Origin of the sequence: Nocardia sp. NPDC049737 (assembly GCF_040674755.1) — a bacterium.
Taxonomy (GTDB): domain Bacteria; phylum Actinomycetota; class Actinomycetes; order Mycobacteriales; family Mycobacteriaceae; genus Nocardia.
Map to the genome: position 1 here is coordinate 1 of NZ_JBFANH010000016.1, position 111,830 is coordinate 111,830.

Below are 111,830 nucleotides of genomic sequence, written 5' to 3' on the forward strand. Positions count from 1 at the left end.
GGCATGGGCACTTCGACGACCCGGCTGTGTTCAATGGCCGCACCTGCGACTCGGACGCAAGACGGGCCGCGAACGGTCGCTCGTAAGACTCGCTCCGTCGTGGTCACGTCAGCCACGGAAACCCCACCACTACGGCATGGGCACTTCGACGACCCGGCTGTGTTCAATGGCCGCACCTGCGACTCGGACGCAAGACGGGCCGCGAACGGTCGCTCGTAAGACTCGCTCGGTGGTGGTCACAGATGTACAGACGGTTCAGCTCCGACGAGACTGGTGGGCTACGGGGCCCGGACGTGACCAGCCGGTGTCGCGTCGCAGCGTCTGACAAGCGCACTACTACGCTGGCCCGCGTGAGAAAATTGGTGCCGTTGGTGGTGGACGCGCTGCTGGTGATCTTGTTTTGCGCGATCGGGCGGCGCAGCCATGAGGAGGCGGTACTCGCCGGACTGCTGAAGACGGTGTGGCCGTTCGCTATCGGGCTCGCGATCGGGTGGGTTGCCGCGGTCGCCGTGGCCGGCCGGGTGCTCGGTGAAAAGGAGCGCTTCGACGGAACCACCCCGTGGCCCACCGGAGTTCTGGTCTGGCTCGGCACACTCTGCGGCGGCATGCTGCTGCGCGTGATCAGCGGTCAGGGCACGGCATTCAGTTTCATCATCGTCGCGGCGTGTGTGCTCGCACTGTTCCTGCTCGGCTGGCGCGCGGCCTTCCGAGCCATCGACTGATCAGGGTTCTGGGGTGGCCAGCGATTGGAACAACCGGGCCGCCATCCGCGCGGTCGCATCCCCGCTGTCGGCGTCGTTGATGTGGATCGCCAGCGCCAGATCCCCCGCATTCGCGATGAGCCATGCGTCATGGCCCGTGCTGGCCATGAATCCGATGACATCGCGGTAGGGCCGCAGCGGCGCGAATTCCGGTCGTCCCGCGCCGTCGCGCAACATCGCGCGCAACCGCTCGGTGAGTTCCGGTGACATCTCCGGGACCTGCGCGTCCGTGGCGCTGGGGTGTCCGGCCTCGATCATCGGCGGCGGTACCTGCCCGCGCGCGATGGCGGCCGCTGCGATCGCCATGCCGAATGGGCTGGCCAGCACCGCGTCCGTGCCACCGCCCTGGCGCACCTGCTCGGCACTGCGCCCCGCCACCGCGACCCGGCCGGTCACTTCGTCCAATCCCGGCACCTTGTAATCGACGCCGACTCCGAGATTGGGCGCGGATTCGGCCGCATCCTGCACCGATACGTCCTGCGGTGCCTTGTTCTTCAATACCGCGGCGACATTGCGGAACAGATCGATGTTGGTGCCGACCGGATAGAGCCCGGTGAACGCGACCGAACCGTGCTCACTGGCCTGCGTATTCTGTGCGACCGCCACGACCGAACCGCTGGACGGCTGGATCGCCACGATCGAGGCGGGCGTCCCGACGCTGACCACCGCATCCTCGGCGGCGCGCTGCAGGCGCTGATCCATGGTGGCCGCGATATCCGGGCCGGGCGGGCCCTGGTAGCCGGCGATCTGGCCGACGAAACGTCCGTCCTGTTCGAAAATCTGCACACCCCAACCGGAGTGCTGATCCTGGCTGTCCTGCCACACTTTGCGCAACGCGTCCAGCATCGGCGACCAGGTCCGGCGGTCGGCGGAGATCAGCCGCGGCTGTTTCTCCATGACCACGCCGGGCACACGAGCCAACGCGGATTCCAGGATCGCGAAATCGGGTTCGCGCAGATTCACCGCGATGATCGGCTTGCCCTGCGAGGTCGACAACTGCTGCATGAGCGACGGTCCGGTGATCAGCGGCGCGACCGGTGCGATGGCCTTGGCCAGCGCGTCGGTCGAGGCCACCGGGTCGGTCGTCTTGGCGGGATCGAGTTTGACCACGTTGATGATCTGCTCGGTCATCAACGCGTCGCCGACGATGTCCTTGACCCGCGGCGGTGGGGTCGGCGTGGTGCGCACGAGCCGGACCGTGCGGTTGTGGTCCAGTTGCGGCATGACGACGGCGGGATCCCAGGAGATGCGCCAGCCGATCGCCAACTTCCGCACATTGCCCTGCAGGCTGTATTTCCAGGTCTTGTTCTCGCCGAAGTTCCAGGCGACATCCATGCTGAACAGGCCCGCCTCGCGGTCCAGGTCGATGAACTGGGTTTTTTGGTAGTCGACCTTGCCCGGCTGCAATCCGGCGAACATTTGTTTCAGCGTTGCGGATGCGGCCGTGGGATAAGAGGTGAGCTCCGCGGCCTTGGCGAAGTTCTGCTCGTCGAGCAGTTGGGTGAAGCGATCGACGACGTACTCGGCTTCACTGCGCTTCACATCCGAACCACACGCCCCAATTGCGATAGCCAGCGCCACCACCCCCGAGAGTGCGATTGCGCCCCGGACGCGATAGCGGCGGGATCCCCACACATCCATGTCGCCCACTCTTTACTCTTGTCACTCCAGTAACAAGACCACCGTACCTGAAATTAGCTGCCCGCCGTGCCACGCCAGCCGGACGTTACCCATGCTCAGCATCTCCAATTGTGCCCGAAGCCCGTGCTTCGGTTGGTCGATCATGGACGTTCTCCGGTCCCGTCGCGACACCCGGCGCCGCAACCGTACCGGCCGGAACACGAACTTGTCAGAAAACGGCCCACGTCGGCGTTTCGGCGGCCCGCGTCCGCGTTTGGATCGCGCAGGGCCTCGTTGACCAGCACACACCTTTATCTGGCGTACCCGCACGGCGCGTGACCGAAACCGTTCGCACAGAGCGGAACCACGCGGGCGCTTTGCGACGTAATCTTGTAATCAATGAAATATAGGCACCACAGTAAGTAGGTGAATCCCAATGAGGCATGAGCATCGGGGACGGGGCTTCGGACGACCGGGCGGCTGGCAGCAGGCCGATCTCCCGGATCCCGCGGACGCCCCGGACTGGTTCGCTGGACGGTTGCCGAGCGACTGGTTCGCCGGGCCGCCCGTCATCGAAATCGACCGGGACGAGATCGTGGTTATCGGTGAGCTCCCGGCACCGGTATCGGAAAAGGAAGACGCTCCCGCCGAGGAGGTCCCCGCCGCGACGAAGGAGGGCGCCGTCGCCCGCTTCCGCGAGACCACCCGACCGGCCCGCATGCAGATCGCGAACGAGGCCCAGCGCCGCTACGGACGCAGCGTCGCCTGGGGTGTTTCGGTAGACGGCGAACGAATCATGTTCACGCACTTGGCGGTCCCGGTGATGACGCGGCTGCGGCAGCCGGAGCGCAAGGTGCTCGATACGCTCGTCGATTCCGGGGTGGCGCGCTCACGCGCGGATGCGCTGGCGTGGACGGTCAAGTTGGCGGGCAAGCATGCGGAGGCCTGGCTCGAGGAGTTGCGCACTGCCATGCGGAAGGTGGACGACCTGCGTTCGGAAGGTCCGCAGGGTCTGTGAACACGGCGGGCTAGGGTCTTAGCCATGTCGACACCTGGCCCGATTCTGGTTCTCAATGGCCCGAACCTCAATATGCTCGGCACCCGCCAGCCGGAGATCTACGGGTCGGCCACACTCGACGATGTCGTCGCATTGTGCCGACAGACCGCCGCCCGGTACGGCCGCGAGATCGATGCGTTCCAATCGAATTCCGAAGGAGCGCTGATCGATCGGATCCACCGGGCGCGCGGCGTCGAATCAGGCATAGTCATCAATCCCGGCGGGCTCACGCACACTTCGGTCGCGCTGCGTGATGCGCTGGTGATTCCGGAACTCCCGATCGTCGAGGTGCACATCAGCAATGTGCATGCGCGCGAGGAGTTCCGGCATCACTCCTATATCTCCCCCATCGCCACCGCGGTAGTGGCCGGGATGGGGATTCAGGGTTATGCCGCAGCCATCGAATTCCTGATCCATCGCTAGCGACTGCTTGCAGGTCGCTCGAAAGGGTCGGCTGACCGGATCGGCTTGTCACACTAGGCGAGTCGGAAGACCGGGAAACCCGGGGCAATCTGGGCCAGCTCCGCATCCGTGGAATTCTTGGTGACACCCTCGAAGAATTTGCCGACTTCCCAGCCCCACTTCTGCAGGTAGAGGCGCAGCAGCGGCACCTTGTCCGCATCGGCTACTTCGATCGCCGTGAACGCCTCGACCTTACGCCCCAGCCGCAGTTCACCATTGCCCGCGACGCGCAGGTTCCGCACCCACTGCGTGTGGCCGCGCGGCGCAACCAGGTAGCGCGTGCCATCGGAATCGGTCATCAAATTGACCATGGTGGTGCGCCATTCGCCACTCTTACGACCGCGCACCGCCAACAGCCGCGACCCCATAACGCTGATGCCGAGGCGAGGCAGCCAGTTGGCAATCTTGTTCACGATCGGGTCCATGCCGGTCGGGCCGAGGTAGCGGGTGCTGGCGTTCATTTCCTACTCCTTTGTGAGCACTGCTCTCTGTTGAGATCAGTGTTCCACACCGCTTCCCGGCAAGTCAAGAGCACTGCTCTCATTTCTGTTGTCTCGACGAAGTTGTCGATGCCCTGACGGCAGCTTTCGCGGTGGTCTGCCAGGAAGGTCAACGGCAGCAGTTGGGGTCCAGGACCAGGCATAGCGCTGCGAGGGCGTCGCGTAGGGCGCGGTGGTAGGTGTTCATGCCGCGGCGTTCGGTCTCGACCAGACCCGCTTTTCTCAGCTGGCCGAGGTGGTGGCTGGTGGTGGATTCGGCCAGTCCGATCGCCCGGGCGAGTTCGCCGGTGTTCTCCGCACCAGCCGGGCTGGTGAGCAGCAGGGACAGCAGTTTGACGCGGACAGGTTCGGCGATGGCCTTGAGCCGCAATGCGATTTCCAGCGCGGCGGCGTCATCGATCGGTGCGGCCGCGACAGGGGCGCAGCAAACAGGGGCGGACATGTCGATCACGGGCAGCGCCTTGGGCATGTAATCAACTCTAGCCACCTTGTTGACATATGTCGAAGAGGTGGTGCAGACTCGACCGTGTCAGCTTTTCGACATATGTCTCACAAGTGGAGGTAGATTCTCATGTCCCGCATCCAGCTCGCCCTCAATGTCGACGACCTCGATCAGGCGGTGCGGTTTTACTCGACCCTGTTCAATGCCGAACCCGCCAAGCGCAAGCCGGGTTACGCCAACTTCGCCATCGCCGAGCCACCGATCAAGCTCGTATTGATCGAGAATCCCGGCCAGGGCGGCAGTCTCAATCATCTCGGTGTCGAGGTGCAATCCAGCGATGAGGTGCATGCCGAGATAGCGCGCCTGTCGACCGCGGGGCTGTTCACCGAGGAGCAGATCGCGACCACGTGTTGCTTCGCCACCCAGGACAAGGTGTGGGTCACCGCCCCGGATGCCGAACGCTGGGAGGTCTACACCGTGCTCGCCGACAGCGAAACCTTCGGCACCACACCGCATCTCGCCACCGATGAGACGGTCGATGACGCGCAGGCGGTGTCAGTATGCTGCGGCACTGCCGAGGATGCTGCCGCTGAGGGAGCGTGCTGCGCAAGCGACGCCAAGAAGGACGCCGTCACCTCCGGCGCGTCCTGCTGCAACTAACCGTTTCATGGGTTCGTTCATCCGTTGTTCATTTGCCCTCGGATTCGATAACCATCAATATCGATGCGTGTCGAATCGAGCGCTCCCGCTGACCGACGTGACCTCACCCGCGTGTGAGGTCACGCCCCTGGCTCGGCAACCCTTGACCACGCAGGCCGCCGGCGATCTGGCGGCGGTGTTCAAGGCATTGTCGGACCCGGTCCGGCTGCGCCTGCTGTCGGTGGTGGCCAGCCACACCGGCCAGGAAGCCTGCGTATGCGATGTCTCCGCGGGATTCGACGTCTCCCAGCCCACCATCTCCCACCACCTCAAGGTGCTGCGGGAAGCGGGGCTGCTGTCGAGCGAACGGCGCGGGTCGTGGGTGTACTACCGCGTCGAACCCGCCGCCCTGCACCAACTTTCACAGTTTCTGGACATCACGCTGCCCGAGGCGCTCGCTCGATGAGTGCGCTATCGCGGCGGCTGCTGGCCGAGCTCATGGGGACCGCGCTGCTGGTGTGCGCGGTCGTCGGCTCAGGTATCGCCGCCCAACAGCTCTCGCCGCACGATCACGGCGTGCAGTTGCTGGAGAACTCGACCGCAACCGTTTTCGGGCTCGGTGTTTTGATCCTGATGCTCGGTCCGGTCTCCGGCGCGCACTTCAATCCCGTTGTCTCGGTCGCGGATTGGTGGGCCGGACGCCGCCGTGGTACCGGACTCCCCGCTACCGACCTCGCCGCCTACATCGGCGCGCAGGTCCTCGGCGCGGCGCTCGGGGCAGTACTGGCCAACATCATGTTCGACCAACGTGCCGTCCAGATCTCCACCCACCACCGCGTCACCACCGGGCACCTGGTCGGGGAGGTGGTGGCCACGGCCGGGCTGATCGCGGTCATCTTCGCCCTCGCCCGCACCGGCCGCGCCGCGATGTCGGCTGCGGCGGTGGCCGCCTACATCGGTGCGGCCTACTGGTTCACCAGCTCCACATCCTTCGCCAACCCCGCCGTCACGATCGGCCGGATCTTCTCCGACACCTTCGCCGGTATCGCCCCCGCCTCGGTGCCCGCGTTCATAGCTGCCCAAATCCTCGGCGCCGGTATCGGATTCGCCCTGATCGGACTGCTCTATCCCGATCCGGCCCCGGCCGAAAACATCGTCGCCCCGCACTCCGTCACGGATCCCGCATGAAAGAACGCACTCCGGCAATGACCTCCAAACCCAGCGTGCTGTTCGTCTGCGTGCACAACGCCGGACGCTCGCAGATGGCCGCGGCATTCCTCACCCACCTCGCCGGCGACTCGGTCGAAGTCCGCTCCGCCGGATCCGCGCCCGCCGACCAGGTCAACCCTGCCGCCGTCGCCGCCATGCGCGAGATCGGGATCGATATCTGCGCCGAGATCCCCAGGATCCTCACCGGCGACGCCGTGCAAAGATCCGACGTCGTCATAACCATGGGCTGCGGCGACGCCTGCCCCTACTTCCCCGGCAAGCAGTACCTGGACTGGAAACTCAACGACCCCGCTGGCCGAGGCATCGACGCCGTCCGCCCCATCCGCGACGACATCGAAAAACGCGTCCGCGGCCTGCTCGACGAACTAGGCATCCCGGCACGGTCATAAACACCGCGCATGAGTTCAATCCTGCCCGAGGGCGCGCGAATGGGGCCTCCCAGAGCGCCGCCGGACCTGATCTACGAGGAAATCACGCGCACGCCCGGCGTGCGCCGTTCGGAACCACCACCGAGAATGTGGAGATGACATCCGCGCCCCGGGTGGTGCTCGCCCCGGACAAATTCAAGGGCTCGCTGACCGCTGCCGAGGTGGCGGCCGCCTTGGCCACGGGCATCAGGCGCGCCCGTCCGGATGCCGAGATCCGGCAGGTGCCGGTCGCGGATGGCGGTGACGGAACCGTCGACGCATTCGTGGCCGCGGGCTGGGAGCGGATCGAGGTCGATGCGCCCGGACCAACCGGCGCACCCGACACCGCCGCCTATGCGGTGCACGAAACCACGGCTGTGATCGAATTGGCAGCGGCAGTCGGGCTGACCAAACTGCCAGGGAGACAACCCGATCCGCTCGGAGCGCACACCTATGGGCTGGGTGTCGTCATCGCACACGCCCTGGATCGAGGGGTAACCGATATCGTCCTCGGCTTGGGCGGCAGCGCCTCGACCGACGGTGGGGCAGGCATGCTGCAGGCCCTCGGTGCGCGAATCCTCGATGCCGGTGGCGCTGAATTATCCACAGGCGGAGCGACTTTGGCGCGTGCCGCGCGATTGGATCGCACCGGATTGCATCCGCGGATCGCGGCGACGACCTTCACCCTGGCCTGCGATGTCGACAACCCGCTACTCGGCCCAACCGGGGCAGTCGCGGTATATGCGCCACAGAAGGGTGCGACACCGCCGGATCTGTCCATTCTCGAAGCGGCACTGACGAATTGGGCGGCCACTGTCGCACCGGAATTCGCGGATGTCCCCGGCGCGGGTGCGGCAGGCGGCACCGGATTCGGCGCACTCGCGGTGCTCGGCGCGCAGGTCCGCAGCGGCATCGAGGTCGTACTCGAACTCCTCGATTTCCCAACACTTCTCGACCGAGCCACCCTGGTCGTCACCGGTGAGGGTGCCCTCGATACCCAGAGCCTGCACGGCAAGGCCCCGATCGGTGTGTGCGAGGTCGCGCGCAAGGCGGGCGTCCCGGTGGTGGCCGCCGTCGGTCGAACGCAATTGACGCCCAACGAGATCCGAGCGGCAGGCTTCTCTGCCTGCTACGCCCTTGCCGATCTGGAACCGGACCCTGCCCGCTCCATCGCCGATGCGGCACAGCTACTCACTCGCGTCGGCGAACAAATAGGTGTCGACAACCCATGAAAATGGATCAGGGTCGAACCGTGATCCCGGTGAGCGCGGCGGCCACCAGGAAACCGAGCCCGCCGACGATGACATCGGCGTGCAGTCCGGCCACGAGTCCACTACCCCTGGACTGGGATGACACGTCCGGTGCGGCGAACCACCGGGGCCGGCTGGAGCACTAGCCTGCCGCGGCGAGCAGATTGCCGAGGAGTTCGTCGCGGTGCTTGTCGCCCCAGGCTTCGAGCGGGCGCAGCGCAATTTCGAGCTCTTCGCCGAGCGGAGTGAGCGAGTATTCGACGCGCGGCGGGACTTCGGGGAAGACCTCACGGTGCACCACACCGCTGGCCTCCAGATGACGCAGATTCTCCGCGAGCACCTTTTCGCTGACCCCGGTGAGCAGCTTGCGTATCCGGCCGAACCGCTGCGGGCCCGCGGCGAGCACCCACATCAGGTGCAGCTTCCATTTGCCGCCGACGACGTCGATCGCCACCGACATGCCACACACATCGTGATCTCCGTCACTACTCATGCCCACCGCACTCCTTCTGACCTGAATTCGAACCTCGAGGTAAGCAACCACACCTGAACGTGCGGTCTTCCCGACGCTACCTGCGACAACGACCATGGATCTCGGCCGTAGCGACTGCTTGCAGGTCGCTCGAAAGGGTCAGTCGACCACCAATCGCAATGAGAACCGAAGGGACACAACATGTCCGAGCAGACCACCGCTGGCTCCGTTTCCGTCGTCGGCCTGGGTCCGATGGGCCAGGCCATGGTCCGGGCCTTCCTGGATGCCGGTATCGAGGTGACGGTCTGGAATCGCAGCACCGAAAAGGTCGACGCGATGGTCGAACTCGGCGCGAAGCGGGCCGCCACGGTCGCCGAGGCGCTGGAGGCCAATGCGGTGACCGTGCTGAGCCTTACCCACTACGCCGCCATGTACGAAGTATTGGGACAGGCCACCGACCATTTGCCGGGCAAGGTGATCGCCAACCTGTCCTCGGATTCACCGGAAAAAGCGCGCAAGGGTGCCGAGTGGGTGCGCTCGCACGGCGCGGAATTCTTTTCCGGCGGCGTCATGTCGGCGGGCGACAATATCGCCCATCCTGCGTCGTTCATCTTCTACAGCGGTCCGAAAGAGGTTTTCGACGCGCACGCCGAATTGCTGCGTCCGCTGAGCCCGCAGGAATACCTCGGTGCGGATGACGGTCTCGCGCAGGTCTTCTACCAGGCCGGTTTGATCATTTTCCATCCCTGGATGCTCGCCTTCGATCAGGCGCTCGCGGTGATCGAGAAGTCCGGTCACAGCATCGACCAGTTCCTGCCCTTCGCACTGCGCGCGACCGGCGCGTACCCGTATTTCATCGAGGATTTCGCGGCCGCGGCGAAGGTGGGCGGCTGGGGGACACTGGCGAGTCTGAAGATGATGGATGCCGGGGCACAGCACATCATCGATGCCAGCGAGGAGGTCGGCGTCGATGCGTCCCTGTCGCACGCGGTGCAGGGCCTTTGGCGGCGTGCGATCGCGGCAAGCGAGGAGGCGGGGCAGCCGGTTCCGGTGTACCAGTTGTTCACTGGGCCGCGGTAAATCTCAGTCCCCCGCGGCACGCGCCGAATCGACGGAGCCGAGGCGCGGGAATGGGGTGGTCGAGAAGATCACCTCCACCGCGACCTCGAAATACGCCGCGATCCGCAACGCCAGATGCAGGCTCGGGCTATATTCGCCGCGTTCGAGGTAACCGATCGTCTGATAGTGCACACCGAGCGCTTCGGCAAGCTCCCGCCGGGAGATGCCGCGCTCGGCCCGCAACATGGCGATGCGGTTGTAGATGACCTCAGTAGGCACGCTGAATCGCCTTCTCGCGCCGCGCCGCCACGTTCGACCCGGACTCGCGACGCGCCATCCTACGCAGCACGATCGGCGCGAGCAGTAGCCCGACCACCGCCCAGACAATCAGCACGGCAATGGTTTCCAGATGCCGCCAGGAATGTCCTAGTTCGATGGCGACCGCATCGCCGGGCAGCATCGCCGAACGCATGCCGAGCCCGACCCAGTAGACCGGAAATACCTGCGCGACACCCTGCAGCCAGCCCGGCATCGAGGTGATCGGGTAGAAGACGCCCGAGATCGCGACGATGCCCATGATCGGCAGCGAGACGAAGCCGATATTGCGCGGGTTGCTGAACAGCGATCCGAGCACCGCACCGGCCGGCATGGTCGCGAGCATGCCGAGCGCGACGACGCCGATCAGGCCCAGCCAGGAACCGACGCTGCCCATCGCCGTGCCGTCGACCAGGAACAGCCCCGGAATCAGCACGATAACGAAGGGGATGACCACCCAGCCCGCGGTCGTGACGATTTTGCCGATCAGATAGCCGACCATGCCGTTCGGAGTCGCCTTGGCGCGCAACAGGGTTCCGTCTTCGCGTTCCAAGGTCAGCATCTGGGCGATGCCGAACATGCCGTTGAAGGCGACGAGCAAGCCGAGGATGCTCGGCAGGGCCAGCGAACCGAGTGCGAAGCCGCTCGCCTCGAAGGTCGCGTCGCGCATGAAGAACAGCACGACGACCATGACGACCGGCCAGAAGAGCATCCCCCAGAGATCCTGCACATTGGTGAGCGATTGCCGTATTTCGATCAGTCCGCGCCGAGTTCCCGCCCGCACGGCGGCATCGATCGGATTCATCGCGCAACCTCCTGCAGCGAATGGACTTCGGTTTCGAGCCGACCGGACTCGTATTGCCGCACCAGTGCCATATATGTTTCCTCCAGCGAGGCACGGCGCACCTCGAGCTCGCCGATCTCGTCGCCGTGCTGCTTGAACAGCTCGTAGACGAACTTGGTCGACTCGGCGGTGGTGTGCACGAACCGTTGTCCATCGTGGGTCCAACGGATTTCGGCCTCACCCGCGATGCGGCGCGACAGTTCGTCGGCCGAGCCGTCGGCGATGATCCGGCCACCGGCCAGGATCATGATGCGGTCGGCGAGCTTCTCGGCCTCGTCGAGATCATGGGTGGTGAGCAAGATGGTGGTCCGGTCGTCGGCGAGATGATGGACCAGGTCATGGAATTCGCGACGGGCCTGTGGATCGAAGCCCGCGGTCGGTTCGTCCAGGAACAGCAGTTCGGGGCGGCCGACGATGCCGATCGCGACGTCCATGCGACGGCGCTGCCCGCCGGACAGCGCTCCGATCTTACTGTTGGCCTGCTCGGTAAGGCCGACGGCGGCAATGAGTTCGTCTGTGTCCCAAGGCCTGTGGATCCGATCCGTGCGGTACGGCGCGTAATAGGAGCCAAGGTGGGAAAGTAGTTCGCGTACACGCCATTTGGCGTGGTCGCGCCACGATTGCAGGACGACGCCCAGTCGCGCCCGCCAGGCTTCGTTGCCGTGCGCCGGATCCATGCCGAGTACCTCGACGCGGCCCGCGGAGCGCATGCGGAAGCCCTCCAGAATTTCGATGGTTGTGGTTTTGCCCGCGCCGTTCGGGCCGAGGAGCACCAGCACCTCGCCCGGCCGGGCTTGGAAAGTCACGTCATGCAGGACGTCGGTCGTGCCGTACCGCATCCGCAATTTCTCGACGTCGAGCGCGACGCCGTCACCCAGGATCATCTCATCCTCCCCATTGTGAGATCGGGATGTTTCGTAGCATACCTACTACATTGCGCGGCGACAATGCTGCCTCTTGCCTACATTTCGATTGACAGGCAGCTAAATGGCTGCCTATTGTGAGAATGTGCAGCCAAACGGCTGCGCATCTCGAAGAAGGTGGCATGGACGAGGTATTCCGAGCGCTGGCCGATCCGAGCCGCAGAAGGCTGCTCGACAGCCTCAACGCGCGCAACGGCCAGACTCTGCGCGAACTGTGCGCCGAACTGGATATGGCCCGCCAATCGGTGAGCAAACATCTCGCGGTCCTGGAGTCCGCCAATTTGATCACCACTCGCCGCAGCGGTCGCGAAAAACTGCACTACCTCAATGCCGAACCCATCAACGCCATCGCCGACCGCTGGATCACCCGCTACCACCGCGCCCGCGTCCACGCGCTGGCCGACCTCAAACAAGCATTGGAGGCAAACCCCATGAGTGAGCGAAGCGAACAAAAAATCGACACCGCCGGCAACGCATTCGTCTACACCACCTACATCAAGACGACGCCGCAGCGGCTCTGGCAGGCCCTGACCGACCCCGCTTTCACCAACCGCTACTGGGGTGCCAGCTTCGATACCGATTGGCAGCCCGGCTCGGAAATGGTGTGGCACCAACGCGATTGGACCAGCAAGGATCCGGAACAGATTGTCCTGGAGTCAGATCCGTACACCAAGCTCTCCTACACGTGGCACACCTTCGACCCCACCTTCGCCACCACCTTCGATATGGACCCCGAAGACGTGGCAGTCTGGGCCCGCGAGCCCCGCTCGAAGGTGACCTTCGAACTCGAGCCCCACGGCGAAACCGTGAAACTGACTGTCATCCATGACGGTTTCGAACCCGGCAGCGCCGTCCTGGCCGGAATCAGCGGCGGTTGGCCGAGCATCTTGTCGAGCCTCAAGAGCTTGCTGGAGACGGGCGAGTCCCTGCCGGAACCGGTGGCGTAGTTGCAGCCGGATCGCTGACCGTGCTGCTCCTCCGCCAGCACGGCGGCGCCGGGATGGTTGCCCCCCTGGCCGGTAACTGCTGCTCACAGCAAGGCGATCAGCGTGGATCAGAAACCCAGTGAGCTGCGGGCGGCGGAGTTCCTGCCGCGCCTACATGAGGGACTCGCGGCGACTCCCTACTGGTAGCGCAGGCCTGCGATCAGGAGTTCGACCATGCGGCGGGCATCGTAGCGGGGGGTGTTGCCTGCGCCGATGCACAGGTTGCCGACGCCGCGTAGGAGTTCGTAGGGCTCCATGTCGGGGCGGATTTCGCCTGCTGTTGCAGCGGCTTCGAGGAGTTGGGCGCATACCGGAACCAGGCGCTCGAGAAAGTAGGCGTGCAAGGTCTCGAAGGTGGGGTCGTCGGACTGTAGCGCCTCGGCGAGGCCGTGTTTGGTGACCAAAAAGTCGACGAAGAGGTTGATCCACTGCCCCAGAGCGGCATGTGGTGTGTCGCTGTCCGTCAGCAGTGTCGGACCGGCCTCGGCGCAGGCCTCGACCTGGTGGCGGTACACGGCGAGGATGAGGTCGGCCCGCGTCGGGAAGTGGCGGTAGATCGTGCCGATGCCGACGCCCGCCTTGGCGGCGATATCGCGCACGGGCACATCGACGCCGGACTCGACGAAAGCCGCACCGGCCGCGTCCAGCAGCGTCTTCTTGTTACGCAGGGCATCCGCCCGTTTTCGCGGGGCCGATGACCCCGATCCGCTGTCGATAGCGACCACCTCCGATACAACGCTTGTCAAACGGAACAATGTTCCGTATGTTGGTTTCGGAACACGGTTCCGCTTATTCAGGATGGCAGAACAGCCGAGCCGAAACCAATTCACCCCTCTCATGGAGGAGCATTCATGCAGTACCGCACTTTGGGCCGCACCGGTGTGCAGGTCAGCACCCTCGCGCTCGGCGCGATGAACTTCGGCCGGATCGGGCGCACCACCCAGGACGAGGCCACGGCTATGGTCGACGTCGCCCTGGAAGCCGGGATCAACCTCATCGACACCGCCGACATGTACAGCGACGGCGAGTCGGAGCAGATGGTCGGCAAGGCCATTGCGAATCGCCGCGACGACATCGTGCTGGCCACGAAGGCGAGCATGCCGATGGGGCCGGAGCGCAATCATCAGGGTGGTTCGCGCCGCTGGTTGGTCACCGAGTTGGATAACAGCCTGCGTCGGCTGGGGGTCGACCACGTCGATCTCTATCAGATCCACCGGTGGGATCCGAATACCAGCGACGAGGAGACACTTTCGGCCCTGACCGACCTGCAGCGGGCCGGAAAGATTCGCTATTCCGGTTCGTCGACATTTCCCGCGTACCGCATCGTGCAAGCACAGTGGGCAGCTCGCGATAACCACCTGCGCCCTTACGTCACCGAACAGCCCGGCTACTCGATCCTGCAGCGCGGCATCGAATCCCACGTGCTGCCGGTGACCGAGCATTACGGACTCGGCGTACTGGTGTGGAGCCCGCTGGCCTCGGGCTGGCTCTCGGGCGCGATCCGCGCGGATCGAGAGATCACCACCAGCCGATCGACGTTCATGCCCCAACGCTTCGACACCACCATCCCGGTCAACCGGGCAAAAATGGACGCGGTCGAGCAGCTGGCCAAGATCGCCGACCAGGCCGGATTGACGATGATCCAGCTCGCCCTCGGTTTCGTGACCGCACACCGCGGTGTCACCAGCGCCATCATCGGGCCCCGTACGACGGATCACTTGCATTCGCAACTCGCCGCCGCGGACACCGTGCTCTCCGCCGACGTGCTCGATGCGATCGATGCGATCGTGGCGCCCGGCGTCGACCTCGCCCCGGACGAGAAGCACGACACGCCACCCGCCCTGCTCCACGCGGCACTACGACGTCGTCCATCGCCGGTAAGCCGGTAATCACGCCCCACTCATCCTGGCCCAGGAATCATGACCGACCGATGCAGGTCGACTACCACGGACTGTCCCGCGCCATATACGCGGCGGATATCGCACCACCGCTGGGTGGTCGCCGGAGCGCGGTGGTCGCCGATGACCCAGCGGCCTGGTACGGATTGGCCTGAGCGCCGATACCGCCTACTGCAACGGCGCCTGGTCGGCGTGGTCGATGGTGACCAGACCGGTGCGCAGATACGTCATCACAGCATCGTCGACGACAGTGTTGCCGCGACCGAATGCGCCGTGGTCGCCGCCCTCGACCGTGATCAGTGATCCGCCGAGCGCCGACGCCATGGCCGGTCCGCCCGCGTAGGCGGTCAGCGCATCCCAGCGGCTCTGCAGCAGTAGCGGGCGGGTGTGCAGATCCTTTCCGGTGATCGGGACCGGCTTGGTCACCGGTTTCCAACTGCCGCAGGCGGTTCCGGAGCGGACCAGATCGGCGCGGGCGTCCATGGCATTGCCGCCGGTCGCGATGGTGGCGATGGCCGAGCCGATCAGCTCGTAGCGGCCGGGCACATTGTTCTCGTTGCAGGTGATAGCCGAGAAGACGAAGCGGCCGGTGGGATCGGTGCTGGTCGCGCCCTCGATGGCAAGCAGCTGGCGGACATTCTTCGGATCGATATTGGCCTCGGCCATCGCCCTGGCGAAGGTCGGCCAGAAGGTGCGGGTGTAAGTGGCGACCGCGGTCGCACCGACCAGCGGCACCTGTGCGGACCCGCCGCCGGTGACCAGCAGGCGCACCAGATTCTGCACCTTGCCCGCCTGTTCCACACTGTCGTTGAAACCGTCGCGGGCGATTTCGGCGAGCGGTTCGGGCAGCGCGCCGGGCAGATCGGTGACGCTCGCGGGTGGTGGGGTCAGGTTGGCGTACCAGCCGCCGCCCTGGTCGGCGACCAGCCGCACCCAGTTCTGGTAGACCTGCAGCGCGGTTTCACCGAGCCCGTAGTCGCCACTGTGTTCGGCGATCCAGGCGAACAGATCGTCGAGCCGCTGTTTGCCCGCGACCTGCTGTTGCGCGAATTCCTCGGTCCACACCCAATCGGGATTGACATTGGAGTCCAACACCATTCGATCTACCCGGCTCGGGAACAACGACGCGTACACCGCGCCGAGGTAGGTGCCGTAGGAGGTCCCGAGGTAACTGATCCGATCCACACCGAGTGCGGCGCGCACCTCGTCCAGATCGCGCGCGGTGCTCTCGGTGGTGATGGTGTCGAGGTAACCGGGCAGCGCCGCGTCGCATGCTTTCTTGATATCGTCGCGATTACCGCCGCCCAGCGAAACTTGGTCGCCCTCAGCCGATTTCGACGCCGAGCTCGTCGTTTGGGAATCGCAACGCAGCGGCGTGGCCCAGCGCAGTCCGCGCGGCTGCACCGCGACCCGGTCGTAGTGCTCGTTGAGTTCGGCGGGCATCGATTCGATCCGACGGGCCCAGTAGTCGAGGGCATCCGCGCCGGGTCCGCCCGGATTCGCGACGATGACGCCGCGACGATCCCCCGTCGCGGCAATCCGGCTGACGGTGAGTTCGATGCGCGCACCTTTGGGCTCGGCGTAATTCATCGGGACGGATATCACCGCGCACTGCACATCGCGTCCCTCGGTCACCGACGAATCCGGGCAGGCGCCGAAGGATGCCGCGGGTGCGGCCTCGGCCCAACCCGTCACGATCGATCCGCTGATCAGGCTCGCGGCCGCGACAGTGACCAGCGCTCGCGGAAAACCTGGCGTCCTCATCATGTTTCGTACCTCCGCCGGGCCCATCGCGGTATTCGACGCGACCATGTGCATTCTGGTCAGCCTGGGACGCGCAGACAAGTCGAGCCGCGATTGGCATTGCGGTGCACAACCATCCGCGCCCACCGGAGTAACGTCGAGCCATGTCGACTGAGGTCCGCAACAACTTCGCGCTGGAACGTTTCGAGATCTACGTCGACGGTGCCATCGCTGGCTACGCCGAATATCAGGACACGGGCGCCGAACGCGCCTTCATCCATGCCGAGATCGACCCGAAGCACGAAGGCCGGGGATGCGGCCGGGTTCTCGTGCAGGCGGCATTGAACGACTCGCGTCAGGAGGGTTTCGGCATTCTGCCGATGTGCCCGATGGTGCGTCATGTCGTCGAGTCGCGACCGGAGTACATAGCGATGGTTCCGCAGTGGGCGCGCCAGAAACTCGGCCTGCCGCTGTAGGTCAGTACGCGGCGACGGCTCCGTCGAGCGCCTGCTGTAGGTCGGTGCGCACCAGTCGGGCGATCTCCGAGGGTTTGGTCGGCAGCTCGGTGATCGGCACCCCGAAATAGAAGCTGGCCGACTTGGCCTCCTCCTTGGTGACCGGCTCGCTCGGATCGGCTCGCGGCCCGTAGCTCAAACCCAGGCTGACCAGCACCGGCTTCGCACCCAGCTTCATCGCACGGAATGCGATATGTCCGATCCCGCTCCCCACCGGCTGCACCTCGGTGTGGTCGACATCGTTGCAGGTGCCCTCCGGGAAGACCGCGATGCCGTCACCGTCGGCCAGCCGCTGCGCGCAGATGTCCATCATCCGCTGCCCGGCCGCATTCACCGCCCGCAGGCCGTGGTCTTTACCGCGGAATACCGGGATGCCGCCCATCATGTCGATCTTGCGGCGCTGGTCGGGATCGAGGAACAGTTCGTCCTTGGCCAGCACCCGAACTCGCCCGATCACCGAACGCAATTCGCTGCGCCAGGCCGCGGCGGCGACGGTGTACGGGTCGGATTCGGAGAGGTGGTTGAGCGCGACGAGCAATGGGCTGCCCTGGCGTATCACCTGGTGCAGCACCTTTTGCGCACCCTCGGCATAGGTGACGCGCGGATGGTATCGACGCCCGAGAATGGCGTAGGCGCCCCAAGCCTTGAGGCGGTTCTGCCGGTGGCTGCGATAGAAGTCGTACACAGTGTCAGCGTTGTCGAGGAGGACCTCGGGCCGTTCCATGGCCACACCCTAACCGGTCTGTTTTCGGGGTGATCGAGATCCCGGCCGCCCTCGACCCGGGAAACCGCCACGCCGCTTGACCGACGAACCGCCCGCGCCAGTGCGATGATGTCGGTGTGGCACGCGCAGATGACCCGGACGATCGGAAAACTCGCGGCGGACGCGGTGACCGCAGGCGACGCGAGTTCCGGCAGGGCGAGCAGGTGGTTCGCGCAGGCACCCTGTTGGTGTCGGCGACCGAACTGGTCGAGCCGACCTTCCGGCGCACCGTCGTGTACATCATCGAACACAACGAGGCGGGCAGCCTCGGTGTCGTGCTCAACCGTCCGAGCGATACCGCGGTGCACGACGTGCTTCCGCACTGGTCCGAGGCGGCCGCCGCGCCGCGCACGCTCTTCATCGGCGGACCGGTCAAGCGGGACGCGGCGCTGTGTCTGGGCACCATCCGGGTCGGCGCGTCGATCACGGGCGTGCGTGGACTGCGTCGCATCGATGGCCGCGTGGTGCTCGTCGATCTCGACGCGGACCCGGATCAGATCGCCCCGCTGATCGAGGGCCTGCGGATCTTCGCGGGCTATGCGGGCTGGACCTTCGGCCAACTCGAGGGCGAACTGCAGAACAACGACTGGATCGTCCTATCCGCGTTGCCCTCGGATCCGATCAGCACCGGCCGCCCCGACCTGTGGGCCCACGTGCTACGCCGCCAGCCACTGCCCCTATCCTTGCTCGCCACGCATCCGATTGAACTAGAACGCAACTAGGGACGTGGTTTGCATGAAGGAGGAAATAACGACATGCAACGAGACAACTGATCTGGCGAGAACATGGGTAACTCAGCGGGTGCGCAAAGAAGCTGATCACCCCAATCACCGCCGGCCCGCGAGGAATCCGAGGGAAAGGCGGGGAAGCAGGTGACTAATGCCCGACGAACAAGACGAGCTCATGCGGGTTCTGTATCAGGAACATGCTTCGGTGCTGTGGCGGTACACGCTCGGTTTGGTCCGCGATCCAGGTCGGGCCGAGGACATCGTGCAAGAGACGTTGTTGCGGGCGTGGCAGCGCCCGCACGTGCTCGATCAATCGACGACATCGGCACGGGCGTGGCTGTTCACGGTCGCGCGCAATCTCGCCGTGGATGAGCACCGCAGTGCCCGCAATCGGCGCGAATTCCGCACCGATAATCCGCCGGAACAGGCCACACCGGATCAGGCCGATCGGGCCCTGGACGGCTGGCTGGTCGCGGACGCATTGAGCAGACTCAGCGGCGATCATCGCGAGGTGATCGTGCGGGCCTACTATCGAGGCCTTTCTACCCACCAGATCGCCGAGGAACTCGGTATCCCGGCGGGCACGGTGAAATCTCGCATGCACTACGGCATGCGGGCTCTACGGCTGGCATTACAGGAGATGGGGGTGACGAATCAATGACGGACATCGCCGACGACTATTCGACGTGGGACGCACCGTACATTCTCGGCTCCCTGTCCCGCACCGAACGACGGGAGTATGAAGAGCATCTGGCTGGCTGCCCGGTTTGCCAAGCGGCGGTAGCCGATCTCGCCGGACTCCCGGGTCTGCTCTCCATGGTCGATCCCGACACCGCGTTCGCCATGATCGAGCCGCCGGAAAAGACTGCGGGCGAGGCGAATCCCCCCGCTCAGCTGCTGCCCCGGCTCGCCGATGCCGCCGAGAAGCGCAGGCGCCGCAGCCGATGGGCGGCCGTAGGTGCCGCGATTGCGGCGGCTGCCGCGGCGGTGGCCATCGCGGTTCCGGTGGTCACCGCGGTCACCGCGGTGGATAGGCCGAGCCCCGAACAGGTTGTGGCCGAACGCAGTATGGAACCGATCACACCGAATCCGGTGACGGCCAGCTTCAAGGTCCTACAGGCCGATGGCAAGACCCGGATAGTGATGACCTGCAGCTATGGACCGAGCGACCAGAGGTACGACTGGGATCTGGACCTGTACGTCATCGGCACCGACGGCAGCCAGGCCAAACTCGACCGGTGGCCCGCCGGCCCCGGCACCGAGCTGACGATCGACCGGACCATCGCCAAAACGCCGGATCAGATCCAGGCGGTGCAGATCCGCAAGGCGTCGACGGGCGAGACGCTGCTGTCCGGCACGGTCTGACACGCTTCGATCCCCCCGCCGAATTCGGCGGGGGGATCGCTTTCGGTGGTTCAGCGCTGGCCCTGCTTGCGGAAGACCGAGGTCGACCAGAAGTATCCGACCAGACCGAGACCGACGCACCAGGCGACGGAGATGATGCCGTTATTGCCGATCTCGGTGCCCATGAGCAGTCCGCGGATGGTTTCGGTGAGCGGGGTGAACGGCTGGTACTCGGCGAACTGACGCATGCCGACCGGCATGGTGTCGGTGCCGACCAGGCCGCTACCGAGGAACGGCAGCATGATCAGCGGGAAGGGCATATTGCTCGCGCTCTCCGGACTCGACGCGACCAGCCCCATACCGACCGCGAGCCAGGTGAGTGCGAAGACGAGCATGGCGAGCAGTCCGAATGCGGCGATCCACTCGACGACATTCGCCGACGGCCGGAAACCGACGAGCACCGCGACACCGACCATGGCGGCGATGCCGAGCAGGGCCTGGATCAATGCGCCGACCACATGTCCGGCGAGTATCGAGGACTGCGAAATCGCCATGGTGCGGAAGCGATTCACAATGCCCTTGGTGGTGTCGGTGCAGACCGAGACCGCCACCCCCGCGGTCATATAGGCCGGGATCATCAACAGCATGCCCGGGGTCAGGTAGTCGATATAGTTGCCGCCGGACGACTTCTCCAGTGCGCCACCGAAAACGAAGTCGAAGGTGAGCAGCAGGATGATCGGCATCAGGATGATGCTGAAGGTCATGCTGGGGTACCGCTTCGCATGAAGCAGGCTGCGCCGCAACATCGTTTTCGAGTCGGCGAGCGCGTAGGTCATGCTCATCGCACGGTCTCCTTTTCGGCGGTGGGATGTCCGGTGAGGGTGAGGAATACGTCGTCGAGAGTGGGCGTGTGCACCGAAAGTCCGGCGACCTCGATCTGCTCGTAGTCGAGCCGGTCGAGCACCGCGCGCAGCGATTTGACGCCGCCGTCGCTGGGGACCGCGAGGGTGAATTCCTCCTCGGCCGTGTCATCGACGACGCGCGCGTCCGGCCCCAATGCCGTTGCCGCGGCGGCCAGTCCGAGCTGATCGGCGAATTCCAGTCGGATATGTCCGCCGGGTACCCGCCGCTTCAATTCGGCGGCCGTGCCCTCGGCGACGATCCGGCCGTGATCGAGTACCGCGATCCGGTCGGCCAGTTGATCGGCCTCCTCGAGGTACTGGGTGGTGAGGAAGACGGTCACGCTGTAGTCGTCGACCAGCGTGCGGATCATTTCCCAGATTACCCGCCTACTGCGCGGATCCAGGCCGGTGGTCGGCTCGTCCAGGAAGATAATGCGCGGATCGCCGACCAGCGTCATGGCCAGATCCAGCCGCCGCACCATGCCGCCGGAGTAGGTGGCCGCGGTCTTGTCACCGGCCTCGACGAGGTCGAAGCGCTCCAGTAGTTCCGCGGCCAGGCGCTTGCTCTCGCGACGTGGCAGATGATGCAGATCGCCCATCAGGGCCAGGTTTTCGCGGCCGGTCAGCAATTCGTCGACCGCGGAGAACTGGCCGGTGACACCGATCGCGGTTCGCACGGCATCGGGTTCGGTGATCAGATCATGGCCGTCGACACGCACCTCACCCGCATCGGGACGCAGCAGCGTGGTGAGGATCTGCACGGTGGTGGTCTTGCCAGCACCGTTCGGGCCGAGCAGGGAGTAGATCGTGCCCTCCTGGACCGTGATGTCGATGCCGTCGAGCACCACGTGCTCACCGAACGATTTACGCAGGCCCTGCGCCGAAATGGCGGGGGCGCGATGACCGTTGGTCATGGTCTTCCTTTCGAGAATTTTGATAAAAGAATGCGAATGACAGCATGGGTTGCCCGCACCGCGCCCGAAGTCCGGTGCGGCGTTGTCCGAGGTGGTGTTCGGTTGGTATCGAGTTCGACTAGATGTCGAGCTCCTCGACGGGCGGACGGTCGGCGATCTGAGCCACCCGCTCGTAGAGCTTGTCCGGAATCTTTCCCTTCAATTCGCCGAGCGAATCGACGATCTCGAAAATGAAGTCGCCCCAGTCCTGGTCACCGACGCCGAGCATGCGCCGCCAGTTCGTCAGATCCTTGACCCAATTGGTGCTCTGCGGGTATTCGTCCCAGTTCGAATACTGGGCGTGCATGACGAACTTGCCCTTCCGACTGCGATACACCCGTACGTGCTCCATGCGCTCTTCATTCACGTCGCGGTGCTCGCCGAGCAGGGCGCCGGAGAAGCGAACTTGGCGCACGCCGTTGTGACCGACCCGCAGCACAACCTCGTCGTAGCCCTCCAGCCTGCCCTCTTCCAGCTCGATGAACCGCCGCAGTGCGGTGGTCACCGCCCCCGAGAGGTTGCCGCCGACCAACTCCTGCGCACGCTGGAACAGGGGCAGATCGTCATCGGCAACGTAGATCGTCTTGTTGGGCATGGACTCACTATACGTAGATGTATACGTACACACAAGCCGTGGCGGCTCACAAGAATCTGCCGAGCGCGTTGTGCGGGGAGTACATCGTGCGCGAGGTATTGAACCGCTGAGCAGTCCAACTCGTAGTTCACGTGTACGCGATGTGTGACCGAGCCCGTGCTCGGCCTCAGGCACACAGCCGGTCACTGCGAGAGGAGAACCGATGCCGAGCAGGGTCGTAGATTATCTGGTTCGAGCGGTTTCCACCCTTGGGGTGCGGCACATCTTCGGTGTCGACGGCGCGAATATCGAGGATCTATACGACGCGCTCTTCGATGCGCCATACGACGTCGCGGGAATCGTTGCCAAGCACGAGTTTTCGGCCGCCACCATGGCCGACGGCTATGCCCGCTCGACCGGCGGACTCGGCGTCGTCGCCGCCACCTCCGGCGGTGGCGCGATGAATCTCGTTGCCGGACTTGCCGAATCGTTCGCCTCCCGGGTGCCGGTGTTGGCGCTGGTCGGGCAGCCGCCGACCGCACTGGAGGGCAACGGCGCATTCCAGGACTCCAGTGGACTCGCGGGCACCATCGATGCGGCACGGATGTTCGGCGCGATCACCCAGTACTGCGCACGAGTGGACAGCGCCGCCGATCTACCCGACAAGTTGTCCAGGGCGGTCGAGGCCGCCCGGCGCGGCGGACCCGCAGTCCTGCTGCTGCCAAAGGACGTGCAGCAGAGCGATATCGGTGATGTCCCACCATTCCGATCGGCACCACAGACGCATCGACGCGATGAAAGCGGCCTGGCCCGGCTACGCGCGGCGCTGACCGCGGCGCGCACGGTCGGCAAGATCGTGATCATCGCGGGCGACCAGGTCGCGCGTGACGATGCCCGTGCCGAACTCGCTCGGCTGGCACGCACATTGGATGCGTCGGTGGGTGTCGCCCCGGATGCGAAGGACACCTACGACAATGCCGACCCGGCGTTCCGCGGTGTCGCCGGGAGTATGGGGCATCCGGAGCTGTCGGCGGCACTGCGCTCGGCGACCCTGTGCCTGATCGTCGGCACACCGATGCCGATCACCGCGCGCACCGGGTTGGACGAGCTGTTGGCCGACCGCACCGTCGCGCATATCGGTGTCGCCGCGCCGTACCTGTCCGCGATGCACGCCACGAGTACGGATCTAGCGCGGGATCTGGCCGAACTCGCGAATGAACTCACCAACGGTGTCGAAGACTCGAGTCATCCGTATCCTCCGCACGAACTGACTCCTTTGCGGGTACCCGAGTCCACCGGTCCCGGTCTGCGCTATCGCGAACTGGTTGCGACGATCGAGGCGTTATTGCCCGAGGGCACGGATGTTTTCGCCGATGCGGGCAATACCGGGGCCGCGGTGGTGCACCATTTGAGAGTGCCGCGCGGCGGCCGATTCGTGGTCGCGCTCGGCATGGGCGGGATGGGCTATGCGTTCGGCGCCGCAATAGGTTCGGCATTCGCACGGCGTCGCGGACCGTCCGGAATCAGACGCACCATTGTCGTCGCAGGTGACGGCGCATTTTACATGCACGGCATGGAATTGCACACCGCGATCGAACATCAGCTGCCGGTCATCTTCATCGTGCTCAACAACAACGCACACGCCATGTGCGTCACTCGCGAACAGCTCTATTACCAAGATCGCTACAGCTTCAACCGATTTCGGCCCACCAACCTGGGCGCGGGCATCGATGCCATGTTCCCTGAACTGTCCGCGTACTCCGTCCGTACTACCGCAGAGCTGGCCATCGCACTGGGGCGATGCGTCGAATCCGAAGGGCCGGCGTTCATCTCGGTCGACGTCGACCCCGACGAAGTCCCACCCTTCATCCCGTTTCTCGCGACATTGGAGAAGAAGCCGTGACAACAAGCGCCCTCCCCGCCCTCAGCGATATTCCGGAAGACGTAGTCCCCGGTGTGCTGCGGATCGAGAACTCCGATAAGGACGCAACCACGCCGATCATCATGGACATGCTGCGATCGGTGTATCCGCACGACCAAATCTTCGGCGAGTACTGTCCGGTACAGGCGTATATCGCCGCGCCGCCGGATGAGGTGTGGGAATACTTGGCCGATACCCGCAGCCTGGAGGAGTGGACTTATAGTCTGCGCGGCTTCGTCGAGACCGAGGAGCCGGGTCTGTGGCTGGCCTGGGACCGGCTCGGCCCGGGGACCAAGATCTTCACCCGCACCGTCGCGCACCGCGAGGGCATGACCGTCGATTACCACTGTGCCTGGGATCAGGGACAGCACCTGTGGATGATCTACCTGCTGCGGGTGATCGATGCCCAGTTGGTGTTCAACAAGCCGGGTTCGGTGGTGCTGTGGGTCAACTGCCATCACCCGTTCTACGACGAAAATCCCTATCCGGAAACGGCTCCCGATAAGCGCCCGGTGTGGGTGGGCGACTTCTGGGAGATGTTCTCCGCCGGGCACCAGCTCGAAATGGACAACCTCAAGGCGATCTGCGAATACCGTGCGGCAAACGGTCTTCCGATCAAGCCCGACTGGATGAAGTGAGGCCGCACCATGAACTTCTCCAATCCGAACACCGCTGGACTGCCGACGGTCAGCCTCGTCGATGTGGCGAGCTATCTGCCGGGTGAGCCGGTCGGCACCGAATACTTCACCCAGTACAGCCGATCCGATCGGATGGCCAAGAACGTCATGTTCCGCTCGCCCAAGGCGCGCCACCATGTGGCCAGGGACGAGACCGCTGTGGATATGGTCGAGCGCGCCGTCGCGCCGCTGATCGAACGCCATGGCGCACAGGCGATTACGGATATCGATGTACTGATCACACACACCCAGCTGCCGGACAATCCGGTGATGGGTTGCGGACCCGAGGTGGCCCGTCGCCTCGGGATGAAACCCGGTTTCGTCTACGACGTGCACAATGGCGGCTGTGCGGCCTTCGTGCACATGATGGCCATGGCCAGGATGATCCTGCAGACCACCGACGCCCGCACCGCGCTCATCGCGGCCACCCAGAACTGCGCGGGCCCGGTGTTCACCCAGACCGAAATCCGCAAGCTCGCCCAGGCCCCGGTGCCCGGTGACGCCTGCGGTGTCGGACTGCTCGTCAAGGATGATTCCGCGCCGATCCTGGACATCGAATGCCGCACCTATCCCGAATTCGCCGGGGATATGGAGTTCTCGACCAATGGCGAGCGCAAGTATTGGGAGCCGGGCGAGGGCGAGGGCTGCGTCAGCTTCACCGAATCGAAGATCACCAAGGTGTTCGCACGCGGCAATCGGCTGGTGCCGGAGGTGGCATTGACGGTGTGCGATCGGATCGGGGTGAAGGGCCGCGATATCGACACCTTCGTCACCAATCAGCCGAACCGGCTGTTCCTGCGCAACTGGCACGATGCGCTGGAACTGCCGCCGGAGCGGCACCCGGACACCTTCGATCAGTGCGGAAATCTGTTCGCCGCGGGTATCCCGGTCACGCTCGATACCGAGAATCGGGCGGGTCGGCTGCGCAACGGCTCGGTGGTGCTGCTATCGGCATTCGCGCACGCCGGTGATTTCGCCGGGGCCGCGGCCGTGCGCTGGGGTGCGGCGAGATGAGAGTGCGGGTGGCCGACGAATCTCGGCCCTCGCAACAGCATCGAAGTCAGCGGACGCAGGCGCGGTTCGATCTCAGCCTGAGCGAAAATCCGTTTCCGCCATTGCCTTCGGTACTCGTCGCCGTGAACAGCGTACTGGCGCAGGCCAATCGCTATCCGGAATTCCTGCCGCGTCGGCTGCCGAGGTTGATCGCGGGACACGTCGGGGTGCATTCGGATCAGGTGGTCGTCGGTTCCGGCGCGACCGGGGTGGTCATGCAGATCATCCAGGCATTGACCAAACCCGGTGACGGAATCGTCTACGGGGCACCGACTTTCGACGGCTATCCGATCATGGCCGAGATGGCCGATCTCGAGGTTGTTCCGGTGCCCCTGGATGCCGCGGGCAATCAGGATCTCTGGGCGATGACGAAGGCCATCGACAGGCGGACCGGTTTGGTGGTGGTCTGCCGTCCGCACAATCCGACCGGCACCGCGATCCCGGCCAGTGCGCTGGAGTCCTTCCTGTGCTCGGTACCGCGGCGGGTACCGGTCATCCTGGACGAGGCCTATGCCGAATTCCTCGGCCCCGCCGATCAGGTCGACACACTGGCGCTGCTGAATAGACATCCGAATCTGCTGGTCCTGCGCACCTTTTCGAAGGCATACGGACTGGCCGGGCTGCGCATCGGCTACACCTTCGGGCGCAGCGAGTTGATCAGCCGCGTCCGCAGGCTGCAGCTGCCGTTCGGGGTGGGTTCAGCGGCGGTGGCCGCGGTCGCCGCGTCCTACGCCGCCGAACCCGAATTGGCCGCGCGCATCCTGCGCATCACCACCGCACGCGAGACCCTGCGCAGTGCGTTGCTGCGTCGACACATCGCCGTGCCGCGCAGCTACGCCAACTTCCTGTACCTGCCGGGCCCCGGCGTAGCAACGGCGCTGCGCCGAGCCGGCATCGCGGCCAAGGCATACCCCGACGGCAGCGCGCGCATCGCCGTCGGAGACCCCGAGGCGGACAGCGCGGTGCTGCAGGCGCTGGAGTCACTGCGCTAGGTGGTGTTGGAGCGGCGGCGCTCACGGAACCTGTTTCCGTTGCGCCGCCGCCCCAACCCGAGATGCTCGACAGGCATCATGCAGGTTAGGGGCGAGGACCTTGCGGCTCGAGTGATCCGATACGTGCCGGTCCACGAACTTCTCGTGATCGCGCGGTGGTTCGATGGAGTGATGACGCCGTGGCGGAAGTTCCAGGTGAATTCGGCACCAGCGCGCGGGACCGCGAGTCGCGTGCTGTTCCGGTTCACGCTGGGGCGGCGCGAGGTCGTTGTTCGCCAGACTGTCATCGAGTCCAGTGGGACAAGCGGCTGGCACTACCACGACGGCACGCTGTTCGTGCTGGTTGCCCGCGGCACCCTCGACCATCCCGGTGGCGACTGTGTCCCGGTCACCTACCGGCGCGGCCGAATCTTCCGGGAGCCCAGCGGCCCGTCCTATCCCCATGTGGCACGCAATCTCGGGACGACCCCGGTGACCCTGTTCGTGCTGTACTCGAACCCCGTCGGTAGCCCGCTGTCACATCACGTCGACCCGCCTGAATGCGCCGACCAATAGCGTTCGAACCGACTTGTCCGGTGCTCGCAGCAGCAGCTGGCGCGCGATCGGATTGTCGTGGTATCTGACAGGTATCATGCAGGTTATGGCGATGACCTTGCGACTCGATGACGACGACGACCGCATGCTGACCGAGGAAGCCGCGCGCACCGGCCGCTCCAAGCAAGAGATCGCGAAGGAAGCGATACATCTGCATCTCACCGCGAACCAGGAAGTGTTCGAGGCGATGCTGGCCCGCACCATGAACCGGCACGCCGAATTGCAGGAACGGCTCGCGTGATCCGATATCTGACGGTCCACGAACTCCTACTGATCGCGCGGGCCGTGAACCGCGGTACCGACGCGATTCGGGATTACGGATTGCTCGCCTCTGCCGCCGCACGTCCGTCCACCACGGTGTTCGGCGTCGATCCGTATCCGGAATTGCTCGAAAAGGCCGCAGCATTGCTGCATTCGCTTGCTCGCAATCGTGCCCTGATCGACGGCAACAAACGCACCGCGTTCCTGGCGGCGGCCCTCATGCTCGAACGTAACGGAGTCATGCTGGCCGCCCTCCCGGACGAACAGGAGCCGATCATGATCGCCGTCGCAGTCGGGGACATGGACGTGCCGGAGATCGCCGAGCACCTCCGGAAATGGCGCGAATAGCAACGCACACGACGTCGCGACGGGGTCTGGTCGCGACCGCGTGTCAGTTGGTCGGGGCGCAGGCGTCGCGTAACGAGCACGCGCCGCAGGAGGAACCGCAGCCGCCGGTCTCTTGTGCGGGAACCAACGACTCGACCGCGCGAGCTGCGGCATTCGCGCCCGCGCCAAGGGTGAACAGTGCCACGGTGGCTGTCACCACCGCCACGATCAAAGCCGGGAAACCACCTGCGGCGAGTGCGACGAGACCGCCCGCGAAGAGTAGTGCGCCCGCGGCCAGGGAGGTGGGGGCGGCGACGCGGTTGGCGATGCGGAAGGTTTCCTCGTCGTGCAGTGCCGCCTCGGTGTGCACCCCGATGAAGCGGTTGCGTGGCAGCCGCCCGGTCAGTCCGAGCACGCCGGTTGCGATGGCAACCATGGCCAGCACGAACAGGGTGAGAGCGACGACGAACACCCAACGAGGCTAGCGCACCGCCGCGACGCCGAATCCAGCCCGCCCGATTTTCGGTGTATAAGCCCGGACGTTCTACCCTGATAGGCACATCTATGACGGGGATCGGCGAGAACAAGAAGGCAGGACCGTGGCGGACACTCGTGCAACCGAAAGCGATGTACCGGAGCACAGGTACAGCGCGGGCCTCGCCGGCCGCATCGAGCGCCGGTGGCAGCAGACCTGGGATGAGCGCGGGACCTTCCACGCGCCGAACCCGGTAGGCCCGCTCGCGGGTGCGACCCCGGCGGACAAGCTGTTCGTCCAGGACATGTTCCCGTACCCCTCCGGCGCGGGTCTGCATGTCGGGCATCCGCTCGGCTACATCGCCACCGACGTCTTCGCGCGCTATCACCGGATGCACGGCCGCAATGTGCTGCACGCGCTGGGCTATGACGCATTCGGTCTGCCCGCCGAACAGTACGCGGTGCAGACCGGTGCGCATCCGCGCCAGACCACCGAATCGAATATCGCCACCATGCAGCGTCAGCTGGACCGGCTGGGTCTCGGCCACGATCGTCGGCGGTCGTTCGCGACCACCGACCCGGAGTTCTACAAGTGGACGCAGTGGATCTTCCTGCGCATTTACAACGCTTGGTACGACCAGGATTTGGAACGCGCCCGGCCGATCGCGGAACTGCGGGCACAGTTCGATTCGGGTGCGCGCCCGACGCCCGACGGCCGCGATTGGCAGGATCTGACCGCGGCCGAACGCGCCGAGGTGCTGGACTCGTATCGCCTGGTGTACCAAACGGATTCGGTGGTCAACTGGTGTCCGGGGCTGGGCACGGTGCTGTCCAATGAAGAGGTCACCGCCGACGGTCGCAGTGAACGCGGCAACTTCCCGGTATTCCGGAAGCGGCTGTGGCAGTGGATGATGCGCATCACCGCCTACTCCGACCGACTGGTCGACGATCTGGACCATCTGGACTGGCCGGAGAACGTAAAGGCCATGCAGCGCAACTGGATCGGTCGATCCCGTGGCGCGCAGGTGAAATTCGACGCCGACGGTCAGCAGATCGAGGTCTTCACCACGCGGCCGGACACCCTGTTCGGTTCCACCTATGTGGTGCTGGCTCCCGAGCACGAGCTGGTCGACAGACTGACGGCGCAGGCCTGGCCCGCAGGCGTCGATCCGCGCTGGACCTTCGAGGATGCCGGTGATCCTCGGGAAGCCGTTGCCGGGTACCGCAAGGCGATCGCGGCCAAATCGGATCTGGAGCGTCAGGAGAACAAGGAGAAGTCCGGCGTATTCCTGGGTTCCTATGCGACGAACCCGGTGAACGGCGCTCAGGTACCGATCTTCATCGCCGACTACGTGCTGGCCGGTTACGGCACCGGCGCGATCATGGCGGTGCCCGGGCACGATCAGCGCGACTGGGAGTTCGCCTCGGTCTTCGGTCTGCCGATTGTGGAAGTCATTTCCGGCGGGGATATTTCGGCCGCGGCCTACTCCGGTGACGGCGCGCTGGTGAACTCCGATTACCTGAACGGCCTGTCCATCGAGGAGGCCAAGGCCACGGTGATCGCCCGGCTGGAGGCCGACGGCCACGGCAAGGGCACCGTGCAGTACAAGCTGCGCGACTGGCTGTTCGCCCGCCAGCGCTACTGGGGTGAGCCGTTCCCGATCGTCTACGACGAGGACGGCGCACCGCACGCGCTGCCGGAATCCATGCTGCCGGTCGAACTTCCGGAGCTGGACGATTTCGCGCCGGTCACCTTCGATCCGAACGATGCCGACTCCGAACCGTCGCCGCCGCTGGCCAAGGCCATCGACTGGGTGAATGTCGAGCTGGATCTGGGCGATGGACCCAAGCAGTACCGCCGCGATACCAACGTCATGCCGAACTGGGCGGGCAGCTCCTGGTACCAGCTGCGCTACGCGGACCCGACGAATGCGGACGCGTTCTGCGCCAAGGAGAACGAGCAGTACTGGCTGGGCCCGCGCACCGCGGAGCACGGCCCCAACGATCCGGGCGGTGTCGACCTGTACGTCGGCGGTGTCGAACATGCGGTGCTGCACCTGCTGTACTCCCGGTTCTGGCAGAAGGTGCTGTTCGATCTGGGCGATGTGAGCAGTTCCGAGCCGTACCGTCGCCTGTTCAACCAGGGCTACATCCAGGCGCACGCCTACACCGACGCGCGCGGTGCGTATCTGCCCGCCGCCGAGATCATCGAGCGCGACGGCAAGCACTACTTCCCCGATCCCACGACCGGCATCGAGATCGAGGCGTTCCAGGAGTACGGCAAGATCGGCAAGTCGCTGAAGAACGCCATCTCGCCGGACGAGATGTGCGATATGTACGGCGCCGACACCTTCCGCTTCTACGAAATGTCGATGGGGCCGCTGGATACCTCGCGGCCATGGGCGACCAAGGATGTCGTCGGGGCGCACCGGTTCCTGCAGCGGGTCTGGCGACTGGTAGTCGACGAGGAGTCCGGCGCGATCCGGGTCACCGATGCGACGCCGTCGCAGGAGACGCTGCGTCTGCTGCACAAGACGATCGCGGGTGTAGACGACGATTACGCCGCACTGCGCGATAACACCGCGGGCGCCAAACTGATCGAGCTGACCAACCATCTGACCAAGAGCTACCCCGGCGGTGCACCGCGCGAGGTGGTGGAGCCGGTGGTGCTGATGCTGGCGCCGATGGCACCGCATATCGCCGAGGAACTGTGGGAACGGCTGGGACACAAGCAATCCCTGGCGCACGGTCCGTTCCCGGTGGCGGATCCGGCCCTGCTGGTCGATGAGTCGGTGGAGTATCCGATTCAGGTGAACGGCAAGGTGCGCAGCCGAATTCAGGTGCGCGCCGACGCCGATAACGCGACCATCGAGGCGACCGCGCTGGCCGATGAGAAGATCGCGGCCGTGCTGGGCGGGAATGCGCCGCGCAAGCTGATCGTGGTGCCGGGGCGGCTCGTCAATATCGTCGCGTAGGCGATAGAACCACCGCCGCGCACGGATTTACCCAGCATTTCGTGCGCGGCGCAGGTCCGTCAGTGTGGTGGCAGCAGGACACGATCGTATGGCGTGCCATCGACACCGAAGTTGTTCCACAGAAGTGACTTCGCCAACTTTCGTGCCGCGATGACTCCCGGCGCCAGCTATACCGCAATCATTCGGACCCGGTTACCACACAGCCGCCACATATCGTCGATATCGGATGTCACGATGGCGACCGGGCCAGGCTGACGCAGCGCCATTTCGGCGAGAGTCGCATCTATGGCGTACTTGTGGCCGTGCGGACCCGCCTGTTTCAGGAGTTCGGCGGCGGCCGTCGCGGCGGCCTGGTCCACCGGCCCGACGCGCACCCGGGACAGTGTCCATTGCAGTCGAGGCATATTCACCTTCGCATGGCTCACCTCGACAATCGTGTTGGCTCCGACTACCAGATCCGCGCCCATCTGGTGCAGCACCTGAATCTTCGCCAGCATCCCGCGATCCTGCCCCACCCACAGCGCGATTCCTCGACTGTCGAATACGACGGTCTCGAAGCGTTCTGTCACGCAGCGCTCGTCCTGGCATCGCCGCCGAATATTTCATCGCGAGCATTGGCGAGCTCTTGGTCGGTGAAGGCACCGTGCTTCTCCTGATACCCGCGCAGATCATCCGCGAGTAGTTCGTGGCGGAGTTGACGCGCCACCGCAGCCGCGATGTAGCCGGAGACGTTGTCGGTCCGCTGACGCAACTCCGCGACCTGCTCAGCTGGCAGGGTCACGGTGATCCTCTGGGTCGACGACATGACATAGGCACACCGCGATATGCAGGATCAGAACGGCCGGAGCACGATCTCGGTCGGATGGCCGTCGCGCGGTGTATCGATGGCCGAGCGCACGGTCCCCGCGACCGTCTGCGGACTCAGGAATTCCTCGGCGCGATACTCGCGCCCCTCACCCGCGATGATCTCGCGCTGCATATCGGTATCGATGCGGCCGGGATGGATCGAGGTCACCCGCAGCGTCGGTTCCTCCAACCGCAGCGCGTCACCGAACGCGCGCAATCCGAACTTGCTCGCCGCATAGGAGGCCCAGCCCGCATTCGCCCGCAAACCGGCGCCCGAATTGATCAGCACCACATGACCGTTGGCCGCACGCAGCGCGGACAGTAACAGTCTGGTCAGCTCGGCGACCGCAACCACGTTGGCTTCCAAGGTATTTCGCCACTGTTGCACCGAAGAATCAGCGATCGAACCCAGGTCGGCGATACCGGCATTGTGTACCAACACATCCAGGCGCTGAATCGACGAAACCGCTTCCGCCACTGCGGAATAGTCGGTCAACTCGACCGGCCATCCGGTGGCCCCGGGTAGTTCGCCTAATATCGCGCGCAGCGCCTCGGCCGAGCGGGCGCCGAGCAGCAGATCGTGGGTCGGTGCGAGTTCGCGGGCGATCGCGGCACCGAGCCCGCGGCTGGCACCGGTGATCAGCGCGGTCGGCTTCGGTGTGCTGGTCACGGCGGAGGTCATGCAGTCACCGTATCGGCCACCGAAACGGGCAGTAGCAATACCCGCGCGCGCGGCGATGGATGCATAAAGCGAATAAATGGAATTCACGGACGGGGCATGCAGAGTGAGATCCAGCGCACACCAGCTGGCCACCAGGGCGCACCAGGACGAGACACGAGTCACTGAACGGGCGTACTTGCGGGTGTCATCGCAAAATAGGGGGATGGCACACCCAGGTTTCACCCCAACACAGCTCGCGGCTCGCGCCGCCTATCTGCTACGGGGCAATGATCTGGGCACCATGACCACTGCCGCGCCCCGGCTGTACCCGCACATGTGGAGTTGGGACGCCGCCTTCGTGGCGGTCGGGCTCGCCCCGCTGAGCGTCGAGCGCGCTGTCATCGAACTGGACACCCTGCTCTCGGCGCAGTGGAAGAACGGGATGATTCCGCACATCGTCTTCGCCAATGGCGTGGACGGTTACTTCCCCGGCCCGGCCCGCTGGGAGTGCAAGAGGCTGGCCGCCAACGCCCCCGACGGTCCGGACACCTCCGGCATCACCCAGCCGCCTGTGCACGCCATCGCGGTGCAGCGCATCCTCGACCATTCCCGCCGTCACGGCCGCAGCACCAGGGCGGTGGCCGAGGAATTCCTGAATCGGCGCTGGCCGGATCTGGTGCGCTGGCATCGCTGGCTGGCCCATGCCCGCGACCCCAAGGAGAGCGGCCGGATCACGCTGTACCACGGCTGGGAATCCGGAATGGACAATTCGCCGCGCTGGGATCGGGCCTATGCGAATGTGACGCCCGGCGATCTGCCGCCGTATCAGCGCGAGGATCTGCTGGTCGTCTCGGATCCGTCGCAGCGGCCGAGCGATCGCGAATACGACCGTTATCTGTGGCTGGTCGAGCAGATGCGCCGCGCCGGATACGACGACTACCAGCTCGCCTCGACGATGAGCTTCGCGGTGGAGGATGTCTTCGTCACCGCCATCTTCGCGTTGGCGTGTGAGGTTCTGGCCAATATCGGCGAGGAGTACAAGCAGCCCCATGCCGATGTCCGCGAACTGCATTCGTGGGCGGATCGGTTCCGCGCGGGGGTGGTCGCGACCACCGATGCCCGCACGGGTGCGGCCAGGGATTTCGACGTGCGACTCGCGCGCTGGATCAGTACCGAAACCCTCTCGATGTTCGCCCCACTGCTGTGCGGCGGCCTGCCCCGCGACACCGAACGCAGCCTATTGCGCCTGTTCGAGGGACCGCGCTTCTGCGGCCACCCGGATCTGCGCTATGCCTTGCCGCCGTCCACCTCACCGGTCTCCAAGGACTTCCGCTCCCGCGAATACTGGCGTGGCCCGGTCTGGCCGGTGATGAGCTGGCTGTTCTCCTGGGTCTTCGCCCGCCGCGGCTGGGCCGAACGATCCTTCATGCTGCGCGCCGAAGGTCTGCGCCAAGCCAGCGACGGCAGCTTCGCCGAATACTACGAACCATTCACCGGCGAACCCCTCGGCAGCATGCAGCAGTCCTGGACCGCGGCCTCGGTCCTGGACTGGCTCGGCTAACGCATCCGGAACCGTTGGGGCCGCTGCTGATGTGAGCGGCGCAAGCGAGCAGTGAGTGAATACTGCGCAACTGTCACACATGTAACACTGGTCACACGAGTCCGTTGTCGCTATCGTCGAACAGCATGGATAGCACTCGCTGGAGATCCACTCGCACTGTGGCGTTGTCCGCGATCACGCTGGGCAGCATCCTGATGGCTACCTCGACGGGCACGGCAGTGGCCGAACCGAGCGGGCCCGATGTGTCGTCGTGGCAGCATGTCGACGGCCGGTTCATCGACTGGTTCGCGGTGCGCGGGGCGGGGCACGCTTTCGCCATGGTGAAGGCGACGGAGGGCGTGAATTACATCAATCCGTATTTCGTGCCGGACAGCCTTCTGATGCGGACGGCGGGAGTCGCGCGCGGGACGTATCACTACGCGCGACCGAACCTGCTGCCCGAGCCGCAGGCGGCGCTGTACGCGGCGGTCGTACTCGGACAGAACGGGCCGCTGGATCTGCCGCCGGTGCTCGATCTGGAGAATGCGGGCGGACTCGATCCGGCCGGGCTGATCAACTGGACGCATCGGTATCTGAATACCGTGCGGGCCCTGACCGGACGGGTGCCGATTATCTACACCTATCCCAATTTCTGGAAGACGGCCATGGCGAATACCAATGAATTCACCAGGTATCCGCTCTGGATCGCCGACTATCGCGGAAACGAACAACCCGAAGTACCGGGCGGCTGGCCGACCTGGACGTTCTGGCAGACCACCGACAGCGGCCGCATTCCCGGTATCGCGGGTGGCACCGATGTCAACGTATACAGCGGCGCCCAAGGCGATTTCGCGCGCTACGCCAATATGGACTGAACACAGCACGAAACCGCTACTCCCTGCAGGTTCGAGTAGCGGTTTCGTGTGTTGCGCGGGGAATCGACTGGGCCTACCCACCCCGCCGGCTGCCGCCCCTAGGTGCCGATTCGCCCGCCACCCTTCTTCCACACCGAGACAACGGCGGGTCTGGGCAGACTATCGCCCCCATCGGGCCAATGCGAGGCGGGCTTGTCCGCGGTCGCGTCGTCGCGCTCGCCCGGATGCTGGACACAAACGGTAACCCGCTGCTCCGATACGGTCGGACCGCAGGTCTCCGCGCCGAACGGGACAGTCAGGAATTGTTTGGTCTCACCGCGATTCGGACCGTCGAGCACCACCGAGAACAGTCCGTCATTGGCGCCGTTGGCGCGCGAGGCATCGGTGGAGATCCACAGATTGCCGTAATCGTCGAAGGCGAGATTGTCCGGTGCCGCGATCGGGCTGACCTTGGCCTTATCGAAACCGGCGAAGTAGGTGTCGGTGGTCTTCGGGTCACCGCACAGCATGAGGATATTCCAGGTGAAGGTGGTGCCCGCGTGATCGTCGTCCAGTTCGAGCACCTGCCCGAATTTATTGATATTGCGTGGATTCACCTCATCGATGGCGGGCTTGCCCTGCGCGCCGCGCTGCTCGTTGTAGGTCAGCGCGACATAGACCTTGCCGGACTTGGGATTCGCCTCGAAATCCTCGGGACGGTCCATCTTGGTCGCGCCGACCCTATCGGCAGCCAACCGGGTGAATACCGAAACCTCTTCGGCGGTGAAGCCGTCCACCTTCGAGGTTGCCGTACCGTCCGCACCGGTGACCAGCAGCGGAATCCATTGGCCGGTACCGGTGAAGCCCTTATCCGAGGGCACCGTGCCATTGCCGTCGATCTTGTCCGGGTGATCGCCGGTGAATTTCGCGACGTACAGCGTGCCCGCGTCCAGAATCGTCAGGTTGTGCCGCATGCTCGCCTGACCGTTGCCGGACTGCACCTTTCGCGACGAGACGAACTTGTACATGTAGTCGAAGCGCTCGTCATCGCCCATATAGGCGACAACAGTGCCATCCGCGGCGACGTGAATGGTCGCGGCCTCGTGCTTGAACCGGCCGAGCGCGGTGTGCTTGATCGGCGCGGCCGAGGCGTCCCACGGATTCACCTCGATGACCCAGCCGAATCGGTTGGCCTCATTGGGTTCCTTCGCCAGATCGAAGCGCGCCTCGTGCCGCTCCCACTTGCGCTCGGAGGCGCCGTTCGGGAAGCCGTAGCGCTTGAGCCTTGCCTTGGCGGCCTCGTCGGTGACCTGATCGCCGTTGGCGAAGTACTGGTTGATGTTCTCTTCACCGGAAAGTACCGTGCCCCAGGGCGTCAGGCCGCCGGAGCAATTGTTCAGGGTGCCGAGCACCTTGGCGCCGGACGGGTCGGCGCTCGTCTTCAGGAAGGTGCTGCCCGCGGCGGGGCCGGTCACCGTGAACTCGGTGGTGCCGGTAATGCGACGGTTGTACTTGCCGAATTCCGGTGTCAGCTTGCCGGTTCCGGAATCGCCCTTGACCTGGACCACCGAAAGACCGTGCGCGGCAATGGCGGTCTGATAGTGCTCGAGTGCGGGCTGTTCCTTGTTGTAACCCTTGAACATCTGCGGTTCGGTGGTGTACTCGTGATTCACCACCAGCAGGTAGGTATTCGCCTGGCCTTCGATGGGCAGTATTGCGGCGAAGTCGTTGTTGAAGCCGAACTGTTCGGCCTGCGCGGCCGCGGATTGGGCGTTGGCATCGAACTTCGGCGCGTCGGCGAATAGCGGGTCGCCCCAGCGGATCACGACATTGTGTTCGTAACCTTCCGGAATGACCAGTGCGTCATCGGAATTCGCCGCGACCGGTGCGAAGTTGGTACCAACCGGCACACCGTCGACCAGCGAGCCGCCCGTCGCCAATTCGACCTTGTCGTCATCACCGCAGGCCGCGAGCACACTGGCCGCGCCGACCGCGACCACCACCCCCGCACTGCCCTTCAACATGCCGCGCCGCGTCAGCGCCGCGCGCACCATATCGCCGAAGTATTCGTTCTCGGAGGTGTTCGGAACCTCGTGGAAGCAGGCGTTACCGCATTTGTACTGACAGGTGATGGCCGAGCGCTTCGGCTGGCCGTCCCGCTTCACGAACAGGGCAAGGGGCTTCGGTGTCACGACGAACTCCTGACTTTTGCTGACGGGCGCACGCTAAGCCGCTCAGGCGATCCACAGGAAACAGTCAGATGAACGTCCGACCAATTAGGTAACCCTCATTTGTGAAGCTACCGGAAAGCACGCGCCCGCTATCCTTACACCGACCGGCCGCTACCGCTTTTACCTGGTCGAATAGCCAATGTTCGGCCTAGCCGCGTATCGCGCTACTCATGCGCAACTCTCCTTCCAGGAGGAGTATCGGTACAAGGACATGAGGACCGATCCAGGAGTAGTGCGATGTCTTTATCCAGAGGAAGATCCCAGCTCAGCCCGCAGGCGCTGGACTATCTCGATTCGATTCTCGCGGGCGCGGTGGCCGAGGCCCGCGCCGTACTCGTCGACCACGACGGCACGGGTGAAGTGGGCGACGGTGGCTGCAACAGGTGTACCCACCCCACTTGTGTCGGCTTCATCCCGAGCGGTGGCGCGGTCTGCAAGCGTCCCACCTGCCAGCACAGCTTCTTCAGCCACCGCGTCTTCTGACGCACAAACAAATATTGCTCCCGTTCCTGGTGAACGAGAGCAACATTCGGTGCCGGGGCTACGCATTGACTTGCAGTGCGATCACGACCTCTTGTTCGTTCTCCGGCAGATAGTGGACCTGGATGATGCGACCGACCTGCACTTGGGCCACGCTGGCGGGCGGCAGGAACTTGTCCACACTCGTAGTGAAAGTCGTTCCGTCGGGCCGGGTCACGACCAGGCCGAGCTCGATCTTGGAATACCCGTTGCGAATCTCGCCGGGCACCGAAAGCGACTGCACGACGGCCTGAGCGGTAATGCCGCGCTCGGCGATATCGAGTTTGGCCTTGGTGGTGAAGCCCTTTCGGATCATGGATTCGTTCATGGCGCGCTGAGCTGCCGACATATCGCCGGAGCGGTCGACCTCGACCTTGTCGGTGCGATCGGGCAGATAGCGCACCGGCAGCACAACACCGGGCTGTAGTAGGGCGAGTTCGGTGAGCGGAACGATCATTTTGGCGTGCGAGTCGAAGATCTTGCCGTCGCCGCCCTCGACGCTGAAGTCGATGCGGATCTGCGGCTGATCATTGACGGTCAGACCGGTCTGCCGGAAGGACTTGATGGTGCCGATACCGACCGAACCATCGCGGAAAGCCGAGCTGTTGTTGCCGGTGAAGGCCGCCAGGATGCCCGCGCCGGTAAAGGCGAAGACGATCGGGACGATGGTCAGGGCGATGATCGGGAGCGCCATCTGCGGTCCGACCCAGGCGAGCGTGCCGTCGTCGAAGGGGCCATAGCTGGTGTAGGTGAGGCCGTGCCAGAGGTAGTAGCCGATCGAGAGGACGAGGAACGCGGCGGCGAGCGAGCGGGCGATGTTTTTCATGGTTTTCCCTTGGGTGTGAAGAGGTTTGCCCCGCTCACGCCCCTCATATCAAGGGGCGTGAGCGAGCGAAGGGTCAGCCGCCGACCACGGTCGAGCAGGCGAAGGTGATGTCGAATTTCGAGCTTTTCGGGCTTGCGGTCGGATTGGTGAGGTCGGGTGCGCCGACGCCCTCACCGCTGACCTTGTAGGTGTTGCCGTCCTTGACGACCTTGGCCGAACCGCCGGGCATGCCGTTGCCGAAGCCGAGGGCATAGGGCAGGCCGTTCGCGCCGCCCTTGCTGCCCGCGACCGCGACAGCCTGGACGTTGTCGGAGCCGGTGATGGAGGCGCTGACACTCAGCGTGCCGTAGGTGGCGTTATTGGTGTCGCTGAGCGCGAGGGCGAGAGTGCCGCCCTGCTTGGCGCAGGTGGTCTCGAACTTGCCGTCGAGCGCCTTGCCGTCGACCGAGGCGCTCGACTTGCCCGATGCCGGCGCCGGGGCGGCCGAGGTGGCCGGATTGGCCGAGGTGGTCGGCGAGCTGCCCGAGTCGTCGCTGCATCCGGTAACGAAGAGGGCCAAAACGGCGGCCGAGGCGGTGAGAGCGGCGGCGGAGATGCGGACCGGCTTGCTGTTCATGATCTGTTCCTTTTGCTTCGTTCGGCTCCGGTGTTGGGCCGATACGAGAAAGGTAGGAATCGAACGCGCCCTACCGATCCCAGGTTTTTCGGAGTCTGAAACACGCAAAGTTCCGTTAACCTGGTCGAATGCGACGGCCGCGCGCGATGGTGCTGGACGAGGTTTGGCGCCGACTCGAGGGCGTCGAACCGCTCAGTGGACCGCACGGTGGGCCGCTGCGACGAACCGTGAAGCTCATCCTGGATCCGCTTGTCATTCGCCCGGTACAGCATCCGCTGTGCGCGGGCCCGATCCTGACCGCCGACGGTGCGGTCCTGCTCGCCACCCGAATCCATGCCGCCGCTGACGTGCTGCGCGCGACGGCAGCGTGGTTTTCGCTGCTCAAACAGGTCCGGCGGACGCTGCGGATCACCGAGGGCAATCCGCAGGATCTGTATTTCCAGCGTGCCTTCGAACTGGCCACCACCTCGGGTATGCCGGATCCGGACCGGGACCGGGCGACCGCCGAGGCGACACTGCGCGACGTGCACGAATTCGCGGCGGGCCGCACGACGCAAGCGCTCAAGGAGTACATGACCGCGAGTGCGCGGACTGCCGAACTCGGGTCGTTGATAGATATCGCATGGGGACGGCGACCGTTGGGCGGACCGACCGGCGAGCACGCCGAACTGTTCGCGGCGCTGCTCGATACATCCGCGGCACGCGACGGTCGCAGCGCCGACGGGCAGCGGACATTCGATGAGCTGGTCGCCGCCCGCGCCGGGACGCACGGCGGAATCCGACTATGGGACAACAGCTTCGAACCGACCGCACATCAACTCGGGTTGACCGCGGTGCCGGTTGCGCAGCCACCGGAGCTCGGTTCATCGGCCTCGAAGGCCAGCCTCGGGCTGCCGTTCGATCGCACTATCTACGAACGCGTATTCACCGTGCTGCAGGCGTCGAGTGACCGGGCCGAACTGCCGCCCATTCCGGAATTGGTGACCACGGAGATCGCCCGAAGTTGTTCGCCCTGGGCACTTTTGGATGAATCTCTGCGGGTCGCGGCGACGGCGGGGGCCGCGCTTGCGCTCGGGTTGCGACCGATCGCATTGCATGGCACGCAGTCGGCGGCGGCCGAAACCGCGGCACATCGGGTGATCAATAGCCGCTGGCAGCGGGAGGCATACGTGCTGCAGGCGCGGCGGCTCGCGGTGCGCACCGATGTCGAAATGCCCAGTGGCCCATTGACGGCTATTGCCACCGAACTGCGCACGCCGTGGCGGCCCTATTTGCGGCGACTGTGGGTGCGCCTGCACGGACGCGATGTCAGGGAGTTCGGCGTCTATGAGCCGGACGAGCTGTGGGATCTGCTCGATGGTGTGGCGCGCTCGGTCATGCTGGACCATCGCATGCGGGTCAAACAGGCACTGAGTGTGAGGTCCCTTGTCACCGAGCCGGATCCGGCGGAATCGAGGGCGAGCTGATGAGTGCGACCGTGCGGATCGAACCGGGCGGGGACGGAATCTGGATCATCGCGCCCGAGGGCGCGCCTACGGTGTTGGACGATGCCGTGGCAATAGACGTGCTGGTGCTCGAGGTGCTCGGCGGTCATCTGTCCTGGAGTCTGCTTGCCGGACAGACAATCCCGGCCGCGGTGATTGATGATGTCGAGCTCGCTCAGGACTGGCTGTGGGCGGTGTACGGCGAGCGGATCGCCGTTGCCATTGCCGACACTGAGAGCGGCGAAACCGAATTCGCCGACGTGGCCGAACCCGCGGTACCGGATCTGGTGGCCGCCGCCTGGCGGCTCGGGTTCGCTTATTGGGCGGCGCGCTGGTGGCCCGCATCGACGATCGACGGCATCACGCCGCTCGACGACCAGCTGCTCGACCAGGAAATCACCGCATTGCGCGCGGAGTGCGAAATGCTCATCGATGACGATGAGCAGGCGCCCGACCACGAGACAGCACCCACGGATATTGCCGCCTCAGCCGGAATATCCGCTCGTGCAGAAGATTACGCGCTCGCTGCGGGTGGCGGATCCGGCGACCGTACGACCGGGGCGCTGTCGATCGGTCGAGGCACCGGTGGATGGGACTGGCGGCGGTGCCCACCGGGGGTTGTCGACGCCTCCGAGCGGGCGGTGTCTTGGGAATCGACACGAAATTCGGGCACCACGACGGTCCGCGTTACCGCGGTTGCCGCGCCCCAACTCGGTTCGGCCGCACCGGCACACCTGCGCCCGCGTGCGTTCATCACCACGCCCGTCGGTACCGCGGAAGCCGAGCTGAACCTGATCGGCGATCTGTGGACCGGCGCGGCCACCACGCCCTCGGATTCCGTCTCGACGGTGGATGTCTATGTGCCCGGTGTCGGCGCACCCGGTGCACCCGAGTTGAGCGGTCCGGAGATCCGGCGACAGATTCGTGAGTTCGCGGCCGCCCGATTGCGACGGGCGACCGTGGCAGACGATGCCGTCGACGCGCCCCTGCTGGCCGAAATCGCGGCCGCCGCATCTGATTCGGACTTCTGATGCCCGCCGATGACGGTCGCGAACTGCTCGCCGATGGAGCGGCCGCCTATCAGCGTGGCGATGTCGCCGAGGCCAGGCGGCTGTTCGAGGAAATCGCCCGGACGAGCACGGATGGCTTGCGGATCAGCGCGCTGGTCAATGCCGCGAGCATGTGTGATGAACTGGGCGATCATGCCGGGGCGATCGTCATGTTTCGCGAGGCGCTCGCGGAAATGCCCGCGGACGCGATCGAAAAGCGGTCCGCCGCACTGATCAACCTCTCCCAGGCGCTGCAGCACGTCGGCGATCTCGACGGTGCGCAGGAGGCGCTGGAGCAGGCGCGGGCGCTGCTCGCCGAACACGATGACGAGAGTATGCAGCGGGTGGCCTGTCTACTTTCGCTGACCGCAGTGGCATTTCATCGCCAGCGCTGGGCTTATGCCATCGAACTCGCCACCGAATCCCTGGATGCGGCAGTGCGTTTCGCTCCGCACCTGACCGGACATCCGCTTTCTACGCTCGGCGGTATCTACTTCGAGACCGGACGGCGCGAACTCGCCGTCGACTTCATGGGACAGGCGTTGGCCGCCTTCGATGCCGCCGGTGATCGCAATGCCGTCGCCGAAACGGAACAGAATCTGGCCGTCATGTACGTCAGGTTGGATCGGTTCGACGAGGCGGAACAGCCGTTGCGTTCCAGCCAGGAGTACTTCGAGCGTGCCGAACTCGGATATCGGGCGGGCGTCGGGCTGAAGACCATGGGCTTTCTCGCCGAGGGTCGTGGCGATACCGCTGCGGCGCATCAGCTCTATCGCCGCAGCCTCGACTATTTCCTTGCGTCCGGTGCGGTGCTCGATGCCGCCGATGTGCGAGTTCGTCTGGCGACCGTGGCGTACTGGAACGGGCAATACGACGAGGGGGAAGCCCTCATCGGTGCGGCGTTCGCCGCCTATGCCGAGCGCGGTCTCGGATTGCACTGTGCCCAAATCGATTTCTGGCATGCCGCGCTGTTGGAGTCGGTGATCGAGGCGGCCGAAAAGCCGGATGCCGAGCTATTGGGGCGGGCGGTCGATCTCGCGGTGTCGTCGGCGCTGGCCATCGACGCCGTGCGATACACCCTGCCCAATGGCAATCAGCGCGAGAAATGGAATCGCCAGATCGCCGATCCGGCAATGCGGATGGCATTTCGGTTCGCCTATCTGTCCGGCAATGGTCCGCTGATCGTGGACCTCATCGAAACACAATGCGCGGGTACGACATTGGATATCGCCAGATCCGCGGTGGCTGCGCCGCCGCGCCTGCCGCTCGAATTATTCGATCCACCGGCTGCGGTGGCGCAGCCCACGGTGCAGGTCGGGACCGGGTCGCAGAGTGGGTCGGCACCGCAGCTGGGCACAGCTCTGGCCTCGGTCGCGGCGAGCGCGGGGCTGCCGGTGGCGCCGCCGCCGCTAGTGGCCGTCGCACCGGACGGACATATCGCATTGGGCGCGTATATCGAGGCCGCCGAGCGGCGGTACGGGCATTCGGTACGGGACAGCCGGGTGTTGCCCGCATGACCATTTCCGAACAACCGACCGTCATTGTTCGGATGGCGGATGCCGGCGATCTGTACATGTCGTGGCGCTGGTTGGGCGATGAATACGCCCAGGGTGCGAGCATGCTGCCCGGGGATGCGATCACCGATGCCGTCGAGCAGCTCGTGCGGGCGCTGCCGAATCCGGCGGTGCCCGGGGGGCTCGAACGCGCGATGACCACCGGCACATTCGCCTCCTATGATGCGGAATATCTTGTTGCGCAGTCACTTTCGCGCGCCTTGTTGCCCTATGGTCTTGCCGCACAGTTGTACGACCTGCATGTACGCGGTGTACGCCCACATATTCGGCTGCAACCCTCGCCCCGGGTAGCTCAGATCCCCTGGGAAATCATCGCTCCCGATCCCGAGCTGCGGCTGGTGGATATCGCCGATGTCAGCCTGCTCGCCCCGGCCAGCATTGTGCACGGTCCGGACCGCACGGCCCGGGCTTGGTCCGAGACGGGCTCCTTGCCAGTGGTGGCGGTACTGGACCCACGCGTTCCCGGGTTCCGCGCCGATTCCGCGCTCGGCTCCGTCCTCGGCCGAATGGACCCGAAAGCCCCACTCGCGCAACGGGTTGCCGCGTATTCCCGCGAAGGCAGACTATTGCCCACGGTCGACGATCCGATCGACGCATTCCGCCGCACCGATATCGATCGACGCTGGTTGAGCGCAGCGCTGCGCGGCGGTGCCAGCCGCCTGACCTATGTGGGACATGTGACCGCCGCGGCCCCCGAATCCGGCCAGAGCGAAGCCTCCGAACTACACCTGGCCTGCGATGCCGAATCCATCGGCTTCGCCACTCCCATCCGAGCCCACCGCCCCCTCTCGGCCAAGGACCTACTACTCGGCACCCACACCCTGACTACCGAACCCGTTGCCGGACCTCAACTCTGGCCCATTCCGAGCCGAGTCGCCTTGATCGCCTGCGAAAGCGGCGGCGATATGCGCTTCAGCGAGGCCCTCGGCCTGGTCGCCGCCATGATCAACGGCGGCGCCGAACTGGTCACCGCCAGCCGCTGGCCCCTGCCCACCGACCTGGCCTTCCAACGCCTCGCCGGCGCACCCCCCGAAGCCCACCCCCTCCAAGACGCCATCTGCGCCATCGACGCCGCCCACGAACACCCGGACCCGGTGACCGCCCTCGCCAACTGGCAACGCTCTCGCCTCACCGCCTGGCGCACCACCCGCGCCATCGAACACTCCCCCCTCCTCTGGTCCGCCTTCGCCACCGTCCGCACCTGACGGCCGGACGGCCGGTTATGCGTCGGATCGCTTCGACACGACGACCCGCCGAAAAAATCTACAGCGGCAACAGTAGACATTCCACGCAGTGTGCGGTAACTTCTGTGACGTCGGAAGAGAAGGAAGTATCCAAACGGCACGGGAGATGATGAACTGCCCGTGATGGTAAGACGGCGGACGCGGACGCAGGACCAGCAGGTACGACGGTCCCACCGCTCGCCGGGCAGGAAGATGAAGTTGCACGGAAAGATGAAGTAATCCCGTGAGTAGAGAGGAGGCATTGCCCGTCGGGTCACCCGCGAAGATATGCAGTTGGGGTGATCGCCGACGTCTCGGTTACATGTCGGAAGACGAAGTAATTCCCCCTTTCAGTGCCCCGGCGCCGCAGGCGCCGGGGCACTTCGGCGTATGGAGGCATCACGATTTCTGAACCAACGACCGCGAACGAGAAGTTCGACGATGACGACTACCCCGCTTACACCATGGGCCGGGCCGCGGATTTGCTCGGCACCACCCAAGCATTTCTGCGCAGCCTGGACGAAGCGGAACTGATCACCCCGCAACGCTCCACCGGCGGGCACCGCCGCTACTCCCGCTACCAACTGCGTATCGCCGCACGCGCCCGCGAACTCATCGACCAAGGCACCCCCCTGGAAGCAGCGTGCCGCATCATCATCCTCGAAGACCAGCTCAGCGAAGCACTCGAACTCAACGCCAAACTCACCCAGCAGGACTGACCAGTCTTTGCCACCTTCGGCCGGGAAAGGCCCCGGTGGCAGTCCGTGCCGGATCAGTCACTATCGGGCCGGGGCTGAGTTCGGCCACCCGATTTTGACGCCATCGCGGTCCTTGACCTCCCCATCGGGTCACGAGTTGCGCCACCAGTAGCAGTGCGCGCCCGCCCGAATGGTCGGGCCACGGATCCACGCCGTCAGCTGAGTCCGGTCATCCGCCGGGGGAGAGCCGGCTTGCCCCTCCCCATCGGACGCTTCCCCGGCTTGGCGAGATCATCATGAGCCTGCACCAGGTACAGGATGCAACCCGAGACTTCCGATCCACTCCCGTTGGCGGGAACCTGCAGCGGTTTTCGGACTCAGGACCGGTGAGCCAGGAGGTGTTGCATGAGGAGGCGGGTGAGGGATTCGGGGGCTTCTTCGGGGAGCCAGTGGGAGGTGTCTTCGAGCATTTCGAAGCGGTAGGGGGCGGTGACGTGACTTGCGGTAGCCAGGGCGGCGGTGGGGGCGATGGTGGGGTCTTCAGTGCCCCAGATGTAGAGGGTGGGGACGGTGATCGAGGCGGTCGGACCCGCGAGCGGAAAGGCTCGGTACCAGTTGAGGGCCGCGGTGAGGGCATCCGGGCGGGTGAGGCGGTAGATGTAGTCGTCGATGCGTTCCTCGGGAATCTTCCAGTCGAAGATCTTGCGGAGGGCGGCGGCATCGTCGGCGAGAAGGGCGCGCTCAGGGCTGCGAGGCTGGCGGAAGTAGGTGAAGTGCTGGGCTCGTTGGGCCTGGTCTTCGTCCTCGATCATGGCCTGTAGGAAGGCGGTGGGGTGCGGCTGCGATACGGCCGTCATGGTTCGGATTCGTGCCGGGTGGTCGGCCGCTACCGTCCAGGCGACGTGCGCGCCCAAGTCGTGGCCGACGAGATCGAAACGCTGCCAACCCAATTGGTCGGCGATGGCGATGACATCGGTGACCAACTCCTCGACCCGATAATCGGCGACATTTTCGGGACGCACATCCGACGAATAACCGCGCTGATCGGGCGCGATGACATGGCAGCCGCCGCCACCGAGCGCGGCCAGCTGGAACTCCCATGCGATGGCCGATTCCGGAAAGCCGTGCAACAGCATTACTTCGCGTCCACCGGGTTCGCCGCTGGTCAGGGCGTCGAAGGTGCCGAATTCGGTCGGGATCCTGGTTGCCTCGAGCACGCCCTCGACTTTAGAGGCCGGCACCGACCACAAACGCCGAACGCGGCATCGGGCAGCAACCGGCGAAGCCGGCGGGGTGGATAAGCGCTGCCGATGCCGCGTTTTGCGGGGTTTATCGATGGGATCCAATATTCAGCGGGCCTTGCGGATGCCGAGGTACTGCAAGGCCGCGAAACCTCCGACGGTGGCTGCCTGCATGACGGTCCAGATCGAGCCGACCAGGTTCAATTCGAGTGCGCCCTCGACGAGGGCGACCAGGCTGACCACCACCCAGGCGGCATTACCAGCGGCAACCACGGCGGCGGCCTTGGTATTGACGGTCTTGGTCATGCCGACCAGGGCAACACCTATGCCGTAGAGGGTCAGAAATATTCCGATCGGGATGCCGATCTTGCTGTCCAAGCCGAGCAGGGATTCCAGCGGTCCCGAAAGTGCAAGGTAGGCAAGGCCGTTGACGGTGGTGACGACCGAGTCCAGTCGCAGCGAAGTGCGCAGCAGGTTCTGACCGGGGGCGAGCAGGGTGGACATGTAGGTGGGGGCACTGGTGGTCATGACGGTATTTCCTTCTGGGGTAACGAGTTCGGACGACTAGGAGCAGCCGCCACCGGAAGCGCGGTGGCTGCGGCGGGGTCGGTCGGGCGGGGTCAGGCGGCGGCCGGAACCCTGTCCAGGAAGCCGTAGACGTTGGCGATACGCCCGTCCTCGATGACCGCGACGTCGAAGCCGACGACGACGGCGGGGGCGTCGACGGGGCCGAGTTCCCAGGTGAAGCGCACCTGGTTGTGGTGGGCGTCGAGCGGTCCGGCGAGGGTGAATACCCAACCCGGGAACTGGGCCTGCACACCCGCGATGGCGGCATCCAGTTGGTCGTGTCCGGCGACCGCCGCCAGCGGGTCGACGTAGCTGGCCTCGGGGGTGAACACGGCTTCGATTCCGGCTTTGCGGGCAGCCGCGTCGGTGGTGTTCCAAACTTCCAGGTACTGTGCGACGAGCTCGTTCATGATGGCCTCCTAGGCTTCTGATCTGCGGTTTCTCTGTCGTTCTTGCTGACAGGAACTACGTTATGAGCAGAGCCGGGGGTGCCGAATCAGTCATCTATAAGTACTTTTCGCCGACCTATACGTATGCGGTCAGCGGGTTAGAATTTGCGTCGAGGCGCCGAACAGAACGCACCGGTCGCGATTCGCCACCAGACGAAGGGGGCGATGGCCAGGCGTTCCGCGCCCGCCGGACCGAGGTGCTCGGTCAGCGCGACGATCAGCCCCCGGCGGCAAGACGTATCACGCCGCCGCCTCACAGGTCCAACATCATCTCGAATTCCAGTCGGGGATCATCCGGGGCGATCGCACCCGGCACCCCGGTCCGCAATCCGTGCCGCAGATACATCGATTTCGGGCGGCTTGCGACGAGCTGCGGCCGGGGTTGGACCGGAGCGCGGCACGGTGGACTCAGTGGTCGTCGTAGTGGCCGTTGTGGGCGGCGTGGCGGTGGCCGTCGTGGAGATAGTCGACGTGGTCGCCGTGCTGGACGGCTTCGTGGCCGCAATTGGGGCCGTGGGTGTGGTCGTGGCCCGCGTGTTCGGTGTGGCCGGCGGGTTCGCATTCGTCCCAGTGACCGTTGTGTTCGCGGTGCAGGTGGCCGCCGTGGGCATAGTCGGTGTGGTCACCGTGCGGGACTTCGGTATGGCCGCAGCCGGGGCCGTGGGTGTGCTGGTGTTCGGAGTGCTCGGGATGCGCTGTGGTCATCGGACATCCTCGTTCCATTGCTGGATATGCGGCGCCTAGCGTGGCGACACATTAACAGGTGCGCATCTATCAACTTTACTAGAGATGTGCTGGGCGTCACAGAACCTGCGAGAGGAAGCGCTGCAGTCGCGGGGTCCGCGGGTTGTCGAACAGGGCATCGGGTGTGCCGGTTTCCACCACCTGACCAGCGTCCATGAACAACACACTGTCGGAGACGCTACGAGCGAAACCCATTTCGTGGGTCACCACGATCATCGACATCCCCTGGGTAGCCAGATCCGCCATCACCGCGAGAATGCCCTTCACCAGCTCCGGATCCAGCGCTGAGGTGGCCTCGTCGAAGAACATGATCTCCGGCTGCATGGCCAGCGCACGGGCGATCGCCACCCGCTGCTGCTGCCCACCGGATAGATTCGCCGGCCGCGAATCGGCCTTCTCGGCCAAGCCGACCACCTCGAGCTGCTCGACGGCCAACGCCCGAGCGGCATCCTTGGACAGACCGCGCAACTTACGCGGCCCGAGCGCCACATTGTCCGCGACCGTCTTGTGCGGGAACAGGTTGAAGTGCTGGAACACCATCCCGATGCGTTGACGCAACTTATCCGGATCCTCGGTGAGCACCGACTTGCCGTCCAACAGCACATCACCCTGATCGGGTTCGTGCAGCCGGTTCAGCACGCGCAGCAACGTCGACTTGCCGGACCCGGACGGCCCGATGACGGTGGTTGTCTTACCCGCGTCGACATGGATATCGACGCCGCGCAGCACATGGTTGTGGCCCAGCGTCAGATGCAGACCGGTTCCGGTGAGAGAGGAACTCATTACCCGCGCCCTTCCGTGATCGTGGCCGCCTCGACCTGGTCGATGGGCTGGTCGGGTCGGCCGGTGCGCATCCGGTGGTCGATATAGTTCACCAGGTGCGTCAGCGGGATGGTCAGCAGCAGGTAGACCAGACCGGCGGCCACCAGCGGGGAAAGATTTCCGGTCTGCGCGTTGAGATCTCGGCCGACCGCGAACAGCTCGCGCTGGGTCGCGAGCAGTCCGAGGAAGTAGATCAGCGAGGAATCCTTGACCAGCGCGATGAACTGGTTCATCAGCGCGGGCAGTACCCGGCGCACACCCTGCGGGATCACCACCAGCGTCATGGCCTGGCGGTAGCCGAAGCCGATGGCGCGCGCGGCCTCGAGCTGCCCCGCCTCCATGGATTGGATGCCGGAGCGGAAGATCTCACCGATATAGGCCGAGGCCAGCAACGCCAGCGCGATCGCGCCGAGCCAATACGGATTGTTGCCGGTGATATTGCGAACGACAGGACCGATGCCGAGTCCGATTATCAGGATGATCACCACCGCGGGCAGGCCACGGAAGATATCGGTGTAAACCCTTGCGGGCCAACGCAACCAGCGCGTCCGGGAAATGCCCGCGACCGCGAGCAGCATGCCGAGGATGGTGCCGAGCACACCCGAGACCACCGCCAAGATCAAGGTGTTCGGCAGGCCGGTCTTGAACAGATCGGGAAATGCCTTGCGGTACAGCGACCAGTCGAAGAACGTCTCCTTCAACTGCTGCGTTGTCGATTTCGGCGCGTTCTGTCCGCTGTCGGTGGTCTTCTTCTCCGCGGCAATGGCTGCGAAGTCCGGAAGTTGCGGTGCCGGTGCGGCTTTCGAACCGGGCTGCCAACCGGGCGGCAACTGCCTCGGCACCCAGTCGGCGTAGAGCTTGGCGTAGGTGCCATCGGCGATCACGGCGTCGAGACCACTGTTGAGCGCGTCGATCAGCGGCTGATTGTTCTTGGCGATCGCGTAGCCGACGAAATTGTCCAGGCTGAAGGTGTTCTGGATGATCGTGGTGCCGTCACCCGACTTCACCTGCCCCTCGGCCTGCGCCGACGGCGCGACCCAGGCATCGACCTGACCGGACTTGAGATTCGCGTACGCGGTGGCGTAATCCGGGAACTTCACCGGATCCAGATGCAGTTGGTTGACCACGTAATCGTCCTGCACCGTGCCCTGCACGACGGCGATCCGGTTACCGCGGCCCAGATCCGAAAAGCCCTTGATGGCACTGCCATTGGGGACAACGAGCGAGAAGTACCCGAAGTCGTAACCGTTGGTGAACCCGACGCGTTCGCGCCGCTCCGCGGTGGTGGTGATATTCGACGAACCGACATCGAAGCGACCGCCGGAGACCTGCGAAAGCAGTGGTGCGAATTCGGTGCCCGAGAATTCCACCTGGAGACCGAGTTTCGCACCGATCGCCCGCAGCAGCTCATTGTCGAAGCCGGTGAACGAGCCCGCCGAGTTCAGGCAGATGCTCGGCGGTGCATCCGAGAGCGTGCCGACGGTGAGCTTGCCGGGCGTGATCAGCCGCAGCTTACTGGTATCGATCGCCGATACCGGCTGTGTGCTCGCGGTGGTGTACTTGTCCGCGCCCGCCGAGGACGCGGAGCCGAGGTTCGTCGGTGCGGCCGAGGCCGCGCTCAGTCCGGGCGGCGCGCATTGGTCTCGGTTGGAGGAACCGTCGCCGGAACCGCAGGCCGTGGCTGCGAAGCCGACGGCAAGCAGTAGCACGGCGATCAACGCACGAGACCGCACAGCGGGCAGACCAGCCATGGTGAGGAACCCTAGCGTCCAATTCAGCGCTAATAGGTAGCTACCCCGTGGCGCACGCACTCGGGTGAACCGCGCACTCGCGCCCTACAGCCGCCAGGCGTGCGCGGACGCGCCACCGTAACCCGATCCCGGAATTCGGATCACGGTGATTCGAACCCGATCGTCGACCGGCGTTACGCCGCCGACGGAGCACGATTCTCGAGATCGGACCGGGTCAGGCCAGCCCTCTGACCGGCTCCGGATTGACCTCATCCCGCCAACGAATCGCCCGCTCGACCTCACTCAGATCGAACTTCGGCCCGCTCACCCCGATGGTGAACAGATTCACCCCGGCCTCGACGAACCTCGACGCCCGCTCCGCGCCCGGCCATTGCACCGAGCGCTCGATCTTCGCCTGATCGGTGCCGACATCCGTGCAGTGGTCGGTGAGCACCTTGTTCTTGTGCGCGAGCGCGTCGAGGTCGGCGAAGGTGTGCCAGATATCGGCGTACTGCGCCACCAGCCGCAGCGTCTTCTTCTCGCCACCGCCGCCGATCAGGATCGGGATATCGCGCGTCGGCTGCGGGTTCAGCTTCTTCAGCCGGGCGGTGAGCCGGGCCATATTCGCCTTCAGCAGCGCGAGCCGGGTTCCCGCCGTGCCGAATTCGTAGCCGTATTCGTCGTAGTCCTTCTGGAACCATCCAGCGCCGATGCCGAGAATGAGTCGGCCATCGCTGATGTGATCGACAGTGCGGGCCATATCGGCGAGCAGATCGGGATTGCGGTAACCGCCGCCGGTGACCAACGCGCCGATCTCGATCCGTTCGGTCTGCTCGGCCCAGGCGCCGAGCATGGTCCAGCATTCGAAATGCGCGCCGTTGTGGTCGCCGCTGAGCGGATAGAAGTGATCCCAGTTGAAGGCGATATCGACGCCCGCGTCCTCCGCGCGCAGTACCGCATCGCGCAGGAGTCCATAGTCTGCGGCGTGCTGGGGCTGTAGCTGTACGCCGATTCGAACCGGTCGGGTCATGAGTCTGCTCCTCGTCGCTCGATCTGGTTCCCCGATCGAGGCTACCGGCGCGATCGCTCTTCGGGATTCGTTGCGCGAACTCGAGCGCATCGTGTGCGAAGCGAGCACATCCAGTAATATCGCCGGTCAACCCTTACTCGGATCGTCCGGCACGTTCCTGCCGGTGATGGGATGTGATTTGTCATGGCCACCGTGACCTTCGATAGCGCGACCCGGCTCTACCCCGGCACGTCCAAACCAGCCGTCGACAAGCTGAACCTCGAGATCGCCGACGGGGAATTCCTCGTTCTGGTCGGTCCGTCCGGCTGCGGTAAGTCGACCTCGTTGCGGATGCTCGCCGGACTCGAGGATGTCGACGACGGGCGCATTCTGATCGGCGCCAACGACGTCACCCATGCCGAACCCAAGGAACGCGATATCGCCATGGTGTTCCAGAACTACGCGCTCTACCCGCATATGACCGTCGCGGAGAATATGGGCTTCGCGCTCAAACTCGCCAAGGTCGCCAAGGCGGAGAAGCAGCGCCGGGTGCTGGAGGCGGCCAAACTGCTCGACCTCGAGCCATACCTGGATCGCAAGCCGAAGGCGCTGTCCGGCGGTCAGCGTCAGCGCGTCGCGATGGGCCGGGCGATCGTGCGGCAGCCGCAGGTATTCCTGATGGATGAGCCGCTGTCGAATCTGGACGCGAAGCTGCGGGTGCAGACCCGCACCCAGATCGCCCAGCTGCAGCGTCGCCTCGGCACCACCACCGTGTACGTCACGCACGACCAGGTCGAGGCGATGACCATGGGCGACCGGGTCGCGGTGCTCAAGGACGGGCTGCTACAGCAGTGCGCGACACCGCGCGATCTGTACCGGAATCCGGCGAATGTGTTCGTCGCCGGGTTCATGGGTTCGCCCGCGATGAACCTGTTCACGTTGCCGGTCGCCGACGGCGCGGTCGAACTCGGCGGCGCCACGCTGGCGGTGCCGCGATCGGTCGCCGATGCCGCCGAGGGTTCGGTGGTGGTCGGCGTCCGGCCAGAACACCTGGAACTCGGCGCGGCGCAGGACAAGTCGGGCATCCAGATGGAGGTCGACGTCGTCGAGGAGCTGGGCTCCGACGCGTACATCTACGGCCGCACCATCGCCGAGGGCCCCACGAACGGCGCTGGCGAAACCATTGTCGCCCGGGCAGATTGGCGCAACCCGCCGGAGAAGGGCACCCGGGTGCAGTTGACGGCCACACCGGAACACACCTACTTCTTCTCCGCCGTCGACGGCCGCCGCCTGTCCTGAGACCGCTGCGCGTGCACTTTCGCCAATCCGAAACTTCCTACCGGATGCCAGCGAAAGCGCACGCGCAGAAACGATTCCGAGCATTCAGCGGTCCGGTCAATGAACTCCTGCCAGGGCCGCGAGCATTATTTCGGTGACCACCTGCTGGGCTTGTGTAGCGGTGCCGGGGTGCGTGTAGTAGTCCACCCAGAGCAGGTCCGCACCGCGGCGGACTATGGCCGAACCGTATGCGGTGCCGTCCTTGCCCTCGTCGTTGTAGACAGCGCAGGCCGCGTCCCCGAGACCGCTCACACTGTGGAACTGCCCGGCGAGCGCGTTGTTCGCACAGGATGAGACGAGTGCGTCGGCGGCACGATCGACACCCGAGTCCCAGCCGACCTGGCCATAGCGCAGCAGCCGCACCCCCAAGAAACCATAGGTATCGGAGCCGATCGGACGGCTCTTGTCGGTGTAGTACTGGCAAGCCGCATCGGAACCCGACGAGTAGATCGCACTGGGCTCGGGCATGCCATCCGGTACCAAACGCTCGAAAAGGCTGGTACCGATCGCCGCGCACAAGTCGGGCGGGGCAGCTGCGGCCGGATGCGACTGCTCGTACATGGACCCGAGTTTCAGGTAGAGCGCGAAACCTCCGAACATGAGAACCACAGCAGCCAGTGGCAGCAGACAGCCCCACCGGCGCGACGGTGTGGACGGCATATCTCCCCTTCGGACTTTCGAGCGAGTCTAAGCGCTGCGCGCGCAATCACCGCCCTCGCCGAGTCGACGCCATTGGCGTTCGCCCGCGGCGGAAGGCCACGCGAAGACCACGCCGTGTTCGTAAACTCGACGCTCGAACGGGGATCGGCGCGAGGAGCGGGTAATGAAGATAGCGGTGCTCGGTACCGGGCAGGTTGGACGCAGGCTCGCGAGCAAGCTCGTCGAGCTCGGTCATTCGGTGACGCTCGGGTCCCGGACCGCCGATAATGCGGCGGCGACCGAGTGGGCGAACGAAACCGGGGGCGCGCACGGCACTTTCGCTGATGCCGTGGCCGAGGCGGAGTTGGTGATCAATGCGACGTCCGGCACCGTCTCGCTGGCCGCGCTCACTGCGGCGGGAGCTTCGAATCTGAGCGGGAAAGTGCTGGTGGATGTGTCGAACGCGCTGGATTTCTCCGATGGATTCCCGCCGAAATTGGCCACGCCCGAGGCGGGCAGCGTTGCCGAAGCGATCCAGCAGGCATTCCCGCAAGCGCGGGTGGTCAAGACCCTCAACACCATGAACAACCAGCTCATGGTGGACCCGTCTCGAATTCCGGGGCGCCACAACGTCTTTCTGAGCGGCGATGACGAGTCGGCCAAAGCCGAGGTGGCGACCCTGCTGAAATCCTTCGGCTGGTCCGATGAGCAGATCATCGACCTGGGCGGTGTGGTGACCGCGCGCAGCACCGAACCCCTTGTGCTGCTGTGGGTTCACCTCTACAACAAGTTCGGCACCGAGGACATCAACTACGCGGTGGTCACCGCCTGAGCGGATTACTTCGCCGAGCGGATGGCGCGCGAATATTCGGGGTTCAGCCGCACCCCGAGCTCTTCCAGGTCGAGCTCGCGACCCGATTCGCTGCGGACCTGCACCCGAACCGGCGCGCCACTGGCTTCCTCGACCAGCAGCAACGGGGCCGGTCCCGGCTGCAGGTACACATCGCCCCACTGCATGAGTGCGAGCACAACGGGCAGTAGATCGCGGCCCATATCCGTCAGTACGTACTCGTGGCGGGTCCGCTTGCCCTCCTCCTGATACGGGCGTTTGGCGAGCAGCCCCGCCTCGGTGAGCTTACGGAGCTGACCCGACGCCGCGGCATCGGTGATGCCGACCCGGGCGGCGAAACCGTCGAAGCGCGTGGTGCCGTAATACGCCTCGCGCAGGATCAGGATCGCCGAGCGGGTGCCGATGAGGTCCATCGCCTTCGCGATCGAGCATTCCGTGGGTTTCCACGCGCTCAGATCTGCCAACGGTCCTTCCATTACGGCTGCCATGACGAACATCATAGCGAAATCTGACTTGAGTTGACTATACCCAGGCGTTAACCTGACTATAAGTCAGTAGAGCCAGACATAAGAGCTCGGCTCGCGGTTCGAAAGGAACCACCATGAGAGACGCGGTGATTGTCGAAGCGGTACGCACGCCGATCGGCAAGGGGAAGCCGAACGGGGCACTGCACAACGTCAACGCGGTGGACCTGCTCGCCCACAGCCTGCGCGCGGTAGTCGACCGCAGCGGCATCGATCCGGCGCTCATCGACGATGTGATCGGCGGCATCGTCACCCAGATCGGCGAACAGGGTGCAAATATGACCCGGCGTGCCGCGCTGGCCGCGGGCTATCCGGAATCGGTTCCGGCGACGACGGTCGATCGCCAGTGCGGCAGCAGCCAGCAGGCCATTCATTTCGCCGCACAGGGTGTGATCGCTGGCGCCTACGACATCGTGGTCGCGGCGGGTGTCGAGTCCATGGGACGAATTCCCATGGGCGCGAACATGATCGGATCCGAGGACTTTTCCGGTGTCGGCTTCGCCGAGCGCTATCCGGAGGGACTGGTATCCCAGGGCATCAGCGCCGAACTGATCGCGGCCCGCTGGGGACTGACCCGCAGCCAGCTCGACGAATTCGCCCTCGGCAGCCACGAAAAGGCCGCGCTGGCAACGAAGAACGGCTCGTTCGCCAGCCAACTCGCTCCCATCGCCGGACTGGAAACCGATGAGGGCATCCGGGTCGGCAGCACCCTGGAAACCCTCGGCAAACTGCGTCCCGCCTACTTCGACGAGGCCATGGCCGCGCGCTTCCCGGAAATCGGCTGGCAGATCACCGCCGCGACCGCGAGCCAGGTCAGCGACGGCAGCGCCGCGGTGCTGATCATGACCAGCGAACGCGCCGAGGAGCTCGGGCTGAAGCCACTGGCCCGACTGCACAGCTTCGCGGTGGCCGGGGACGATCCGCTGCTCATGCTGACCGCCGTCATCCCGGCGACGCGAAAGGTATTGCAGCGCGCCGGACTTCAGCTGTCGGATATCGATCTTGTCGAGATCAACGAGGCATTTTCTCCGGTGGTGCTGGCCTGGGCGCACGACACCGGTGCGGATATGTCGAAGGTGAATGTGAACGGCGGCGCCATCGCCATCGGTCATCCGCTCGGCGCTTCCGGCGCACGCCTGATGACCACGCTGGTGCACGCAATGCAGGAGCGCGGCGCCCGATACGGTCTGCAAACCATGTGTGAAGCAGGCGGTTTGGCCAACGCAACCATTATCGAACGACTCTGAGTCACCGAGTGCCGCGGCACCGCTCCCGATCCGTGCCGCGGCGCTCAGACCGAAACCAGCACCACCGCGATCAGAAAGCCGACCAACCACGACTCGGCGATCAACGGCACCGCTACCAATGGCGTCCACGCAATGCGGCGTCGGTAGCGGATCTTCCCCACCATCCTCATGACCACCACAACTACCGAAAGCGCAATCCCAAGCCAGGCAACGCAATACGCGACGGGTAGGTAGCGCACACCCCCATCGGGATCGGCATCCCGTGCGAGAAATTCATACAGCGGCACAGCAGAGGCCACCACCCAGCCGAACCCGACCGCGAACACCGACCCGAGCACCGCCCGAATCGCATTCGCCAGCCGCAGCTCCCACTGACTCGACCCCATTCCCCCAGCATGCCCGGTAGATCGGTCTAATACATCCCAGCACCCACGGCACCGAGGCACCGAGGCACCGAGGCACCGAGGCACCGAGGCACCGAGGCACCGAGGCACCGAGGCACCGAGGCACCGAGGCACCGAGGCACCGTACTTGGGCCTGAGTTCGCCGACGCGCACAGCAGCGATACTGGAGCGAAAACGGGATCCCGGGTACGTGACCCACCGAACTCATTGCGGCGGGCCACACCGTCCGCCTCGGCAGTAGGGGTACCGAACGCGGCCGACGAGGAACCGGCCGCGCGCGGACCGACTCCGCGCGCACGTGATCCACCGATTCCGACGGCCCCGCCAGTTACCGCGGGCGCACAGCGCGGGCGGGGACACCGCGCTCGATAGGCTGCAGAGTGATGACCGAAACCTTCGTCTACGCCATTCCGATGCGGACCCGGTTCCGCGGCATCACGGTGCGCGAGGGGATGTTGATCAGTGGACCGCTCGGCTGGGGCGAATTCTGTCCGTTTCCCGAGTACGACGATCGCGAGGCCGCTGGATGGCTGGCGACCGCGGTCGAGCAGGTGTCGGTTGGCTGGCCGGAGCCGGTGCGGGAGCGGATTCCGATCAATTGCACGGTTCCCGCGGTCGATCCGGAGCGGGCGCATGCGATCGTCGCCGGGTCCGGATGCCGCACGGCGAAGGTGAAGATTGCCGATCATCCTGATTCGCTGGGTGAGGATCTGGCGCGCGTCGAGGCGGTCCGGGATGCGCTGGGGCCGCAGGGCTCGGTTCGGGTGGATGCCAATGCGGTCTGGGACGTCGAGACGGCTGTCACGCACATAAAGCAGATCGACCGTGCCGCAGGTGGTTTGGAGTACGTCGAGCAACCGTGCCGCACCATCGAGGAGTTGGCCGCGGTGCGTCGCCGTGTCGATGTGCGAATCGCGGCCGACGAATCCATCCGCCGCGCTGAGGATCCCCTGCGTGTCGCAGTAGCGGGGGCCGCAGATATCGCGGTCCTCAAGTGCACCCCATTGGGCGGTGTGCGCCGGGCACTCCAGGTCGCCGAGGCCGCCGGACTGCCGTGCGTCGTCTCCTCCGCCCTGGAAACCAGCATCGGTCTGGCCGCCCAACTCGCCCTCGCCGCCGCCCTACCCGAACTCGAATTCGCCTGCGGCCTAGGCACTTTGTCACTTCTGGAAGGCGACCTCGTACACGATTCACTCCGTCCGGTCGACGGCTACCTGCCGGTCCCGAAGACTCCGCCCACACCGGACCCCGCCCTGCTGGAGCGCTACCGCCACCCTGACCCAGCACGAATACGCTGGTGGGAAGACCGCCTTACCCGGGTCCGCGCACTGACCCCGCCCAAGTGACCGTGTCGCGAAGGTAGTTGGCCACGGCAAGCAGTAAACCCTGTCGCACGCGGCATTCCCAGCAGATCGGCGTTGCGCAACCGTGTTCGCGCGAATTCGACGGCGCTGGACACCGGGGAGACGGGCGCACCACAGCCCGGCACCGCAAGTTCGTAAACCCCGAGCCTCGATCGAGCATCGCGACAGCCTCAGCTCAGGCGGACACCGCAGCCGAGCATGCTCGACCGCAAAACCAACCCGGCCTCGGGCCCGATAATGCCGTCGACGAGTTCGAGGTAGCGGCTACAGAACTCGGGTCCGTGCGGAGCAACCGAGCCGACGGCGGGCTCGAGGTGATGGGCCAGTTCGTGCAGAATCACCAATTCGCGCAGGGCCCATGCGGTCGCACCGGTGTGCAGCGGAACAGCTAGCACCGCGTCAGCGGCCTCGTAGTGAGCGGCGGCGGTTCCGGCGCGAGAGCGGACCCGGATGGGTGTCGCGGCGCGGTCCCATTGCGCCCGAACCCAATTGAGGGTCAGCACCTTATCCGCATAGGCCTGCACCGATTCGACCGAGGCGAAGCGACGCTCGATCGGCAGCGTGAGGTGCGAACCGTAGAGCTCTACCGTGCGGACTCCGTTTTCATCCGCTCGATCGAATACACCCCGCACCAACTGCTCGGCGTCATACACCTTGGCGCGCTGGGTATCTCGCGCACTCACCGGGCCCAGCTCACCGTTCACACCCATGGTCGAGCCCGCTCACGCCGAGCCGGGCAATTCGCATGTCACGCAACGAATTCGCTCATTTCGACCCACCGGGCAATTGCCCACGCGCGGCACCGAGTTCGGGAGACGTCCCGAGCCGCGCCGCCTTTCCGGCCCGATCCCCCGCACGCCGGGCCGCAGCGGAATGCCCGGCCGACGCCTGTGGACCGCGCCAGGTCCCACGGGCATCGGAGGTCTTCTTATAAAAGTCAGTGAGCTCGATTTCCTTATTACGCAGGGCCAACGCCGTACCTGTCGCGACGGTTTCGGGCACTACCTCGGCCTCCACCTCCGCCTTGACCTCGGCCAAACGGCGACCGATCCGCGCGGCGAATGCCATCTGAAAGTTCAGCCGCGCGGTAACCGCCGCAACCGGCGCTTGCACGCGCTGCTGCACTCTTCGGCCCCAGCGTTTCTCCGTGACGATCTTCTCAACGGTGGCCGACCGATACTGCCCTGATTTGATGTACTGATCCGACGCACGCACCATCTGCACCAGCAGACTGGCGTATAGGGCTTCACAGGTATCGATATCGGAATCGAAGCCATACGCGTAGAGCTGCGTCGAAGTGCGCGCAACATCGCAGCGCACATCATTGGCCGAGGCGATCGCCACGAACAACTGCACGTAGGTGCGCAGCCCTTTCTTACCTGGTTCACCGATCGGAATCATCCGCTGCACCGGCGTCGGCCTGCGCTCACGTCCGGCGATATGCGCGCGGGCGACCGTCAAGTCGATCGAGGACCTGGTCGCCAACCGCTGGGCCGCGGCCAGAAACGCCTCGGCCTCGTGCTCGTTATCGGTCGATTCGGCTTGGCGCAGCAACCCACCGATCCGGGTGAGCATCCGGTCCGGAACCGCATTCGGCGAAGTCATCGACAGCCAGCCTAACCGCATCGCGAGTGACCACGACCGGGCTACGAGCGACTATGACATTGCAGCGGTAGCGTCCGCCCCGGCTGGACAGTGCCCCTGTTGCGGGCACAATCGCTGCGTCACATATAACAACCATGTATCTTGCCTTGTGCACCTGCAGGGTGTGCTGCTGCTCACGTCTCGACCTTGGAGTGTTCGCGATGGCTTTGAAAAAGGTGATGTCCCTACGTTCGTCGCTCGTACCACGAGCGGCGTTGGCGGCCGCCTCTGTTGCGCTGCTCACGGCGACGTTCACCAGTGCCTGCTCCGGCGATAACGGCGGCAATCCATCCAGCCAGAACCTGACCGGCCGCGGCCCGATCACCTACGTGGAGGGCAAGGACACCACCGAAACCGGCGCGGTCAAGCAGCTGATCGAGCGCTGGAACGCCTCGCACCCGGATGAGCAGGTCACCTTCAAAGAGCAGTCCAACGACGCCTCGCAGCAGTACGACGATCTGGTCGAGCACATGCGCTCCAAGCAGTCCACCTACGATGTGGTCGCCCTGGACGTGCCGTGGACCGCGGAATTCGCCGCGAAGGGCTGGATCCAGCCGCTGAAGGACACCTTCTCCATCGACACCTCGGCGCTGCTGTCCCCGACGGTCGCCAGCGCCACGTACAACAACACCCTCTACGCCGCGCCGCGAAACACCAACGGCGGCTTGCTGTTCTACCGCAAGGATCTGGTACCGAATCCGCCCAAGACCTGGAGCGAGATGTTGGCGCAGTGCCCGATCGCCAAGCAGAACAATATGGGTTGCTACGCGGGCCAGCTGGCACCGTACGAGGGCCTGACGGTGAACGCGGCCGAGGCCATCAACGCCTACGGCGGCACCTTCGTCGGTGCGGACGGCAAGACCCCGACCGTGAACACCCCGCAGGCGCGCGCCGGACTCGAGGTGCTCGTCGACGCCTACCGCAACGGCGATATCCCGAAGGAAGCCATCACCTTCAAGGAGCCGGAGAGCGCCAACGCCTTCAATACCGGCAAGCTGCTGTTCATGCGCAACTGGCCGTCCACCTTCGGTGACGCGGGCGCGGAATCCTCCGCGGTCAAGGACAAGTTCGCCGTCGCGCCGCTGCCCGGCGAGAACGGCGTCGGTGCCTCGACCCTCGGCGGCTACAACGCGGCAATCAGCGCGTTCTCCAAGAACAAGGCCACCGCGCTGGACTTCCTGCGCTACCTGATCAGCGAGGACGCCCAGCACATCGTCGCGGCCGGGGCGCTGCCCTCGGTGCGCGCGTCGATGTACGACGATCCGGCGCTGATCGCGAAGATGCCGTACCTGCCCGCGCTGAAGGATTCGATCGCCAACGCGGTGCCGCGTCCGGTCACCCCGTTCTACCCGGCGGTGTCGAAGGCCATCCAGGACAACGCTTATGCTGCGTTGAACGGAACCAAGTCCGTCGACGACGCGATCACCGGTATGCAAAAGGGCATCGAGACAGCCGGATCGTAGCGAGTACAAGAGCGGACCCGACCACCCCGTAGGAGAGAGAAACGGTGTCGGATCCTTCGGGAACGGCCACTCGCGTGTCGAGCGACGGCGATCTGCCGACAAAGCGCGGATTCGGTGGCACCTTGGTGTTGGAGTTGCGGCGTTCCGGTAAGGCGTGGTTGTTCGTCACGCCCGTACTGATCACCCTGGCGGTGGTCGTGGGCTATCCGGTCTTCCGCGCGTTGTACATGTCGTTCCAGAAGGATCCTGGACTCGACCCCTCGACCGGCATGTTCGTCGAGGGCGGCAACGCGGGCTTCTCGAACTACACGCACTGGCTGCTGCAGCAGTGTCAGGCAGCCGGCGAAACCGTCTCCTGCCCGACCGGTAATCTCGGCTCGCAGTTCTGGCTGGCCATCGGCGTGACGCTGTTCTTCACGGTGATCACGGTGACGCTGGAGGCCACCCTCGGCCTCGGCATGGCCATGGTCATGGGCAAGACCTTCAAGGGCCGTGCCCTGCTGCGCGCGGCGGTGCTGGTGCCGTGGGCGATTCCGACCGCGGTCACCGCCCGGTTGTGGGAGTTCATGTTCCAGTACGACGGCGTGGTGAACCGGGTCTTCGGCACCCACATCCTGTGGACTTCGGAGGCCTGGCCCGCGCGGTTCGCGGTCATCGCCGCCGATGTCTGGAAGACCACGCCGTTCATGGCGTTGCTGCTGCTGGCCGGTCTGCAGGTGATTCCGGCCGATGTGTACGAGGCCGCGAAGGTCGACGGGGCCTCGGCCTGGCAGCGCTTCACCCAGATCACGCTGCCGCTGCTCAAGCCCGCGCTGCTGGTCGCGGTGCTGTTCCGCACCATGGACGGACTGCGCCTCTACGACCTGCCCGCGATCATGACGCTCGGCAACCCGTCCACCCGCCCCATTTCGGCGCTGGTGGTCGAACAGGTCCGCCAAGGTCCCAATAGCGCGGCGGCACTGTCGACGATCACCTTCCTGCTGATCTTCGCGGTGGCCTTCCTGCTGGTAAAGGTTTTGGGCGCCAATGCCGTTCGGACCCAGGAAGAACAGCGGGAGGCGCACTGATGACCACCGTGACCACGAAAAAGTCTGCGGCGCAGGCTCCTTGGACCAAGCGCCTGGGTTCGGTGCGGCTGTATTCGGGTGCGCTGATCGTGCTGGTGTGGGGTCTGGCCCCGTTCTACTGGATGGCCGTCACCGCATTCCGCGATCCGGTCTACACCTTCGACAACACCCCGTGGCCCACCCACGTCACCCTGGAGAACTTCCGCAACGCCTTCGATACCAGCCGCGGCAACGACTTCGGCAAGGCACTGCTCAACAGCGTCATCATCGGCGCGGTGACCACGGCGGTCGCGCTGGTGCTCGGCGTGCTCGCCGCTTACGCACTGGCGCGGCTGACCTTCAAAGGCAAGTACCTGGTCTCCGGGCTCATCCTTTCGGCATCGATGTTCCCGGTGGTCGTGCTGGTCACCCCGCTGTTCCAGCTGTTCACCAACCTCGGCTGGATCGGTGAATACCAGGCGATGATCATTCCGAACATCTCGTTCGTGCTGCCGATGACCGTCTACATCCTGGCCTCGTTCTTCGCCGAACTGCCATGGGAACTCGAGGAGGCCGCCCGCATCGATGGCGCGACCAAGATGCAGGCCTTCCGGCTGGTCATGCTGCCGTTGGCGGCGCCAGCGGTATTCACCACGGCGATCCTGGCGTTCATCGCCTCGGTCAACGAATATCTGCTGGCCCGGCTGCTCTCCAGCGATAAGACCGAACCGGTGACCGTCGCGATCGCGCGCTTCTCCGGTAACAACCCGCTCGTGCAGCCGTACGCCGCGATTATGGCGGCGGGCACGATGGTCACGATTCCGCTGGTCATCATGGTGCTGCTGTTCCAGCGCCGCATCATCTCCGGTCTCACCGCGGGTGGTGTGAAGAGCTAGTACGCCTGCCGCATGGCTTGAATCCCGTTGCGGCGGTAATACTCGGTGTAGGATCTCGGGTCATTTCCGATCGTGTCCGTGCAGGTGAGTTTTACCGACGCTCCGGGAGGAGATGATCGTGAGCTCGTTCGGCAAGCGGCGACGCGGCGGCGGTCGTCGGGGCAAACCGGTGGCGGCACCCTATGCCTCCGTCGCGGGTTTCAGCGAACACAACACCGGCACGTCACCACGCAAGGACAAGCCCCGACCGCCCGGCGCTACGAAATCGCCCCGGCCACAACCGACACCCGCCAATCGACCACAGCGCACCCGAGGCGAACGCTTCCGACGGCTACTGCTGGCCCTGTTCATCATCTTCGTCGCGGTGCCGTCGCTGCTGTTCGTGCTGGTCTACTGGAGCGCCGAAATCCCGGACCCCGATTCGGTGCAGACCAATCAGATCGCCACCATCCTCGCCTCCGACGCGACCACGGTGATCGCGAAGGTCGTTCCGCCGGACGGCAATCGGATTCCGGTGCCCCTGTCGGATGTGCCGAAGCCGGTGCGCGATGCGGTGCTCTCGGCCGAGGATCGCAACTTCTATACCAATCCCGGCTACTCGGCCAGCGGATTCCTGCGGGCCGCCCGGGACAATATCCTCGGCGAAGAGGATGCGGGCGGCGGCTCCACCATCACTCAGCAGTATGTGAAGAATGCCTTCCTCGGCTCCGAACGCACCCTGACCAGGAAGATGCGCGAACTGATCATCGCATCCAAAATGGCGCGGCAATGGAGTAAGGACGACATCCTCGCCGCCTACCTCAACACCATCTACTACGGGCGCGGCGCGTACGGGATCTCGGCGGCCGCGAAGGCCTACTTCAACAAGCCGGTACCGGATTTGACGCTCGCCGAAGGCGCGGTGCTGGCCTCGGTCATCCGCACGCCGTCGATCCTGGACCCGGAGACCCATCTCACCGAGCTGAAGACGCGCTGGAAGTACGTGCTCAACGGCATGGTCGAGATGGATACGCTGGCACCCGGCAACCGTGATGCGACGGCATTCCCGCAGATCGTCCCGATCACCGAAATCCCGGACGTCAATGCGGCGCGCGGCCCGGAGGGCCTGATCCGCAGCCAGGTGCTGCGGGAACTGCGCGATGCCGGCGTCAGCGAGCGGGAACTCAAGACCGGGGCATTGCAGATCACCACCACCATCGACGCCAGGGCCCAGCAGTCCGCACGCGATGCGATACACGATCGACTCGACCCGCAGCCGCCGGAACTGCGTGGCGCGGTGGTTTCGATCGACCCGCGTTCCGGCGCGGTGCGCGCCTACTACGGCGGCGCCGACGGTATCGGCTTCGATTTCGCGCAGGCGCCATTGCAGACCGGCTCGGCATTCAAGGTCTTCGCGGTGATCGCGGCGCTGCAGCAGGACATTCCGCTCACCCGGATGCTCGACAGTTCACCGGTGACCGATCGCGGCACCAAAATCACCAATGTGGACGGCGAATCGTGTGGCAAATGCACCATGGCCGAGGCGCTGAAACGCTCGCTGAACACCAGCTTCTATCGACTCACGATGTCGATGTTCAACGGCCCCAAGGCAATTGCCGATGCTGCCCATGAGGCCGGAATCCCGGAAGAGATTCCGGGCGTGGCCGGTAAAGCTCTCACCGAGGACGGCGGGCCGCCGCTCAACGGAATCGTGTTGGGCCAGTATCTGGTTCGCCCCATCGATATGGCATCGGCCTATGCGACGATCGCCAATTCCGGTGTCTACCATCAGCCGTACTTCGTGCAGCGGGTGGTCACGGGCGACGGCCGCGTCCTGCTGGATCGCGGCGAACCCGCCCACCAGGTCGGCAAGCAACCCCCGCCCGGCCAGCAGCGCATTCCGCGCGGCATCGCCGACAGCACCGCCGAGGCGATGCTCCCGATCGCCGAATATTCCAACGGGCACAGCCTGTCCGGCGGTCGGCCCTCCGCCGCCAAGACCGGAACCACCCAACTCGGTGCGTCCAAAGAGAACAAGGACGCGTGGATGATCGGCTTCACCCCGTCGCTGTCCACGGCGGTGTGGGTCGGTACCGAACAATCCCAGCCGATCGAGACCGCGCGCGGCACCGACATCTACGGCTCCGGCCTGCCTGCCGACATCTGGAAGCAGGTGATGGACGGCGCACTCGACGGCACTCCGATCGAGCAGTTCCCGGCATCGGCAACACAAGGCAGTCAGCCGAGTACGAGCAAACCCTCCGGCGGCGGCTACGACATCCTCAACCCGCCGTCGAGCACTTCCACCGCACCGATGATCATCATCCCACCCGCCCCGGCGCCCCCGACGGAAGTCGAGATCTTCCCCGGACTGAGCATTCCGATGCCCCGCTGAATCATTGGCCGCGCGGGCGCGGCGTGTTCGCGGCCCCCGGTGTCTCGCGTCCGAGCCGTCGAGACTCGCGACTGCGTCGCATGCGCTTCGGCGACTCGGCTGTGTTCAATAGCCGCACCTGCGGCGCGGACGCGGGACGGGCCGCTCGTAAGACTCGCTCCGCCGCGGTTACGCAGAGCTGCCAGCTCGCCTAGCTCGCTATGAATGTATGTCGACCGGAGCCATGGGAACGGATGACGTGGCAGCATCGTTTGCCAGAGTGAAGTGAGCACGGCGCGCCGGAACCAAACCAGGCCGACGCCGACGTCGTGAGATCGATGAGGAAGGATATGCGCTCGAGCGACGACACGCGGCGCGAGCGTCAAGCCCGGAAGTAGCTTCCGCGGCCACGGGGGCCCGGGAGCGCCGCCAATTGGAGACAGACTAGACATATAGGGGCACGCCGGTGGATTTCAATGTCGTTGAACGTCCCGAGACGCTCGTGGCGGGCACAGTGCTGCGCAGCCCGGCGCTCGCAGTCGAGGGACCGCGCCGCGCCAAGGTCGAGGAGGCGTGGAAACGCAATCTGGCCCGCAAGCTGCCCGGCCCGCCGACGACCGCGTATGTGGACCACGCGCCGGAGATCAACTCCTACCTCACGCATATCGTCGGCTACCGCTGCCACACCATCGGGGATCTGCTGCCGGGCGATGTGTTGGCGCGGGTGCCCGCGGGCCGGTTCGCCCGATTCACGCTCAGCGGCGACAATCTCGGCGACACCATCGTGACCATCTGGCGCGCGGTATGGGATGCCGAGGCCGGCGGCCGATTGGTGCGCGCCTATACCGGCGACGTGGAACATTATCCGGACGCGCGCACGGCTGAAGTATTCGTGGCGCTGGCAGACGAACCGGTCGACGGTTAGGAACAGCTGTGGACTTCGAAATTGTCACATTGGACGAAAGCCTGGTCGCCGGACTCACCGTCCCGCTGGCCGGACGCGAGGTGACCGCCCGCGACCTGGACCTGGTGAACTTCACCTGGGATCGGTATCTGGCGCGGGAGAAGAATGTGCCGCGGGTCGCGGCCTATATCGGCCAGAACGATCACGCCGTCGCGATCCTGGGCTACGAGATCGCCGAGATGGACGATATGGATGCCGGTGATGTGCTGACCCGCGTCCCAACTGGGCGCTACGCGAAATTCGTTGTCTCCGATAAGCCCTACGATCTGCTGCGCACCGCATGGGCGCAGGTCCGCAAGGCCGAAAGCGCGGGCACCATCACCCGCTCACACACCGCGGAAATCGAGCGCTACACGGGACCGACGTCCGTCGAGGTCTACGTCTCGCTGGACTGAGTTTTCAAGGTGTAGTGGACGACGTGACGGTCCAGCTCCACGAAGCGGCTCTCGAAGGGAAACAAGCTATCGTCCACTCGAGTGGGCGTATACCCTTCGGGCTGCTGGGGCGTCACGTCCGGACCGCCTCGGATCCTGCTCGATTGTCGACGCTGCAGGCCTCATCCGTCGGCACGACTATGTAGCCGGCCCGATCGGTCGGTGGGCGCACGCTGCCCACTACTGCAACGGCCACCGACGCTTCACTGGACTCGGCTTTCCCACACTGCGACGGGGTGCGCCCACAAGTGCCCGGCGGCCGAACCCTCCCCCATCCGATTCTCGTCGCAATCGACATCGACCACATCGAGATCGAGACATGACCACTGAGTACGGCCATGAACCCAGCCCTCGGACGTTCCCACTCACAGCATCAGGTTTCGAGCGAATCGAGATCGAGGACCGTTTACGGCCACAGATGCGTCCGAGGTGATCGGCGCAACCCGTACGGGGCAAACCCGTGTCCGGCCTCGCGCTCCGGCGACGATCTTCCGGGCGAACTCGATACTCAACCGCGCCCGGATACCGCAAAGCCGGGCCGAAGAGTTCTCCGGCCCGGCTTACCTCGGATGAGGCGGGTGACTACTCAGCGCCGATGATGAACGCTTCCAGCTGCTGACGTGCGATGTCGTCGGCCAGCTGCTTCGGCGGGGACTTCATCAGGTAGGCCGAGGCTGGCAGGACGGGGCCGCCGATGCCGCGGTCCTTGGCGATCTTCGCCGCGCGCACCGCATCGATGATGATGCCGGCCGAGTTCGGCGAATCCCACACCTCGAGCTTGTACTCCAGGTTCAGCGGCACATCACCGAAGGCGCGGCCCTCGAGACGCACGTATGCCCACTTGCGGTCGTCGAGCCAGCCGACGTGATCGGACGGGCCGATGTGCACATCGTTGGCGCCCAGCTCCTTCTTGAGGTTGCTGGTGACGGCCTGGGTCTTGGAGATCTTCTTCGACTCCAGGCGCTCGCGCTCGAGCATGTTCTTGAAGTCCATATTGCCGCCGACGTTCAGCTGCATGGTGCGGTCGAGCTGCACGCCGCGGTCCTCGAACAGCTTGGCCATCACGCGGTGGGTGATGGTTGCGCCGACCTGGCTCTTGATGTCGTCACCGACGATGGGAACGCCTGCCTTGGTGAACTTTTCGGCCCACACCGGATCGGAGGCGATGAACACCGGCAGCGCGTTGACGAAGGCGACGCCGGCGTCGATGGCGCACTGGGCGTAGAACTTGTCCGCCTCTTCCGAGCCGACGGGCAGGTAGGAGACCAGGACGTCGACCTTGTTGTCCTTCAGCACCTTCACGACGTCGACCGGCTGCGCCTCGGACAGCTCGATGGTCTCGGCGTAGTACTTGCCGATACCGTCCAGCGTCGGACCGCGCTGCACGACAACGTCGCTGGGCGGCACGTCGGAGATCTTGATGGTGTTGTTCTCGCTGGCGAAGATCGCCTCGGCCAGGTCGAAGCCGACCTTCTTGGCGTCGACGTCGAACGCGGCGACGAATTTGACGTCGCGGACGTGGTACTTGCCGAACTTGACGTGCATCAAACCGGGCACGGTCGCGGTCTCGTCCGCGTCCTTGTAGTACTGCACGCCCTGGACCAGCGAGGAAGCGCAGTTACCAACGCCGACGATGGCGACGCGAACTTCGGTGGCAGTTTCAGCCTTCTTGTCTTCACTCATGGCCGATATTTCCCTCTTTCTGTGGTGCCGCCTTCGTCGATTGCTCCGCCGCAATCAACTCGTTGAGCCAGCGCACTTCGCGCTCGCTTGATTCCAGACCGAGCTGGTGGAGCTGGCGGGTGTAGCGATCCAGCGAGCCACTGGCCTTCTTGATCGCTTCCCGCAGACCCTCTCGGCGCTCCTCGACCTGCCGTCGCCTGCCTTCCAGAATCCGCATCCGCGCTTCCGCGGGGGTGCGGCTGAAAAACGCCAGGTGGACGCCGAAGCCGTCGTCGGTGTAGTTCTGCGGTCCGGTGTCGGCGAGCAGTTCGGTGAACCGCTCCCGCCCGGTCGCAGTCAGTTGATAGACCCGTCGCGCACGACGGGTGACGCCCGCGACGTTCTCCTCGGCGATCAGCCCATCGGTCTGCATGCGACGCAGCGTCGGATAGAGCGATCCGTAGGAGAAGGCCCGAAACGGCCCGAGCAATCCGGTCAGCCGCTTGCGCAGCTCGTATCCGTGCATGGGCGCTTCGAGGAGCAGCCCGAGGATTGCCAACTCGAGCATCGGGCTTCACCCCCTGACTGTCTATTCAGACCTAACCGATGGATGCGACTCCCCACTATATCGGACCGATATAAACGTGCATAGTCAACGCCGATACATAGAGCCGTCGACGCAGCTAGACATCGATTTGCCCCACCCCCGCCAGACCACCCGGCCACCAACGGCGCTCGCCTCGGGACGGTCACGCGCACCGATTCGCGCGCCGCGCTCGGTTTCGCCCGGCGATTTCGTGCGCGGCGTGACAAAAGGTGCGCGGGAGCGCATACCGCTAGCGAGGCGAGCTATCTGGATGCGGTGTTAGGGCGGATCGAAGTCGCCGGTGTGCACGGTAGTGGTGAAGGCGGACTATTCGGCTGGGGTGGAGGCCAGTGTCGGGGCGGTTGGGTTCTTGGAGTCACGAACGCCGACCATGCCACCGTTCAGGTGGGCGACCTCCACACATTCTTGGCCCCATGTCCCCCTGCTGTCCAAGCTCACGGTAGGAGGGCAGCATCGCGTGCCCTTTCAGGAGCCCTCCCACCACGGCTCCGTGTCCTCCACGGCGACGAACTCGAAAAAGTCCATGTTGCTGATCGCCAGGTTGCTCGCAAGCGATCCGACCATGCGGCAGGGAAGGACGGCGGGCTGCCCTGGGGTGTCGTACAGGTCGACAGCGGTCAGCGGTCGGTCAGGCTCAGCAAAGGTCTTGGAATCGGCGAGAACGACCAGCGTGGTGTACTCCTCGGTATGCGCCTTGGACGGCGGGACCAGCGCCGGGACCTGACCCGGCAGCAGACCCTCGAAGGCTCGGTCGTCGACGACCAACGCCGACAGCGGATAGTGCTCCACGTCGATCTCGTCCAGGTCCAGGTCTGCGCCGACCCAGCCATCCTCGTCGACCCCGCCCAACTCGTCGAGCAGGACGTGCCAGCTCTCCTCGTCGTCGAAGAAGGTACGGACCAGCAGTACGTCAGCGGTGGAGGGCAGTGCCGGGAAGGACCGGTGCCGCAGCGCCGTCGGCGCGGGGAAGGCCGGACGGCCGCCGTCCCCCTGGTACATGCCGCACACGTCCATGTCGCGCACCAGGTGGTCGAACGTGAGTGCGCCGCCCAGCAGGTCGGCCAGGATCTCACCGAGTCGGGCCGACGGAACCCGGACACCGCGCCCGGGTATCGCCGCCAGATCCACCAGCAACGGCCCGTCCCCGCCGTACACCACCGGAATGTCCGCCAAGACGGCAACCGGCGGCACTGGGCCACCTTCCACGAGAAGCGCCGGGACATTTCCGCCGTGCATGAAGTCCCACCCGCAGTCCTCGATCGATCGCAGCCGCACTCCGCCGCCCCCGACGACGAGCACATCGCCTTCCCGGCGGCCCCCGATCTCGTCAAGTAGCCCGCCCCACAGTGCCGTGCCGTCCTCGTAGCAGGTACAGACCAACAACACTTCACCGGGCTCCGGCTGGGGAAGCCTAGGAAAGGACATGACTCTCCTCCGAAAGACTGCGGCCGTCGCCTCGTCGTAATTGGTCCTGGCCGTGGGGCTGCGTCCTGCAGGACATCCCGGTCAGCCGCGACTCGTAGATGACGTGCCCGGACTCGGTAGCCGACCGATTACGCACCGCCGCAAGCGAGCCGACCTCTCGACATCATCGGCAACACGTCGAAAGCTGACCTGCACAGCAGCGACAGTAGCCGACCCTCGAGATCGGGGTGCTTTCGATACCACCACGCTCGCCAACTCGAATCCCCCTGCTGCGCAAAGTAACTGGCGAAGATCATCACCCAACCAATCAGCAAGAGGAAGCGGAATCTCAAAAACATGGCGGATCCGCCATGTCACCGCGATCCATTCTGAGATGCCGCCACGAGTTCTGAGACCCGACAGCTGCAGCCGCCCAGTGTGCGAGCGCGCCGATGGTTCGGTCTGCGAAATCGATACCGACGGCTGGCCCACCGAGCACGACGACCCCGAGCCTATGAAAAAGGACCGCCACTACCAGGCCTCGCACACCTTTGCCCCACCTCGCACACCGACTCACCGCGCGAAACACCGTGCGGCGGTTACGAAAGTATGCGAGACGTGCAGAGGTATGCGGTGGGATCACGGGCTGGGCGGGGAGACTCTCAAGGGTTCACCGGTGAAGGTCGCCGTCATATTGCCTGAGGCTCCGGCTGGGTTTCTCGCGTAGATCTCGACGGCGGGGCCTGAGTCGACGGGGCCGTTGGTGGCGTGGCGGAATGCGTAGTAGGTCACTGTGCCGTTGGGCACTTTGATCGACTGCGGTGCGCCAGCAAGCAGGCCGGCGATTGCGCGCAGGTCTATGGCGGCGAGATCGACGGTCGGCGCATCGGGTTTTCGGCCGGTGCGAATATCGGGCTCTCGGAAGGTTCCGTTGTAGTAGTAGCGCGCAGTCGCAGCCGGATTGCCGACCGCCGCGCGTTCGAAGAGCACATACCCCGGATACAACGAGACCTCGTCGGCCTTGGTGTCGCCGAATTCAGCACGGTACTCGGCGAGGAAATACGCGAGCCCGGCACCCGTGGTGAGCGTCGGCACGTGTTCGGATGGGCCGAATGGTCCGCCCGCGCAGCTCGCGATACCGCCCACCGCGGCACCGAGCACCGCGGCCGCGCCGATGACCGCCACCGGTGCGAGCCAACGCCGTGGCCGCCTGCGATCCACCCGGACCACCGGCGCGTCCACCAGGTTGTCCGGGATCTGCAGATCGCCGACGATGGCATCGAGTTCGCCGAAGGATTTGGCGGACATGGCCTTTGCGGTGCGGGCGGCGTGTTCGTCCTCGGTGATCTGACCATCGGTCAGTGCCGCGTCGAGCAGGCCGCACACGTCGGCACGGTCGGTGTCGCGGGCCCGGATGCCGCCATAGCGCGTCGTCGCCATCAACGCCTCACTTCTCGAAAGGCACCGCGCGCGCGACCGCGCCCGCTGGAGTCAGCAGTAGATATCCGGACTCGTTGAACTTGTTGCCCGCGTAAATGGTTACGTACGGGCCGTTCTTCGGTATGCCGAAACTGTTGTACGCACCGGCATCGTTGATCTCGACATCCATATGCGTGACAAAGCCGTTGGCCACCCGCAGGGTGCTCGGCGCGCTCGCGAGCGCATCACTGATCGCGGCGACATTCAGCTGCGCGAGATCAACGGCGGCTTTATCGGCCTTGCGGCTGGTCACGCTGCTCGACTGCTGGAAGCCGCCGCGATAGTCGTAGCCGATCAACCGATTCGGCTCGCCCGGCACCGCACGCGACACGATGGCGTATTCCGGATACAACGTCAGCTGATCGATCTTCAGATCGCCGAATTTGTCGCGGTATTTCCCCAGGAACAGCGTGAGCCCTTCTCGGGTAAGCAGATTCGGCGTCGCGATCACACTCGGTTGCACCGATCCCAGATCCACGACAACCGGTGCTGCAGCAGGGGCGGTTCGGTATCCGATACACCGCTGGTCAGCACGAAGGCGGCGACCGCGGCACAGACAGCGCTGGCCCCGACCGCAATCCGATACCAGCGCCGACGATTCGATCGAGGCGGCTGCGGTGGCGGCGCGGCGCCGCTGGGTCGTTGCAGATCGTCGACCAATTGCGCCAGTTCGCCAAGGGTTTTCGCCTCGCCGGCCAGTTCGGTGAGGGCCTGATGCTCATCCTCGCTCAGCTGACCGTCGCCGCGCGCATTGTCGATCAGTTGGCGGGTGGTGTCACGATCGACATCGCGTGCCCGGGTGTGATCGGGATAACGTCCACCGGTTCCGGCTCGACGCAACAGGTTTCGGGGAGGCGGCGATTCGCTCGACACCAGATCAGCTACGGCGGACGGTACTTGCAGATCACCGACGAGGCGTTCGAGCTCACCGACCGTCCTCGCGGTCTCGGCCTGCGCGGTACGGTCGCGATATTCATCGGCGCCGAGCTGCCCTTCCGCATAGGCCGCATCCAGCACACTGGACGCGTTGGCACGGTCGAGGTCACGCGCGCGCATACGTCCGGATGCTGCCGTTGACCGCCCGGATGTGGCGGGGGACACGGGAGAATCGTAATCCGCCGATGCCGGTAACGCCCCAGTTCAACAATGAATACCGGTCGGTCGATCCCACACAGCCCAGCGCGGCCCGCGCCCGGCCCCGCTACTCTGGTTCTCGTGCGAATTCAGCGACAGGTGGTCGACTACGCTCTCAAGCGTCGGTCGCTGCTCGCTGACGTCTATGCGGGCCGTGTCGATGTCGGCGAGGTTTGTGATGCCAATCCCTACCTCTTACGTGCGGCGAAGTTCCACGGTCGGGGGAGCGAGGTGACATGCCCGATCTGCCGGAAAGAGCAGTTGACGCTCGTATCCTGGGTCTACGGCGACGGCCTCGGCCCGATGGCGGGATCGGCTCGCACACCAGAGGAATTGATACGCCTCGCCGAGACTCGCGAGGAGTTCTCGGTCCATGTCGTCGAGGTATGCCGGAGCTGCAGCTGGAATCATCTGGTGCAGTCCTATGTGCTCGGTACCGCTCCGTCGCCGACGCGGCGGCGCACGGGCACCAGGGCCAACCGGCGCACCGCAGCCGAATGATGTGCCAGGTCATCTGCCCGTCGGGTGACACGCGGAGCCTCGACGCGTCCGCCGCGGCGATAATCGCCGCACCGCGCCCCGCAGACCGTTACGAGTTATGGAGATCTTGTCAGTGAATTCGCCCTACGAGACTTCCCCCTACGGCGATGAACCGCACGGCGGCCGGACTCAGCGAAGTTCACCACAGCCTCCGAACCCGTATCCCGGGCAGCGACCGGCTGGTCCCCCACCCGGTCGGCCGGGTCCCGGTGGTCCGCGGCCCCCGCAGGGCGGGTATCCCGGTGAACCGCCGCGCGGTCCGCAGCCGCCGCCGCGTCGACCGGTTCCGCCGCCGCAGGGCCGTCCGCCGCAAGGGCGACCGCTACCCGATAACGCCCCGCCCGGCGCGCAGTCCACGCAGAAGATCGAACGCCCGAATCGGCAGCCCGGTTCGCTGACCGACGCCGTCGCCGAACGCAACCGCCGCACGGCCCCGCCCACCGGTCCCCGACCGGCCAGCCCGCGGCCCGGTCAGGATCGCCCCGGCCAGGATCGGCCCGGGGCCCGGCGCCCCAACGGCTCCGGCCCCACCACCGGCGAGCGCCGCGCGACCGCGGGCACGCCGCCCTCAGGGCCGCCGCCGCGCCGCAATGGCGGTAACGGTGGTTCGGGCGGACCGGGCGGTCGTCGTCCCGGTGCGAAGAAGAAGTCGCCGTGGCGGATCGTGCGCCGGGTCATCTACGTCCTGCTAGCCCTGTCCATCATTTTGCCGAGCACGGTCTTCCTGATCGCCTACACCACGGTTTCGGTACCCCAGCCGGGTGACCTCAAAACCAACCAGGTCGCGAATATCCTCGCCAGCGACGGCACCACGGTGATCAGCAAGGTCGTACCGCCGGAGGGCAACCGCACCGACGTCACCATCGACCAGATTCCGCCGCATGTGCGCAATGCCGTGATCGCGGCCGAGGACCGGGACTTCTACACCAACCCGGGCTTCTCGGTTTCCGGCTTCATGCGCGCCGCCCGGGATCAAGCCCTCAACAGGGAGAGCGCGGGCGGTGGCTCGACCATTACCCAGCAATACGTGAAGAACGCGCTCGTCGGTGACGAACACTCACTGACCCGCAAGATGCACGAGCTGGTCATCTCGGCGAAGATGGCGCGGCAGTGGAGCAAGGACGAAATCCTCGCCGCCTACCTGAACACCATCTACTTCGGTCGCGGTGCGTACGGCATCGATGCCGCCGCCAAGGCCTACTTCGCCAAGCCGGTCTCGGAGCTCACCGTGGCCGAGGGCGCGGTGCTCGCCGCCACCATCCAGCAGCCCTCCGGCCTGGATCCGGAGAAGAATCCCGAGGGCGCGAAGTTCCGCTGGAATTATGTGCTCGACGGCATGGTCTCCGGCGGCAATCTGAAGGCCGAAGAGCGCCAGACCCAGCAGTTCCCGCAGGTGGTCCCCGTGACCTCTAACAAGGACAAAGGCCTGGACGCCGGGCCCGAAGGTCTGATCAAGACCCAGGTGCTCAAGGAGCTGGCGGCCGCGGGCATCAGCGAACAGCAGCTCAATACCGCTGGCCTGTCGATCACCACAACGATCGATCCGAAGGCACAGCAGGCCGCCGTCGACGCCGCGCAGAAGAAGATGCAGGGCGAACCGGAAAAGCTGCGCGCCGCAGTGGTTTCAGTGGATCCGAAGACCGGTGCGGTGCGCGCCTACTACGGCGGCGACGACGGTCAGGGCTACGACTTCGCCAATGCCGGTCTGCAGCCGGGATCCTCGTTCAAGGTCTTCGGTCTCGCGGAGAACCTGGAATTGGGCAAACCGCTGTCGGAGATGTATGACAGTTCGCCGATCACTGTGAACGGCATCAAGATCACGAATGTCGAAGGCGAGCAGTGCGGCACCTGCACCATCGCCGAGGCGCTCAAGCGCTCGCTGAACACCAGCTTCTACCGCATGGAGCTGGATATGCAGAACGGTCCGGCGAAGATCGCCGATATGGCGCACAAGCTCGGCATTCCGGAGACCATTCCGGGCGTCGGCAAGAGCCTGGTCGAGCCGGACGGTTCCCCGCCGAACAACGGCATCGTGCTCGGTCAGTACCAGGCCAGGGTGCTGGATATGGCCTCGGCCTACGCGACGCTGGCCGCCTCCGGCGTCTACCGCGCACCGCACTTCGTCACCAAGGTGGTGAGCGCCGACGGGCAGGTGCTGCTCGACCGCGGTGATGTCGCCGGTGAACAGCGAGTCTCGGCGGCGGTCGCGGACAACGTCACCGACGCGATGAAGCCGATCGCGGCGTGGTCGCGCAATCACAACCTGGCCAACGGCCGCGAGTCGGCGACCAAGACCGGTACCGCCCAGCTCGGCGACACCGGCGAGAACAAGGACGCCTGGATGGTCGGCTACACCCCGTCGCTGTCCACCGCGGTGTGGGTCGGCTCCATCGATAACTCGGCGCTGCGCAACTACAGCGGCGGCATGGTCTACGGCTCCGGTCTGCCCTCGGATATCTGGAAGGCCACCATGGACGGTGCTCTGGACGGCACCCCCAAGGAAAACTTCCCGAAGCCGCCCCCGATCAAGGGCCAAGCTGGTGTGCCCGCGTGGTCCGCACCGTTCACCCCGCCGTCGACCACGGAGTCGCCGCTGATCCCGCCGATCCAGATCGTCCCGAATACGATCGACACCCCGTTCGGACCGATCCAGATCCCCGGCGTGCAACCGCAGACGCAGCAGCGCCAGCCGCAACAACAACAGCAGCAGCCGGAGTCGACGCCGATGCCGGGACAGCCGACGGCGAACTCCGACGGTTCGATGCCGACGACCACCGGATCGCCACAATCCGGTGGCACCGGTAACGGCAACGGCAGTCAACCGACCCGCACCCGGTAGCCTCGGGTGCCGTGACCGAACCGCAACTCGTGGACGAGCGGACGAACGCAAGAGCGCCGCAGACCGACGGGATGCCGTCCGGTGCAACACAGTCCGGCGGCGCGACGCACTATGTCGCGCCCGCGCCGCTGGCACCGGATCTGCGCTCGGCCGACGGCCGAGATCGCCCCAGCCGCAATGATTCCCTGACCGCGCAGCTGAGCACGGTCGTCGGCGGCCCGGTCGGTGACCACGCGCTCATCGGCCGGGTCCGGTTCTGGACCCCGATGCGGGTGTTGCTCGCCTTCGCACTGGTGTTCCTCGCGCTCGGCTGGGCGAGCAAGGCGGGCTGCATCCAGCAGACGACCACCTCCGACGGTTCGCTCACCCTCGACTGGAACAACGGCCGCCAGTACATCGCCATGTGCTACTCGGATACCGTGCCGCTCTACGGCGCGGAACGGCTGAACGAGGGCGCCTTCCCATACAAGAAGGAATGGACCGAGCAGACCGCGGACGGCGGCCGAGAGACCAGGTACATGGAGTATCCGGTGCTGTCCGGGCTCTATCAGTACGCGGCGATGCAGGTCGCCAAGACCTGGGATGCCTCCCCGCTGCCCGGTGCGCTGCAGGTGGTCATCTACTTCAATGTGGTCGCGGTGGGTCTGGCCTTCGCCTGGCTGGTCACGGTATGGGGCTCGGCACAACTGGCGGGGCGGCGGGTTTGGGATGCCGCGCTGGTCGCCTGTTCGCCGCTGGTTATCGTGCACGCGTTCACCAACTTCGACGCGCTCGCGACGGCTTTCGCCGCCACCGGCCTGCTCGCCTGGGCCCGCCGACGACCGTTGCTCGCGGGTCTGCTGCTCGGACTCGGCGGTGCGGCCAAGCTCTACCCGCTGCTACTACTCGGGCCGATCGTGGTGTTGTGCCTGCGCGCCGACCCACTGCAGCGGGTGCCGAGCGCACGGCTCGGGCTCCGGTTGAGCGATATCGACAGCTGGCGTACCGCGATGACCTGGCTGCGCGAAACCCCGTATCGCACGCAATTTCTCAGCGCCCGGCCGCTCGGCGCGGCCGCCTTGACCGTTGCGGCCGCGGCGGGCACCTGGCTGGTGGTGAACCTGCCGATCGCACTGCTGTATCCCGATGGCTGGCGGGAGTTCTTCCGGCTCAACACCACTCGGCATGCCGATCCGGATTCCATCTACAACGTCATCACCTCGTTCACCGGCTGGGCCGGATTCGACGGCGAGATCGGACATGTCGAACAGCCGACCATCCTGAATCTGGTGTCGCTGCTGGTATTCGTCGCCGCCTGCGCGGCGATCGCCTATATCGCGCTCACCGCCCCGCGCCGGCCGCGCCTGGCCCAGCTGTGCTTCCTGGTCGTCGCCGCCTTCCTGATCACCAATAAAGTGTGGAGCCCGCAGTATTCGCTGTGGCTGGTGCCGCTGGCCGTGCTCGCGCTGCCGCATCGCCGAATTCTGTTGGCTTGGATGACCATCGACGCGCTGGTCTGGGTGCCGCGAATGTTCTACTACCTCGGCCTGGACCGCAAGGGCCTGCCCGAGCAGTGGTTCACGGGCACTGTCGGGCTGCGCGATATCGCGGTACTCGCGCTGTGCGCCTTGATCATTCGACAGATCTACCGACCGGAGGAGGATCTGGTCCGGCGCGATTTCGTCGACGATCCGGTCGGCGGCGTCGTCGATCGCGCACCGGACCCGCTGCTGCCCTGGCTGCCGGAGGCGCTGCGGCCGAGGACGGCTCTGGTACGCGCTTAGCTGGTGCGCAGGAAGCGCGCCTGCCTGGCGGGTTCGTGTGGCAGCAGATCCAGATCCAGCTGCCACGCGCTGCCGGTCCACGGATCGAACAGCGGGGTGCCGTCGACCGTCGGCAGATGACGGCAGGACTGCGACAGCATCGCCACCGTCCCATCGCTGGACTCGGATTCGTCGGTGCCAACGATCACCGTGGACAGCCCGATCAAATCACCGCGCACCAGCAACGTCGCGATGCGGTGGGCGTCCGCGCTCTGGTATCCGTGCGGGAAGTCCGCGGCGAGCAGGACCCTGTGCTCGGTCGGTGGCGTGAAATTCCCACTGGAATAAGCCAATTCGGCCAGGTCAGCGGCCTCTACCAGGGTCTGCAGCCGCGCCGAGATATCGCCGAAATCGGTGATCGGCGGGCCGTTCAGCACCGGGGTAAGCGGACCGACGAGCTGGCTGAACGCTCCCGTCAGATCGATCATGTCGACCAGGGTGCGCCGACCGGGATCGGCCGCGAGCAGTCGCGCGAGCACCGCACCGACGACCGGGGTCGCCGCGGCCGAAGATTCGGTATCGATCCACAGCGGGCGGGTCAGCGGCACCGGCACACAGTACGGAATGCGCAGCGGCCCGCGCTCATTCGCGTAGAGTTCGCCGAGTCGAATGCCGTCGCTCGGCGTCGGCGCACCGTCCCAGGCGGGCGAATCCCAGGACGCGAGTGACGGCGGCAATTGCCGATCGGCTTCGGCGAGTTCGCGTATGAGCGCTTCGCTATCGCCCAGGTGGTTCCCCTCCGCGGTGGCAATCAGATCGTCACAGCGACGCTGTGCCGCCTGCCTGGCCTCCTCGGCGGCCGGGGTGTTCCTGGTCGCCGGATCCGAAACCGCCGCGGACAGTTCCTGATCCAGCCTCTGCATGGCGTAGTCACGCGCGGAGATGAGTGCGGCGGCCGAGCGCGCGGCATCCTCGAAGATCATCCACAGGCGTTCGAGTCCGTGCGCGACCTCGAGCGGCGCCGGACCGGCGCCCAGGGAGTCGGGACCGCTGATGGTGTCCTGACCGCTGGTCCGGCCCGGATTGCGGACCGGTTCGGCTCCCCGCAGGTCGGCCGCGCTGTGTTGGCCGGACTGCGGTGTCGCCGCTTCGTCGACCTCGACGCCGTGCGCGGTGAGCAGCACAGCAAGACCACCGGCATAGCCCTGACCGACTGCGCGCAACTTCCAGTCGGTTCCGCGCCGATACACCTCCAGGCAGATCAGCGCGGTCTCTCCCGCCGATGGAGTGATCGCGAATTCCGCTGTAGCGACATCGTTCACGGCGAGTTCAGCGGTGACCGCACCGAGTCCATCCGCCTGCGCGGGCGCGGCCGGATCGGCGCTGACCACCAGTAGCACCGCTTCGGCGTCGGCGCGCACCTCGCCGAGCCGGATGGTGACGCCGCCCTCGGACAGCGTCACCCCCGCGGTCTCGGTCTGGTTGTAGAACACGAAATCGCCGGTATCGAAGACCCGCAGGTTCTGCGCCACCACTAGCGCCGAAACATCCAGGGCAGCCCCGGCTTTCGCGCTGAATCGAACGATATCGCCGGTCAGCACCATATTCTGACCGGCCTTCAGCTGAATCACGTTGTCCGCCCCGTTATTTCGTGCAGTTGTCGCTCAATTACCCAGGAACCGGCCCAGCTGTGGCACCGCTTCACCGGGATGTTTGGCCTGGAAGCCCTCGCCGAGCGCCTGTAACTTCCAATCGCTGCCCACCCGGAACAGCTTGGCCATCGCCATCGCGGTGAACGCCATACCGCCTGCCATGGTGTACCTGGCCAGCTCGCCGTTGTTGGCGCCATCGACCAAGCGGCAGAACGCATTCTGGACTTGTTCGAAGGTATGGCCCTTATAGGAGGTCACGATGAACACCAGCGTGCTGACATGCGCCGGGATACGGGTCAGGTCGACCAGAATGACCTCGTCGTCGCCCTCGCCCTCACCGGTGAGGTTGTCGCCCTGGTGTCGGACCGAACCGTCCTTGGAGGTCAACTGTCCGTAGTAGGCCACATCCACCACATTCATATCGGCGAACATCACCACCGACGCGTCGAGGTCGATATCGACGGTCCGGTTGCCGAACATGCCGCGGCTGCGCACCGGATCCCAGCCCAGACCCATCTTCACGAAGGTCAGCGCGGAGCCGCCCTCCTTGCGCAGGGTGACCCGCTGGCCCTTGAGCAGGCTGACCGGACGATCCTTGCTCAGGCTGATCTCACCGGGCGGCTGCTGCTGCGCGGCGGGCTGGGCGGGCGGCGGATAGCCCTGGCCCGGTCCGGGCTGTCCGGGCGGCGGGTAACCACCGGGTCCGGGCGGCGGCGGGTAGCCCTGTCCGGGCGGCGGGTAGCCGGGTCCGCCTTGCGGGTAGCCCTGCTGTGTCGGTGGGTACTGCGGCTGCTGCTGCGTCGGGTACGCGGGCTCGGGCGGTGGCGGGTAGCCCGGTGCGGGCTGGGCAGGCTGGTAGGACGGAGGCGGCGGGACCTGCGTCGCGGCCGGGGACTCGTCGACGGTGACACCGTGATCGGTGACCAATGCCGCGAAACCACCCGCGTAGCCCTGGCCGACCGCGCGCACCTTCCACTCACTCTGGCGCCGGTACAGCTCGAGCGCGATCACGATCGACTCGGTGTTCAAACCGTCGATGCGGTACTCGTACAGCCGATTACCCGCTGAATCCGACACGATCGCCGTCGGCGCGGGGAACCGGCCGAAATTGCTGGTCGCGTCGTCCAGAGTGATCACCGCGCGGATCTGCGCGATATCCGCGGGCACCGCATTCAGCGCGACCGCCAGCGACGCGGGCTGCCCGGCCGGCGCGGGCTGGAGATTCACCCCGGGGCCATTGGGCTGATTGAAGAAGACGAAGTCCGCGTCGGAACGGACCTTCCCCGACTCGGTGACCAATAGCGCGGACAGGTCCGCGGGTGCGGTCAGCTGGACGGAGATCACCACGTCATTGGCGGCCAGCGGGCCATTCTGACCCTTGGCGAGTGTTGCGGACAAGTTCGACCCTTCGCTTGTCGGTGCGTACGGTGCCACTCTACGAGAAACGTGCCGAACACGATCCGAAGTAACTCCTCGCCGTGGCCCATACGGGTACTCCAAGATCGGTTAGGGTGGCGAAACGCGGTCGGAATGGCGGGCGATATACCCGTGTTCCCCCTACCAGACAGCAGGCAAACTCCCTATGGCGCAACTGTTCGAGCAGTCGAAAAAGGTGATCGAGGCACACCTCGCGGGATCGAGTATCCGCGCGATTTCCGGCTCGATGGTCGCCTACGAAGGAAATGTACAGTTCAAATCGGCCGGTTTCGGCGGCGGCGACGGCGTACTCGCCGGGCTCAAGCGGCGCGCCACCGGCGAGAAGCTGTCGCTGATGGAATGCAGCGGCAACGGCCGGGTCTTCTTCGCGGTCAACGGTCAGCACGTCACCGTCGTGAATCTGAATAACGAGACGCTGCAGGTCGAATCGCAGCAGTTGCTGTGCTTCGCCGGAAACCTGCGCACCGATGTGCGTTTCGCCGGTCTGCGCGGTGCCTCCTCGGGTGCCGGCCTGTTCACCACCACGGTGACCGGACAGGGACAGGTGGCACTGCTCTCGGCGGGCGGTCCGCTGATCCACCTGGAGGTTTCGCCGCAGTATCCGCTGATCGTGGATCCGGATGCCTTCGTCGCCTGCCAGGGCAATCTCAATCAGTCGTTCGTCACCGATGTTTCGTGGCGTACCTTCGTCGGCCAGGACGCCGGGGAGGCGTTTTCGCTCCGCTTCGACGGTCAGGGCCTCGTTTTGATCCAACCGGCGGAACGGTAAGGGGGCCGACGATGTTCGAGAAGGTCAACGGCAAGGTCGTCAAGGTCGACGTCGGAATGGCGGGCGGTGTGGTCGCGCGCAACGGCGCGATGCTGTTCTACACCGGCGATATTTCCTTTGCGCCGCATCAGATTCCAGGAGCCGCACCCGGAATGGGCGGTGGCGGCGTCATGCGGATGGCGGGTCGGATGATGGCCGGCGAGCACGAGCGCACCATGCTGGCCACCGGTAATGGCGAGGTGCACTACGGGTTCGCCGGGCTGGAAGTGCATGTGGTGCAGATGCAGCCGGGCGCGGTGCTGCGCGTCGAGGCCTCGCGGCTGCTGGCCAATACCGCCGCGCTGCAGAGTTCGATTGTGTCCGTGATGAGTTCGGGCGGTGGTGGCGGCGGCGGGCTGATGGGTGCGTTGCGCGGAGCGGCCAGTGGTGCGCTGACCGGTCAAGGGATGTTCACCACGCAGCTGTCCGGACAGGGCGCGGCGGTGCTGCTGGCACATGGCGGATTCTTGGAACTGCCGGTGGGCGGGCCGAATCCTATCGTGGTGGATCCGCAGGCCTTCGTCGCCGCCTACGGCAATGTGCAGACCGAGTTGAAGACGGCATTGAGCTGGCGCGATGCGGTAGGGCGCGGTTCCGGTGAGGCGATGCAATTGCATTGCGTCGGACAGGGTGTCGTGTATGTGCAGGCCTCGGAAGAGAAGTTGTGAACCTATGACCGACATCTTGAATCCACTGAAACTCGGTGAGAGCGACAACCTTCCGGGCAACAGCTATGCCTATTGCATCGATCTGAACAAGCCGTGGTTCATGCGCAAGGGCGCGATGATCGCCTACTACGGCGATATGCGGTTCCAGATGCTCACCCACGGATTGCAGGGCGGGCTGCTGCATATGGTCTCGCAGCAGTTCTCCGCACCGCTGTTCACCGGCGATTACGTGATCGCCGAGGGCCACGGCAAGCTGATCATCGGTGACCGCGGATACGACATCAATTCCTATGACCTCGAGGACAATGGCAACCTGACCATCCGCGCCGCCAATCTGCTCGCCTTCGAGCCGGGGCTGTCGCTGAATCAGTCCATCGTTCCCGGATTTCTCACCCTCATCGGCACCGGTAAGTTCCTGGCCTCCTCCAATGGCCCGGTCATGTTCGCCGAACCGCCGCTGCGCGTGGATCCGGAAGCCCTCGTCGGCTGGGCGGATTGCCCGTCCCCCAGCCACCACTACGACCAGCGCTGGGTCTCCAGCTTCCTGGCCGCCGGTGCGGCGCGGTTCGGGGTGAACTCCGGTGAGGAGCGCCAGTTCGACTTCACCGGTGCCGGAACGGTTCTCATCCAGTCCAGTGAGAAGATCCTCAGCGATTCCGCGCTGGTCCGCACCATCGAGGGGCAATTGCAGAGCGGTGTGACCGTCGGCGGCCTACAGCGATTGCAGGGCATCATCGCCCAGCAATTGGGTGCTCAACAGCAAAATTACTGATCCGGATGACCTGAGGATCATCCCCGGGGTCCTTCCTTCGGCGGACTCGGCAAGCCCGGACCGGCGAATAGCTTCCCAACAGTAGGCATAGTGTTGGGAGGCACTCATGGGTATCGGACTCGTGATCGCGATCGTCGCGGTCATCGCGCTGGTGGTGAAGCGGTTCTACGGCGAACCGATGAATGCCCGCGATACTTTCGGACTACCGGTCATCCTCTTGGCGATCGGCATATACAGCCTCACCAAGATCGCCGACCTCAACGGTACCGATATCACCTGGCTGATCATCGGCGGCGCCGTCGGTCTCGCCTTCGGCGCCCTACGCGGCACCACCGTCGGCATCTTCACCCGCGACGGCCACCTGTGGCAGCGCTACACCGTGCGCACCGTGATCGTCTGGGCCGTATCGATGACCGCGGGCTTCGCCATCAGCGCCCTAGGCACCACTATGGGCATGCACCACGACGCCCGCCCCACCACCCTGTCCATCGGCATCAGTATGGTCGGTGAAATGCTCACCCTCGGTGTGCGCGCCTTCTCCACCGGAGTCCCGTTCGCCCCGGACAAGACCTCGTCCAGCTCCCTACTCGACCGCATCGCGCCACAGGCAACGCCGAAATCCGCGCCGGAACTCCCCTTCCCGACGAATCCCTCGTACCCTCGCCCGGACCGCCCCGCGACGGAGGGCCATCCCGCGGCACCGAAACATCTGTATTCCAACCCGTCTCACCCCGAACCCGACGCCGCGGCCAACCCGTCCGCTTCAAACCACCCCTACCAACCGCCCCGCCTCGATCACTCCCCGACCCTCCGCGAAGCCCTCGACTGGCTCAACCGCACCCGAAACCGCTGACCTCGTTATCATCACGCGACCGGAAGGACTGGCGGGCTTGCCCGTCAGTCCTTCCGCGCCAGCCCGAAACGCGCCGCGAACGCCGACATTTCGTCGAACTGCACGGCCTGGTCAGTGGCGGTAGCGCCGACAATGATCCGGGTCACGCCTTGTGCAACGAATCCGTCGACCCGATCCTGCGGCATATCGATCGAGCCCCATCGGGTGTATTCCAATGTGGCCGGATCTCGGCCCGCCGCAACGGCGGTGGACTTCGCCAGATCCCACTGGTGCGCACGTTCGGCGGGCATCAGCATCCCGCCCGGGAAGTATCCATCGCCGCGTCGTCCCACCCGCCGCGCCGCCGCCCGACTCGATCCGCCGATATGGATCGGCAACTGGTCTCCGCCATGGGGTTTCGGGTATACGCACAGCTTGTCGAACGAAAAGAATTCGCCGTGGAAGTCGACACCATCCGCACCGCCGCCCCACAGCAGGCGCAGCACATCGATCGCCTCTTCGGTTCGACGACCACGGGATGCGAAGTCCACCCCCACCGCGGCGGCCTCACCCGGCAAGGTGCCGAGTCCGACTGTCAGCAAACGCATTCGGCCCTTGGACAGCACATCGATGGTCGCCAGCCGCTTGGCCAGTACCACCGGATGCCGATACGGCAGCAGCAGCACACCGGTGCCCAACAGGATCCGGTCCGTTGCCGCGGCGACGAAACTCAGACAATCGAGCGGATCGGGAAACGGCAGTGTCGGTGGCATTTCGTACTCGCCGACCACCGCACCCGGATAGAGAGCGATATGGTCCGGCAGGTAGATCGACTCGAAACCGCACGCCTCGGCATGTTGCGCGAACGCCATCAGCCGGTCCGGATCGGTACCGTAATACGGTGTGCTGTAATTGATTCCGAACTTCATCGGGACACCGCCGCCGAATCGAGCTGGTCGCGCAGTTGCGATCGCACCGCATGCAACCGATCGATTGCCACCTCGACTTCGTCGAGCTTGCGCCGCAATGTCGCCACCGAATCCGGGCAGACATCCCCGGAGGTATTTCCGGCGCGGATGCACGCGACGAACGGGCGGATATCGTCGAGATCGAAGCCCACGTCGAGCAGCCTCCGGATCTTGTGGACGACCTGCAGTTCCGACTCGTCATAGATGCGATACCCATTGGTCGAGCGCCGCGCCCGCACCAAGCCGTGCTCCTCGTAGTAGCGCAGCGTCCTGGTGCTCGTCCCGACGCGCTCGGCCAGCTCACCGATCAGCATTCGACCTCCTTCACGACCCGTCGGGGCAACGCTAAACCTTGTCGCCGGTGTCAACGCAAGGTCAGCTACGTGGCCTTTCCGGTGCGGCCTTGATAAACCAGTTGATGATCTCCTCGCCCGCGAGAATTCCGGAGGCGCGGGTGATGGTGAGATTGGGGTGGGTCCAGTTGAGTTGTTCGAGTTCGCCGTGGCGTGGACGGATGGCGGAGTCCGCAGTGCGCAGCATCTCGGCGTCCAGGGCACCGTCACCTGCGGCGAGAGTCGTGGCCGCATCGGTGAGTTCACCATTTTCGACCAGCCGGCGACGGACTTCGCGCACCGCATGACTCTTACAGACGACCAGGGGCATCGTGTAGATCTTGCGGCCCTGCTGGGAGACGGACCAGCCGCGCGGGCGGCACCAGGCATCCCATTCGGAGAGGAAGCCGTCCGGAACTTCCTTGGGTTTCACCACCAGGTAGGTGAACAGATGATCGGCGACCCGGAATTTGGTGACCCAGGAATCGTCGATTCGCGCACGCAGTTCGGTATTCACCTCCGACAATGTGGCGCCACTTGCCCGCATCTGCGCGTCGATATCGATGCGCCAGCGCATATCCGGCACGCCGTCGACCAGGATGTTCCCGCCATTGCTCGTGATCGCATATCGCCAGGGTGCGCCGGGCAATTGGATACGTTCGAACTGCTTGATGGTCCGAGTGGTGGTGGGGATGACGGCGGCGGGTCCGGTCAGGGTCTGCATACGCAGCGCGGCGGTGGTCGTCATGAACGACAGTGGCGCGCCCTCGAGGTGTTCCACACAAACCATCGGCACTTCGCCGGTGGCGTGGAAAGCGTTGCGCGAATAGATCATCGTCCGATCTAGATCGGTAGCAATCAGAGCGTGTCTTCGTAGTTTTCGCAAATGCATTACTGCTGTATGTCCTTGATCAATCCCATGCACGAATAGGCCAGGTCGGGCACGACCTCGACCGGAACGCCGCGGGCCGCGGCGAGCAGACGGATATGCGCGTGCTCCGGTGCGTCCGCCGCACGCACCAGCACCCGCCACGGCAGCCGCCGCAGCAACACCCGAGTCGTCTCGCCGACACCGGGTTTCACGAAATTCACACTGGCGACACCGTATTCCTCGCGCACCTTGTCGACCGAGGCCCAGCCGGTCCAGGTCGGTGTCCGGTCCGCGGCGCGCACGGCGGACAGTTCGGCGGGCACGCGATCCCGGATCGCGTCGAAGGCTGCGGTCACCGTGTCGAGCAGGCGTCCGGAGACATCGTCGGCCGCCAGTTCGCGATAGAACTTCGCACCATGGAAATCGCCCGGACCGATCAGCGTGTCATTGAGCACGGTGCGCGAAATCAGCCCGGAGACTGTCGAATTCAGGCATGCGGAGGCGATCAGGAAATCGTCTCGGGTGCCATAGGTGCGCACGCAATGTCCCGGGTCGGCGAGCACGGCGAGCTCGTCATTGAATCGGGCGCCGCCCGCGGCGTGATAGGCGTTCAGCGCTTCGGTGAGCTCCCGAGTAATGGCACCTTTACCGGTCCAGCCGTCGACGAACACCACCGAGGCCGGATCATGATGCCGGGCGAGATAATCCAGTGCGACGGCGTCGATACCACGATCGCGCACGATGGATACCGCATAGTGCGGCACATCGAGACTTCGCGACCGCAGCCAGCGGCGCATGAGAATTCCGATCGGCGTACCCGCCCGGGCCAGTGAAACCAGCACGATATCGGTACCGCGTTCGGTGACAACGAGTTCCGATACCGTCGCAACGGCGAGCGCGAGTCGCTCGGCACTCTCGGCCAACACCTCGTCGAACAGCGAGCGGTATGCCGCATCGGGCTGATATTCGATCGGCAGCGATTCCGCATAATGTGCGGCACCGGACTGGATCCGGTGTTCCCGCTCGGCCACATCGGCCTCGAGGTCGACCTCGGACAGATCCTTCAGTAGCCAGGAAACCTCCTCGGCCGCATACGATCCGAAGGCCGGTCCGTGCAGCGCAACGGGCAGGGCCAAGGCCGATTGCGGTGAGATATTCGATTCCGGCACAGCGTTCGACCTCATAACATCCTCGGTTCGGCAACGGTCCGTTCCGCATGCAAAAGCCGCGGATCCGCACCTGGAAGCACCGCCAGGACGACATCGTCCCCGGATGCGGTCAGCACATCGATCAGGCCGCCTGCGGCGCGCAGTTCAGCGGTGTCGGCAGGTGCATCTATGACGACGACCAGAACCGGCTCGACGCCGACCGACCGCCCACCAGCGGACCTCGTCAGCCCTGGATAATCCACCGCCCCCTCGCCCCCGGGAGCATGATCGCCCAGCGCCCCATTGCCCAGCGCCCCATTGCCCAGCGCCCCATTGCCCAGCGCCCCATTGCCCAGCGCCCCATTGCCCAGCGCCACCCCATCGTCCAACGCCACCCCATCGTCCAATGCCACCCCATCGTCCAATGCCACCCCATCGTCCAATGCCGCAACTTCGGAAAGCGCGTCCTCGATCCAGTGCGCGTTGTACAAATAACGTGGTTCCACCTCACCAGCCTCAGGCGCAACGAACCGGAAGCCACGCCGTAACGGATACCCCGGCTCATCCAGCACATACGCGGGCGAGCGAGTCGTCGTCTGAAATCGCGTCGCGATCCCGGCATCGGCAAGTTCGGCCGCCAACCGCAACGGCAAATACATCAACTCTTCGTGCCCGAGCACAATCGCGGGTCGACCAGCGAAATCATCGGCGAGCCGAACCCGCAACGCCTCGGCGGCCTGCACAAGCGCCGCCTCGAACGCATCCGTATCGGACCGCAAAATCCCATGCCTACCGCCCTCGGGAACCGAAGCAGGCCAGGGCAACTCGATCCGATCGAACGAACCACGCTGCGCTGCGGTCGGATTCAATACAGGATCCGGCATCGAAGACACCGTCTCGACCAGATCATCGGGCAGCAAGGTCCGCCCGGCAGCCAAACACACGGTGTCGATCCGCGCCCCCAGCTCGTCGGCCGCCACCTCGAACCGCGTCCGATCGCTCTCGGTCCGCATATCCACCAGCGACGCCAGTACATAATGCGCACGCGGCGAAAACGCGTGCAACGCCCGAACCGCATCGATCGCCGTATCACCGGTGGAGATTTCGTCGTCGACGAGCACCAGCGGCAGATCGTTGACGAAGATATCCGCGGGTGCGGGCTGCAGCAGATGCGAGGTGGCGTGCGAATGTCCCTCCTCGAAGCCGGTCAAGGTAGTCGCATCGGGCACCTCGCGACGGGTCGAATGCAGATAGCATCCGGCTCCGATCCGCGCCGCCACACAATGTCCCAAACCCGTTGCGGTCTCGGCGAATCCGAGCACCACTGCCTCGCGATCCCCCAGCACGTCACGCACCAGATCACCCAGTCGATTGCCCGCACCGAGCACAACCCGCGGACCCGTCGGCAGATGTTTCCCGAGCACCGTCGAAACCAGCAGGTGCGCGCGACGCGGATTGCGTCGCAACCCGGGCTGAATCAAAGTTGCGATGGGCAATTCGGCGGGCAGCACGTCAACCGCCCCGCCCCCATGCGAGCGCTCGTGCCGCAACTCGATACCCAAATTCGTTGTCGCCCAGGGGTCGATATTCATTCAGTTACCAACGCTGTCAATAGATCCACGAACGAAACACCCTTATTGGCGACACCGAAAACCCGGGCCCGCAGCAGCGTCTGACGCGCCCAACTGCGATGCGGCCGCATCTCGTTCATCTTGTTCCGATATCCGGATGCCGCGACCCCGCCGACATCGACCTGCAGGATGTCCAGCGCATCCGAATACTCTTCGTGGGTCACCACCGACAGTGCATGCACGGCCGCGACATGCGACGGATGGATCACCGTCTTGCCCTGGATCCCATTGGCCCGATCGAGCGTGATCTCACGTAGTAGCCCGTCCAGATCGCGACTGACCAGATAGCGCCGGAACGGTACCGCATCGGATTCCTCGAACGGCGCGGTCCGCAGCAGCGGCCGGAACATCCGCTCATGGTCGGCGAAGTATTCCCAGACCGGTCCGGTGATCACGAAACCCGTGCCGTCGGAACGCCCCAGGTAATTCACGATATCGGCGATGACATCCGCGACCACCCGCACGTCGTAAATGGTCAGATCCCGGTCCCGCCGAATGCCGAAGGTCGAGCACATATCCGTCGCGCCGATGCGTACCGCGAGTACCCGCTCGCGGTGCTCGCCCAATAGCGTCGCGATTTGGGTCAGCTCCTGATCCCGGGTCTGGCGATGTACCAGCGCGGGCGATTCGAGGACCGGCATGCCGTACACCGGCCTGCTCAAACGCTCGGCGGCCGCCTCGAGTGCGGCGAGATATTTCGGACCGCTCGCACTGTCGAATTTCGGAAAGACGAAGCCGCTCAGTGCCGCTGTCCCGCTGCCGAGCTGTTCGACGATTTCGGACACGGTATCCGCATCACGAACCCGGACGAACAGCAGCGGATTCGGATCCTCGCTTTCGGCAAGCAGATTCAGCGTCGCGACGGTCTGGCGTTTGGCCGATTCCACCTCGTGATCGGCGACCGCATCCTCGAGATCGATGACCATCGAGCACACGCCGCGCGCGGCCCGCTTACTTATCGTCGAGGCGAGGTCATGGCGAGTCGCCGGCGCGTACAGCGTGGCGCCGAGCGCGATCGCCAGAATTTCCCGGTCGGCCTCATCGCCGAACGGTTCCGGTTGTCGATGGAACAGGTGCCGCGCCTCCGGGCCGTGCAACTGGCGAAAATGGCGCAGCGGCAATTGCTTTCGCAGGGAGACCTGTTGCTGGACGACGATGCCCGCGGTCATCGCTTCGCTGTCCTCATCCCTAATGGCGGTGGCCGCATAACCCTGGCCTCATTCTCGTCGTGGTCCTGCTTGTTTTCTCATTCGATCCACTACCCCGGCTACGAACTCCGCGACGGTATCCAATTCGGCCACATAGGCCCAGTAGTCGGGATGGCGCCCCGACAGGTTTTCGGTGATTCGATCGATCCGGTCCACCTGTGCGTCGAGCACAGATCCCCATTCGCCGACGAGCCCGCGGCTCACCGCGAGCATTTGTGCGTCCCGCAGCCGAAATCGTACGGCCTTGGCCTTCTCTTGCGGATTCTCACGGACCTCGCGCAGCAATGTCAGCCGTTTGGTGACGGCATCGATCAAATGCTCGGCCTCGGTGAGGTACCCGCGTGCGGATGTAGTCAGATCAAGCGCAGACTCCGGATTGTTTTCGGCCGCTGCCGCTCGCGCCCGCACCAGGGCGGCATCCGCGGCCTCGATGGCCTTCTTGCTTTCCTGCCCATTGTTAGCCAGATCCGCTGAACTCGCAGCATTGAACTCGCGCAGCATCTCCGAGTAGGCCGGTGCCAGCCGCTCGCCACGAGTGCGTACCGCGGCCAACCTGGTGGCAACCGAGGCGATCGCATTGGCCGCCGCCGCGGCCCGAGAAGGCGCCTGCGTCAATGCTTCTGCCAGCGCTTTCGTCGCCGATTCCAAGCGTCCGGCGGCCTCGCGGATACTCGCGGCGGGCACCTCGGAACCGAGCGACTCGAGTGTGAGCAGCGACTCATCCACCGCCGTCGCGTGCTGGCGCACAGAGGGGTAGCCAGCGTATTCGGATTCGGCGGCCTGCCTGCGCACACCCGCCGCCGCGACCTTCACCTGCTGCGCGAATTGTGGCACCGTGCCCGCCACCGCGACGGCATGTTCGAGCTGGGACTGATTACCGCGATAGAACTCGTCGACGGCACGGGCCGCGTCGGTCAATTGCCGCACCAGGGTGTCTACCCGCGGCTGCCGCTGCGGCATCGGCGTGTCGTCGCGCTCGACGTTATCCAGTTCCTCGGTGAACGTCAGATATGCGCCTGCGGCGTCATAGCATCTGCTGCGCACGGGTTCCCATTTCGCGCCCATCCGTCGCTCCGGGAAGACCTGTTCGCAGGCGTGCACCGCCGCCTCGGCCGCACTCTGGCGCCGATCCATATCCAGGAATGCGGCAGCCAGCGTCGACCGGGCCTGTGCAATCCATTCATTGTTCCCGGACGACCGGAACCATCCACGCCTACGGCCTGTCACGCCCCGATGTTAAGCGGTGTACTCGCCTCGGCTCGGCCGAGCGGACGAGATGTTCCAGTTCACCGGGGGATACACCAGTTCCTACGCAAGACTGCCGAAACCTACTACTGTCGTAGGGCGTACCCGGCGATTCGGACAATGCTGGGAACCACAGACGTCTATTGAAAGGGAACCCCGCATGGGTGTCAGTTTGTCCAAGGGCGGCAATGTCTCGCTGACGAAGGCGGCGCCGAACCTTACCGCTGTCTCCGTCGGGCTCGGGTGGGATATTCGTACGACCACCGGCACCGACTTCGATCTGGATGCCAGTGCGATCGCGACCGGTGGGGACAAGAAGGTCGTGTCCGACAAGCACTTCATCTTCTTCAACAACCTCAAGTCGCCGGAGGGCTCCATCGAGCACCTCGGTGACAACCTGACCGGTGAGGGTGAGGGCGACGACGAGGTAATCAAGGTCGACCTGGCCAACACCCCGCCGACCATCGAGAGCATCTTCTTCCCGGTCTCGATCTACGACGCGGACACCCGGCAGCAGTCCTTCGGCCAGGTGCGCAACGCCTACATCCGCGTTGTCGACCAGGCCAACGGCACCGAGCTGGCCCGCTACGACCTGTCCGAGGACGCCTCGACCGAGACGGCCATGGTCTTCGGCGAGCTGTACCGCAACGGCGCCGAGTGGAAGTTCCGCGCCATCGGCCAGGGCTACGCATCGGGCCTGGCGGGTATCGCCCGTGACTACGGTGTGAACGTCTAAGACGTACTGATCTGTACAGGGGGCTCGGCGACGGGCCCCCTGTACGCATGTCCCGGAACGATTCGCCTCGCCGCTCCGTTGGACAATCGACGGTTCGGCGGCCACGCTGGAACCATCATCGCGACCGCGGGTTGGTTCGGCCCTCGGGTTACATCGGCAAAGGCGCGCTCGGAAAGACATTCGACCGCCGCACGGAAAGGGTCTCCGCGTGGTCCTGCGCATATTCGGCATGTCCATCGTCGTCACGGTGATATCGCTCGTCGCGGCATTCCTGTACGGCGGACCGACGGCGCTGGCGTTAGCCGCCATCCTCGGCGTCCTCGAGGTCTCGCTGTCGTTCGACAATGCGGTCATCAACGCCACCGTGCTCGAACGCATGAACGAGTTCTGGCAGCGGATCTTTCTCACCGTCGGTGTGATCATCGCAGTATTCGGCATGCGGTTGGTCTTCCCGTTGGCGATCGTCTGGATCACCGCGGGCCTGAACCCGGTGAAGGCTTTCGACCTTGCGCTGAACCCGCCCGCAGATGACGCGCTGGTATTCCCGGACGGCAGCCCCAGCTACGAGAAGCTGCTCACCGACGCACATCCGCAGATCGCCGCGTTCGGCGGCATGTTCCTGCTGCTGCTGTTCCTGAACTTCATCTTCGAGGAACGCGAAACCACCTGGCTGTCCTGGCTGGAGAAGCCGCTTGCCCAGCTCGGCAAGCTCGATATGCTCTCCGTGGTCGTCGCGAGCGTCGGCCTGGTGCTCACCGCCGAATTGATCGCGACCGACGAAGAGCGCGCCACCGTCCTGGTCGCCGGTCTGCTCGGCATGATCACCTACATCGTGGTCGACGGACTCGGTTCGCTGTTCCATACCGAGGAGTTCGAGGAATCCGCGGACGGCGGTCCGTCCCAGCTGGTCAAGGCCGCGGGCAAGGCGGCGTTCTTCCTGTTCTTGTACCTCGAGGTGCTCGACGCGTCGTTCTCCTTCGACGGTGTCATCGGCGCCTTCGCCATCACCTCCGACCCGATCATCATCGCGCTCGGCCTCGGTCTGATCGGCGCCATGTTCGTCCGTTCGATCACCGTGTACCTGGTGCGCAAGGGCACGCTGTCGGAGTACGTGTACCTGGAGCACGGCGCGCACTGGGCGATCGGCGCGCTGGCGGTCATCCTGTTCGTCTCGATCGGCGTACACATCAACGAAATCGTCACCGGTCTCGTCGGCGTGGCCTTCATCGGCGCGGCATTCATCACCAGCATCATTCGGAATCGGCGCGATGACGCCGACGAAGTGGAGAGCGAACGAGAGGTCACCCCGGTGGCCTGAATTCCGGCGAGTAGCCGAAGAATTCGAGCGGCCGATCTTTTCGAGCGACCTGCAAGCAGTCGCTAGCGGCGGCTTCCAGCCGCTGCCGCTTCTCTTTTCAGCGGACGGGCACCGGTTGCCGCTGATCGATTGCGGGCGTCGGGCGGCGCGAGGCGAACACCATGCCGATCAGTCCGACGCCGAGTCCGGCCGCGGCGAGGGGCCGCAGCGGCTGATCGATGAACAGCCAGGCCAGCACGGCGGTGACCGCGGGAGTCGCGAAGAACAAACGCCCGACTCGCGTTGCCTCCCAACGCTTCAGCATCGCATTCAACAGTAGGAATGCGACCATCGAATTGACCAGCACCATCCAGGTGAGCGATTCCGCGAACCGCGTCCCATCCCAGATATGCAATTGGCCGGTGCTCCAAGCCAATACACCCGCGACCGGCGCGCTCGCGGCCATGTGAATGGCGGTGGTGGCACGCGAATCGACCTGCGGCACATAACGTTTCTGATAGATCGTGCCGACACTGAGACCAAGCAAGCCGACCACGCACAGCAGCAGGCCGACCGGTGACATGCTCGATTGGTCGAGTACCGCCAAGCCGACGCCGATACCGCCGATGCCGAAGCCGAACCACTGTCGCGCGGTGACGGTTTCGCCGATGAACCCGGCCAGCAAGGCGATGACGACCGGATTGAGTCCCTGGACCAGGGCGATGATGGCAGCCGAGACGTGCAGGCTCATCGCGGTGTAGAACGCGCCGAACTGCACGATCTGCATCAGCAGACCCGCGATGACGACATGTTTGAGCTGGCCCGCGCTCGGCCAACTCGCGCGAATCACGACGGCGTACACCGCGAGCAGTATCGCTGCGATGCCGAAGCGCGCGAACAGCACCGTCATCGGCGGTGCCGCGCCGACGCCGATGACTCCGGCGATAAAGGCGCTGCTCCACAGCACGACGAACAGTGGTTGCATGCCCGCCGCCAGGGATGGCTTGCCGGTCGCTCGAAACAGCGGGTCCAAGTTCACGTGCCCTCCTCGATAACGGATAACCGCCTAAGACGGTTACTACGTTCGCATTTTCGTAAGTAACCTGTCAAGGCGGTTATTATCGAGGTGTGTTCGCCTTCGTGAGCGGTAACCTCGCCCTGGACTTCGCAGGCACGGTCAAGGCCCGTGCCACGACGTTCGACGACTTCCTCACCACTCCGGCGGATCTGGACGAGTGGCTGCTCGCCGCCTACCTCCTCGACACCGCGCCGCACTGCGATGCCGCGACACTCGACCGCGCGGTGCGACTGCGCGAGGCGGCCTACCGACTGGCCCTGGCCGCGGCCGGCGACGAACCGTTCGCGGATGCGGACCGCAAGATCGTCAACGAGCTGGCGGGCGGTGAATTGCCCAGGCTGACATTGCGATCCGATGCGACGATCACTCGCCACGGCGGTCCGGATGCGGCACTCGCCGCGATCGCCCGGTCCGCAATCGAAATGCTCGGTGGTCCCGAGCGGGGGTTGATCAAGGAATGCGGGCGCGACGAGTGCACTCGGCTGTATCTCGATACCTCACGCGGGAAGTCGCGGCGCTGGTGCGATATGACCATCTGCGGTAACCGCGCCAAGAGCGCGGCATTCCGTGCCAGACATGCCGACTGATCCGGCGGTATCGCCGGCGGTCAGCGATGGCGGTTGCTCCGTGGCGGCGGCGCGACAGCGTGCGAGTTGCGCGGGCCGATCCCGGAGCCGGTGCGCCGGCGTGGGTTGCTAACCGCCGAGGCCGAGGCGGCGGGCCCGTACTAGGCGACCGGAACGAGGCTGCCGGGGGCGAACCGCGGTATCGGCGGGGGCACGAGTCGGGTTCCGCGCGGTATCGCACGCACGAATAGGAAGAAGAACACCACCAGCAGCGCTGCTCGTCCCCACACACCGAATTGCACGACATTCTCCATCGAATCCACCGAGTTACCGGATCCGATCGAATAGAAATACCGGAATACGCCGATCCCGATCGCCGCATCGGCGATCAGATACGCACCGATCGCCGCCCACGGCACCTCGAGCAAGACCATGAACGGCACCAACCACAGCGTGTACTGCGGCGAATGCACCTTGTGGAACAGCAGGAATCCGCACAGCATCGCGCCGCTGACCCCGATCCACGGGAAGGTGCCGGTCATCGTGAACCGCTTCCAGCCCAGCCACATCGCCAGCGCGAAGGAGGCCAGCACCAACGTCGGCGAGGCGACCGAGACGGCGTGCTGAAATGCGCTCTCGCCCTCGGCATCCTGAGCGAACAGCGGTCGAAGTCCCCAGTACCAAATGGAATTCGTGGTGATATCGGCCTGGCGCAATTGCTGAAAGGTGATCGATGCGCGCCAGCCGTCGTAACCAGCGAGCGCGAACGGCAGATTCACCACGACCACCGTGCCGACGGCCGCGGCGGCGGTAAGCAGCGCACCGCGCACATCGAACCGGGTCGGCGTCGGATCATCCATATCGCGCTGACCACCGGTGAGCACATAAGCGAGCAACGGCAGCACGAAAATGCCCGGATACAACTTGAGACAGAACCCGATACCGAGCAGCACGGCGGCCAGAATTCCCCTGGTACGCAATGAATATCGGGTCAGCGCGGTCACCACGTACACCGCGGCGACCGCCATGCAGACCACGGGTAGCTCCCAGTTGTGGAATGCGTAGAGCACCAGCGGCGGCCCGGCCGCCCACAACAGTGCCGCCCGCCCCGCGAGCCGGACCAGCAGCCAGGCGGTCAACAAGGCGAACGGCGCCAACAGCAATGCCGAATGCAGCAGGAATTCCGCGTCGTTATCGGCGCCGACCGCGCCGAGCCACATCAGCACACCACTGAGCACCGGATACTCGACCGCGCCACCCGTCAGCATGCCGTCACCGGTAATGCCGCCATCGATATACGGAAAGACGTGCTGATCGATATCGCGCCCGAGCCAGAGGAATTGGATATCGGAATAACAGACATCCGAATCCTTGATCACATCGAAGATCGCACTGCGACCGTTCTCGGCGAACGGCGCACCGGCACACCGCGCCTTGTTGGCATACGCGAACGCCAGCGTGAGCCCGCACAGCAACACCACCACCGCGGCCAGCGCTGTGCTGCGCTGCACGCGGCCCGCGATCGAGTCGCTGGCGGCCAGTCCGGTCGGCATGTCGACCAGCCTAGGTGGCCGACGCAGACCGCGCCCGCGGCTCCCCCGCCTCCGCGAGCCTTTTGCCGGTCGTAGGAGCTTTGCTGGTCGCGTCGCGGACCGGCGGTCGGTCGCTGGATCGAGTGCTGGACGTACCCGGTGAGTTACCCATATGCGTACGAAATCAGATGTTGCGAAGGTAATCACGGGGCAGCTTTCGCTGCTCAGCGGGCGTTCATGTAGCCTTGTCGGGTTGCTGACGCAACGACCCTCCTGCCACGGACCGTCCGTGGCCGTTTCCTAGTCCACAGGAGGTGATTGGTCCGTGCGTCATTACGAAGTGATGGTCATCCTCGATCCGAGCCTGGACGAGCGCACTGTTGGTCCGTCGCTGGACAACATGCTGAGCGTCGTCAAGACCGATGGCGGCAAGGTCGACAAGGTCGACATCTGGGGCCGCCGCCGGCTCGCCTACGAGATCGCCAAGCAAGCCGAAGGCATCTACGCCGTGGTCGATCTGACCGCCGAGCCCGCCACCGTGAGCGAGCTCGACCGCCAGCTGGGTCTCAACGAGTCGGTGCTGCGCACCAAGGTTCTGCGCCACGGCAAGTGACACTCGATTGCGTCGGTGCCTGTCTCTAGGCTCTAGCGCAAAGCGAGTGCACTGCGGACTGCATACCGAGCAGGAGGAACCACATGGCAGGCGACACGGTCATCACCGTCATCGGAAACTTGACGGCCGATCCCGAACTTCGATTCACGCCCGCGGGCGCTGCGGTGGCGAATTTCACCGTCGCATCGACTCCCCGCGTGTTCGACCGTAATTCGAACGAATGGAAAGACGGCGAAGCGCTTTTCCTGCGCTGCAACATCTGGCGTGAAGCTGCGGAGAATGTCGCAGAAAGCCTGACCCGAGGTGCCCGCGTGATCGTGAGCGGACGACTGAAGCAGCGCTCCTACGAAACCCGCGAGGGTGAGAAGCGCACGGTCGTCGAGCTCGAGGTCGACGAGGTCGGTCCCTCGCTGCGTTACGCCACCGCGAAGGTCGCCAAGGCCAGCCGCGGCGGCGGGGGTGGCGGCGGCTTCGGTTCCGGTTCCGGTGGCGGCGGTGGCAACTTCGCTCCTGCCGGTGGTGGTGGCGGCAGCCGTTCCGGCGGCGCCGACGACGACCCGTGGGGCAGCGCACCCGCGGCAGGCTCCTTCGGGGGCGGCCGCGCAGACGACGAACCGCCGTTCTGAGAACGGCTCACATCGGCCTGAATTGATTCCGTAGCGACTGCTTGTAGGTCGCTCGAAACGATCAGCCCATCATTGATTACGGAGTAACCATGCCTAAAGCGCCCGCGCGCGAAAAGGTGCTGAAGAAGAAGGCTTGCACCTTCTGCAAGGAAGCCAAGTCCGGCACCGTCAATATCGATTACAAGGACACCGCCCTGCTGCGGAAGTACGTCAGTGATCGCGGCAAGATCCGCGCTCGCCGGGTCACCGGCAACTGCGTGCAGCACCAGCGCGACGTCGCCGTTGCCGTGAAGAACTCGCGTGAGGTGGCCCTGCTGCCCTACGTGTCGACGGCTCGCTGAGAAGGGAGACATCGCAATGAAGTTGATTCTTACTGCTGATGTGGACAACCTCGGTACCCCCGGTGACACCGTGGAGGTCAAGGACGGCTACGGCCGCAACTACCTGCTGCCGCGCGGCCTGGCGATCGTGGCCAGCCGTGGCGCGCAGAAGCAGGTCGAGGGCATCCGTCGGGCACAGGACGCGCGCAAGGTGCGCGACCTGGATCATGCCAATGAGCTGAAGCAGGCCATCGAGGGCTTGGCGGCGGTTTCGCTGTCGGTCAAGACCGCCGGCACCGGCAAGCTGTTCGGCTCGGTCACCCAGTCCGACGTCGCTGCCGCGATCAAGTCGGCCGGTGGGCCAGTCGTCGACAAGCGCAGCATCGAGCTGCCGAAGTCGCACATCAAGACGGTCGGCAAGCACAACGTCGTGGTGCACCTGCACCCCGATGTGGTCGCGAAGTTCGACTTGCAGGTCGCCGCGAACTGAGTTCATTCGAAGGCCACTCTTGTGTTTCGGCACGAGGGTGGCCTTCGACTGTGCCGAATCGATCCATGTGCTGGCTGAGCTATACCGTTCGGGAAAATAGCCAAATATTTGCGAGCTAGCCGAAGCGGTGATCTGGGTCATTCTCGGCAACCTGCCGCTATCGGCTCTACCGCCAGTTATTCGCCTTGTGGATCGTCGAGAAAACCAACCGGACGCCATGTGATCTACGCCATAGACACCAAACGTGCTGTTTACCCTCAACACGCCCGGCTGTTCATCTAGACCGACACGCCGACACTCATTCATCCACACGTGGATAGCTTAAGAAATCGATATCTATCAGCGTGTTTGAGCGGCGCGACCTGGGTTTTCCCCAAGTTGTACACAGGGGGTGCACAACGCTAGGTAAACAGTCCCCAACTTATCCACAGGCGTGTGCACATTGCGGTTTGGCGACTGCCTATCGGGTCGCCTAGGTTCATCGCAACATCATGCACGCACCACCCGGAACGGCATGGTTCGGCACCCGCCACGGCGGTTTGCTGGAACCGCAGGTGAGGCCCCATTAGTGAGGTCCCTCAGCCGCGGTGCGCTGCCGAATGTGTCGTAGCCCGGGAGTACAACGAGTGATCAATAGGGTCGGCGGGTAGGCATTTTCGAGCGGCCTGCAAGTGGCGAGAGAGGACGGTCGAGTCTGGTGACCACCACCGATGGCCGCGGGCATACGGACTATCCGCCCGAACCGCCCGGTGAGGACTTCGGCAGGCAGCCCCCGCACGATATGGCGGCCGAACAGTCCGTGCTCGGCGGCATGCTGCTGAGCAAGGATGCGATCGCCGACGTCGTCGAGGTGCTGCGCCCCGGCGATTTCTACCGCCCGGCCCACCAAGCGGTCTACGACACCATCCTCGATCTATACGGCCGCGGCGAACCCGCCGACCCGGTCACCGTCTCCGCGGGCCTGGACCGCCGCGGCGAACTCAAGCGCATCGGTGGCCCGCCCTATCTGGTCACCCTCACCCAGACCGTCCCCACCGCCGCCAATGCGGGCTACTACGCCGAAATCGTTGCCGAGAAGGCGATTCTGCGCCGCCTCGTCGAAGCGGGCACCCGCATCGTTCAGTACGGCTACGCGGGCGCCGACGGCCAGGACATCGCCGAGGTCGTAGACCGCGCCCAAGCCGAGGTCTACGAGGTCACCGAACGCCGCACCACCGAAGACTTCCTCCCGCTCGAGGAACTGCTGCAGCCGACGATGGACGAAATCGACTCCATCGCCTCCCGCGGCGGCATCTCCCTCGGCGTCCCCACCGGCTTCACCGAACTCGACGAACTCACCAACGGCCTGCACCCCGGCCAAATGATCATCGTCGCGGCGCGCCCCGGTGTTGGCAAGGCCCTGGCCCTGGCCACGCCCCTACCCACCCCCACCGGCTGGACCACCATGGGCGAGGTCCGCCGCGGTGACGAACTTCTCGACGCCGAGGGCCGTCCCACTCGTGTCCTCGCCGCGACCGAGGTGCTGACCGAACGGCCGTGCTACGAGGTCGAATTCTCCGACGGCACAGTGATCGTCGCCGACGAGCAACATCAGTGGCTCACCATTGCCGGGGCAGCGGGTGCTCGTGTCGCTGCCGTACGCACAACTGGCGAAATCGTCCACAGCGTGCATCTCGCGGACGACAGCCCGAACCATCTCGTGCCGACGACCGCTCGTTCGGCCGCCAGGCACATCGTGGACGTGCGAAAGATCGACACCGTCCCCGTGCGATGCGTCGAGGTGGACAACGCCGAGCATCTGTACCTCGCCGGCGAGTCGATGGTGCCCACGCACAACTCGACGCTCGGTATGGATTTCATGCGAAGCTGCTCGATCAAACACGGTCTGGCGAGCGTCATCTTCTCGCTGGAGATGAGCCGCACGGAAATCGTGATGCGCCTGCTCTCCGCAGAGGCGAAAATCAAGTTGGGCGATATGCGTTCGGGCCGCATGAGCGACGACGACTGGACCAAACTGGCTCGCCGTATGAGCGAGATCAGCGAGGCACCACTGTTCGTCGACGACTCGCCGAACCTGACCATGATGGAGATTCGCGCCAAGGCGCGGCGGTTGAAGCAACGCCACGACCTGAAACTCGTTGTGGTGGACTACCTCCAGCTGATGACCTCGGGCAAGAAGGTCGAATCCCGACAGCAAGAAGTCTCGGATTTCTCGCGAAATCTGAAGCTGTTGGCTAAGGAGTTGGAAGTTCCGGTCATCGCCATCAGTCAGCTGAACCGTGGTCCCGAACAGCGAACAGATAAGCGGCCCATGGTGTCTGACCTGCGCGAATCTGGTTCGCTCGAACAGGATGCGGACATGGTCATCCTGCTGCATCGGCCCGATGCATTCGAGCGGGACGACCCGCGTGGTGGTGAAGCCGACCTGATCGTCGGTAAACACCGTAATGGTCCAACTGCCACGATTACCGTTGCGCACCAACTGCATTTGAGTCGGTTCGTGGATATGGCCCGCGGCTAGCTGGTCGGCGTGTTTCGAACCTCACGAATGATTTCGTGTCCACTTCGTATACGAAGCAATCATTCCGCGGCGGCGACACCGGGCTCCCGGGCGTCGAGCGCGGCGAGTTCGCTGGTCAGTTTGGCTCGGATCGCGGTGACGGCGTCGCGTCCGAGCGGCAGCCGCAGTGGGGGCGCGGCGGATTCGACGACGGCGATGATCTGCTGCGCGGCCTGATCCGGGTCGCCGTAGACGCTCGGATCGAGCTGGTTCAGGCGCTCGTGCGCGGCCTCGACACTAGCGGTGTAATCAGCGTGCTGTACCGGCGTGATATCCAGTGCTGCAACGAAATTCGTGCCGAACATACCCGGCTCGACGATGGTGACGCCGATACCGAGATGGGCGACCTCCTTGGCCAGACCCTCGCACATGCCCTCGACCGTGAACTTAGTAGCCGCATAGAGCCCCAATCCCGGTGACGGGGCGGCGACACCAGCCACTGACGAGATCTGCACGATGTGCCCGTGCCGCTGCTCACGCAACACCGGCAGTGCCGCGCGAATGACATTGAGCGAGCCGAACACGTTCGTCTCGAACACCTTCCGCACCGCATCGTCCGGAATCTCCTCCAGCGCACCGAAAATTCCGTAACCGGCGTTGTTCACCACCACATCCAACCGGCCGAACGTTTGCATGGTCTGTGCCATCGCCTGCTCGGCCTGCCCGCTGTCGGTGACATCCAAGGGCAGAACGAGGACACGACCGGGATGGGTCGCGGCCAAATCCTGCAAGGACTGTGCCCGTTCGGGTTGGCGAACTGTTGCAACCACCCGACCACCGGCCGCCGCTACCGCCCGGCTCATCGCGTAACCGAATCCCGACGACGCACCTGTCACCAGCCACACCCGTTCGTTCTGCATCTCAACTCCTCAGCAGGCCATAATTCTAATACTGACCGTATCGTATCGAAACATGTAGACTTATGCCATGGCTGAGTCCACACAGGCGCGCGGACCAGGACGACCGCGCAGCGAACGATCACGCCGAGCAGTGCTGTCCGCAGCCCGAGAACTACTGACCGACCGGGGGCTGCCTGGATTGAACATGGACGACATCGCTGCCCGCGCCGGCGTGAGCAAGAACACGATCTACCGCTGGTGGCCGACCAAGGCGGCAGTGTTGATGGACGCCTTCACCGACACCTTCGCCGAGCAGATGGAAGCTCCGGACGACGGCGACTCCTTGACCCGGCTGCAAACTCAGCTCCGGCGCGTCGCACAGTTGATGAACACCCCCGAGGCCCGCCTCCCGTTCGTCGCACTCGTCGCAGCGGCCCAGCACGATCCCGAACTGGCTGCGGCCCTACGCGAACGGTTCATCGACACCCGCCGAGCCGGCGTCAGAGAACTCATCGCCACCGGAATCGTCGACGGTCAGCTCCCCACCGATCTCGACGCCGACATCCTCATCGACCTCATCTACGGAGCCCTCTACTACCGGCTCCTGATCAGCGGCGCACCAGTCGACCCGGCCTACGCCGACCAGCTCATCGAGGCACTGTCCCCCATCCTCCGAACCTGAACCCCAGCGGAGCGCGGTGCGGATGAAGCAAGATCACGAAATCGAGGTGGCCTACGTTCAATCCGCGTAATCGTGATTGAACTCTGGAAGGATCACCCAGCCCTGACGGACCGCGATATCGACCACACCCGCGGCGACACGAACCGGCACAACAAGCGTGCCACCCGACTCGAGCGGCGCCGCTGCTACGCCGACATCTCCCGGGCCCGCAGGTTTCGCTTCTTGGCCCGATTGCCGCAGGTATCCATCGAGCACCAGCGTCGGTTTCCCGGGCGGGACAGATCGACGAAGTAGGCCCGGCAGCTGTCGCCCGCGCATCGCCGTATGCGCGCGGCGGTCGGCGAGGTGACCAGATCTAGCGCATCCCGGGCGACCGTCGCCAGGACCGCCGCGATCGGGTCGGGCGCGGTCCACTGCAATTCCCCGCGCCGGTCGAGACTCGTCGACTACCTGTGCCATCGAAATCTGCGCAATCCCAACGCCATCGACGAACAGTCCCGCGCGGTGTACGCACGCGCCTATTCCCGTCCCGAGTCGATCCGCGCCGCCAACGGTTGGTATCAGAGTTTCACCCAGGACATCGAGGACAGCCGGACGTACGCGAAACTGACGATACCCGTTGCCGCACTGCACTTTCCGGACCACACCGACATCCTCGACAGTCTCGCCGAGCGAGCAACCGACGTGCTCGCCATCGAGATCCCCGATAGCGGCCACTATCTCGCCGAGGAACAGCCCGAGCTCGTCGCGGCTCACCTGTGCGACTTCTTCGGATAGTGCGCCCAGTCCGGGGTCCATATGTCGTCGCTGGATGTCGCTTTGTATCTGGCGTGCAGGTACTCGAGGAAGTTTGCGAGGACGGGGTGTGCATTGTCTGTTCGCCAGATCACCGAAAGTGGATAGACCGGGGTCGGGTCGACGACGGGGATTCGGCGCAGGTCGTAGCTTTCCGGCCAGAGGTATCGGGAGCCTTCGCCGACGAAGGTGGCGAGTTGGGTGGAATCCGCGAGTTCGGCGAGGAGCGCCTCGATGCCGAAACTCGGGCCGATCGTGTCGATGGTGAGTCCGAACGCTGTCGCCAGATCCTTGTAGTAGCCGATCGGTTCGGCGTCGGACATGCCCGGCATCCAGATGGGGTGATCGGTGAGTTCGGCTGGCGTTACCGTCTTGGCGTTCGCCAGTGGATGCCGTGGGCCGACGAGCAGTTCGTGCCGGTCGTCGATGACGCGCGATGCCCGGACTCCGCTCGGGACCTCCAGGTGTCGTAGGGATCTGAAGGTGGCGTCGATGGTGCCCGCACTGATCTCGGCCAGCGCCGACTCCGCGTCGAAGTTGGTCAGGGTGACAACATCGAGCTCGATATCCGGATTCTGCTGGTAGAAGGCATGAAGGATGGTGGAGGGCGCAATCCTGCGGGCCACCACATCGATCCGGAGGGCCCGGCGCCCCGGTGTCACGGCCGCGGTGGCGCGTTCTGCGGCACGGAGGAGCTCTCGGGCATGCGGGAGCAGTGCTTGCCCGTCGACGGTCAGCCGCACCCCTCTGGCAACCCGCGCGAACAGCTGAACTCCGAGTTCTCGCTCGAGCGTGGCTACTCGTTTCGACGCTGCCTGCTGGGTGATTCGCAGATCGTCGGCAGCGGCTTGGAACTGGCCGGTCTCGGCAACCGCGACGAAGGTACGAACCGCATCGAGATCCACGAGCCGAAACCTACTCTCACAACGAAAAGTTGTGACACTCCGCTCGATTCGTTGTTGGTGTCAGCATCCATCGACCGGCTTCAATCTCCCTGACAACAGAGGGAGTGCCGATATGTGGCGGAGAGCGAAGCCGGATCGGGCGTTCGGGTGGTTGTGGGCCGCCTACGCGGTCAGCGCCTACGGGACCGGACTCGGGTTCGGGGCATTTTCGGTGGTCGCCATCACTGTTCTGAACGCTAGTTCGGCCAAAGTGGCGACTTTGTCGGCATCCGGGCTGGCGATCGGGGCGCTGCTTGCGATTCCGCTCGGGCCGTGGATGGAGTTTCGCGCCAAGCGACCGGTCATGATAGCCACGGACCTGATCCGCTTCGCGGCCCTGGCATCCATACCGCTCGCCTACTGCCTGGGTGGGTTGTCCTTCGCGCAGCTCTTGGTGGTCTGCATCGTCACCGCGGCGGCGAAGATCGCTTTCACCGCCGCCAGCGGCGCTTACCTCAAGACCATCGTTCCGGCCGACAGCCTGCTGGTGGCCACCAGTCGTTTCGAGTCCACCACCTGGTCGGCCACGGTCATCGGACCGCCCGTGGGTGGCGCTGCCATCGGGCTGCTCGGACCGGTGACCACCGTTGTCGCCGATGCGGTGAGCTACCTCCTCTCGGCACTCGGCATTCTCGCGATCAGGGAACCCGAACAGCCCGCGCCCCCACGGAAGGCCCGAGCGCATCGGTGCAGCGACATCGTCGAAGGGTGGCGCTACATCCTCACCCACCACACGCTGCGTCGGTTCTTCGTCAACACCATGCTGGTCAACGGGCTGATCATGGCCGGGGAGCCGCTGTTATCGGTGCTGATGCTCGCCCATTTGCGGTTCCCGCTCTGGGAGTACGGGCTGGCATTCGCTGTTCCGTGTATCGGCGGCCTGATCGGGTCACGACTTGCCCGCCGCGTCGCTTCCCGCTTCGGCGAACAGACGGTGCTGCGGGTCTTCGGCACACTGCGCGCCTGCTGGCCCCTCGGACTGGCGTTCATTCGGCCGGGCCCGGCCGGGCTTGTGATCGTGATGGTCACCGAGTTCGGGCTGATCATCTGCATAAGCATCTTCAACGCCGTCTTCGCCGCTTATCGGTTGAACAACACCGAGATCGATCGCCATGCCCGAGTCCTCGCCGCGTGGTCGATCACCAGCAGCATCAGCATCGCGGCAATCACCGTGACGTGGGGTCTGCTAGCACAACTCACCTGCCCTCGTGCGGCTATCGCGTTGGCCGGGATCCTCCTGCTTGCCACGCCGTTGCTGCTGCCGCGCCGAATCGCCACGCCCGAACCGATCCCGTCGAATGAAGAGCCGGTTCTCTCCCGCGAGAGCGCGGGAGCGTGACCCGCCCACATATCAGTGCCTCGTCCAGATCGCTTGCTACTCGCCGAGCGTAGTCATTCAGCGGTCGATGCGGCATGGGCGTCCACCGTTCGACTGCGTTCGACGGAACCCTCCGAACGAAGGCTCGGTACGGCAGAAGGTATCTGGACGCGGCACTGGTCGGTCGCTTCAGGGCTGGCGGCCGTCGAGCGCGACTCGGACGTGGTTGCAAAATCTATAGACCGGTCTATTCTGGGACCATGGTTACGTCCAAGGGCGCTCAGACGAGTGGGCAGTTGGTGGAGTCGATGCTGGAGTTGATCCAGGCGCGGGGGTATAGCGGGACGGGATTGAACACGGTTGTGGAGCATGCGGGGGCGCCGAAAGGGTCGCTGTACTTTCACTTTCCGGAGGGAAAGGAGCAGCTCGGGCAGAAGGCGATCGAGTTGGCAGCCGAGCGGTTTCGGACCTTGCTGGACGAAACGGCGGTGGCCGGGGCGTCACCGGGGGAGGTGATTCGGCGGGTTGTGCAGGTGCTGGCCGGGTTGGTCGCGGACAGCGATTTTCAGCTCGGGTGCCCGGTTTCGGTAGTCACGCTCGAGATGGGTGCGCACAGCGAACGACTGCGTGAGGTGTGTGCGGCGGCGTTCGAATCGTGGATCGCGCCGGTGCGTGAATACCTGGTCGCAGCAGGGCATTCGGCGGCGGCGGCGCGCACGCTGGCGACGGCGGCGGTGAGTGCGGTCGAGGGCGCGGTGATCGTGGCGCGCGCCAAACGCGATGTGGAACCGCTGCACAGCACGGCACAGATGCTGGCAGCTCTGCTCGACCAGCCCGGGGCGGTGGTGTGATGACCACCCGCCACGCGCTCGTATTCGGAGCCACCGGCTTCATCGGCCGCAATCTGATTCTCACCTTGGACCAGGCCGGAGTCCGCGTCACCGCCGCGGTCCGCAGCCGCGAATCGTTCGCGCGGCTGGGCGCATGGTTGGGAGATCACGGGTGCCGGACGACTCCGGCGGAGTTGATCGTCGATTTCGACACCGAACCCATTGTCCAGGGCGGGGATTCGGCGTGCACGGATGTCACCGAGGTCTACAACTGCGCCGGCGCTTACCGATTCGGTATGACGAAGGACGAGGCGCGCCACGGCAATGTCGACAGCGTCCGCTCGGTGGTGTCCTTCGCCGCGCAACTGCCTCAGCTGTCCCGGCTTGTTTATGTCTCCGGCTACCGAGTAGGCGGTCAGGACCCGACTACCGTTCCGTGGAGCCCGGAGCGGGTGGAACGAACCCATCGCGGTCTGGGCGCTTATGAGGCGTCGAAGGTGGAGGGGGATGCGGTATTTCAGGCCGTCGCCGATGAACTCGGCGTGCCGTGGTCGATCGTCAACCCGCCCACGGTAATCGGGCTCAGCAGCACCGGTGAATCCGATCAGCAACTGGGCCTCGCGGCGAGTTTGAAAGAGCTTTGGCAGGGGACGGTCACTGCATTGCCAGGCGACTCCCGCACCTTCGTGCCGGTGATCCCGGTCGACTATCTGACTCGCTTCATGACCCTGCTCCCAACGGATCCCGTCACAGCCGGTGTGGCGTACTGGGTGCTCGACGACGCGACGCCCGCACTGCCGACGCTACTGTCGCAGGTCGGTCGGCACTATCGGGTACCGGTACCGCGCACACGCATCCCGGTCGCACTGGTGAAGCGGCTACCGCAGTGGTTGACGAAGGCCGATCCCGAAACCCTGACCTTCCTGTCCACCGACCGCTATCCCACAGACTCGGCACACGAACTCGCCCGCAAGCATGGACTCGACTTGCCCGACACCACACGCACGATCCTGCGATGGGCCGACCATCTCGCGGCGCACCGCTTCGGAAATGCGCAAACAAAAAGTGCGGCAAGGACTTTCGATAATTTCGCTGGAGTCCGAACGTTCCGGATCGGCGAGCCCGAAGCACCCACTGTGATACTGCCCGGCCTGCCGGTCAATGCCGACACCTGGGCTCCGGTCGCGGCAGCCATCGGCCACGCCCAGGTTCTGGACCTGCCCGGCCTCGGGATGTCCGCAGGCGGTCGAGGTGACTGGCAGGCATGGCTCGAGACGCTGCTCGAACGGACACCTGGCGCGCATCTTGTCGGTCACTCGGTAGGTGCCGCCGCAGTGGTCGAGGCCGCGGCCGCGCATCCGGACAAGGTCGGATCGATCACGCTGGTCGCCCCATTCTTTCTCCAGCCGAGCGCTGGGATTTCGGCACTGGCCACACCTCTGACGCGGTGGTATCTGCGTCGACTGAGTCCGAATGCCCTGTCCGACAAGCTCACCGGCTCACCCGAGCACGCGTCGGTGCTGCAATCGAGCGTGCAGGATCTGCGTCGCGCGAATGTCGCGGGCAATGTCGCCACACTGTTCGCCGCAACGACGAATGCACGCTGGCGCCGTGAACTCACCGCCAAGCTCGCGCAATATCCCGGACCGATCCATGTGATCACCGGAAGCGAGGACGCGCTCGGTCCTGGCCTGCACGAATCACTCTTGCCCCGAATCGAATTCAGCACCATCGACCGAGCCGCCCATCATCCACAACTGACACACCCCGACGAATTGGTGCGTGCTATCGGCGGATAAGGACGCGCGATGAGCAGGGAGTTCTTGTGCTCCACCGCGCGGGGCGCGGTTTCGAACAGTCGGGCGGGCAATCCGACCTGCGGCTGCCATCGACATCGCCGATCAGCCAGCGCGGCTGCCCCCGGCAGCAAATGGTCCATGGTCTCCAGCCATCGGCCGGATACGGCGACCTCCGCGCTCGTGGCCGTGAGCGGCACCCATTCCGGCGGACGGTTCTCGGGCCCCTGAGTTCCACACGCATCGCTCACCTACAGATTCCCGATGAGCGAGGCGCTGACACCGCGGGACCGCCACATCATGCCGTTAACTAGCGGAACTAGATCAAGCGTGCCGTGGAACAGCGATATACCTCGACTCGAGCGTAACCATTTCTCCCCCGTGGTAACGATTCGGCCGTCGAACCCGACGTCCTTCAAGACACATGGCCTGTCGGGGGGCCTGTCCGTCCACTTGTCGGTTATGAATGGGGAACGGGACATGGCTCTTCGGGAGTTCTTCGCGCGCCATCGAATGGCTTCGGCCATCGTGGCGCCCGCGTCGCTGGGGGTGGTGGCGATCGTCACTGCCTCGGTGGCGATGACATCGACGCACGAAACCGTCGATACACGCCTGCGGGCATCGGTTACCGAATGCCACGACATGGTGACCATTTCAGTCGCCGGTCGTCGGGATACACCGGATGCCGCCACCACGAAGTTGCTGGTCGGGGCCAACGGTGAAGAGTTGCCCGCCGCGCTGTCCGGTGATTACAGCAGCCAATGGGTCGATCCGGTCGTCAACGCACCGGCCGACAATGTCGATCCCGGCTCATATGCCGCTGTCTACATCGCGTACCCGGCGAATATGGACAGCTACGAGGATGCCGTCAACGCGGGCGTCGCGAATACCGAACAGGTGATGCGCGAAATCGCACAGGCCTGCCCGGACACCAAGTTCTCGATCGTGGGCTACAGCGAGGGCGCCGATGTGGTACGCCGCGTCGCCATGACGGTCGGACATCAGACCGCCGATCAAGATGGTGGCTATGGCATCGTGGATCCAGCCGATGTCGTCGGTGTCGTCATCCTCGCCGATGCCGGACGTTCGGCGGGTGACGGTCCGTTCCCGGGCGCCAAGGATCCGTACAGCAATCCCGACGGCTTCGACCAGAAGTATCAGAACGGCACGAAAACCGCGTCCGGCCAGGGCGCACTACCCGGTACCAGCGGTGACTTCGGTGCGCTGAACGGCAAGATCGCCTCGTTCTGCTCCGATGGCGATCTCACGTGCTCGGCGCCGCAGAACATTTCACTGCTGCAATTGGCGGTGAATGTGGGGCGGCAGTTGAATGTCGACGCGCTCGAACGCGACGGGCTCACCCCCGCGACCGGGCAGGATGTTGCCGTTGTCCTCGGCCGGATCGCGTTGGCGGCGTTCGCGGATATCCAGTCACAGCCGAACTGGATGCAAAGCGATGAGACGTTTCTCCAAGTGCTGCTGAGGGTTTCGGATCCGGAATACAAGCCGGGGCAGACGCCGACGACTCCGACCAAGGCCGAGTCGATCTCGACCAATGAGATGTCGCCGTTGGCCTATCTGCCGCAGAAGGTGTTCAACGAGATCATCGGTCTCATCGTGACGAACCAGAACACCATCCCGGTGATTCTGAGTGACCCCTACCAGCAGACGCTCGGCCCCAATGCGAGCGGTCACCACTTCGACTACTGGCGCGACGCCGACCCGAACAACGGTAAGCCGCTGACATCCGCCGAGTACGCCGCCGCCTGGCTCACCCATCTGGCCCAACAGGCACAGGCGGGTCAGCCGGTCGACACGACCGCCAAGCCGGAGTCGGCCGATCTCGCCGCCGCCTACCAGGCAGCGACCTCGACGACCAAGACGCCCGAACCGAGCAAGACCACGACCGCGGCTCCGACGACCACCACCGCCGCCCCGGCGAAGACGGAGGTCAGCGGCCAGCCGACGACCACTGCGCCGCCCACGACAACCGCGCCGCCGATGAGCACACCGGCGGTAACTACACCACCGGCTTCGACCACCACAACCACTCAGCCCCCGAAGCCGACCACCACCGAACCAACCACCACGACAGCGCCACCGGCGACACCGACCACAACCAAGTCGACTCAGCCCTGACCCGGCGCCATCGCGGCTGGCGCACGCAGGCCCGCACGGCTGGCGCCGTCGCGGGCCTGCGCCTACATCCTTTGTAGGACACAGGTGCGGAATCGCTCCACATGTCGGCCGCGGTTTCAGCGGTTGAGACGTCTAGACGCCTCGACCGAACAACCGCTCGGTCTCATACCAGCGGCCCCA

General features: G+C 65.0%; 118 protein-coding genes (1 of these 118 running past the window's edge). 63 read left to right on the top strand and 55 right to left on the bottom strand.

The annotated features are described in order from the left end of the window. Positions 1–350: 350 nt before the first annotated feature. The gene (locus tag AB0J47_RS21615) at positions 351–722 is read left to right on the top strand and encodes a DUF3054 domain-containing protein (RefSeq protein ID WP_364348521.1); all 372 of its coding nucleotides are present in this window, start codon (positions 351–353) and stop codon (positions 720–722) included. Here the strand turns inward: AB0J47_RS21615 and AB0J47_RS21620 are convergent, their stop codons facing one another. Further along, positions 723–2,303, bottom strand: coding sequence for an NTF2-like N-terminal transpeptidase domain-containing protein (locus AB0J47_RS21620; protein ID WP_364348524.1), 1,581 nt, complete (start codon positions 2,301–2,303; stop codon positions 723–725). Between the two features lie 514 nt (positions 2,304–2,817). On the opposite strand from AB0J47_RS21620, the gene AB0J47_RS21625 reads away from it, so the two are divergent. Beyond that, entirely contained in the window at positions 2,818–3,399 is a 582-nt protein-coding gene (locus AB0J47_RS21625) for a hypothetical protein (protein ID WP_364348527.1), read from the top strand. Between the two features lie 24 nt (positions 3,400–3,423). Beyond that, a complete protein-coding gene (gene aroQ / locus AB0J47_RS21630) occupies positions 3,424–3,861 on the top strand; it encodes a type II 3-dehydroquinate dehydratase (protein ID WP_364348530.1) in 438 nt (145 codons plus the stop codon). Between the two features lie 53 nt (positions 3,862–3,914). Here aroQ and AB0J47_RS21635 read toward each other — a convergent pair whose 3' ends face one another. Both AB0J47_RS21635 and AB0J47_RS21640 read right to left on the bottom strand, forming a co-directional pair. Next, the gene (locus AB0J47_RS21635) at positions 3,915–4,361 is read right to left on the bottom strand and encodes a nitroreductase/quinone reductase family protein (RefSeq protein ID WP_364348533.1); all 447 of its coding nucleotides are present in this window, start codon (positions 4,359–4,361) and stop codon (positions 3,915–3,917) included. Between the two features lie 148 nt (positions 4,362–4,509). Next, complete coding sequence (locus AB0J47_RS21640; RefSeq protein ID WP_364348536.1) at positions 4,510–4,869, bottom strand: Rv2640c family ArsR-like transcriptional regulator; 360 nt, start codon at positions 4,867–4,869, stop codon at positions 4,510–4,512. Positions 4,870–4,971: 102 nt separating this feature from the next. On the opposite strand from AB0J47_RS21640, the gene AB0J47_RS21645 reads away from it, so the two are divergent. The 5 genes from AB0J47_RS21645 (at position 4,972) to AB0J47_RS21665 (ending at position 8,350) form a co-directional block, all read left to right on the top strand. Next, entirely contained in the window at positions 4,972–5,502 is a 531-nt protein-coding gene (locus AB0J47_RS21645) for an ArsI/CadI family heavy metal resistance metalloenzyme (RefSeq protein ID WP_364348539.1), read from the top strand. 67 nt (positions 5,503–5,569) lie between these two features. Beyond that, on the top strand, positions 5,570–5,947 hold the full coding sequence (locus AB0J47_RS21650; protein ID WP_364348542.1) for a metalloregulator ArsR/SmtB family transcription factor: 378 nt from the start codon (positions 5,570–5,572) through the stop codon (positions 5,945–5,947). Continuing rightward, positions 5,944–6,669 carry an MIP/aquaporin family protein gene (locus tag AB0J47_RS21655; RefSeq protein ID WP_364348545.1) on the top strand — a complete coding sequence of 242 codons (726 nt, stop codon included), beginning with the start codon at positions 5,944–5,946 and terminating at the stop codon, positions 6,667–6,669. Before AB0J47_RS21650 ends, AB0J47_RS21655 begins: the two co-directional genes overlap by 4 nt. Positions 6,670–6,686: 17 nt before the next feature. Then, positions 6,687–7,100 carry an arsenate reductase ArsC gene (locus AB0J47_RS21660; RefSeq protein WP_364349067.1) on the top strand — a complete coding sequence of 138 codons (414 nt, stop codon included), beginning with the start codon at positions 6,687–6,689 and terminating at the stop codon, positions 7,098–7,100. Positions 7,101–7,234: 134 nt separating this feature from the next. Further along, complete coding sequence (locus AB0J47_RS21665) at positions 7,235–8,350, top strand: glycerate kinase (protein WP_364348548.1); 1,116 nt, start codon at positions 7,235–7,237, stop codon at positions 8,348–8,350. Positions 8,351–8,510: 160 nt separating this feature from the next. On the opposite strand, the gene AB0J47_RS21670 is transcribed toward AB0J47_RS21665, so the two are convergent. Continuing rightward, positions 8,511–8,867, bottom strand: coding sequence for a helix-turn-helix domain-containing protein (locus AB0J47_RS21670; RefSeq protein ID WP_364348551.1), 357 nt, complete (start codon positions 8,865–8,867; stop codon positions 8,511–8,513). A 174-nt stretch (positions 8,868–9,041) separates the two neighbouring features. Here AB0J47_RS21670 and AB0J47_RS21675 point away from each other — a divergent pair, with 174 nt between their 5' ends. Further along, entirely contained in the window at positions 9,042–9,920 is an 879-nt protein-coding gene (locus tag AB0J47_RS21675; RefSeq protein WP_364348554.1) for an NAD(P)-binding domain-containing protein, read from the top strand. A 3-nt stretch (positions 9,921–9,923) separates the two neighbouring features. Here the strand turns inward: AB0J47_RS21675 and AB0J47_RS21680 are convergent, their stop codons facing one another. Genes AB0J47_RS21680 through AB0J47_RS21690 form a run of 3 tightly spaced genes read right to left on the bottom strand, consistent with a single transcriptional unit; the run spans position 9,924 to position 11,942 of the window. Then, entirely contained in the window at positions 9,924–10,178 is a 255-nt protein-coding gene (locus AB0J47_RS21680) for a helix-turn-helix transcriptional regulator (RefSeq protein ID WP_084509363.1), read from the bottom strand. Further along, the gene (locus tag AB0J47_RS21685; RefSeq protein ID WP_364348558.1) at positions 10,168–11,019 is read right to left on the bottom strand and encodes an ABC transporter permease; all 852 of its coding nucleotides are present in this window, start codon (positions 11,017–11,019) and stop codon (positions 10,168–10,170) included. The genes AB0J47_RS21680 and AB0J47_RS21685 overlap by 11 nt, the downstream gene beginning before the upstream one ends. Next, entirely contained in the window at positions 11,016–11,942 is a 927-nt protein-coding gene (locus AB0J47_RS21690) for an ABC transporter ATP-binding protein (protein ID WP_364348561.1), read from the bottom strand. The genes AB0J47_RS21685 and AB0J47_RS21690 overlap by 4 nt, the downstream gene beginning before the upstream one ends. Before the next feature lie 161 nt (positions 11,943–12,103). Between AB0J47_RS21690 and AB0J47_RS21695 the strand changes: the two genes are divergently transcribed. Beyond that, entirely contained in the window at positions 12,104–12,928 is an 825-nt protein-coding gene (locus tag AB0J47_RS21695; protein WP_364348564.1) for a metalloregulator ArsR/SmtB family transcription factor, read from the top strand. Between the two features lie 176 nt (positions 12,929–13,104). Here the strand turns inward: AB0J47_RS21695 and AB0J47_RS21700 are convergent, their stop codons facing one another. Next, a complete protein-coding gene (locus AB0J47_RS21700; RefSeq protein ID WP_364349070.1) occupies positions 13,105–13,617 on the bottom strand; it encodes a TetR/AcrR family transcriptional regulator in 513 nt (170 codons plus the stop codon). Positions 13,618–13,818: 201 nt separating this feature from the next. On the opposite strand from AB0J47_RS21700, the gene AB0J47_RS21705 reads away from it, so the two are divergent. Next, positions 13,819–14,856 carry an aldo/keto reductase gene (locus tag AB0J47_RS21705; protein ID WP_364348567.1) on the top strand — a complete coding sequence of 346 codons (1,038 nt, stop codon included), beginning with the start codon at positions 13,819–13,821 and terminating at the stop codon, positions 14,854–14,856. 41 nt (positions 14,857–14,897) lie between these two features. Next, positions 14,898–15,020 (top strand): hypothetical protein, encoded by a 123-nt coding sequence (locus tag AB0J47_RS21710; RefSeq protein ID WP_364348570.1) that lies wholly within the window; start codon positions 14,898–14,900, stop codon positions 15,018–15,020. Between the two features lie 13 nt (positions 15,021–15,033). Here the strand turns inward: AB0J47_RS21710 and AB0J47_RS21715 are convergent, their stop codons facing one another. Then, complete coding sequence (locus AB0J47_RS21715) at positions 15,034–16,632, bottom strand: alpha/beta hydrolase (protein ID WP_364348573.1); 1,599 nt, start codon at positions 16,630–16,632, stop codon at positions 15,034–15,036. 140 nt (positions 16,633–16,772) lie between these two features. Here AB0J47_RS21715 and AB0J47_RS21720 point away from each other — a divergent pair, with 140 nt between their 5' ends. Next, entirely contained in the window at positions 16,773–17,084 is a 312-nt protein-coding gene (locus AB0J47_RS21720) for a GNAT family N-acetyltransferase (protein WP_364348576.1), read from the top strand. A gap of 1 nt (position 17,085) precedes the next feature. Here AB0J47_RS21720 and AB0J47_RS21725 read toward each other — a convergent pair whose 3' ends face one another. Next, on the bottom strand, positions 17,086–17,847 hold the full coding sequence (locus AB0J47_RS21725; protein ID WP_364348579.1) for a 1-acyl-sn-glycerol-3-phosphate acyltransferase: 762 nt from the start codon (positions 17,845–17,847) through the stop codon (positions 17,086–17,088). A 116-nt stretch (positions 17,848–17,963) separates the two neighbouring features. Here AB0J47_RS21725 and AB0J47_RS21730 point away from each other — a divergent pair, with 116 nt between their 5' ends. From AB0J47_RS21730 to AB0J47_RS21740, 3 genes are all read left to right on the top strand, one after another. Beyond that, positions 17,964–18,608 (top strand): YqgE/AlgH family protein, encoded by a 645-nt coding sequence (locus AB0J47_RS21730; protein WP_364348582.1) that lies wholly within the window; start codon positions 17,964–17,966, stop codon positions 18,606–18,608. A 157-nt stretch (positions 18,609–18,765) separates the two neighbouring features. Next, positions 18,766–19,275 (top strand): sigma-70 family RNA polymerase sigma factor, encoded by a 510-nt coding sequence (locus tag AB0J47_RS21735; RefSeq protein ID WP_364348585.1) that lies wholly within the window; start codon positions 18,766–18,768, stop codon positions 19,273–19,275. Further along, positions 19,272–19,979 carry a zf-HC2 domain-containing protein gene (locus AB0J47_RS21740; protein ID WP_364348588.1) on the top strand — a complete coding sequence of 236 codons (708 nt, stop codon included), beginning with the start codon at positions 19,272–19,274 and terminating at the stop codon, positions 19,977–19,979. Before AB0J47_RS21735 ends, AB0J47_RS21740 begins: the two co-directional genes overlap by 4 nt. A 50-nt stretch (positions 19,980–20,029) precedes the next feature. Here the strand turns inward: AB0J47_RS21740 and AB0J47_RS21745 are convergent, their stop codons facing one another. From AB0J47_RS21745 to AB0J47_RS21755, 3 genes are all read right to left on the bottom strand, one after another. Beyond that, positions 20,030–20,800 carry an ABC transporter permease gene (locus AB0J47_RS21745; RefSeq protein WP_364348591.1) on the bottom strand — a complete coding sequence of 257 codons (771 nt, stop codon included), beginning with the start codon at positions 20,798–20,800 and terminating at the stop codon, positions 20,030–20,032. Beyond that, the gene (locus tag AB0J47_RS21750; protein ID WP_364348594.1) at positions 20,797–21,774 is read right to left on the bottom strand and encodes an ATP-binding cassette domain-containing protein; all 978 of its coding nucleotides are present in this window, start codon (positions 21,772–21,774) and stop codon (positions 20,797–20,799) included. The genes AB0J47_RS21745 and AB0J47_RS21750 overlap by 4 nt, the downstream gene beginning before the upstream one ends. Positions 21,775–21,892: 118 nt before the next feature. After that, positions 21,893–22,408, bottom strand: a complete 516-nt coding sequence (locus AB0J47_RS21755; protein WP_040697293.1) for an EXLDI protein — start codon at positions 22,406–22,408, stop codon at positions 21,893–21,895. 202 nt (positions 22,409–22,610) lie between these two features. Between AB0J47_RS21755 and AB0J47_RS21760 the strand changes: the two genes are divergently transcribed. From AB0J47_RS21760 to AB0J47_RS21790, 7 genes are all read left to right on the top strand, one after another. After that, complete coding sequence (locus AB0J47_RS21760; protein ID WP_364348598.1) at positions 22,611–24,290, top strand: thiamine pyrophosphate-binding protein; 1,680 nt, start codon at positions 22,611–22,613, stop codon at positions 24,288–24,290. Next, positions 24,287–24,946: an SRPBCC family protein gene (locus AB0J47_RS21765; RefSeq protein ID WP_364348601.1), complete on the top strand. Its 660-nt coding sequence runs from the start codon at positions 24,287–24,289 to the stop codon at positions 24,944–24,946. Before AB0J47_RS21760 ends, AB0J47_RS21765 begins: the two co-directional genes overlap by 4 nt. A 9-nt stretch (positions 24,947–24,955) precedes the next feature. Then, on the top strand, positions 24,956–25,999 hold the full coding sequence (locus AB0J47_RS21770; protein ID WP_364348604.1) for a 3-oxoacyl-[acyl-carrier-protein] synthase III C-terminal domain-containing protein: 1,044 nt from the start codon (positions 24,956–24,958) through the stop codon (positions 25,997–25,999). After that, complete coding sequence (locus AB0J47_RS21775; protein ID WP_364348607.1) at positions 25,996–27,030, top strand: aminotransferase class I/II-fold pyridoxal phosphate-dependent enzyme; 1,035 nt, start codon at positions 25,996–25,998, stop codon at positions 27,028–27,030. The genes AB0J47_RS21770 and AB0J47_RS21775 overlap by 4 nt, the downstream gene beginning before the upstream one ends. Before the next feature lie 171 nt (positions 27,031–27,201). Next, positions 27,202–27,585 carry a cupin domain-containing protein gene (locus AB0J47_RS21780; RefSeq protein ID WP_364348610.1) on the top strand — a complete coding sequence of 128 codons (384 nt, stop codon included), beginning with the start codon at positions 27,202–27,204 and terminating at the stop codon, positions 27,583–27,585. 85 nt (positions 27,586–27,670) lie between these two features. Continuing rightward, positions 27,671–27,865: a ribbon-helix-helix protein, CopG family gene (locus AB0J47_RS21785; RefSeq protein WP_364348613.1), complete on the top strand. Its 195-nt coding sequence runs from the start codon at positions 27,671–27,673 to the stop codon at positions 27,863–27,865. Positions 27,866–27,873: 8 nt separating this feature from the next. Continuing rightward, positions 27,874–28,233, top strand: coding sequence for a type II toxin-antitoxin system death-on-curing family toxin (locus AB0J47_RS21790; protein WP_364349073.1), 360 nt, complete (start codon positions 27,874–27,876; stop codon positions 28,231–28,233). Positions 28,234–28,276: 43 nt separating this feature from the next. Here AB0J47_RS21790 and AB0J47_RS21795 read toward each other — a convergent pair whose 3' ends face one another. Then, positions 28,277–28,684, bottom strand: a complete 408-nt coding sequence (locus tag AB0J47_RS21795; RefSeq protein ID WP_364348616.1) for an SdpI family protein — start codon at positions 28,682–28,684, stop codon at positions 28,277–28,279. Positions 28,685–28,811: 127 nt separating this feature from the next. On the opposite strand from AB0J47_RS21795, the gene leuS reads away from it, so the two are divergent. Next, positions 28,812–31,661, top strand: coding sequence for a leucine--tRNA ligase (gene leuS / locus AB0J47_RS21800; RefSeq protein ID WP_364348619.1), 2,850 nt, complete (start codon positions 28,812–28,814; stop codon positions 31,659–31,661). A gap of 167 nt (positions 31,662–31,828) precedes the next feature. On the opposite strand, the gene AB0J47_RS21805 is transcribed toward leuS, so the two are convergent. Genes AB0J47_RS21805 through AB0J47_RS21815 form a run of 3 tightly spaced genes read right to left on the bottom strand, consistent with a single transcriptional unit; the run spans position 31,829 to position 33,189 of the window. Then, positions 31,829–32,230: a DNA-binding protein gene (locus AB0J47_RS21805; protein ID WP_364348622.1), complete on the bottom strand. Its 402-nt coding sequence runs from the start codon at positions 32,228–32,230 to the stop codon at positions 31,829–31,831. Continuing rightward, positions 32,227–32,442, bottom strand: a complete 216-nt coding sequence (locus tag AB0J47_RS21810) for a hypothetical protein (RefSeq protein WP_364348625.1) — start codon at positions 32,440–32,442, stop codon at positions 32,227–32,229. The genes AB0J47_RS21805 and AB0J47_RS21810 overlap by 4 nt, the downstream gene beginning before the upstream one ends. Positions 32,443–32,493: 51 nt before the next feature. Then, positions 32,494–33,189 carry an SDR family oxidoreductase gene (locus AB0J47_RS21815; protein ID WP_364348628.1) on the bottom strand — a complete coding sequence of 232 codons (696 nt, stop codon included), beginning with the start codon at positions 33,187–33,189 and terminating at the stop codon, positions 32,494–32,496. Positions 33,190–33,391: 202 nt separating this feature from the next. On the opposite strand from AB0J47_RS21815, the gene AB0J47_RS21820 reads away from it, so the two are divergent. Then, the gene (locus AB0J47_RS21820) at positions 33,392–34,729 is read left to right on the top strand and encodes a glycogen debranching protein (RefSeq protein WP_364348631.1); all 1,338 of its coding nucleotides are present in this window, start codon (positions 33,392–33,394) and stop codon (positions 34,727–34,729) included. 194 nt (positions 34,730–34,923) lie between these two features. Further along, a complete protein-coding gene (locus AB0J47_RS21825; RefSeq protein ID WP_364349076.1) occupies positions 34,924–35,583 on the top strand; it encodes a glycoside hydrolase family 25 protein in 660 nt (219 codons plus the stop codon). 98 nt (positions 35,584–35,681) lie between these two features. Here the strand turns inward: AB0J47_RS21825 and AB0J47_RS21830 are convergent, their stop codons facing one another. Beyond that, positions 35,682–37,754 carry a PhoX family phosphatase gene (locus AB0J47_RS21830; RefSeq protein WP_364348634.1) on the bottom strand — a complete coding sequence of 691 codons (2,073 nt, stop codon included), beginning with the start codon at positions 37,752–37,754 and terminating at the stop codon, positions 35,682–35,684. A 276-nt stretch (positions 37,755–38,030) separates the two neighbouring features. Here AB0J47_RS21830 and AB0J47_RS21835 point away from each other — a divergent pair, with 276 nt between their 5' ends. Further along, positions 38,031–38,276 (top strand): hypothetical protein, encoded by a 246-nt coding sequence (locus AB0J47_RS21835; RefSeq protein ID WP_364348637.1) that lies wholly within the window; start codon positions 38,031–38,033, stop codon positions 38,274–38,276. Positions 38,277–38,334: 58 nt separating this feature from the next. Here AB0J47_RS21835 and AB0J47_RS21840 read toward each other — a convergent pair whose 3' ends face one another. Both AB0J47_RS21840 and AB0J47_RS21845 read right to left on the bottom strand, forming a co-directional pair. Next, positions 38,335–39,138, bottom strand: coding sequence for a hypothetical protein (locus tag AB0J47_RS21840; RefSeq protein ID WP_364348640.1), 804 nt, complete (start codon positions 39,136–39,138; stop codon positions 38,335–38,337). A gap of 73 nt (positions 39,139–39,211) precedes the next feature. Continuing rightward, positions 39,212–39,754 carry a lipoprotein LpqH gene (locus AB0J47_RS21845; protein WP_364348643.1) on the bottom strand — a complete coding sequence of 181 codons (543 nt, stop codon included), beginning with the start codon at positions 39,752–39,754 and terminating at the stop codon, positions 39,212–39,214. A gap of 146 nt (positions 39,755–39,900) precedes the next feature. On the opposite strand from AB0J47_RS21845, the gene AB0J47_RS21850 reads away from it, so the two are divergent. The 5 genes from AB0J47_RS21850 to AB0J47_RS21870 all read left to right on the top strand — a co-directional run bounded on the left by AB0J47_RS21850 (position 39,901) and on the right by AB0J47_RS21870 (position 45,803). After that, positions 39,901–41,220 carry a hypothetical protein gene (locus tag AB0J47_RS21850; protein ID WP_364349079.1) on the top strand — a complete coding sequence of 440 codons (1,320 nt, stop codon included), beginning with the start codon at positions 39,901–39,903 and terminating at the stop codon, positions 41,218–41,220. Then, entirely contained in the window at positions 41,220–42,269 is a 1,050-nt protein-coding gene (locus AB0J47_RS21855; RefSeq protein ID WP_364348646.1) for a hypothetical protein, read from the top strand. Before AB0J47_RS21850 ends, AB0J47_RS21855 begins: the two co-directional genes overlap by 1 nt. Further along, positions 42,269–43,804 carry a tetratricopeptide repeat protein gene (locus tag AB0J47_RS21860; protein WP_364348649.1) on the top strand — a complete coding sequence of 512 codons (1,536 nt, stop codon included), beginning with the start codon at positions 42,269–42,271 and terminating at the stop codon, positions 43,802–43,804. Before AB0J47_RS21855 ends, AB0J47_RS21860 begins: the two co-directional genes overlap by 1 nt. Further along, positions 43,801–45,066, top strand: a complete 1,266-nt coding sequence (locus AB0J47_RS21865) for a CHAT domain-containing protein (protein WP_364348652.1) — start codon at positions 43,801–43,803, stop codon at positions 45,064–45,066. The genes AB0J47_RS21860 and AB0J47_RS21865 overlap by 4 nt, the downstream gene beginning before the upstream one ends. Positions 45,067–45,548: 482 nt before the next feature. Beyond that, positions 45,549–45,803 (top strand): MerR family transcriptional regulator, encoded by a 255-nt coding sequence (locus tag AB0J47_RS21870; protein ID WP_364348655.1) that lies wholly within the window; start codon positions 45,549–45,551, stop codon positions 45,801–45,803. A gap of 356 nt (positions 45,804–46,159) precedes the next feature. Here the strand turns inward: AB0J47_RS21870 and AB0J47_RS21875 are convergent, their stop codons facing one another. The 7 genes from AB0J47_RS21875 to AB0J47_RS21905 form a co-directional block, all read right to left on the bottom strand. Then, complete coding sequence (locus tag AB0J47_RS21875; protein ID WP_364348658.1) at positions 46,160–46,999, bottom strand: alpha/beta hydrolase; 840 nt, start codon at positions 46,997–46,999, stop codon at positions 46,160–46,162. 132 nt (positions 47,000–47,131) lie between these two features. After that, complete coding sequence (locus tag AB0J47_RS21880; RefSeq protein ID WP_364348661.1) at positions 47,132–47,551, bottom strand: hypothetical protein; 420 nt, start codon at positions 47,549–47,551, stop codon at positions 47,132–47,134. 92 nt (positions 47,552–47,643) lie between these two features. Next, positions 47,644–48,000 carry a nuclear transport factor 2 family protein gene (locus tag AB0J47_RS21885; RefSeq protein WP_364348664.1) on the bottom strand — a complete coding sequence of 119 codons (357 nt, stop codon included), beginning with the start codon at positions 47,998–48,000 and terminating at the stop codon, positions 47,644–47,646. A 447-nt stretch (positions 48,001–48,447) separates the two neighbouring features. Beyond that, the gene (locus AB0J47_RS21890; RefSeq protein ID WP_364348667.1) at positions 48,448–48,744 is read right to left on the bottom strand and encodes a hypothetical protein; all 297 of its coding nucleotides are present in this window, start codon (positions 48,742–48,744) and stop codon (positions 48,448–48,450) included. A gap of 96 nt (positions 48,745–48,840) precedes the next feature. Beyond that, a complete protein-coding gene (locus tag AB0J47_RS21895) occupies positions 48,841–49,566 on the bottom strand; it encodes an amino acid ABC transporter ATP-binding protein (RefSeq protein ID WP_364348670.1) in 726 nt (241 codons plus the stop codon). Then, positions 49,566–51,356 carry an ABC transporter substrate-binding protein/permease gene (locus AB0J47_RS21900; protein ID WP_364348673.1) on the bottom strand — a complete coding sequence of 597 codons (1,791 nt, stop codon included), beginning with the start codon at positions 51,354–51,356 and terminating at the stop codon, positions 49,566–49,568. Before AB0J47_RS21900 ends, AB0J47_RS21895 begins: the two co-directional genes overlap by 1 nt. Positions 51,357–51,570: 214 nt before the next feature. Beyond that, positions 51,571–52,365 (bottom strand): LLM class F420-dependent oxidoreductase, encoded by a 795-nt coding sequence (locus AB0J47_RS21905; RefSeq protein WP_364348676.1) that lies wholly within the window; start codon positions 52,363–52,365, stop codon positions 51,571–51,573. A 183-nt stretch (positions 52,366–52,548) separates the two neighbouring features. Between AB0J47_RS21905 and ugpC the strand changes: the two genes are divergently transcribed. Continuing rightward, positions 52,549–53,643 carry a sn-glycerol-3-phosphate ABC transporter ATP-binding protein UgpC gene (gene ugpC / locus AB0J47_RS21910; protein ID WP_364348679.1) on the top strand — a complete coding sequence of 365 codons (1,095 nt, stop codon included), beginning with the start codon at positions 52,549–52,551 and terminating at the stop codon, positions 53,641–53,643. 96 nt (positions 53,644–53,739) lie between these two features. On the opposite strand, the gene AB0J47_RS21915 is transcribed toward ugpC, so the two are convergent. Further along, positions 53,740–54,342, bottom strand: a complete 603-nt coding sequence (locus AB0J47_RS21915; protein ID WP_364348682.1) for a hypothetical protein — start codon at positions 54,340–54,342, stop codon at positions 53,740–53,742. Positions 54,343–54,505: 163 nt separating this feature from the next. Between AB0J47_RS21915 and AB0J47_RS21920 the strand changes: the two genes are divergently transcribed. Beyond that, positions 54,506–55,153 carry an NAD(P)-binding domain-containing protein gene (locus AB0J47_RS21920; protein WP_364348685.1) on the top strand — a complete coding sequence of 216 codons (648 nt, stop codon included), beginning with the start codon at positions 54,506–54,508 and terminating at the stop codon, positions 55,151–55,153. A gap of 5 nt (positions 55,154–55,158) precedes the next feature. On the opposite strand, the gene AB0J47_RS21925 is transcribed toward AB0J47_RS21920, so the two are convergent. Then, complete coding sequence (locus tag AB0J47_RS21925) at positions 55,159–55,671, bottom strand: helix-turn-helix domain-containing protein (protein ID WP_364348688.1); 513 nt, start codon at positions 55,669–55,671, stop codon at positions 55,159–55,161. 101 nt (positions 55,672–55,772) lie between these two features. Between AB0J47_RS21925 and AB0J47_RS21930 the strand changes: the two genes are divergently transcribed. Further along, positions 55,773–56,942, top strand: a complete 1,170-nt coding sequence (locus tag AB0J47_RS21930; RefSeq protein WP_364348691.1) for an acetyl-CoA C-acyltransferase — start codon at positions 55,773–55,775, stop codon at positions 56,940–56,942. 44 nt (positions 56,943–56,986) lie between these two features. Here the strand turns inward: AB0J47_RS21930 and AB0J47_RS21935 are convergent, their stop codons facing one another. Then, positions 56,987–57,328, bottom strand: a complete 342-nt coding sequence (locus tag AB0J47_RS21935) for a hypothetical protein (RefSeq protein WP_364348694.1) — start codon at positions 57,326–57,328, stop codon at positions 56,987–56,989. Positions 57,329–57,729: 401 nt separating this feature from the next. Here AB0J47_RS21935 and AB0J47_RS21940 point away from each other — a divergent pair, with 401 nt between their 5' ends. Next, positions 57,730–58,692, top strand: a complete 963-nt coding sequence (locus AB0J47_RS21940; protein ID WP_364348697.1) for an o-succinylbenzoate synthase — start codon at positions 57,730–57,732, stop codon at positions 58,690–58,692. Between the two features lie 188 nt (positions 58,693–58,880). Here AB0J47_RS21940 and AB0J47_RS21945 read toward each other — a convergent pair whose 3' ends face one another. Together AB0J47_RS21945 and AB0J47_RS21950 are read right to left on the bottom strand one after the other, a co-directional pair. Further along, positions 58,881–59,393, bottom strand: coding sequence for a TIGR04338 family metallohydrolase (locus AB0J47_RS21945; RefSeq protein WP_364348700.1), 513 nt, complete (start codon positions 59,391–59,393; stop codon positions 58,881–58,883). A gap of 82 nt (positions 59,394–59,475) precedes the next feature. Continuing rightward, a complete protein-coding gene (locus AB0J47_RS21950) occupies positions 59,476–60,315 on the bottom strand; it encodes a DUF2786 domain-containing protein (RefSeq protein WP_364348703.1) in 840 nt (279 codons plus the stop codon). A 200-nt stretch (positions 60,316–60,515) separates the two neighbouring features. Between AB0J47_RS21950 and AB0J47_RS21955 the strand changes: the two genes are divergently transcribed. From AB0J47_RS21955 to AB0J47_RS21980, 6 genes are all read left to right on the top strand, one after another. Next, positions 60,516–61,817, top strand: coding sequence for an ABC transporter substrate-binding protein (locus AB0J47_RS21955; protein ID WP_364348706.1), 1,302 nt, complete (start codon positions 60,516–60,518; stop codon positions 61,815–61,817). Positions 61,818–61,939: 122 nt separating this feature from the next. Then, positions 61,940–62,884 carry a sugar ABC transporter permease gene (locus AB0J47_RS21960; protein WP_364349082.1) on the top strand — a complete coding sequence of 315 codons (945 nt, stop codon included), beginning with the start codon at positions 61,940–61,942 and terminating at the stop codon, positions 62,882–62,884. Further along, positions 62,884–63,759: a carbohydrate ABC transporter permease gene (locus AB0J47_RS21965; protein WP_364348709.1), complete on the top strand. Its 876-nt coding sequence runs from the start codon at positions 62,884–62,886 to the stop codon at positions 63,757–63,759. The genes AB0J47_RS21960 and AB0J47_RS21965 overlap by 1 nt, the downstream gene beginning before the upstream one ends. 112 nt (positions 63,760–63,871) lie before the next feature. Then, a complete protein-coding gene (locus AB0J47_RS21970) occupies positions 63,872–66,133 on the top strand; it encodes a transglycosylase domain-containing protein (RefSeq protein ID WP_364348711.1) in 2,262 nt (753 codons plus the stop codon). A 445-nt stretch (positions 66,134–66,578) separates the two neighbouring features. Continuing rightward, entirely contained in the window at positions 66,579–67,037 is a 459-nt protein-coding gene (locus AB0J47_RS21975) for an effector binding domain-containing protein (protein ID WP_364348714.1), read from the top strand. A gap of 8 nt (positions 67,038–67,045) precedes the next feature. Then, complete coding sequence (locus AB0J47_RS21980) at positions 67,046–67,471, top strand: GyrI-like domain-containing protein (RefSeq protein ID WP_364348717.1); 426 nt, start codon at positions 67,046–67,048, stop codon at positions 67,469–67,471. 621 nt (positions 67,472–68,092) lie between these two features. Here AB0J47_RS21980 and AB0J47_RS21985 read toward each other — a convergent pair. The 7 genes from AB0J47_RS21985 to AB0J47_RS22015 form a co-directional block, all read right to left on the bottom strand. Continuing rightward, entirely contained in the window at positions 68,093–69,193 is a 1,101-nt protein-coding gene (locus AB0J47_RS21985) for an inositol-3-phosphate synthase (RefSeq protein WP_364348720.1), read from the bottom strand. Beyond that, positions 69,186–69,740 carry a PadR family transcriptional regulator gene (locus AB0J47_RS21990; RefSeq protein ID WP_327094951.1) on the bottom strand — a complete coding sequence of 185 codons (555 nt, stop codon included), beginning with the start codon at positions 69,738–69,740 and terminating at the stop codon, positions 69,186–69,188. Before AB0J47_RS21990 ends, AB0J47_RS21985 begins: the two co-directional genes overlap by 8 nt. 345 nt (positions 69,741–70,085) lie before the next feature. Then, positions 70,086–70,217: a DUF397 domain-containing protein gene (locus AB0J47_RS21995; protein WP_364348725.1), complete on the bottom strand. Its 132-nt coding sequence runs from the start codon at positions 70,215–70,217 to the stop codon at positions 70,086–70,088. A gap of 27 nt (positions 70,218–70,244) precedes the next feature. Then, the gene (locus AB0J47_RS22000; protein WP_364348728.1) at positions 70,245–71,204 is read right to left on the bottom strand and encodes a hypothetical protein; all 960 of its coding nucleotides are present in this window, start codon (positions 71,202–71,204) and stop codon (positions 70,245–70,247) included. Between the two features lie 618 nt (positions 71,205–71,822). Beyond that, entirely contained in the window at positions 71,823–72,623 is an 801-nt protein-coding gene (locus AB0J47_RS22005) for a DUF1707 domain-containing protein (protein WP_364348731.1), read from the bottom strand. A gap of 7 nt (positions 72,624–72,630) precedes the next feature. Next, positions 72,631–73,125: a hypothetical protein gene (locus AB0J47_RS22010; protein ID WP_364348734.1), complete on the bottom strand. Its 495-nt coding sequence runs from the start codon at positions 73,123–73,125 to the stop codon at positions 72,631–72,633. Beyond that, positions 73,110–73,718, bottom strand: coding sequence for a DUF1707 domain-containing protein (locus AB0J47_RS22015; protein WP_364348737.1), 609 nt, complete (start codon positions 73,716–73,718; stop codon positions 73,110–73,112). Before AB0J47_RS22015 ends, AB0J47_RS22010 begins: the two co-directional genes overlap by 16 nt. 159 nt (positions 73,719–73,877) lie before the next feature. On the opposite strand from AB0J47_RS22015, the gene AB0J47_RS22020 reads away from it, so the two are divergent. The 3 genes from AB0J47_RS22020 (at position 73,878) to AB0J47_RS22030 (ending at position 78,938) form a co-directional block, all read left to right on the top strand. Next, positions 73,878–74,297 carry a DUF5318 domain-containing protein gene (locus tag AB0J47_RS22020; RefSeq protein ID WP_364348740.1) on the top strand — a complete coding sequence of 140 codons (420 nt, stop codon included), beginning with the start codon at positions 73,878–73,880 and terminating at the stop codon, positions 74,295–74,297. Positions 74,298–74,997: 700 nt separating this feature from the next. After that, positions 74,998–77,175: a transglycosylase domain-containing protein gene (locus tag AB0J47_RS22025; protein WP_364349085.1), complete on the top strand. Its 2,178-nt coding sequence runs from the start codon at positions 74,998–75,000 to the stop codon at positions 77,173–77,175. A gap of 71 nt (positions 77,176–77,246) precedes the next feature. Beyond that, a complete protein-coding gene (locus AB0J47_RS22030; protein WP_364349088.1) occupies positions 77,247–78,938 on the top strand; it encodes a glycosyltransferase 87 family protein in 1,692 nt (563 codons plus the stop codon). Here AB0J47_RS22030 and AB0J47_RS22035 read toward each other — a convergent pair. Continuing rightward, complete coding sequence (locus AB0J47_RS22035; RefSeq protein ID WP_364348743.1) at positions 78,935–80,548, bottom strand: TerD family protein; 1,614 nt, start codon at positions 80,546–80,548, stop codon at positions 78,935–78,937. The genes AB0J47_RS22030 and AB0J47_RS22035 overlap by 4 nt on opposite strands. A gap of 33 nt (positions 80,549–80,581) precedes the next feature. After that, the gene (locus AB0J47_RS22040) at positions 80,582–81,967 is read right to left on the bottom strand and encodes a TerD family protein (RefSeq protein WP_364348752.1); all 1,386 of its coding nucleotides are present in this window, start codon (positions 81,965–81,967) and stop codon (positions 80,582–80,584) included. Between the two features lie 184 nt (positions 81,968–82,151). On the opposite strand from AB0J47_RS22040, the gene AB0J47_RS22045 reads away from it, so the two are divergent. The 4 genes from AB0J47_RS22045 (at position 82,152) to AB0J47_RS22060 (ending at position 85,107) form a co-directional block, all read left to right on the top strand. Beyond that, on the top strand, positions 82,152–82,775 hold the full coding sequence (locus tag AB0J47_RS22045; protein WP_364348755.1) for an AIM24 family protein: 624 nt from the start codon (positions 82,152–82,154) through the stop codon (positions 82,773–82,775). Positions 82,776–82,786: 11 nt separating this feature from the next. Then, positions 82,787–83,482 (top strand): AIM24 family protein, encoded by a 696-nt coding sequence (locus AB0J47_RS22050; protein WP_364348758.1) that lies wholly within the window; start codon positions 82,787–82,789, stop codon positions 83,480–83,482. 4 nt (positions 83,483–83,486) lie between these two features. Then, complete coding sequence (locus tag AB0J47_RS22055) at positions 83,487–84,254, top strand: AIM24 family protein (RefSeq protein WP_364348761.1); 768 nt, start codon at positions 83,487–83,489, stop codon at positions 84,252–84,254. A gap of 106 nt (positions 84,255–84,360) precedes the next feature. Further along, positions 84,361–85,107, top strand: a complete 747-nt coding sequence (locus AB0J47_RS22060) for a hypothetical protein (RefSeq protein ID WP_364348764.1) — start codon at positions 84,361–84,363, stop codon at positions 85,105–85,107. A gap of 44 nt (positions 85,108–85,151) precedes the next feature. Here the strand turns inward: AB0J47_RS22060 and AB0J47_RS22065 are convergent, their stop codons facing one another. From AB0J47_RS22065 to AB0J47_RS22095, 7 genes are all read right to left on the bottom strand, one after another. Continuing rightward, entirely contained in the window at positions 85,152–86,015 is an 864-nt protein-coding gene (locus AB0J47_RS22065) for a TIGR03619 family F420-dependent LLM class oxidoreductase (protein ID WP_364348767.1), read from the bottom strand. Continuing rightward, positions 86,012–86,368, bottom strand: coding sequence for a MerR family transcriptional regulator (locus tag AB0J47_RS22070; RefSeq protein ID WP_364348770.1), 357 nt, complete (start codon positions 86,366–86,368; stop codon positions 86,012–86,014). The genes AB0J47_RS22065 and AB0J47_RS22070 overlap by 4 nt, the downstream gene beginning before the upstream one ends. 61 nt (positions 86,369–86,429) lie before the next feature. Next, positions 86,430–87,221, bottom strand: a complete 792-nt coding sequence (locus tag AB0J47_RS22075) for an HAD family hydrolase (RefSeq protein ID WP_364348773.1) — start codon at positions 87,219–87,221, stop codon at positions 86,430–86,432. A gap of 56 nt (positions 87,222–87,277) precedes the next feature. After that, on the bottom strand, positions 87,278–88,387 hold the full coding sequence (locus AB0J47_RS22080) for a cysteine protease StiP family protein (protein WP_364349091.1): 1,110 nt from the start codon (positions 88,385–88,387) through the stop codon (positions 87,278–87,280). 50 nt (positions 88,388–88,437) lie between these two features. After that, positions 88,438–89,997, bottom strand: a complete 1,560-nt coding sequence (locus AB0J47_RS22085; RefSeq protein WP_364348776.1) for a phosphoribosyltransferase family protein — start codon at positions 89,995–89,997, stop codon at positions 88,438–88,440. Continuing rightward, a complete protein-coding gene (locus AB0J47_RS22090) occupies positions 89,994–91,205 on the bottom strand; it encodes an HpcH/HpaI aldolase/citrate lyase family protein (protein WP_364348779.1) in 1,212 nt (403 codons plus the stop codon). Before AB0J47_RS22090 ends, AB0J47_RS22085 begins: the two co-directional genes overlap by 4 nt. A gap of 48 nt (positions 91,206–91,253) precedes the next feature. Beyond that, the gene (locus tag AB0J47_RS22095) at positions 91,254–92,471 is read right to left on the bottom strand and encodes a hypothetical protein (RefSeq protein ID WP_364348782.1); all 1,218 of its coding nucleotides are present in this window, start codon (positions 92,469–92,471) and stop codon (positions 91,254–91,256) included. 178 nt (positions 92,472–92,649) lie between these two features. Between AB0J47_RS22095 and AB0J47_RS22100 the strand changes: the two genes are divergently transcribed. Together AB0J47_RS22100 and AB0J47_RS22105 are read left to right on the top strand one after the other, a co-directional pair. Further along, on the top strand, positions 92,650–93,225 hold the full coding sequence (locus AB0J47_RS22100) for a TerD family protein (protein ID WP_063042648.1): 576 nt from the start codon (positions 92,650–92,652) through the stop codon (positions 93,223–93,225). Positions 93,226–93,433: 208 nt separating this feature from the next. Next, complete coding sequence (locus tag AB0J47_RS22105) at positions 93,434–94,543, top strand: DUF475 domain-containing protein (protein WP_364348786.1); 1,110 nt, start codon at positions 93,434–93,436, stop codon at positions 94,541–94,543. Positions 94,544–94,640: 97 nt separating this feature from the next. Here the strand turns inward: AB0J47_RS22105 and AB0J47_RS22110 are convergent, their stop codons facing one another. After that, positions 94,641–95,561: a DMT family transporter gene (locus tag AB0J47_RS22110; protein WP_364348789.1), complete on the bottom strand. Its 921-nt coding sequence runs from the start codon at positions 95,559–95,561 to the stop codon at positions 94,641–94,643. A gap of 89 nt (positions 95,562–95,650) precedes the next feature. Between AB0J47_RS22110 and AB0J47_RS22115 the strand changes: the two genes are divergently transcribed. Further along, the gene (locus AB0J47_RS22115) at positions 95,651–96,187 is read left to right on the top strand and encodes a CGNR zinc finger domain-containing protein (protein WP_364348792.1); all 537 of its coding nucleotides are present in this window, start codon (positions 95,651–95,653) and stop codon (positions 96,185–96,187) included. A 140-nt stretch (positions 96,188–96,327) separates the two neighbouring features. Here the strand turns inward: AB0J47_RS22115 and AB0J47_RS22120 are convergent, their stop codons facing one another. Next, the gene (locus AB0J47_RS22120) at positions 96,328–97,719 is read right to left on the bottom strand and encodes a hypothetical protein (RefSeq protein WP_364348795.1); all 1,392 of its coding nucleotides are present in this window, start codon (positions 97,717–97,719) and stop codon (positions 96,328–96,330) included. Positions 97,720–98,023: 304 nt separating this feature from the next. On the opposite strand from AB0J47_RS22120, the gene rpsF reads away from it, so the two are divergent. The 5 genes from rpsF to dnaB all read left to right on the top strand — a co-directional run bounded on the left by rpsF (position 98,024) and on the right by dnaB (position 102,268). Beyond that, on the top strand, positions 98,024–98,311 hold the full coding sequence (rpsF, locus tag AB0J47_RS22125) for a 30S ribosomal protein S6 (protein ID WP_040697500.1): 288 nt from the start codon (positions 98,024–98,026) through the stop codon (positions 98,309–98,311). 83 nt (positions 98,312–98,394) lie between these two features. Then, positions 98,395–98,937 carry a single-stranded DNA-binding protein gene (locus AB0J47_RS22130; protein ID WP_364348799.1) on the top strand — a complete coding sequence of 181 codons (543 nt, stop codon included), beginning with the start codon at positions 98,395–98,397 and terminating at the stop codon, positions 98,935–98,937. Positions 98,938–99,026: 89 nt separating this feature from the next. Further along, positions 99,027–99,278, top strand: a complete 252-nt coding sequence (rpsR, locus tag AB0J47_RS22135) for a 30S ribosomal protein S18 (RefSeq protein ID WP_040697505.1) — start codon at positions 99,027–99,029, stop codon at positions 99,276–99,278. 16 nt (positions 99,279–99,294) lie between these two features. Further along, positions 99,295–99,747 carry a 50S ribosomal protein L9 gene (gene rplI / locus AB0J47_RS22140; RefSeq protein WP_364348803.1) on the top strand — a complete coding sequence of 151 codons (453 nt, stop codon included), beginning with the start codon at positions 99,295–99,297 and terminating at the stop codon, positions 99,745–99,747. A gap of 697 nt (positions 99,748–100,444) precedes the next feature. Further along, complete coding sequence (gene dnaB / locus AB0J47_RS22145; RefSeq protein WP_364348806.1) at positions 100,445–102,268, top strand: replicative DNA helicase; 1,824 nt, start codon at positions 100,445–100,447, stop codon at positions 102,266–102,268. A 59-nt stretch (positions 102,269–102,327) separates the two neighbouring features. Here the strand turns inward: dnaB and AB0J47_RS22150 are convergent, their stop codons facing one another. Beyond that, positions 102,328–103,167 (bottom strand): SDR family NAD(P)-dependent oxidoreductase, encoded by an 840-nt coding sequence (locus tag AB0J47_RS22150; protein WP_364348809.1) that lies wholly within the window; start codon positions 103,165–103,167, stop codon positions 102,328–102,330. A 67-nt stretch (positions 103,168–103,234) separates the two neighbouring features. Here AB0J47_RS22150 and AB0J47_RS22155 point away from each other — a divergent pair, with 67 nt between their 5' ends. Continuing rightward, on the top strand, positions 103,235–103,828 hold the full coding sequence (locus AB0J47_RS22155) for a TetR/AcrR family transcriptional regulator (RefSeq protein WP_364348812.1): 594 nt from the start codon (positions 103,235–103,237) through the stop codon (positions 103,826–103,828). Positions 103,829–103,885: 57 nt separating this feature from the next. Here the strand turns inward: AB0J47_RS22155 and AB0J47_RS22160 are convergent, their stop codons facing one another. Beyond that, positions 103,886–104,083 (bottom strand): hypothetical protein, encoded by a 198-nt coding sequence (locus tag AB0J47_RS22160; RefSeq protein WP_364349115.1) that lies wholly within the window; start codon positions 104,081–104,083, stop codon positions 103,886–103,888. After that, positions 104,014–104,247: a CGNR zinc finger domain-containing protein gene (locus AB0J47_RS22165; RefSeq protein ID WP_364348815.1), complete on the bottom strand. Its 234-nt coding sequence runs from the start codon at positions 104,245–104,247 to the stop codon at positions 104,014–104,016. Before AB0J47_RS22165 ends, AB0J47_RS22160 begins: the two co-directional genes overlap by 70 nt. Here AB0J47_RS22165 and AB0J47_RS22170 point away from each other — a divergent pair. Beyond that, positions 104,174–104,605, top strand: a complete 432-nt coding sequence (locus AB0J47_RS22170; protein ID WP_364349118.1) for an alpha/beta hydrolase — start codon at positions 104,174–104,176, stop codon at positions 104,603–104,605. The genes AB0J47_RS22165 and AB0J47_RS22170 overlap by 74 nt on opposite strands. On the opposite strand, the gene AB0J47_RS22175 is transcribed toward AB0J47_RS22170, so the two are convergent. Next, on the bottom strand, positions 104,581–105,528 hold the full coding sequence (locus AB0J47_RS22175) for a LysR family transcriptional regulator (protein ID WP_364348818.1): 948 nt from the start codon (positions 105,526–105,528) through the stop codon (positions 104,581–104,583). The two genes, AB0J47_RS22170 and AB0J47_RS22175, sit on opposite strands and share 25 nt — an antisense overlap. A gap of 112 nt (positions 105,529–105,640) precedes the next feature. Here AB0J47_RS22175 and AB0J47_RS22180 point away from each other — a divergent pair, with 112 nt between their 5' ends. The 4 genes from AB0J47_RS22180 (at position 105,641) to AB0J47_RS22195 (ending at position 111,650) form a co-directional block, all read left to right on the top strand. Then, positions 105,641–106,906, top strand: coding sequence for an MFS transporter (locus tag AB0J47_RS22180; protein ID WP_364348821.1), 1,266 nt, complete (start codon positions 105,641–105,643; stop codon positions 106,904–106,906). A 239-nt stretch (positions 106,907–107,145) separates the two neighbouring features. Next, a complete protein-coding gene (locus tag AB0J47_RS22185; protein WP_364348824.1) occupies positions 107,146–107,736 on the top strand; it encodes a TetR/AcrR family transcriptional regulator in 591 nt (196 codons plus the stop codon). Continuing rightward, a complete protein-coding gene (locus AB0J47_RS22190) occupies positions 107,736–109,514 on the top strand; it encodes an alpha/beta fold hydrolase (RefSeq protein ID WP_364348827.1) in 1,779 nt (592 codons plus the stop codon). The genes AB0J47_RS22185 and AB0J47_RS22190 overlap by 1 nt, the downstream gene beginning before the upstream one ends. A 477-nt stretch (positions 109,515–109,991) precedes the next feature. After that, positions 109,992–111,650, top strand: a complete 1,659-nt coding sequence (locus tag AB0J47_RS22195; protein ID WP_364348830.1) for a cutinase family protein — start codon at positions 109,992–109,994, stop codon at positions 111,648–111,650. Positions 111,651–111,782: 132 nt separating this feature from the next. On the opposite strand, the gene AB0J47_RS22200 is transcribed toward AB0J47_RS22195, so the two are convergent. Beyond that, positions 111,783–111,830, bottom strand: the final stretch of a protein-coding gene (locus AB0J47_RS22200) for a DoxX family protein (protein ID WP_364348833.1). Its footprint extends 369 nt past the window's final position; only the last 48 of its 417 coding nucleotides appear in the window; the start codon falls outside the window, past its right edge; it ends in the stop codon at positions 111,783–111,785.

What these genes read in the sequence shown, in the direction of transcription:
- AB0J47_RS21625 (WP_364348527.1), top strand. Translation starts at nt 2,818, where the DNA reads ATGAGGCATGAGCATCGGGGACGGGGCTTCGGACGACCGGGCGGCTGG.
- aroQ (WP_364348530.1), top strand. Translation starts at nt 3,424, where the DNA reads ATGTCGACACCTGGCCCGATTCTGGTTCTCAATGGCCCGAACCTCAAT.
- AB0J47_RS21635 (WP_364348533.1), bottom strand. Translation starts at nt 4,361, where the DNA reads ATGAACGCCAGCACCCGCTACCTCGGCCCGACCGGCATGGACCCGATC.
- AB0J47_RS21640 (WP_364348536.1), bottom strand. Translation starts at nt 4,869, where the DNA reads ATGCCCAAGGCGCTGCCCGTGATCGACATGTCCGCCCCTGTTTGCTGC.
- AB0J47_RS21645 (WP_364348539.1), top strand. Translation starts at nt 4,972, where the DNA reads ATGTCCCGCATCCAGCTCGCCCTCAATGTCGACGACCTCGATCAGGCG.
- AB0J47_RS21655 (WP_364348545.1), top strand. Translation starts at nt 5,944, where the DNA reads ATGAGTGCGCTATCGCGGCGGCTGCTGGCCGAGCTCATGGGGACCGCG.
- AB0J47_RS21660 (WP_364349067.1), top strand. Translation starts at nt 6,687, where the DNA reads ATGACCTCCAAACCCAGCGTGCTGTTCGTCTGCGTGCACAACGCCGGA.
- AB0J47_RS21665 (WP_364348548.1), top strand. Translation starts at nt 7,235, where the DNA reads ATGACATCCGCGCCCCGGGTGGTGCTCGCCCCGGACAAATTCAAGGGC.
- AB0J47_RS21675 (WP_364348554.1), top strand. Translation starts at nt 9,042, where the DNA reads ATGTCCGAGCAGACCACCGCTGGCTCCGTTTCCGTCGTCGGCCTGGGT.
- AB0J47_RS21685 (WP_364348558.1), bottom strand. Translation starts at nt 11,019, where the DNA reads ATGAATCCGATCGATGCCGCCGTGCGGGCGGGAACTCGGCGCGGACTG.
- AB0J47_RS21690 (WP_364348561.1), bottom strand. Translation starts at nt 11,942, where the DNA reads ATGATCCTGGGTGACGGCGTCGCGCTCGACGTCGAGAAATTGCGGATG.
- AB0J47_RS21695 (WP_364348564.1), top strand. Translation starts at nt 12,104, where the DNA reads ATGGACGAGGTATTCCGAGCGCTGGCCGATCCGAGCCGCAGAAGGCTG.
- AB0J47_RS21705 (WP_364348567.1), top strand. Translation starts at nt 13,819, where the DNA reads ATGCAGTACCGCACTTTGGGCCGCACCGGTGTGCAGGTCAGCACCCTC.
- AB0J47_RS21710 (WP_364348570.1), top strand. Translation starts at nt 14,898, where the DNA reads ATGCAGGTCGACTACCACGGACTGTCCCGCGCCATATACGCGGCGGAT.
- AB0J47_RS21715 (WP_364348573.1), bottom strand. Translation starts at nt 16,632, where the DNA reads ATGATGAGGACGCCAGGTTTTCCGCGAGCGCTGGTCACTGTCGCGGCC.
- AB0J47_RS21720 (WP_364348576.1), top strand. Translation starts at nt 16,773, where the DNA reads ATGTCGACTGAGGTCCGCAACAACTTCGCGCTGGAACGTTTCGAGATC.
- AB0J47_RS21725 (WP_364348579.1), bottom strand. Translation starts at nt 17,847, where the DNA reads ATGGAACGGCCCGAGGTCCTCCTCGACAACGCTGACACTGTGTACGAC.
- AB0J47_RS21735 (WP_364348585.1), top strand. Translation starts at nt 18,766, where the DNA reads ATGCCCGACGAACAAGACGAGCTCATGCGGGTTCTGTATCAGGAACAT.
- AB0J47_RS21740 (WP_364348588.1), top strand. Translation starts at nt 19,272, where the DNA reads ATGACGGACATCGCCGACGACTATTCGACGTGGGACGCACCGTACATT.
- AB0J47_RS21745 (WP_364348591.1), bottom strand. Translation starts at nt 20,800, where the DNA reads ATGAGCATGACCTACGCGCTCGCCGACTCGAAAACGATGTTGCGGCGC.
- AB0J47_RS21750 (WP_364348594.1), bottom strand. Translation starts at nt 21,774, where the DNA reads ATGACCAACGGTCATCGCGCCCCCGCCATTTCGGCGCAGGGCCTGCGT.
- AB0J47_RS21755 (WP_040697293.1), bottom strand. Translation starts at nt 22,408, where the DNA reads ATGCCCAACAAGACGATCTACGTTGCCGATGACGATCTGCCCCTGTTC.
- AB0J47_RS21760 (WP_364348598.1), top strand. Translation starts at nt 22,611, where the DNA reads ATGCCGAGCAGGGTCGTAGATTATCTGGTTCGAGCGGTTTCCACCCTT.
- AB0J47_RS21770 (WP_364348604.1), top strand. Translation starts at nt 24,956, where the DNA reads ATGAACTTCTCCAATCCGAACACCGCTGGACTGCCGACGGTCAGCCTC.
- AB0J47_RS21775 (WP_364348607.1), top strand. Translation starts at nt 25,996, where the DNA reads ATGAGAGTGCGGGTGGCCGACGAATCTCGGCCCTCGCAACAGCATCGA.
- AB0J47_RS21780 (WP_364348610.1), top strand. Translation starts at nt 27,202, where the DNA reads ATGACGCCGTGGCGGAAGTTCCAGGTGAATTCGGCACCAGCGCGCGGG.
- AB0J47_RS21785 (WP_364348613.1), top strand. Translation starts at nt 27,671, where the DNA reads ATGGCGATGACCTTGCGACTCGATGACGACGACGACCGCATGCTGACC.
- AB0J47_RS21815 (WP_364348628.1), bottom strand. Translation starts at nt 33,189, where the DNA reads ATGACCTCCGCCGTGACCAGCACACCGAAGCCGACCGCGCTGATCACC.
- AB0J47_RS21820 (WP_364348631.1), top strand. Translation starts at nt 33,392, where the DNA reads ATGGCACACCCAGGTTTCACCCCAACACAGCTCGCGGCTCGCGCCGCC.
- AB0J47_RS21825 (WP_364349076.1), top strand. Translation starts at nt 34,924, where the DNA reads ATGGCTACCTCGACGGGCACGGCAGTGGCCGAACCGAGCGGGCCCGAT.
- AB0J47_RS21835 (WP_364348637.1), top strand. Translation starts at nt 38,031, where the DNA reads ATGTCTTTATCCAGAGGAAGATCCCAGCTCAGCCCGCAGGCGCTGGAC.
- AB0J47_RS21840 (WP_364348640.1), bottom strand. Translation starts at nt 39,138, where the DNA reads ATGAAAAACATCGCCCGCTCGCTCGCCGCCGCGTTCCTCGTCCTCTCG.
- AB0J47_RS21845 (WP_364348643.1), bottom strand. Translation starts at nt 39,754, where the DNA reads ATGAACAGCAAGCCGGTCCGCATCTCCGCCGCCGCTCTCACCGCCTCG.
- AB0J47_RS21850 (WP_364349079.1), top strand. Translation starts at nt 39,901, where the DNA reads ATGGTGCTGGACGAGGTTTGGCGCCGACTCGAGGGCGTCGAACCGCTC.
- AB0J47_RS21855 (WP_364348646.1), top strand. Translation starts at nt 41,220, where the DNA reads ATGAGTGCGACCGTGCGGATCGAACCGGGCGGGGACGGAATCTGGATC.
- AB0J47_RS21860 (WP_364348649.1), top strand. Translation starts at nt 42,269, where the DNA reads ATGCCCGCCGATGACGGTCGCGAACTGCTCGCCGATGGAGCGGCCGCC.
- AB0J47_RS21865 (WP_364348652.1), top strand. Translation starts at nt 43,801, where the DNA reads ATGACCATTTCCGAACAACCGACCGTCATTGTTCGGATGGCGGATGCC.
- AB0J47_RS21870 (WP_364348655.1), top strand. Translation starts at nt 45,549, where the DNA reads ATGGGCCGGGCCGCGGATTTGCTCGGCACCACCCAAGCATTTCTGCGC.
- AB0J47_RS21880 (WP_364348661.1), bottom strand. Translation starts at nt 47,551, where the DNA reads ATGACCACCAGTGCCCCCACCTACATGTCCACCCTGCTCGCCCCCGGT.
- AB0J47_RS21885 (WP_364348664.1), bottom strand. Translation starts at nt 48,000, where the DNA reads ATGAACGAGCTCGTCGCACAGTACCTGGAAGTTTGGAACACCACCGAC.
- AB0J47_RS21890 (WP_364348667.1), bottom strand. Translation starts at nt 48,744, where the DNA reads ATGACCACAGCGCATCCCGAGCACTCCGAACACCAGCACACCCACGGC.
- AB0J47_RS21895 (WP_364348670.1), bottom strand. Translation starts at nt 49,566, where the DNA reads ATGAGTTCCTCTCTCACCGGAACCGGTCTGCATCTGACGCTGGGCCAC.
- AB0J47_RS21900 (WP_364348673.1), bottom strand. Translation starts at nt 51,356, where the DNA reads ATGGCTGGTCTGCCCGCTGTGCGGTCTCGTGCGTTGATCGCCGTGCTA.
- AB0J47_RS21905 (WP_364348676.1), bottom strand. Translation starts at nt 52,365, where the DNA reads ATGACCCGACCGGTTCGAATCGGCGTACAGCTACAGCCCCAGCACGCC.
- ugpC (WP_364348679.1), top strand. Translation starts at nt 52,549, where the DNA reads ATGGCCACCGTGACCTTCGATAGCGCGACCCGGCTCTACCCCGGCACG.
- AB0J47_RS21915 (WP_364348682.1), bottom strand. Translation starts at nt 54,342, where the DNA reads ATGCCGTCCACACCGTCGCGCCGGTGGGGCTGTCTGCTGCCACTGGCT.
- AB0J47_RS21920 (WP_364348685.1), top strand. Translation starts at nt 54,506, where the DNA reads ATGAAGATAGCGGTGCTCGGTACCGGGCAGGTTGGACGCAGGCTCGCG.
- AB0J47_RS21925 (WP_364348688.1), bottom strand. Translation starts at nt 55,671, where the DNA reads ATGATGTTCGTCATGGCAGCCGTAATGGAAGGACCGTTGGCAGATCTG.
- AB0J47_RS21930 (WP_364348691.1), top strand. Translation starts at nt 55,773, where the DNA reads ATGAGAGACGCGGTGATTGTCGAAGCGGTACGCACGCCGATCGGCAAG.
- AB0J47_RS21935 (WP_364348694.1), bottom strand. Translation starts at nt 57,328, where the DNA reads ATGGGGTCGAGTCAGTGGGAGCTGCGGCTGGCGAATGCGATTCGGGCG.
- AB0J47_RS21940 (WP_364348697.1), top strand. Translation starts at nt 57,730, where the DNA reads ATGACCGAAACCTTCGTCTACGCCATTCCGATGCGGACCCGGTTCCGC.
- AB0J47_RS21950 (WP_364348703.1), bottom strand. Translation starts at nt 60,315, where the DNA reads ATGACTTCGCCGAATGCGGTTCCGGACCGGATGCTCACCCGGATCGGT.
- AB0J47_RS21955 (WP_364348706.1), top strand. Translation starts at nt 60,516, where the DNA reads ATGGCTTTGAAAAAGGTGATGTCCCTACGTTCGTCGCTCGTACCACGA.
- AB0J47_RS21965 (WP_364348709.1), top strand. Translation starts at nt 62,884, where the DNA reads ATGACCACCGTGACCACGAAAAAGTCTGCGGCGCAGGCTCCTTGGACC.
- AB0J47_RS21970 (WP_364348711.1), top strand. Translation starts at nt 63,872, where the DNA reads ATGATCGTGAGCTCGTTCGGCAAGCGGCGACGCGGCGGCGGTCGTCGG.
- AB0J47_RS21985 (WP_364348720.1), bottom strand. Translation starts at nt 69,193, where the DNA reads ATGAGTGAAGACAAGAAGGCTGAAACTGCCACCGAAGTTCGCGTCGCC.
- AB0J47_RS21990 (WP_327094951.1), bottom strand. Translation starts at nt 69,740, where the DNA reads ATGCTCGAGTTGGCAATCCTCGGGCTGCTCCTCGAAGCGCCCATGCAC.
- AB0J47_RS22000 (WP_364348728.1), bottom strand. Translation starts at nt 71,204, where the DNA reads ATGTCCTTTCCTAGGCTTCCCCAGCCGGAGCCCGGTGAAGTGTTGTTG.
- AB0J47_RS22005 (WP_364348731.1), bottom strand. Translation starts at nt 72,623, where the DNA reads ATGGCGACGACGCGCTATGGCGGCATCCGGGCCCGCGACACCGACCGT.
- AB0J47_RS22015 (WP_364348737.1), bottom strand. Translation starts at nt 73,718, where the DNA reads ATGCGCGCGCGTGACCTCGACCGTGCCAACGCGTCCAGTGTGCTGGAT.
- AB0J47_RS22030 (WP_364349088.1), top strand. Translation starts at nt 77,247, where the DNA reads ATGCCGTCCGGTGCAACACAGTCCGGCGGCGCGACGCACTATGTCGCG.
- AB0J47_RS22045 (WP_364348755.1), top strand. Translation starts at nt 82,152, where the DNA reads ATGGCGCAACTGTTCGAGCAGTCGAAAAAGGTGATCGAGGCACACCTC.
- AB0J47_RS22050 (WP_364348758.1), top strand. Translation starts at nt 82,787, where the DNA reads ATGTTCGAGAAGGTCAACGGCAAGGTCGTCAAGGTCGACGTCGGAATG.
- AB0J47_RS22055 (WP_364348761.1), top strand. Translation starts at nt 83,487, where the DNA reads ATGACCGACATCTTGAATCCACTGAAACTCGGTGAGAGCGACAACCTT.
- AB0J47_RS22060 (WP_364348764.1), top strand. Translation starts at nt 84,361, where the DNA reads ATGGGTATCGGACTCGTGATCGCGATCGTCGCGGTCATCGCGCTGGTG.
- AB0J47_RS22065 (WP_364348767.1), bottom strand. Translation starts at nt 86,015, where the DNA reads ATGAAGTTCGGAATCAATTACAGCACACCGTATTACGGTACCGATCCG.
- AB0J47_RS22070 (WP_364348770.1), bottom strand. Translation starts at nt 86,368, where the DNA reads ATGCTGATCGGTGAGCTGGCCGAGCGCGTCGGGACGAGCACCAGGACG.
- AB0J47_RS22075 (WP_364348773.1), bottom strand. Translation starts at nt 87,221, where the DNA reads ATGATCTATTCGCGCAACGCTTTCCACGCCACCGGCGAAGTGCCGATG.
- AB0J47_RS22085 (WP_364348776.1), bottom strand. Translation starts at nt 89,997, where the DNA reads ATGAATATCGACCCCTGGGCGACAACGAATTTGGGTATCGAGTTGCGG.
- AB0J47_RS22090 (WP_364348779.1), bottom strand. Translation starts at nt 91,205, where the DNA reads ATGACCGCGGGCATCGTCGTCCAGCAACAGGTCTCCCTGCGAAAGCAA.
- AB0J47_RS22100 (WP_063042648.1), top strand. Translation starts at nt 92,650, where the DNA reads ATGGGTGTCAGTTTGTCCAAGGGCGGCAATGTCTCGCTGACGAAGGCG.
- AB0J47_RS22120 (WP_364348795.1), bottom strand. Translation starts at nt 97,719, where the DNA reads ATGCCGACCGGACTGGCCGCCAGCGACTCGATCGCGGGCCGCGTGCAG.
- AB0J47_RS22130 (WP_364348799.1), top strand. Translation starts at nt 98,395, where the DNA reads ATGGCAGGCGACACGGTCATCACCGTCATCGGAAACTTGACGGCCGAT.
- rpsR (WP_040697505.1), top strand. Translation starts at nt 99,027, where the DNA reads ATGCCTAAAGCGCCCGCGCGCGAAAAGGTGCTGAAGAAGAAGGCTTGC.
- rplI (WP_364348803.1), top strand. Translation starts at nt 99,295, where the DNA reads ATGAAGTTGATTCTTACTGCTGATGTGGACAACCTCGGTACCCCCGGT.
- AB0J47_RS22150 (WP_364348809.1), bottom strand. Translation starts at nt 103,167, where the DNA reads ATGCAGAACGAACGGGTGTGGCTGGTGACAGGTGCGTCGTCGGGATTC.
- AB0J47_RS22155 (WP_364348812.1), top strand. Translation starts at nt 103,235, where the DNA reads ATGGCTGAGTCCACACAGGCGCGCGGACCAGGACGACCGCGCAGCGAA.
- AB0J47_RS22180 (WP_364348821.1), top strand. Translation starts at nt 105,641, where the DNA reads ATGTGGCGGAGAGCGAAGCCGGATCGGGCGTTCGGGTGGTTGTGGGCC.
- AB0J47_RS22185 (WP_364348824.1), top strand. Translation starts at nt 107,146, where the DNA reads ATGGTTACGTCCAAGGGCGCTCAGACGAGTGGGCAGTTGGTGGAGTCG.
- AB0J47_RS22190 (WP_364348827.1), top strand. Translation starts at nt 107,736, where the DNA reads ATGACCACCCGCCACGCGCTCGTATTCGGAGCCACCGGCTTCATCGGC.
- AB0J47_RS22195 (WP_364348830.1), top strand. Translation starts at nt 109,992, where the DNA reads ATGGCTCTTCGGGAGTTCTTCGCGCGCCATCGAATGGCTTCGGCCATC.